The following is a 113873-nucleotide window of genomic DNA, read 5'->3' on the forward strand; positions in this document are numbered from 1 at the left end:
GGGTGTGTTTAGCCATGAACTTCACATGGATTCGCAGGCACTGAATCGCACTGATACCCACCACACCATCCATATTGGAGGTGTGCGGCGCTACCGCCAGAACCGCGCGCTCCACATTGGGCAGTGTGCCGACGATCCGCCATCCCATGGCCGAAAGAATCACCCGGCCCAGGCCGGCGAGCAGCCAATGCCCCCGTCGTGGCACTCTTTCACCCAGGGTTCTCGCCTTGATCGGCGGTAATTCTGTTTTCATGCAAATACCGTAAATGTCTGGCGGCTCAGCGCCACCGCTTTGCCTTCCCCGTCCCAGATTGTCGCCTGACTCTGACCGTAACCGTCACTGCTCTGGTCCGTCTTTACCCGATACTGCCACAGGGTATCCGCAGGGCGCGAGAGCGGATCGTCGAGCAGCTCCATGGTCCAGGTCAACGAACTGGCCGGGGCCGGCTTCTTCAACATGGGCAACACCGACGGCGGCCAGGTATCGACCAGCGCGATCAACGCCGCCGTGCTCATGACCTGCGGTGGCGTGCGAAAGCCCATGTAGCCACTAAAATCGGGCACTTCACTGCCACTGAAAGGAGGCATGCCATCGGCATAACGCATCTGGAAGTGCTGCAGAAAATCCGGCGTCAGACCGGCAATGAAGGGCAGCTCGATACAACGATCCGGCGCCGGCAGGGTCGGCGCTGCCGGCGGCGCCACGATCACACGAGACTCCCGGGCCCCGCCCAGGCTCACCAGCATGGCGGCCACCACCTGCCCTTCCTGACGGGCCGACACCATAGCCTGCATCACCGATTTTCCTTCCCGGAACACCTCACTGTGTAGACTGATCGGCCCCGGCGCCATGGGCGCCACAAAGGACAGGGAAAAACTGCGCAACGTTCTGCCCGCGGCGACGGTTTTCTCCAGGTGATCAAACAACACGGCACCTACCAGCCCACCAAACAGGGCACGGCCCTGGCCCCAACCTTCCGGCATCATGCCATTCCCCTGGCCATCCACCGTGGCCAGGATCTCGTCAAAATTCATTTCCGTCTCCCGTCAGCGAATGCCTTTAATAACACTGCAACCCGATGGGTGAAAGCCATTAACCCGTCATTGGCCAAGCCGGCTAAGACATCCTGCTGGAATTTGTGCAAATATCCGGCAAAAGTGGTGATTTGGCCATGCGCGAACTGGCCCTTCCCGGTAGCATAGGCGCCTGTTTTTTCAGTTCCGCCAGTACGGAGTAATCGGCATGACCTGGTTGAAATCCCGACGTCTGCACTATCTGTTGGCCATGACAGCGCTCTTCTTCAGCCTGATGGTCATCCTGCGGGCCATTTTCTATTTTGGCTTCTCCGAGGTACCGGGTAACCCGGATTATGAAACCGGCGCCATTCTCAGCGCCCTGGGTATCGGTCTGCGCTTTGATCTGCGTCTGGCCCTGCTGCTGATGCTTCCCCTGGCTGCACAGGCCTATCTGCCGCGCTTCAATCTGCTTAACAGCCGCCTGATGCGTCTCCTTGCCCATGGCTATCTGATCATTGCGCTGGCTCTGCTAGGTCTCACCTATATTCTCGACTTTGGCCATTACGCCTATCTCGGTGAACGGCTAAACGTTACCGCCCTGCGCTTCCTGCAGGACACTCGGGATTCCACCCTGATGGTGTGGGAAAGCTACCCGGTGATCTGGATTACCCTTGGCCTGGTTGCCGGCGTGGCCGGCAGTTACTGGCTCGCTCGTATCGCCGAACGCAAACTGCTGCAGCGGACGGCTGCCGGCATCTCCGGATTCCAGGCCACCGTCGGCTTTCTGGTCTGCTTTACCCTGTTCTTCTTTGCCATTCTTGGCCGGGTCAGCAACATCAACATCCTTAACCCCATTCCGCTGCGCTGGAGTGAAGCCTTTGTGTCCGGCGACCGGGCCATCGGCGCCCTGGGTTTGAACCCGGCCCTCTACTTTCGCGACACCCTGCTGATTCCCGTGTCCCCTTTCGACAAGGAACAGGTCGCCGAGTATTACCCGCTCATTGCTGATCATCTCGGCATTCCCGAGGATCAGCGTCAGGATCTCAATTTCGTACGAACGGTGGAGGTGCAGAGTCACAAGCTTGACCATGAGCGCCCGCCGAATGTGGTTTTTGTGATGCTGGAATCTCTGGGTGCAAGCCGTGTCAGCAGCTACGGCTTGCCGGTGGAAAGCAGCCCCAATCTGGACCAGCTGGGACGTGATGGCTGGCGCTTCGAAAATTTCTATGTGCCCGTGACTGGCACCGCCAAGACTATCTGGGCCACCTTTACCGGCATCCCTGATGTGGCTCCCACCGAAAGCGCCAGCCGCAACCCGCTTACGAGCCACCAGCGGACGGTGCTGAATGAATTCGAGGGCTACCGGAATTTCTATTTCATTGGTGGCAATGCCGGCTGGGCCAACATTGACGGCCTGGTGCAACAAACCATTGATGATCTGGAGCTGTATCAGGAAGGTGACTGGCAATCGCCGGACGTGGACGTGTGGGGCATTTCCGACCTGAACCTGTTCCGCGAATCCAACCAGATTCTCGCCGACCTGCCGGATGATCAGCCGTTCTTTGCCTTCATCCAGACCGCCGGTAACCACCGGCCTTTCACCATCCCGGACAATAACGGTGACTTCCAGCCACGCACGGACCTGTCCGATGAGCAGTTGGCCAAATACGGCTTCCGCAGCGCCGCCCAGTTCAACGCGGTACGGCTACTGGATTACAACGTGGGCGAGTACATGAAATGGGCCCGGGAAAGTGATTATTTCGACAACACCATCTTTGTGTTCTTTGGTGATCACAGCAACCGCATCACCACCCTGCCCCACATGCCGGCCATGGATCAGCTGGGGCTGGAAAGTCATCATGTGCCGCACATCATTTATGCTCCCCGCTACCTGAAACCCAGAGTGATTGAGGAGTCGGTGGGCCTGGTTGATGTGCTACCCACCGTTGCCGGTATGCTGGGACTCAACTACCGCAACACCACCCTGGGTCGGGATTTCCAGATTCCCGCTCCGGAAGGAGACCGCGCCAATTTTGTGGTATTGCAAGAAGGCCCCAGCCCCATCTACGGCATGGTCACGAAAGATTTTCTGGTCCGCATGAATGCGGATGGCAGCAACGCCACCTTGCATGATCTGCATAGCGACACCCCCAAACAGGACGTGGCTGCAAAGCACCCGGAAGTCTTCGAGCGGCTGTTCAAACTGGCTCGCGGGCAATACGAAACGTCTCGCTACATGTTCTACGACAACGTGGACGATTAAGCCACAGGCCCTTGTTCGCTACCCATGACGCCCTCAGACTGAGGGCGTCATTATTTATGAGCTAAACTAAGTGCAACCACGGGAAACCACCGACACCGTCATCATCGGCGCTGGCGTCATTGGCCTGGCCATCGCCAGTGAACTTGCACCCTCCAGATCTGTTGTATTGCTCGAGCAGGAAAGCCGTTTCGGCGAACATCTTTCTTCCCGCAACAGCGAAGTCATCCACGCCGGCCTCTACTACCCGCCAGATTCCCTGAAAGCTCGCCTGTGCCTGCGTGGCAACGCCCTGCTGTACCAGTACTGCCAGGAACAACAGATTCCCTATCAGCAGTGCGGCAAGCTGATCGTCGCCTCACAGAGCCAGCAAGAGGCGCTGGACAATCTGTACCGTAACGCGATGGAGAGTGGCGCCACAGGACTGCATCGGTGCAACCAGTCATGGCTGCGTCAGCAGGAGCCATGGCTACAGGCCAGTGAAGCCCTGCTCAGCGAGCACAGCGGCATCCTTGATAGCCATGCCTTCCTTTCAATACTGGCTCAGGAAGCGGAGCGCCAGCATGCCCTGCTCTGTTATCGGCACCGGGTGCAGCGGATTGACTGTGGCCCAGGGGATTTCCTGCTGCAGGTAGAAAGTGACGACACAACCTTTGAACTCCGTTGCCAGCACTTGATCAATGCCGCAGGTCTCCATGCCGTTCCCTTGCTGAAAGACTGCAACGGCTTTCCCGCAGAAAAGATTCCCGAACAGCGGCTGGCCCGAGGCAACTATTTTTCCCTCAGCGGGGGCAGCCCCACCCGGAGGCTGGTCTACCCGCTACCGGAAGCAGACGGACTGGGTATTCACCTCACCGTAGACCAGGCCGGCAATGCCCGCTTCGGCCCGGATGTGGAATGGATCAAGCACAGGGATTACCAGGTCAACATCACCCGGCTACCGCAATTCGAAGAAGCGATACGACGCTACTGGCCAAGCCTGGACGCCGACAGACTCACCCCTGCCTACGCCGGCATCCGCCCCAAGCTGTTTATGGAAGGAGAACCCTATCGGGATTTTCTGATACAGGGAGAAAAGGAGCACGGCATCAAAGGCATGATCAACCTGCTCGGCATTGAATCACCCGGGCTGACGGCGGCACTGGCCATTGCGGAAGATATCGCCAACCTCGGTTAAGTTTACGTAGGCTCAGTGCACCCTACGCTCAGCGGAAATTGAGAGCGGCATCAGTGATGACGCCCCATGACCCTTCCCGCCAAACGCGTCACCCAGCTAGCAGGCAATACCCGCACCAAAGAGACCATGATTCGATACAAGGCACCGGGAACCACCACCGCTTTCCCACTGGCCAGCGCCTTCAGCCCGGCCGCTGCCACTACGTCCGCAGGCATCATGGCTTTTTCCAGATCCGGGTCCATCCGCTCACGGGCGATGGACGAAAACTCGGTGCGGGTGCCACCGGGGCACAGTGCCGTCACCACAATGCCCGCTGGCTTGAGTTCTTCGTGGAGAGCACGACTCAGATGCAGCACACAGGCCTTGCTGGCTGCATAGGTGACCATGCCCGGGATCGGAAACCAGGCAGACACCGAGCTCACATTGAGCACCCAGCCCTGGCCCCGTTGCGCCATGGGCGCGGCAAACCGCTGAGTCAGCGCCAGCAGGCTGCGTACGTTTACATCGACCATGCCCAGCTGATCCGCTACCGGTAGAGACAACAGCGGCTTCTGGAAACCAAAACCCGCATTGTTGATGAGAATATCCACCTGCCGCCCGGCTGCCTGCGTCTGGGCATACACCGCCTCGGCCGCTTGCGGATCAGACAGATCAGCGGTAATCACATCAACGGTGACCGACGCCAACTCCCCGGCAAGAGAATCGAGCCGCTCAGTGCGCCGTGCTACCAGAATCAGGTTGCAGCCTACAGCAGCCAGTTGCCTCGCCATCTGTTCACCGATGCCGCTGGAGGCGCCGGTAATTAACGCGGTTTTTCCCGAAAACATTTTTTGCTCCCGCTTTCAGCTTTGTCTGTCCTGACGAAGTTCAAGACACCAGTAGGAACGTAGCGTAGCGGAGTAACGCCCGCCAGGGCGGCCCGCAGGGTGAGCGCAGCGAATAATTCCCTTACAGGGGACGAACCTCGCGAAGCGAGGCGACCGAAGGGAGTGATTTCCAATTCCCAAGTGACAGAGACAATTCCAGGTACGTTTGTATTATCTGAACCGTTTTCCTCGCTGTCGCTCGGTTCGTCCCTCAAGAGGAACTCCTACAGCGGCTTCGTGGGAATTCAGAATCTCGCGTAACGTTTGGGTTTTCGCCACTCCATTGAGCGCAGCTTGTACCTGAAAACAAAAAACCCGGCACAAGGCCGGGTTTTTTGTTGGTGCGGGAAGCAGGCTTTTTACAGCTTGCCGTCCAGCTCCGGTACTGCTTCGAACAGGTCAGCCACCAGACCGTAGTCCGCCACCTGGAAGATGGGGGCTTCTTCGTCCTTGTTGATAGCAACGATGACCTTGGAGTCTTTCATGCCGGCCAGATGCTGAATGGCACCGGAGATGCCCACAGCAACGTACAGGTTCGGCGCAACGATTTTACCGGTCTGACCGACCTGCATGTCGTTGGGTACGAAACCTGCGTCGACGGCAGCACGGGATGCACCCACGCCAGCGCCCAGCTTGTCAGCCAGCTTGTACAGGATTTCAAAGTTCTCACCGTTACCCATGCCACGACCACCGGAGATCACGATCTCGGCAGAGGTCAGCTCGGGACGGTCAGACTTGGCCAGCTCTTCACCCACGAAGGAGGAGATGCCAGCGTCTTTAACAACGTCCAAGTTCTCAACAGAGGCGGAACCGCCTTCTGCTGCAACGCCATCGAAGGAAGTACCACGTACGGTGATCACTTTCTTCGCATCGCCACACTTAACGGTAGCGATAGCGTTACCGGCGTAGATCGGGCGCTTGAAGGTATCAGCGTCGACCACGTCGGAGATTTCGGAAATCTGGGCCACGTCCAGCAGAGCAGCGGCGCGGGGCGCGAAGTTCTTGCCGGTGGTGGTGGCAGCAGCCAGGATGTGGCTGTAATCGGCGCCGACTTCGGCAACCAGATCGCCAATGTTTTCGGCCAGCTGATGCTCGTAAGCATCGTTGTCAGCGCACAGTACCTTGGAAACGCCATCAATCTTGGCCGCTTCTTCAGCAACAGCGCCACAGCCTTTACCGGCTACCAGCACAGTGATGTCGCCGCCGATCTCTTTGGCAGCAGCAACCACACTCAGGGTGACCTTGTTGAGCGCGGCGTTATCGTGTTCGGCGTAAACTAATACACTCATCAGATCACCTTCGCTTCGTTCTTCAGTTTCTCGACCAGCTCGTCAACGGAGCCAACGATGATGCCAGCCTGACGCTCGGCCGGAGCTTCCACACTGACAGTGGTCACACGCGGAGTCAGGTCAACGCCCAGATCAGCGGCTGTTTTGGTATCCAGCGGCTTCTTCTTGGCTTTCATGATGTTTGGCAGAGACGCGTAACGCGGCTCGTTCAGGCGCAGGTCAGTGGTAACCACTGCCGGCAGGTTCAGCTCAACAGTCTGCAGGCCGCCGTCGATTTCACGGGTAACCTTCACTTTACCGTCGGCCACGTCCACTTCAGACGCGAAAGTGCCCTGCGGCATACCGGTCAACGCAGCCAGCATCTGGCCGGTCTGGTTGTTGTCGCCGTCGATAGCCTGCTTGCCCAGAATAACCAGCTCAGGCTTCTCTTCGTCAACGATGGCTTTCAGCGCTTTGGCGATGCCCAGCGGCTGAACGTCTTCGTCAGTTTCTACCAGGATAGAGCGGTCAGCGCCCAGAGCCATGGCAGTACGCAGTTGTTCCTGAGCGGTCTTGGGACCGATGGAAACAGCAACGATTTCGGTAACCACACCCTTCTCTTTCAGACGTACCGCTTCTTCTACAGCGATTTCACAAAAGGGGTTCATGGCCATTTTGACATTGGCGAGATCAACACCAGTGTTGTCAGCCTTCACGCGAACCTTGACGTTGTAATCAACGACTCGCTTGATGGGTACAAGAACCTTCATAGGATCCTCGGAATGTTCCATTGGGTGACATGTAGAAGGAGGCGATAATTGACGCCGTTGCCGGGTCCACCCCCGCGAAAGAGCCGCTATCTTGAACGCTAGGTTAAAGCAGGTCAATAGGCCGAAAATCTGTAAGCGAATGATTTTGCTGCAAATAGACCACACAAGGTGTCCACTTTTCGTGACTTTGCAGTCGGCCATTTCCTTGTAAATCAACCAGCTAGCAAGGGATAATCCGAACACCTGTTTGAAATAGCTGCAGTGCGCCGCCCCGCCGGATCAACACCCGGTAACAATGCAGCGGGCGTTGCGGCCAACCCAGGCAGTGGTGCGGTTTCGCCTATCTCTATATACTCCGCGCCACCCCAAGGCTGGCCCCAGGCAGCTGCTGAGAAAGGTTTTTCTGTGGCAGAGTGTTTCAGAACCCCTTTCTCAGTGGCTTCAGGGCCGAACACGCAATCGATAGCGAGGAGACAGGCTGTGGAACGCGAATCTATGGAAGTCGATGTAGTCATCGTCGGCGCCGGTCCTTCCGGTCTGGCAACCGCCTGCCGTCTGGGCCAGATCGCCCAGGAAACCGGTCAGGAAATCAGTGTGGTCGTGGTAGAGAAAGGCTCCGAAGTCGGCGCCCATATTCTCTCCGGTGCGGTGCTTGAGCCGCGCGCCCTGAACGAGCTGTTTCCCAACTGGCAGGAAATGGGCGCTCCGGTGAACACCAAGGTCACCGGCGACGAGATCTACTACCTCACCGGCCCGGAAAAGGCACAGAAAGTGCCGAACCTGTTCGTACCCAAGACCATGCACAACGAAGGGAACTACATCATTTCCCTGGGTAACCTGTGCCGCTGGCTGGCAGAACAGGCCGAAGGTCTGGGCATCGAGATCTTCCCCGGCTTTGCCGCCAGCGAAGTACTCTACAACGAAGATGGTTCGGTGAAAGGTATCGCCACCGGCGATTCCGGCATCGGCCACGACGGCGAGCACAAGCCCAGCTATACCCCCGGCATGGAGCTGCACGCCAAGTACACCATCTTCTCCGAAGGCTGCCGCGGCCACCTGGGCAAACAGCTGCAGGAAAAATTCAACCTGCGCGAAGGCACCGACCCGCAGCATTACGGTCTCGGCATCAAGGAACTGTGGGACATCGATCCGGCCAAGCACCAGGAAGGTCTGGTAGTGCACACCGCTGGCTGGCCGCTGACCGAATCCGGCTCCCCGGGTGGTGCGTTCCTGTATCACATCGAGAACAACCAGGTTGCCCTGGGTCTGATCACCGACCTGGCCTACTCCAACCCGCATGTCTCTCCGTTCGACGAGATGCAGCGCTGGAAGACCAACCCGGAAATCAGCAAGCACCTGGAAGGCGGCAAGCGTGTCTCCTACGGCGCCCGTGCCATCTCCAAAGGTGGCCTGCAATCCCTGCCGAAGATGACCTTCCCCGGTGGTCTGCTGGTGGGCTGTAACGCTGGCACCCTGAACTTCGCCAAGATCAAGGGCACCCACACCGCCATGAAGTCCGGCATGATTGCCGCAGAAATCCTGGCAGAAGCCCTGAAAGGCGGCCGTGGCAGCGACGAGCTGACCGAGTACAAGGACGCCTTCGACAAGAGCTGGGTACACGAAGAACTGCACGCTCAGCGCAACTTCGGTCCTGCTCAGCACAAGTTCGGTAACTTCATCGGCTCTGCCTTTGCCTTCGTGGACATCAACCTGTTCAACGGCAAACTGCCGATCACCATGCGTGACACCACCCCGGATCACGCTACGCTGAAGCCGGCAGATCAGAGCAAGAAGATCGACTACCCGAAACCGGACGGCAAGATCACCTTCGCCAAGCTGGACAGTGTTTTCCTGTCCAACACCAACCACGAAGAAGATCAGCCGTGTCACCTGACGCTGAAAGACCCGAACGTACCGCTTGAGGTGAACCTGCCCAAGTGGGACGAGCCGGCCCAGCGTTACTGCCCGGCGGGTGTGTACGAAGTGGTTGAGGACGAGAACACTGGCGACAAGCGTTTCCAGATCAACGCCCAGAACTGCGTGCACTGCAAGACCTGCGACATCAAGGACCCAACCCAGAACATCAACTGGGTGGCTCCGGAAGGCACCGGCGGCCCCAATTACCCGAACATGTAATTGACCGCACGGCTTCCGTGTTGCAAACAAAAAAGGCGCCTTCTCAGGCGCCTTTTTTGTGTCTGGTCAGTCGCCAGGAATCGTAAGACTTCGTTTTGCAAGCAAAGCTCCAACGGTAAATCGCTGCCCCGTTGGAGCCTTGTTCACAAGGCGAATCAGGCGCCTTGCTGTGCCTTCACATCCGCATCAGACGCAACGCTCAGACCGGCTTTCTTTGCAGCCGCTGGATCACCCGGGCTCGCCGCTCCGCGCGATTCTTGCGCAGGCGATACCAGGCCAGACGAATGCGATAGTCCAGCTCATCCATCAATGCCAGCGACGGGATCGGCGGCATGGAAAGATCCGGCTTGCGGGACTGAATCCGCTGGGGAGCTTCCAGTGTCTGGGGGTCATTGCGTTTCATGGTCTCCTCCCTGTTCGAGAACGTTGTGGAGTGGCTGGGTTGTGATTGGCCTCCATGATGCAATCGGGTTTACTATCAGTAAATCGAAAAGATCTTTACCTATCGTTCAATTTTTCTGAAAGGTGAAACATGCCACCGGACAGCCCTCTTCAGCCCCTGCTGGACACGGAAATCCTGCGCAGCTTCGTGGCCATCGCCGAGACCGAAAGCTTCACCCAGGCCGCCGCCGAAGTGTTCCGCACGCCCTCTGCACTGAGCATGCAGATCAAGCGACTGGAACAACAGGTAGGCCAGCGTCTGTTCCTGCGCGAAGCCCGCCGGGTGAGTCTCACGGCCGAGGGCGAAGCCATGCTCGGCTATGCCCGGCGCTTGCTGAAACTGAACCAGGAGGCCATCAGCCACTTCACCGCCCCGGAGCTGGAAGGCACGGTACGACTGGGCACCCCGGACGATATCGGCACCCGTATCCTGCCCCAGGTACTGACCCAGTTTTCCCGCTCCTATCCTGCGGTACAGGTAAATGTAATCGTCGGTCGCAGCGCCGACATGCTCAAGCAGCTGGATGCCGGCAAGCTGGATCTGATCATGGTCACCACGGGCAAACAGGGCCGCCCGGCACGAGGGGAAGTGGTGCATAGCGAGCCGCTGGTGTGGGCCGGCGCCCAGGGGGGTATCGCGGTGAGCCAGACGCCCCTTCCCCTGGCGCTGGCCAGCCAGGGTTGCCCCTGGCGCAAGATGGCCCTGGAGGCCCTGGACCGAAGCGATCACCGCTACCGGGTCGCCTACACCAGCGAACACTGCGCCGGCCAGGAAGCCGCCATGCAGGCCGATCTGGCCATTGGCCCCTTCCCCCTCAGCCTGATTCAGCCGCCCCTGCAGCAACTGGGCGATGAATACCAGTTACCCGAACTTGGCGATTACCAGATCGCCATGCTTTATCGGGGTGAAGAAGGCTCTGCCACCCATGTGCTCGCCGGCCATGTGCGAGCGGTTTTTCGAGCACTACGGCTATAGCCGGTCAGAAAAAGCCACAATGATACAAATAATTAATTTTGTCTCATTGTTTGATGGCGCACTCCTCGCTAGCATGAAATGAAACAAGCGTATGAACCACCACGCTGACTGCGAGGACAGAAAAACAATGACAGCTCAAGCCAATCTGGAAAGCCGCCAGGCCCGACTGGAACACGACTGGCCCACTCCCCTCACCGCGAGGGAACTGGACCAGCAATTCCCCGGTATCTTCGATGGCGCGATGCTGTTGGCCGGTGGCGCCAACATCATCCTGCAACTGGCCCTGCCTGCGGTGGGCTATGGGGTGGCGGAAAGCCGGGTGGAAAGTGGCTCGATACTGCATCATCCGATCAAGCGCTCACGCACCACCTTCACCTACCTGGCCGTCGCCATGATGGGCACCAGTGAAGAGAAGCTGGCCTACCGCAGGGCAGTGAATCGCTCCCATGCCCAGGTACACTCCACCGAAGACTCACCGGTGAAATACAACGCCTTCGATGAAAACCTGCAGATGTGGGTCGCCGCCTGTCTCTACTGGGGTTTCGTGGACACTCACCAGAAACTGCATGGGCCAATGAGCCAGCAGGAACAGGAAACCTTTTACCAGCTGGCCCACCCGCTGGGGACCACGCTGCAAGTGCGGCAGGATACCTGGCCGAGAGACCTGGAGGCGTTTGACGCCTACTGGCAGGAAGGTCTGCAGAAGCTGCACATCGACGAGCGCATCCGCCAGTATCTGATGATGATTGCCGACCTGACATTCCTCAGCTCGCCAACCCGGTTTCTGTTGGGGCGTTTCAACCGGTTTGTGACCACCGGTTTCCTGCCAGCCGAGATTCGTGAGCAAATGCAGCTGGAATGGAATGACAAAAAACAGCGGCGTTTCGAGCGTACCGTGCGCACCATTGGCCGCATCAGTCTGCTGCTGCCACGCGTCATCCGGCAAGCGCCCTACAACCTGGTGTTATGGGATTTCCGCCGCCGCCTGAAGCATGACAAGCCGCTGGTTTGATACCACCGCACCCCGTTGGAGCCTTGCTCGCAAGGCGAAGCGCTGAATCTGACCCTTCGCTTTGCAAGCAAAGCTTCCAACGGCTTAATCCAAAAAGACAGCCAGTTCCGACGACGTAAGCTCCCGCCACTCACCCGGTTTCAACTTTTCATCAAGCACCAGATTACCAATCGCCAACCGATGCAACGTCAGCACCTTGTTATCAAACCGCCCGAACATGCGCTTGATCTGATGATAGCGGCCTTCGCACAGCCACACGTCCGCCTCGCAGGCACTGCGAATGGACAGCTCCGCCGGGCGCGTCACAATGCCCTCGTACTCAAACCACATACCCTCGGAAAATGCGGCCACGTACTCCTCGGTTAACGGTTTTTCCACCGTCACCCGATAATGCTTGCGCACCTGATTCTCAGGCTGACTCAACTGCCGGGACCAGTCGCCATCGTTGGTCAGCAGCACCAGACCGGTGGAATTGAAATCCAGTTGACCGGCCAAGTGTAGCCCCTCACGCTGATCCTCAGGCAACAGATCCAGCACCGTGTGGTGATGATCATCACGGGTAGCGCTAACCACCGCAGGGGGTTTGTTGATCATCAGATAACGAGGCCGGTTTGCCTGCAGAATCTCACCATCGCAAACCACCACATCAAACGGGCCAATCCGTCGCTGCCGGTCACGCTCCACCTCGTCATTCACCTGCACGCGCCCGGCAGCCAGCAACAGCCGCAGATTGCTACGGCTGATTTGCAGGCGGTTGCTGAGAAAACGGTCCAGGCGGTGGTATCGGGAAGTCATGGCGCGATCATAGAGCGCCGGTCAGAGATTACAATCTCCGACCAGCAGGCGTTGAAAGCCACATTGGCAGGCTACTGGAAGGTCTTGCCATCATGTTTCAGCCAGCCATCCACGTGGCGGCCTTGCGGATCATGATGGGTCCAGTGAACCACCCCACCCCGCTCGTTCCACTCGTACTCGCCGTAAAAGCTGACGCTCTCGCCGTCACGCAGGTCCGGGATGCGTGGCGCCAGATCGATGTTGTGAGCGATCAGAATGGTCTGCCCAGAGGCGAGCTCAAGAATGAATTTCTGGTGGCGGCTGCCCTTGTTGTCGTCCGGTAGCACCTTTACCACCCGACCGGCACCTTCCACCTGAACATCGCTTTGCCGGTTTTCATAGGCCGCCTGAATAAGGCTATCACCGGTAACCGAGGCCGTGTCCGTCTGCGGGGCCTGAGCTGGAGCCTGGCTGACTGTGCTGTCATTTCGCAGGTTATCCAGCCCATACAGTGCCAGCACTGTCACTGCAGCAGCGATAACCGGGACCATTTTTTTCATCGACTTATCTCTGACCTGTGTATTCCCCCCTTTTTTACCACAAGACATCCGCAATACCAGACACGCCATCCACAAAAAAGGGGCAGCTCAGGCTGCCCCTCCCTTTTACCCATAGATTCAAGACATCGTCAGGCTTCCACCGTTGCCTCGGCATCCGCGGACACAAATTCATAATCCGTAGAGCGCACGTTGCGGGTTTGCAGCCAGTAGCGCCAGGTGGAGCCGGGCCACAGGGCGAAGTTCTTGCCGTCGTCCTGTTGGTACCAACTGGTGCAACCGGAGGTCCAGGTGGTGCCCTGCAGGCGACGCTGCACGTTGGTATTAAAGGCTTCCTGGGCTTTCGGTTTCACATCCAGATAATCCGCGCCTTCCTCACGCAGCAGCGCCATGCATTGCAGGATGTATTTCACCTGACACTCGATCATGAACAGAATCGAATTATGGCCCAGGCCCGTGTTCGGGCCCACCAGCATGTACAGGTTCGGGTAGCCGCTGACGGTAACCCCGTAATGCGCTTCCGCGGACTTGGCCCAGTCCTTATGCAGATCATGGCCCGGCAAACCGGTGAGCGGAAAGTCTTTCATATAGATACGTGGATCCACCACAAAGCCGGTGCCGAGAATAATGCAATCTGCTTCATGCTCTACCCCATCTTCGGTGACCACGCAGTTGGCTTTCACCTCGCGGATACCGGCGGTAACCAGCTCCACATTGTCGAGGTTGAACATGGGAAACCACTTGTTGGAAATCAGCACCCGCTTGCAGCCGAAGGTGTAATCCGGCGTCAGCTTTTTCGCCAGCGCCTTGTCTTTGACTTGCAGGCGGATGAACTGCTTGCACAGGGCACCCAGCAGTTGGGCCGCCTTCGGGCTGGAGGCCGGCGCCACCCGCGATTCATTACTCCAGTAGAGCCGCGCCCGATGCAGTTTGCGTAGCGCCGGGAAGCGTTTGAACAGGCGCTGCTGGATTCCCCAATAGCCACGCTCATCCCGGGAATCACCCAGGCCGCGCTGCGCTGGAATACGGACAACTTCTTCACCTTGGGGGCAATTTCCGGGCAGTACTGAATCGCGCTGCCACCGGTGCCGATGGACACCACCTTCTTGCCCACCAGGTCGTAGCTGTGGTCCCACTCTGCCGAGTGCATCACCTTGCCCTTGAACCGTTTGAGCCCCTTGATGCTGGGCACATTCGGCACATGCAACGGGCCGGACGCCAGCACAAAGTGACGACAATCAATGGTCATGCCAGCAGCAGTGCGCACGGTCCAGCGGCCGGTGGTTTCATCAAAATGGGCTTCGTTCACTTCCTGGTTGAACTGGATAAAGGGCCGCAGCTGATACTGCTCCACGGTATCGAGAATGTAGTTCTCGATTTCGTCCCGGGGCGCATAGCGCTTGCTCCAGTCCGCCTTGCCGGCGAAGGAAAAGGAATACAGATGCGACTGTACATCGCAGGCCGCCCCCGGATAGCCATTGAAGTACCAGGCACCGCCCACTTCCGCCGCCTTTTCCAGGATCACGAAATCCTCGTTGCCCGCTTCACGCAACTTAATCGCCATGCAAAGCCCGCCGAAACCGGCGCCTACGATGGCCACATCCACGGAAATCGTCTTTGCTGAAATCTTCGCTTTACTGGTCATGTCACTGCCCTCCTCAGGCGGCTTTCAGCCGGTTCACGTCAAAGGCCGCCACTTCGTCCATCAGCGCCTCGGCTTGGTCCAGGAATTCCCGGTTGTCATGCATCCACGGGTGAAAGCCCGGGCGGAAGAAATCGAACCAGTCCGGCAGCGCCCGGCGCAGTACGCCCGGTCGACCTACCGTCAGGTTTGCCACCTTCCACCAGCCTTTCAGGTTAAGCAGACCGCCGGACTTCGCCACCATGACCGTGTAAAACGGCAGGTACAGACTCCAGAACAGGGCATTGGCCAACAGGAACGCGCCCACCCGCAAGCCATAGGCTTTGATGCCCTTGCCCACCACCTGCTCGAAGGCATCGAAGCACACCGCCTTGTGTTCGGTTTCCTCAATGGCATGCCAGCGCCAGATCGCCGAATAATGCGGGTCCACCCCCTCCATCAATTCGGTATTGCGCAGCAGCATGTCCCCCAGCACAGCGGTCAAGTGCTCCAGTGCTACCGTGCCCGCCAACTGCACCGAGCACGGCGCCTTCTTCATCAGCTCCAGCAACCGCACCACCACCGCATCCAGGGCCTCGATGGGCATCCCTTCCGCCTGTAATGCTTCGTTGTATTCTTCGTGCTCGCGGGTGTGGAAGCCTTCCTGACCGATAAAGGCGGAGACCTGTTCCTTCAGGTGCGGGTCGGTGATTTCCTGGCGGTAGTTGCGCACGCTCTGAATAAAGAAGCGTTCCCCCGCCGGGAAGAAAATCGACAGGGTGTTATAGAACTGGGAGATATGCAGCCCGCCCGGATTCCAGCTCAATGCCTTGCCGGCGGGCAGCCCGAATTTGAGATTCCGGCGCACCGGATCAACCTGAATTGTCATTGTCATGCCCCTTGAACAGATCGGATTGATCGGATGCTAGGGCCATGAGAATGACAGGCTCAATAGTTACATTGAGCAATGTTATGGTTTGTTGATATGGGTCAAATCAGGCGGGAAGAAGAATACATACAGCCCAATATCGTTTACCAAAAGAGAGCAATGAGCAGGCTCAGCACGGCTAAATTCCAGGGCAACCCTGCTGAAGATAACCGCATACGTCAGCCAGATAAGACCATATACCCGCAGCGGATTGACCATTAGCTCCCAGGCTGTGAAGGTCGAAGCCACACCAAAACCCAGGAAAACCACACGATGCGTTTGATCGGATTACTACTGGCCCTGCTGGCTGTGGGCTGGCTGGTCATGACCCAGCTACAAAGCACTCCAACACCGAGCCTGTCCGCCGAAGACAGCGCCGGCACAGCCGTGCAGGCGCCCCGTAATGCCGAAGAGCTGAAGGCCTTCGAAGACCATGTGAATCGTATGTCGGATCAGCAGAACGCCAAGACCCGGGAAGCGCTGGAGCAGATCCAGTAGACCCCGCATTACGGTTTAAAAAACAAGCCGGTGATCCGGATGGCGCTTCATGTAGGAGCGCCGCTCTCTGTGCTCTGCGAGTATGAGGCGCGAACCGACGAGCCCTCCGGCAACGTCTGCTTCCAATCAGCCGCTGGACCGCTGCGAAAGAAACACCCAGCCAAAAAACAACATGAAGGCCAGATCATTCAGCCCATAGATGCTGTAGAACACCCCGGCAAACAGGTCCTGCTCATACACCGCACCAAGACTATGGTTCGCCATCCACAGCCCCCACACCACCACGTACACCAGCTTCTCGATGGCAAAAGCCGCCGCCAACCAGCGGAGATTGCCCTGAATAAACGCCGCCCCCAGATAGGCCAACCCCCACACCACAATCATCAGCAGCCCGAAGTTGGACATAACCACCGGATCAGCCTGATTGATGGCATCATTGGTGAATGCACGGGAAAAAAGCAGCACGCCGCCGATATTCATCAAGGCGGCGGCAATAAAACCGTTTCTGATCAGGTTGGGGTTCATTGTTTCTCCTCAGAATTTAAGGCACGGGGCAAGACCTCGACCCTCGTGTCCCACATGCGCCTTTTATACGGACTTAACTGCATCAATTAACCCGTCTCCGAGCTTTACAAGGCAGTTTAGCAGTGAATCCACATCACTATTTTTAATAACAACCCTTTGCCCAACCACATAAGATACATCGTTTGACTTTTCGATATATCGAGAATCCACGATGCCATCATTGTGCGCCAACAAATGCCTCTTCTGAAATAGAGTATTAAGTGACGCAAGCTCTTGATGACTCAGCCAATCACCGTACCCATAATTAATAGCCTCTTGCCAAAGCTGGCTACCCTGATCTAAACGCTGAAAGGCATTAAACGGCGGCTCATCATATTTTGAATAAAGACCCTCACAATATTTTTGAAACGCAGTGACGCCATCTAAAATACAGCTTTCTAGTATAGAACGACATGTGACTTCAGCCTCATCCAATCCAGCGACATCCGTTAATGCTTTTTTTATGACTTCAATATTCTCTTTCTTGCTTCTTATTTTACGGATAGCGTCAGAGTAATTTTGAGTGACTGAATTTTCTCCACAGCATGGGCAAAAGAAGGCATTTCCAATTACTGAGAAGTGCGCAGCGCAGCTCTCACACTCAATTTCGAGTTCCATTTCGTCAACTGCCTCTGCTGGCAGCGCATAAGTGCTTTTCTTTCCACCAGAAACTTTCATAGACACTGACAGAAATTTATATTTTTTTTGTTTTCTATTAAATTTATCAGCGCCAGATACCAATGCATTATGAATGGTATTTTCAACAACTCTCTTTGCCTCAACAAGGCTATGCTCAACTTGTGCTTTCGTAAACCACTGATCTGCTGGAGCTTGATGTCTACATAACGGACACCAAACGGCTTCGTCTTTGAATAGGTTAGACCAGTCCTCATGTTCGACTTTGAATAAGAATTCACAGTCCTCATTTGGACACTGCTTATCAATAAATCCTTTTTTGTCCTTTTCTATAGGAATAGAAACTGAAGTTAAGCCATTTAAGGCCTTGCTTAAATCTTCAAACATTTATCACTCCTTTCTATTCCCCATAACGCCTCAAACACCCGCGCAGTTCACTGCGCCCGAGTGCTTTGACTTGTTACGATTGTTTTGTGCCGCTCAATCTAACCCTGACTAATTTGGGCGCAATAGTTTGCTGCAGAACCAATACAACAATTTTTTCGGATGCCAGATCAAGCAGATTTAGTTGCTTATCTTTCCGAATCTGTGGAACCAGACCGGACCATTCCTCGCCTGGATTGAGCACTCTTGGTAATGGGTCTTGCATTCCAGCGTTAGGAAATACATATTCCTCTGTGTTTCGCTTCATGATGTATTCTATAAACGAAGGATATATTTCGGCGCCCACCATTTTGATGGTTGTAGGCCTAGTTCCTTTATTGGTAGCAGAAACCTTAATCCAATACTTATCCTCTAGCTCTGGTTCTCCAATAACAGTCATATTTGGCCGAACAGTCATTTCAATCGCAGCCTTATCACGCCTCCATTTCCAGACGTCCCAAAACAACACGGCGGTTGCGATAGTTGCGCCCCACCAAGCTGCATAATTCGTAATTTGATCAGCGCTCATCGCTCTTCCAAAAATCGTAACAGGTATTAGGAAGCCCGCTCGAATACCCAATGAACGTGCCGGCTTCATATCACATTTATCAAATTTACATACCGACCGATAAAAGCAGAAATCTCAATGGGTTACAACGGCGTCCGTTCCGGGCGGCTGTGATATGAGGAAGGCATCGTTTCTGGATAAGCGCCGGGCATAAGGTTCTCTTCTACCCGTTTGGGGACAGCTGTCTACGAGAGTACGCTTTTGGCGGGGTGTTCGCGGCTCAAGCGCCGCTCCTACAAGTACATTTCACCTTCAGAAGTAACAGGCAGGGCCGGACGGCCCTGCCCTGGTGGGATTCAGCCTTTATTCTTCCAATCCAGGCTATACAGATCGTGCCGGCGATCGCGCAGGTTGGTCACCGACCCTTCCCGGTGCAGCAGCTTCAGCTTCTCCAGATCCACATCTGCAAACATCAGCATCTCGGTATTGGGGACCGACTCACTGATAATCGCATCGTGGGGGAAGTAGAAGTCGCTGGGGGAAAACACCGAGGACTGGGCGTACTGGATGTCCACGGCGTCGACCCGTGGCAGGTTGCCCACGGAGCCGGCGATGGCCACGTAGCATTCGTTTTCGATGGCGCGGGCCTGGGCGCAGTGGCGTACGCGCAGGTAGCCGTTTTTGGTGTCGGTCCAGAATGGGACGAAGAGGATGTCCATCTTTTCGTCGGCAAGGACGCGGCCCAGTTCGGGGAATTCCACGTCGTAGCAGATGAGGATGCCCACCCTGCCCGCGTCGGTGTCGAATACCTGCAGCTTGTTGCCGCCCTGGATGACCCAATCGCGGCGTTCGTGGGGGGTGATGTGGATCTTGTATTGGGCTTCCACAGAACCATCGCGGCGCATCAGGTAGGCCACGTTGTAGACTTTTTCGTCTTCGATGACGGGCATGGAGCCGCCGACGATGTTGATGTTGTAGCTCACCGCCATGTCGGCCAGGGCATCGCGCACTTCGTCGGTGAAGCTGGCCAGGAAGCGTACCGCTTCTACGGAGTTCAGTTCCGGGCGCAGGCCCATGAGCGGTGCGCTGAAGAATTCCGGTAGCACGGCGAAGTCGGCCCGGTAGTCAGACAGGGCATCGATGAAGAATTCCACCTGGTTGAGCAGATCCTGCACGTCGCGGGCGGCGCGCATGCGGCGCTGGACCACGCCCACACGCACCACGGTACGGCGCGGCCATTCGGCATCGTCGTCTTCCGGCTCGTAGAGAATGTTGTCCCATTCCAGCAGGGTGGCGTAGCCGTGGGAATCTTCGTCTTCCGGCAGGTAGGCCTTCATCAGACGTTTCACGTCGAAGCCATTGGACAGCTGGAACGACAGGATAGGATCGTAGATAGCGCGGGCTTCTACCTGCTCGATGTATTCGGTAACCGGCATCTGGTCGGAATAGTTGGTATAGCCGGGCAGTCGGCCACCGGCGAGGATGGCACGCAGGTTTTCCTCGCGGCACAGTTCCTTGCGGGCTTCATAGAGCCGACGGCCCAGGCGGTAGCCGCGGTATTCCTTGTCCACGAACACATCCAGCCCGTAGAGCGCATCGCCCTTCTTGTCGTGGGACTGCACCTTGTCGTCGGTGATCAGGTCTTCGTAGCGGTGCGGGTTGGAGAAGCGGTCGTATTTCACCTTGATGGTCAGCGCGGTGGCCACCAGCTCGCCGTTGTCCTCGATCACCAGTTGCCCGTCCGGGAAAATGCGGATCAGGGTCTTGATGGTGTCTTCCGGCCAGGCGCCGCCGATGTCGTGGTAGACCTGGTTCATGAGAAGCGCCAGCGCGGGGTAATCGTCCTCGGTGAGGGTGCGCAGACGCAGGCGAGTGGTTTCTTCTGCCATAACAGAACAGCTCCTTCAGAAGCCGGCTCCGGGATCACCGGTGCCGGGCAAATTATGCATTAAGCGGCGGAAAGGGAATCAGCCAGCTCATGTCCCGATTCTGCAACGCATGCATGCCGCTGGGATAGAGCGCCACGCCATCGGGGCGAATAAAAATCACGCCGCCGCCGTTGAGACCGACATAGCCGGATTGATGCTCGTTCACAAAGCCGCAGTCATCCTGCCAGTCCGGTTGCAGGGAGGGTGGAATGGTTTCATAGCCGATGACACCATTGGCCAGGGGGTCGTCGATGGCCACGCGGTCGCGATACAGGCCCACGGCATCCTCCCCCACCAGCAGTACCATGCCCTGGTGAAAATGCAGCAGCGTGACATTGCCGCGCCGGGGCAACGGGAGGTTTTCCTGTAGGTCGATAATGGTATCCATGAAACAAATAATCCTGACTAATCGGACGGATAAATGGCTGAAAACATTGTAATACTTACCGGCGCAGGAATCTCGGCGGAATCCGGTATCAAGACATTCCGCGCCGCCGACGGGCTGTGGGAGAACCACCAGGTGGAAGATGTGGCCACGCCGGAGGCGTTTCTGCGCGATGCCACCCTGGTGCAGAACTTCTACAACAAACGCCGTGAACAGCTGCTCAGCGCGGCCATCAAGCCCAATGCGGCGCATCAGGCGCTGGCGAAGCTGGAACAGGCGTTTCCCGCCGGCCAGGTGCTGCTGGTGACCCAGAACATCGACAACCTGCACGAACGAGCCGGCAGCCGCAACCTGATTCACATGCACGGCGAGCTACTCAAGGGGCGCTGCCAGGCCAGCGGCGGCCTGGTGGAGGTGACCGGCGAGCTGACCCCGGCCCTGCCCTGCCCGCTCTGCGGCGCCAAGGGCTGCCTGCGGCCCCATGTGGTGTGGTTCGGGGAAATGCCCCTGGAGATGGAGCGGATCTACCAGGCCCTGGCGAGCTGCGACCGCTTTATCAGCATCGGCACCAGCGGCAATGTGTACCCGGCGGCAGGCTTTGTGGAAGAAGCCAACCGCCACGGAGCACATACGGTGGAGCTGAATCTGGAGCCCTCCCAGCGGCTCACCGCCTTTGCCGAGCACAAGCATGGGCTGGCCACGGAGCTGGTGCCGGCGTATGTGGAGGAGTTGATCGCCGGGTTATAGCGGCAAGCTACAAGCTACAAGCTGCAACACGGGGCAGGCTTTACGGTATCCGCCACGGATGGGACTTCGCGCTGATACGCCGCAACGCGGGCATAACCTGTTCCATTACCCGAGACCTATCCCGCGCCTTGTAGCTTGTAGCTTGAGACCGCCCCAATTACCCCCATCTATCTATCCCAGAGCCCGCCCCGTATTTCTCTGGCCGCCTGATTGGGCTAGACTGCTTCACCTCTACAAAAGGAGTGTCAGCCAGAGCCGCCCGCCATAGAACGGGGCCCGGGGCCTCCAGCAACGACAGGTAGTAAAGACCATCATGACCGATAAACAGGTAGACGATCTCAATATCGCTTCACAGGAAGTGTTGATTACCCCCAATGCGCTGAAGGCAGAGCTGCCGCTTTCCGACAATGCTCGCCAGACCGTGATTGAGGGCCGCGAGACGATCCGTAATATCCTCGACCGCAAGGACCACCGTCTGTTCGTGGTGATTGGCCCCTGCTCTATCCATGACACCAAGGCGGCCATGGAGTACGCGCAGAAGCTGAAGGCGCTGGCCGAGGAAGTGAAGGACACCATCTACCTGGTGCTGCGCGTCTATTTTGAAAAGCCCCGTACTACCGTGGGCTGGAAGGGGCTGATCAATGACCCCTACATGAACGATTCCTTCAAGGTGCAGGACGGCCTGCACATTGCCCGCAAGCTGCTGCTGGATGTGGCCGAGCTGGGTCTGCCTACTGCTACCGAGGCGCTGGACCCGACGACGCCGCAGTACGTGCAGGATCTGATTGCCTGGAACGCCATCGGCGCACGCACCACCGAAAGCCAGACTCACCGGGAAATGTCATCCGGTCTGTCCAGCCCGGTGGGCTTCAAGAACGGCACCGACGGCAGCCTGGATGTGGCGGTGAATGCCATGCTCAGCGTGAAGCACCCGCACCGTTTCCTGGGCATCGACCCGGAAGGCCGGGTGGCGCTGACCACCACCAAGGGCAACCAGTACGGCCACGTGGTACTGCGTGGCGGCGGTGGCAAGCCGAACTACGATTCCGTTTCTGTGGCGCTGGCCGAGCAAGCGCTGGAGAAAGCCGGTGTGTCCACCAACATCATGGTGGATTGCTCCCATTCCAATTCCAACAAGGACCCAAGCCTGCAGCCGCTGGTAATGGAGAACATTTCCAACCAGATTCTGGAAGGCAACCAATCCATTGTTGGCTTGATGGTGGAATCGCACCTGAAGTTCGGTAACCAGAAGCTACCGGCGAATCTGGACGACCTGGAATACGGCGTGTCGATTACCGATGGCTGCATCGCCTGGGACACCACCGAGAAAGCCATTCGCGACATGGCCGACAAGCTGCGTGACGTACTGCCCAAGCGCAACGACTGAACGCTGGCTGATACGAAAAAGCCGCCTTGATGGCGGCTTTTTTTGTGTCCAGGGTTTTTGATCCTCTGTAGGAGCCAGCCTGCTGGCGATCTGCTGGTGTTGCGCATCGATCGCCAGCAGGCTGGCTCCTACAGTTGGTTTTTTCCATAAAACGGTTCCCTTCAATCTGCCCCCTGACCGTCGCCACCGACCGCGTAGGGTGCACTGAGCCTAAGGCGAACTGCACCGATCCGGCGTTTGATGGTGCAGTTCGCCTTAGGCTCAGTGCACCCTACGCTTGGTAATCCGTCGGTGTTTGCGACCATAAAAAAAGCCCGGCGCGAAGGCCGGGCTTTTTTATGTTGCGTTATTGAGCAGATGCTTAGAGCAAACCACCCAGCAGGCTGTCGAACAGATCCGTCAGGGCGTTACCGGATTCCAGAGAGATGCCCTCTCCAGTTTCCTGGTTCGCCAGACAAGCCAGACCCAGAGTCAGCGACAGATTACCTTCGTCATTAAAGGCACTCAGTAGCGGACAGCCGGGCAGCAGACCGATCTGCTCGGAGTTGAGCAGCTCCACGTTGTCCAGGGACTCGATGAAGCACTGGGTCGGATCCACGGTACCGGTTCCAGAGTTTTCCGGGCACACCTGATCGGTGAGCGGGTTCGGCTCGCTCAACGGGCCCAACAGCTCTTCCAGGGCAGCAAGGCCGGCGCCGGCTTCGGTCAGACAGTCAGTGGGCGTGGTGGGACCCACCGCACCAGCAGCGGTTTCCGGGCAGAACTGCTCCAGCAGCGGGGCTAGCGGGTTGTCGCCACCGCCACCACCGGGCAGACCACCACCGGCCGCTTCCATGAAGCAGGCAGCCGGATCGATCGGCGCGTTAGCCGCCGCTTCCGGGCACAGCGCCTCGGTCAATGGGTTGGGACCCAACAGCAGCTCTTCCACGTTGCCGAAGCTGTTACCGGCTTCAGTCAGGCAGTCGATCGGCGTGGTCGGACCCAGATCCGCATCAGACGTATTGGGGCAGAACTGCTCGAGCACTGGCGCCAGCGGGTTGCCATCGGCACCCGGCAGACCACCACCGCCCGGAGCAAAACCACCGGCCGCTTCCATGAAGCAGGCAGCGGGGTCGATCGGCGCGTTAGCAGCCGCTTCCGGGCACAGTTGCTCGGTCAGCGGATTGGAACCCAGCAGCAGGTCCTGCACGTCGCCGAAGTTACCACCGGCTTCGGTCAGACAGTCGATCGGTGTGGTCGGACCCAGATCTGCTTCAGAGGTAGCCGGGCAGAACTGCGCCAGTACTGGCTCCAGCGGGTTGCCGTCAGCACCTGGCAGACCACCACCGCCCGGGGCAAAGCCACCGGCTGCTTCTTCGAAGCAGGCTGCAGGATCAATCGGGCTGTTCGCCGCCGCTTCCGGGCACAGTTGCTCGGTCAGCGGGTTGGAACCCAGCAGCAGGTCTTGCACGTCGCCAAAGTTACCACCGGCTTCGGTCAGACAGTCGATCGGAGTGGTCGGACCCAGATCAGCCATGGAGGTTTCCGGGCAGAACTGCGCCAATACTGGCTCCAGCGGATTGCCGTCGGCACCTGGCAGACCACCGCCACCCGGGGCAAAGCCACCGGCGGCTTCTTCAAAGCAGGCAGCAGGATCAATCGGGCTGTTGGCCGCTGCTTCCGGGCACAGTTGCTCGGTCAGCGGGTTGGAACCCAGCAACAGGTCCTGCACGTCGCCGAAGTTACCACCGGCTTCGGTCAGACAGTCGATCGGAGTGGTCGGACCCAGATCAGCCATGGAGGTTTCCGGGCAGAACTGCGCCAGTACCGGCTCCAGCGGGTTGCCGTCGGCACCTGGCAGACCACCGCCACCCGGGGCAAAGCCACCGGCTGCTTCTTCGAAGCAAGCTGCGGGATCAATCGGGCTGTTCGCCGCTGCTTCGGGGCACAGTTGCTCGGTCAGCGGGTTGGAACCCAGCAGCAGGTCTTGCACGTCGCCAAAGTTACCACCGGCTTCGGTCAGACAGTCGATCGGCGTGGTCGGACCCAGATCGGCCATGGAGGTTTCCGGGCAGAACTGCGCGAGTACCGGCTCCAGCGGGTTGCCGTCGGCACCTGGCAGACCACCGCCACCCGGGGCAAAGCCACCGGCTGCTTCTTCAAAGCAAGCTGCGGGATCAATCGGGCTGTTAGCTGCGGCTTCCGGGCACAGTTGCTCGGTCAGCGGGTTGGAGCCCAGCAGCAGGTCTTGCACGTCGCCGAAGTTGCCACCGGCTTCCGTCAGACAGTCGATCGGAGTCGTCGGACCTAGATCTGCTTCAGAAGTTGCAGGGCAGAACTGGGCCAGTACTGGCTCCAGCGGGTTGCCGTCGGCACCTGGCAGACCACCGCCGCCCGGGGCAAAGCCACCGGCGGCTTCTTCGAAGCAAGCTGCGGGATCAATCGGGCTGTTGGCCGCTGCTTCCGGGCACAGTTGCTCGGTCAGCGGGTTGGAGCCCAGCAACAGGTCTTGCACGTCGCCGAAGTTACCACCGGCTTCCGTCAGACAGTCGATCGGAGTGGTCGGACCCAGGTCGCCCATGGAGGTTTCCGGGCAGAACTGCGCCAGAACCGGCTCCAGCGGGTTACCGTCAGCACCTGGCAGACCACCGCCACCCGGGGCAAAGCCACCGGCTGCTTCAGAGAAACAGGCTGCGGGATCGATCGGGCTGTTCGCCGCGGCTTCCGGGCACAGTTGCTCGGTCAGCGGGTTGGAGCCCAGCAGCAGGTCCTGCACGTCCTGGAAGTTACCGCCAGCTTCCGCCAGGCAGTCGATCGGTGTGGATGGGCCGAGGTCCGCCATGGCGGTTTCCGGGCAGAACTGCTCAAGGGCAGGGGCGAACGGATTGCTACCGCCGTCGCCTCCACCGCCGCCGCCATCACCACCACCTGGAATGCCACCGCCCATCAGGGCTTCAGCAAAACACTGGGGAGGATCAATTCGGCCATCCGCATTATCTTCAGGACAAATCTGCTCGGTCAGAGGATTACTGGCGGTGAGCATATCGTAAATGTCTACGTAGGCACGGCTGGCTTCGTTAAGGCAGTTGACAGGCGTTTCCGGGCCCACCTCCTGTTCGCCGGTTTCCGGGCAAAGCTGAGCAAGCAGCTGGTCAGAACCGGGGAGACCGCCATCACCACCAGGCAAGTCGCCACCGCCGCCAACGGCTTCCGTAAAGCAGGCTGCCGGATCAATCGGGCTATTCGCCGCCGCTTCCGGACACAGTTGTTCGGTCAGCGGGTTGGAGCCACCGATCATGTCGCCGATGTTCTGGAAGTTACCGGCTGCTTCCTGCAGACAGGCCGCCGGGAAGGTCGCGGAGCCATCAAAGGAAGTATCGGTATCGTAGATGAAATCCTGATCCAGCATTTCACCATTGAAAGTGAGCGTGGCATCGAATACCTCTGCCGCTTCCGGGCAGAACTGCTGTACTACCGGATTCAGTGACAGCTCGTAGCCGGTATCTTCCTCTGCAGCGTCCTCGCTTTCATCCAGGCAGGCTTCCGGGTCAACGGAACCGTCCTCCCCGGCATCGCCGGACGCACCGGGACACAAGGCATCGGTTAACTCGTTCTGATCGTCGATAATCTCTGCGATTTCCGGAGGCAGGGCGCGGGCCGCCGGGCTGGATTCGGCAGGCGTTGAGCTGCTGCCTCCACCGCCACAGGCCGTCAGCAATGCCGCCAGGGCGCTGCTGCCTACCAGAAGTTTGAATTGATTAGCCAAGATGAACCCCTCCATCGTACTTTGTCGTCATTATGGTCTCCGAACGGAGACTGGCATCACCGACTATGGAAGGGATGTGCAATCTGCTGTAGAGCAAGGAAGTTGGCCAACTGTAATCAAGCGTAGCCAGCGTTACGGAACCGTGTCTGAACTCCGATCAAGGCTACTTTTGATAACAATTTACCCTTTGCCTGCGGAATCCAGCCTGCCAACCACGGTTGCCCGTGCGCGGACATGACGGTCTCGATCGCGATCACTGAGATGACCATGCACAAAGGCGCCGATTTCCTGCAGGGCCAGGCCGGCCTCGGGGAGCCAGGCCGCCAGGGCATGAAATACATGGGGCATACGATCCCAGACCTGCAATTGGCAATCCGCGCCCGCTTTTTCTGCCTGCTCGGCAATGCGCACCGCATCGCTGTAAAGCAGTTCGTTGCTGCCCACCTGCACCAGCAACGGTGGCAGGCCGGTGAAGTCGGCAAAGACCGGTGAAATCATCGGAGAGGCCGGATCATAACCCTGACTGTATGACGCGGAGACAAATTCTAGTGCGCCCAGGGGAATCAGAGGCTCTTTGTCTGCATTGTCACGGATACTGTCGCCAGAGCAGGTCAGGTCACCCCAGGGGCTGATCAGCACTGCCGATGAGGGCAACGGCAGTTTCAGTTCCCGCAACCGCAGCATGGTGACCAGCGCCAAATTTCCACCGGCGGAATCTCCGGCAAAGACGATATGCTCACTGCTGTAACCGGTATCCAGCAATGCCTTGTAGGCCCGAACCGCATCTTCCAGCGGTGCGGGGTACGCCCAGTCCGGCGGTTGCCGGTAATCCAGCGCCAACACCTTGGCACGGCAGTAATGACTGAGTCGCCAAGTGACAGCCCGATGGGAACGAGGCGAACCAAAAAAGTAGGCGCCGCCGTGGAAGTACAGCACCACCCGGTTGCTGCGCACCCGCCGCCCGGTGATCAACCATTCTCCAGGTACCCCGCCCACCTGGGCCCGTGAGATATGCACGTCGGAGGGCACCGGCAATGCCAGCGTGACGGCGTCGAAACCCAGCTGGGAAAATTTCATGAAACGGCGGGAAAATTTCAGCCGGCTGATTACTGGCTTGACCATGCCCCTGGCCACCGTATTGATGGCCCTGCCCTGCCAGCTTAATGCTGGATAATGTTTCTTGTTGTTCTTCATGGGTTGCGCCGCATAGAAACCGTTGCTTGGAGACTAAGCGTTGATCGGGATACGGGCAAGGTGACAGGGAAAAGCCTGTTTAACCACAGAGGACACAGAGAGCACAGAGATAAAACAAGTAGCTCTTCGCCATGCAAGCATAGCTCCCACAAAAGAAGGGGTGGTCCATATGTAGGGTGGATTAGCAGCAGACGTAATCCTCCATGGCCAGGTTGGGAATTGGTGGGTTACGCCTGCGGCTAACCCATCCTACGTTTTGATCATTGTTTGAAGGAACCTCAAACGTCAAACGCTGCAGGTTTCCAGCAAGCCACGCAGTTCCGGAATGCAGGAGCCACAGTTGGTGCCGGCCTGGCAGCATGTACCGATGGCTTCCACGCTGTCGGCGCCCTCTTCCACTGTCGCTTCGATGGTCTTCTGACGTACCTGGAAGCAACTGCAAATCACCGGCCCCAGGTCTGGGCCGGCATCCACCGGCTGCCCGGCGAGCAACGCCAGGTGCTGGGTGTCCGCCTCGTCGGCGAAACAGTTTGCCAGCCACTCCACGTCGCATAAAGGCAGCTCCTCGCCGATGGCCAGCCAGGCCAGCAGGCGCCCTTCGCTGTCCAGAGCCGCGCGGCGAAAATGCCCGGTAGCGGGATCGTTCAGTGCCAGCCACTGGGCGGCTTCGGGCATCCAGTCGTGAAGCTGTTGTTCGGTTAGGTCCGCATCGCCGGCCAGCCGATAACGTTGTACCTGGCCCGTCTGCAAAAATGCATCAACGGGAACTCGGGCCCAGTACTCCACGGCAGGAGGGGGTGCCACCGTGAACAACCAGCCATGCCAGCGGGGTTGCCAGTCGCTGACGTTGACCGGCGTATGCTTGAACGCCGGCTGGCCGGAATGCGGATCCAGACGTGCCGGCACCAGGGCGTCCACCCGGGCTCGGCGAGAAAACTGATCGGTCCAGTGCATGGGCATGAACGCAGTGCCGGGGCGTTGCCCGGCATCACTGGTTACCCGCACCAGAGCGTCACCGACCTTGCTGGCAAGGCGCACGAAACCGCCCTCCTTCAGTCGGTAACGCTCAATGTCCTTGGGGTGCAACGCGGCAAAGGGTTCGCTCAGGTGGGCAAACAGACGTCCGGCGCGACCGGTTCGTGTCATGGTGTGCCACTGGTCGCGAATACGACCGCTGTTGAGAATGATCGGGAAGGCATCGCCGATCTGACGCACCCTGGGATTCTCGCAGGCAACAAAACGGCCACGGCCATTCGGTGTGGCGAAGCATCCGTCACCAAAGCAGCGAGGGTCCCCTTGCAGCGGCCACTGTTGCGGCTGCCACTGCTCATACTGGTCGGCGCTCAGGTCCGCAGCAGCGGTCATATCCAGCCGCTTGCCAAATCTGCCCGCCAATGCGGTGAGCGCCGAGTACTCGGCAAAAATCTCGTGTTCGTGCTGATAGGGAAACGCGGAGGCGTAGCCCATGCGACGGGCCACTTCGGTAACAATCCACCAGTCCCCTTTTGCGTTGCAGGGGGCTTTCACAAAAGGACGCTGGCGCGATACACAGCGTTCGGAGTTGGTCACCATGCCGGATTTTTCACCCCAGCCCAGCGCGGGCAGACGGATATCGGCACAGGCCAGGGTGTCGCCGCTGGCCACGCAGTCGGACACCACCACGGTGTCGCAGGCCATCAGTGCATGCCGCACCCGGTCCGCTTCTGGCAGGGAATCCACCGGATTGGTGGCCATGATCCACACCGCTTTGACCTGACCGCTTTCCACCGCATTAAACAGGTCCACAGCGGTGAGGCCGTTTTCTTTCGCCAGAGATTCGGTCTGCCAGAAATCCGCCACGGCGGCATGGTGTTCCGGATTATCGATATCCAGGTGCACGGCAAGCTGGTTGGCCAACCCACCCACTTCACGCCCGCCCATGGCATTGGGCTGACCGGTGATGGAAAACGGGCTGGCTCCGGGCTTGCCCACCCGGCCGGTGGCCAGGTGGGCGTTGATGATGGCGTTGCCCTGATCAGAACCGTTGCGGGCCTGATTCACGCCCTGGGAAAATACGGTAACGGTACGCTCGCAGGCGGCAAACCAGTGATAGAAGGTGGTCAGATCTACCTTGCTCACGCCCATCTGCTCGGCCAGCGCGTCCCAATCATTTCCCTGCTGACGCGCCGTGCTCAAAGTGGCGTCGAAACCGTCGGTATGGGCATCGATATAATCCTGGTCCAGCGCGCCGTGATCATCCAGCCAGGTGAGCAGACCGTTGAACAAGGGCACATCCTGCCCCGGGCGAATGGCCAGGTGCAGATCGGCCAGATCACAGGTGGCGGTGCGGCGGGGATCAATGACCACCACTTTCATGTCCGGACGCGCCTGTTTGGCGGCGGCAATACGCTGATAGACGATGGGGTGCGCCCAGGCGGTATTGGAACCGGTGAGAATCACCAGGTCCGCCAGCTCCAGATCTTCATAGCAGCCGGGCACCACGTCTTCGCCAAAGGCGCGCTTGTGGGCCACCACCGCGCTGCTCATGCACAGACGGGAATTGGTATCGATATTGGCGCTGCCAATAAACCCTTTCATCAGTTTATTGGCCACGTAATAGTCTTCGGTGAGCAACTGGCCGGACACATAGAAAGCCACCGCATCCGGGCCGTGTTCATCGACGATGCGGCGGAACCGGTCGGCCACTTCATCCAGGGCATAATCCCAGGGGACTACCTGCCCATTCACTTCAGGCTGCAACAGGCGATCCTGATCGCCCAGGGTTTCCAGTACCGAGGACCCTTTCACACACAGGCGCCCGGCATTGGCCGGGTGCTGCTTGTCACCCTGCAGCTGGACGCCGTCGGTTTTGATGCCACAGCCCACGCCGCAGTAAGGACAGGTAGTGCAAATACTCATGCGGCAACTTCCCTCTGCTGGTCGCCACCATCGCCGGGCAGATTGCAGAAGGCTTCACCCAGTAACAGGGTGGCGCGTACCGCACTGATGTCGGTCTGGTTCCGCCATAGGTTTTCAAAGAAAGCGCTGTCGCCCACATCGCCGTACAACACCATGCCAACGATGCGGTTGTCACGGATCTGCAGCCGCCGGTAACTGCCGGGCAACTCCAGCTGCAGGGTGTCGCCATCGTCGGAGAAATCCCCAAAGGACACCAGATCAATACCGGAAATTTTCAACCGGGTGGCGGTGTCCGCATACAGGTAACGCCGATGCCCCAGCTCGGCCAGATGGCTGGCACACACTGACGCCTGCTCATACAGGGGCGCCACCAGGCCGAAGGTACGCTGGCGATGCTCCACGCATTCACCGATGGCATAGATGGCCGGGTCGAAGGTTTGCAGGGTGTCGTCCACGCGGATGCCCTGATTGACGGTGAGGCCAGCTTGGGCGGCCAGCTCGGTGCGCGGCACGATACCCACCGCCTGCACCACATAGTCGGCAGGCAGTCGCTGTCCGTCGCCCAGGTGTACGGCAGCGACACCGCCGTGACCGTTATCTTCGATGGATTGGGTGCGCGCCTGCATGGCGAATTTCAGGCCCCGGGCTTCCAGATCCTGTTGCAGGCGATGGCCTGCCGCTTTATCCAGTTGCTGGTTAAGCAGGTGCCCGCGGCTGTGTACCAGAGTCACATCGTGCCCCTGTTTCACCAGCGCATCGGCTGCCTCCAATCCCAGAAAGCCACCACCCACGACCACTACTCGGGCAGCCGGCAGCGACAATAATGTCCTCACGTCATGCAGGTCCCGAAAACTCATGACGCCTTGCAATGCCACGCCGTCCACCGGTAACTGGCGCGGGGCCGCGCCGGTGGCCAGCAGCAGGCGATCATAGCCGAGCACGTGACCCGCCGCGGTGATCACCTGACGACGATGACGGTGAATCTCCACCACCGGGGAACCGGTAATCAAACGAATATCCCGGTCGCGATACCACTGGTGGGGATAGGTGGTAATGGTCTGTTCGTCGGTGCCGCCGCCCAGCAAGGGCGACAGCATGACCCGGTTGTAACCGGCAAAGGGCTCCTCCCCTACCACCGTGATCTGATAGAGATCCGGCGCCAGGCGGGTGAGCTCTTCCAGCAGGCGGCACGCCGCCATGCCGTTACCAATTACCACCAGTCGCTTCATTACTACATCGCCCTTGCGGTATTCAGGCCGGGACGGCCAGTTTGATCAGGTCGCCTTCCACCTGTACCGGATACACCGTGAGGGAGACGGCTTCGTCTTCCAGGCACTGGCCGGTTTCCAGATCGAAGTGCTGCTTGTAGATCGGCGAAGCCACCACTCGCTTGTCGCCCATCGAGCCGAGGATGCCCCGGCTTAGCACATTGGCCTGGCTGAACGGGTCGCGGTTATCCAGGGCGTAGAGGCTGCCATCGCTGGTGCGGAACAGGGCCGCCTGGCGACCGGGCAGGCGCACGCCTACCCCGGTGCCCGGCAGCACATCATCAAGCTTGCACACGGCTTTCCATTGCACGGCTACGGAACTGTTCATGCTTATGCCTCCTCGACCAGTTCGATACGTTCATGTTCAAAGGCCGGACGACGCTGCCCGCGCTCGCGCACGTATTTCAGGTTGTCGTCGGCGCTGTCATCGTTGACGAAATGCTTGAAGCGTTTCAGCGCTTCATCGTCTTCGATGGTGGTCTTCCACTCACACTGGTAGGTGTCGATCACATGTGCCATTTCCGCTTCCAGCTCGGCACCGATGCCCAGGGAATCGTCCAGAATTACCTGCTTGAGGTAATCCAGACCGCCTTCCAGGTTTTCCAGCCAGACGCTGGTGCGCTGCAGGCGATCGGCAGTCTTGATGTAGAACATCAGGAAGCGATCCACGGTCTTGATCAGCTGTTCGTCGGTGAGATCCGAAGCAAACAGATCCGCATGGCGGGGGCGCATGCCGCCGTTACCGCAGACATACAGGTTCCAGCCTTTCTCGGTGGCGATGACGCCCACATCCTTGCTCTGCGCTTCGGCACACTCTCGGGTACAGCCACTGACGGCCATCTTGATCTTGTGTGGGCTACGCAAGCCCTTGTAACGCTCTTCCACCTGAATGGCGGTGCCTACGGAATCCTTCACCCCGTAGCGGCACCAGGTGGAACCGACACAGGATTTCACGGTACGCAGGGACTTGCCGTAGGCATGGCCGGTTTCAAAACCGGCATCCACCAGGGTGCGCCAGATATCCGGCAGCTGCTCAACGCGGGCACCGAACAGATCCACCCGCTGACCGCCGGTGATCTTGGTGTAAAGGTCGTATTTCTTGGCCACTTCGCCTAGCACGATGAGTTTGTCCGGGGTGATTTCACCGCCGGCCACACGGGGTACCACAGAATAGGTGCCGTCCCGCTGCAGGTTGCCCAGGAAGTAGTCGTTGGTGTCCTGCAGGCCCGCGTGGGGCTTGTTCAGCACATAGTCATTCCAGCAGGATGCCAACACCGAGGCCGCGGTGGGTTTGCAGATATCACAACCTTCACCGCTGCCGTGTTTTTCCAGCAGCTCATCAAAGGTGGTGATCTGCCCTACCCGTACCAGGTGATAGATTTCCTGGCGGGAATAGGGAAAGTGCTCGCAGAGGTGGTTGTTCACTTCCACGCCACGTTTTTCCAGTTCGCTGTCCAGCACCTGTTTCACCAGCGCCGAACAACCACCACAGGTAGCCGAAGCCTTGGTGCAGGATTTCAGATCACCCACGGTCATGGCGCCATCATCAATGGCGGCACACAGGTCGCCCTTGGAGACGTTATTACAGGAACAGATCTGGGCGGTATCGGGCAGAGCATCGGCGCCCAGCAGGGGCGCACCATCGGAAACCGGGGCGACCAGTGCCGCCGGATCACCAGGCAGGTCCATCTCGTTCAGGCACAGCTGCAGCAGGTTGCCGTAATCATTGGCATCGCCTACCAGCACGGCGCCCAGCAGTTTCTTGCCACATTCGCTGATCACCGCCTTCTTGTAGATGCCGACGGTCTGATCCATGAACACGGTACTGCGTGAACCCGGAGTGTTGCCGTGGGCATCACCGATGGACGCCACGTCCACGCCCATCAGTTTCAGCTTGGTGCTCATGTCCGCGCCCAGGAATTGTTTTTCCTGTTTGCCCATCAGGTGCTCGGCGGCGATCTCCGCCATCTGGTAACCCGGCGCCACCAGACCGAAGATGCGGCCTTCCCACAACGCCACTTCACCGATGGCATAAATGCTGTCATCCGAGGTGACACAGTGGTTGTTCACCACGACACCGCCACGCTCGCCCAGCTCTAGCTCACAGGCGCGGGCCAGTTCGTCCTGGGGACGGATGCCAGCGGAGAACACGATCACATCGGTTTCCAGGTAATTGTCTTCACCGAAGTTCATCCGGTGTTTGCAGGTTTCACCGTCAACAATGTCTTTGGTGCCGGTGCTGGTGTGCACGGTGACACCCAATTCCTGAATCTTGTCCTTGAGCAGGCCGCCACCAAAGTCGTCCACCTGGACAGCCATCAGACGCGGGGCAAATTCCACCACATGGGTTTGCAGGCCCAGATCATGCAAAGCCTTGGCTGCCTCAAGACCCAGCAGGCCGCCCCCCACAACGGTGCCCACTTTGCCGTCTTTACTGGCAGCGATCATGGCATCCAGATCATCGATGGTGCGGTACACAAAACAGTTGTCTCGATCATTACCGGGAATCGGCGGCACGAACGGATAAGACCCGGTGGCCAGTACCAGCTTGTCGTAGTTCAGCGTTTCACCGGTGTTGGTAGTAACGGTGCGCGCACCACGATCAATGACATCCGCCTTGGTATTCAGCTTCAGGGTAATGTCGTGCTCGGCGAAGAACCCTTCAGGCACCAGCGACAGGTCGTCGGCGTTCTTGCCGGAAAAGTAGCTGGTTAGCCCCACGCGGTCATAGGCCGGCAGTGACTCGGCGCACAGTACGGTAATGTCGAAGTGCTCGCGGCCACCCTGGACCACCAGAGACTCTAGATAACGTTGGCCCACCATGCCGTGGCCAATAAGTAGAAGTTGTTGCTTTGCCATAAGGCTCACCCTCGCGGTGCATAACTGACACCCATCACTGAGCAAGGCCTGTGCCAACTTGCTAACTCATTATTTTTAATAGATTTATTTTGTTTTTTCGGCAATAACCACAGAACTCCTGCTTTCTTTTAATGCGTTCGTGCACGAGAAAAATGCATTTTTTCGTGCACCGCGATGACCCATAAACGCTCCCGATTTGCGCACGGTTATTGCCCTTCTCTCGATTTCTCTCCGTTTAATCCATTGAAAACAGTCACTTATCAAGGTGGCACAGGAGTTGCCTAGACCACCCTGTCGTTAACCGCCCATGCATGGAGAAGTCATGAGCGATCAAAAGCTGAATCTGTTGAATCTTTCCGCGCCACGCATCCGCCTGTTACACCTGAGCTGGCTGGCGTTCTTTATTACCTTTGTTGTGTGGTTTTCCCATGCGCCATTAATGGGGCATTTGCGCGAAGCCTTCGACCTCACCCCGGAACAGATAAAGGCGTTGCTGATTCTCAACGTGGCGCTGACCATTCCGGCCCGGGTGGTGATCGGTTCCCTGGTGGATCGCTTTGGCCCCCGGCTGGTGTTTGGCTCACTGCTGATGCTTGCCGCCCTCCCCTGTTGGGCGTTTGCGCTTTCCACTACCTATGAACAACTGGCGGTGACCCGTCTGCTGATGGGCTTTGTGGGTGCCGGTTTCGTGGTGGGCATACGCCTGATCAGCGAATGGTTCCCGGCCCGGGAAGTGGGCCTGGCGGAAGGTGTCTATGGTGGCTGGGGCAACTTCGGCTCTGCTGCCGCGGCGATTACCCTGCCTTCACTGGCTCTCTTTTACGGCGGCGATGACGGCTGGCGCTGGGCCATTGCCACCACCGGCGCCGTTTCCTTTCTCTACGGGATTTTCTTCCTGTGGCGGGCACGCAACACGCCCCAGGGCGCGTCCTATTTCAAGCCGAAGAAAGCCAGCGCGCTGGAAGTGAGCACCAGGAAAGACCTGTTCTTCTACCTGGCCATGAGCCTGCCTTTGTATATCGCCCTGCTGGTGATCGTCTGGCGCCTGGGGCCCACCAATCTTAATCTGTTCGGCCAGACCACACAGATTCTGTTGGCCGCACTGATTATCAGCCTGGCGGTGGTACAGCTTGGTCAGGCCTGGCGAGTAAACCGTGAACACCTGAAAGAAGGGGTTCCCGAGCACGACCGCTACAGCTTCAAGCAGGTAGCCATTCTGGATCTGGCGTATATGGTGACCTTCGGCTCCGAGCTGGCGGTGGTGTCCATGCTGCCACTGTTCTTTACCGATACCTTTACCCTGTCGGCAGTCACTGGCGGCCTGCTGGCCTCCGGCTATGCCTTCATGAATCTGGTGGCTCGCCCCGGTGGTGGCTGGGTCTCCGACAAGTTCGGACGCAAGAAATCATTGGCGATTCTGCTCTGCGGTCTGATGGTGGGTTACGGCCTGATGAGCCAGATAGGCAGTAGCTGGCCCATTGCCCTGGCGGTGATTGCCACCATGTGCTGTTCTTTCTTTGTGCAGGCTGGCGAGGGGGCGGTATTCGCCACCGTGCCGCTGATCAAGCGACGCCTTACCGGTCAGATCGCCGGCATGGTGGGCGCCTACGGTAACGCCGGTGCGGTGATCTTCCTGACCGTGCTGACCTTTGTGGACCCGTCCACCTTCTTCCTGGTGATTGCCGCCAGCGCTGCCGTGGCCCTGGCCGCCGTGCAGTTCCTGGATGAACCCAAAGGGCACATTGCGGAAATTGATGAGAAAGGCGACGTTCAGCTCATCGAGGTGGGCTGAGTGTTTTCGGCAGGTCATACACAGGAGCTTTGATCATGGATGTTGCCAACGTCACGACCGAGGACTCAGCCATTGCCCCCGAGCCGGACCTGCACCCGCAGGTTCGCATCGGCCAGTACAGCGATGCCGGGCCCAAGCTGCACAACCAGGATGCGCTGGCTATGCAGATTCCTGATGGCCCATTGCTGCGTACCAAGGGCATCGTTGCCGCCCTGGCTGATGGGCTGTCCAGTGCCGGTGCAGCCCGGGAGGCAGCGGAATCCTGTGTGCTCGGATTTATCAACGACTACTATGCAACGCCATCGCTATGGAGTGTGCCCCGCTCCGCACAGCGGGTACTGGAAGCCCTGAACCGCTGGCTGTGCCGGCAGACACTGGCAGGGGAAAGCCACCTGTGCACCTTGTCCCTGCTGATACTGCGCTCGCGTACCGCCCACCTGTTCCAGGTAGGCGATTCGCGTATCTGGCGACTGCGTAATGAACGCCTGGAATGCCTCACCCGCGACCACAGCCGCATGATCGGCGGCGACCGCCAGGTACTCACCCGGGTCATGGGCGGCGACACCCGACTGGATGTGGACTACAGCCGCAGTGATTTGCAGGTGGGCGATGTATTTCTGCTCACCAGCGATGGCGTGCATGGTTTCCTGTCCCGTTCGCGCATGCAGGGCATAGTGCGTGCCAGTGGCCAACCGGAAATGGCTGCCCGCAGTCTGGTGGAAGCGGCCCTGGCCAGCGGCAGCGATGACAACCTGAGCTGTCAGGTGCTGCAGGTGGATGGCCTGCCCGACGCCAGCGCCGACGAAGCCCTGCGCCAGCGCGGCAGCCTGCCCCTGCCCCCGCCACTGAGCGCGGGGGTCCGGGTTGACGGTTTCACCGTACAGCGGGAGCTGTATGCCAGTGTGCGTAGCCACCTGTATCTGGTGGAGGATGAAAACGGCACGCAATCGGTACTCAAGACACCGTCGGTGAATCTGGAAGACGACCGGGACGCGCTGGAGCGGTTTGTCATGGAAGGGTGGGTCGGTCAGCGCCTGCGTAATGCCCACCTGCTACGCACCCTGCCCCAGCCGGACAATCCCAGCTGCCTGTATCAGCATCTGGAGTTCATCGACGGCGTGACGCTGCAACAGTGGCTGAAGGAACACCCTGATGTGGCGGTGGAAGAAAAACTGTATCTGGCGGATCAGCTACTCAACGGTATCCGCGCCCTGCACCGCGCCGATGTGATCCACGGCGACCTGAAGCCGGACAACATCATGGTGGATACCGACGGGCTGGTCCGCATCGTGGATTTCGGCAGTTGCCATTGCCGGGGCATGGAGCAGCACAATGCGGGCATTCCCCTCGGCACCCGGGATTACAGCGCTCCGGAACTGCTGGATGGCGCTGCCCCCAGCGAACAGAGTGATCTGTTTTCCGCGGCGGTGATCATCCATGAAATGCTCACCGGTTCGCTGCCGTGGCAGGGCCGCTACGAAAAATCCGCCCATCGCCCCCTGCCGCCACTGCAGAGACACAACGCGTTCGTCCCGCTGTGGATCAACAACGTGCTGCAGCTCGCCTTGCAACATCAACCCAAACAACGCTTCACTGACGCCGCCGAATTCCGCGACGCCCTGCGCCGCCCGATGCGCAGCAGCAAGCCGGCCATCGACAACGACATCCGGCAACTGCGCATCTGGAAAGGGATCAGTATTGTGCTCGGGGTGTTGTTGTTGATTAGCATTACAATGAGGGGAAATTGATAATTGAGAATGGATAATTGATAACTTCGCGAGAAACTCCTTCGCATCTTAACGCAAAGAGGCCGCGCCCAATGTTGAGCGCGGCTTCTTTGCTTGAAACCCAGAATAACCCTGATCGCGCGTTATCAATTATCCCAGGCTTCCCAACTCAAAGCGCTGACCATCGCTCTCCACAAACAGCTTCCCATTTTCCTCAAACGCCCAGTCCACCAGCTGATAGAACGCGGAGCGCCCGATAAGGGCTTCCAGGTTTTCGCGGACCAGCAGATACGGGGACGGCTCGCCGGTTTGTGGGTCGGTTTCCACGCGTAAGGGGTGCTTGTCACCGGCCACCACGTGGCTGCCCACATTGGTGGTGAAGACCAGTTTGTTCACCCCGCCCTCTTCCAGGCGCTGCACTTCCACCGCCACAAAAGGGGCATCGTCCACCTGGATGCGCAGCTTTTCCACCGGGGTGATCAGGAAGTAGTCATCGCCTTCGCGCAACAGGATGGTGGAGAACAACGCCACCATGCGTTCACGCTGGATGGGGGAATTCTGGTAGTACCAGGTGCCATCCCGGGCGATCCGCATGTCGATATCCGCATGCCGCTCCGGCTTCCACTGGTGCACCGGCGGCAGGCCGCTTTCATCCTTGCCTGCCTTTTCCAGTAATGCCAGCAGTTCCTCCGCCTGTTTCATCGTGGCCCCCGTTGCCCCTTGTTGCCCATGCGAATGCCGATCTCGATCAGGAAATGCAGGAAGTCATCCTTGTCGTCGATCAGCTTCTGGTAGAACGGGGATTCCATCAGGGCCACCGCACCATGAGCCAGCGCCCAGGCGGAGCAGATGTGATAGATCGGGTCCACGTCTTCCAGTGAGCCTTCGGCAATACGCGCCTTGACGATATCGGTGAGGCGGGCAAAGTTGGCTTCGCGAATGCGATGCAGCTTGTCCACCAGTTCCGGCAGGGCATGGTCCTTGATCACCTTGTTCTCAAGGCGGTCGAACAACTGGTAACGCTTGGGATCGGAGATCCGGAAACGGAAGTATTCCCGTGCCAGCCGTTCCTTGTCATCGCCGCCGGAGATGGTCTGGAATACCTCGGCAAGATCCTCCTCATAACGGAGCATCAACAGCAGATAAATCTCGTTCTTGGTCTCGAAATGCTTGTAGATGGTGCCTTTGCCGATACCGACCCGGTCAGCAATCATTTCCACGGTCACACGGTCTTCGCCCTCTTCCAGGAACAGCTCAAGGGCCGCATCCAGAATCTGGCGCTCCCGTTGACGAAATTCCTGCGCCTTGCGCGTGGCTTTTTCCAGGTCACCCATCTATTTCTCCTTAAGCCCGGCATAACGGACGTGAACCAGGACTGAACAGTCGCAATTCTAACGTATTCCCTTTTTATAAGCATGCAGCAGGGTTCACGATGCAATTGCTGCTATGGTAAATAACGCGGCCACGGCGCTATATACTTGCCACCACACCCTCCCGCGTTGCAACTTGTAGCTTGAAGCTTGTAGCTGTTAATGGAGACATCATGGCCCACCCGGAATTTCCCCACCGTGAAGACCTGCTTTATCTCAACCACGCTGCGGTGGCTCCCTGGCCCGCCCGTAGCCGCGATGCGGTCGCGGAATTCGCTCGCCAGAATTGTGAGATCGGTGCCCGTGATTACCCCCATTGGCTGAAAGTGGAACAGCGCCTGCGCGAGCGGCTTTCCTGGCTGATTGGCGGGGTCAGTATTGATGAAATCGCCCTGCTGAAAAACACCTCAGAAGGACTGTCTGTGATTGCCCAGGGTATTGACTGGCAGGCCGGCGACCAGATCGTGATCAGCGATCAGGAGTTCCCCTCCAACCGTATCCCCTGGGAAGCTTTGGCGGATCAGGGCGTGGAAGTGATCGCCGTAAGCCTGGATACGCCTGAACCGGAACAGGCGGTGATCGATGCGCTGGGACCTCGAACACGACTGGTGTCCCTGTCCGCAGTGCAATACGGCACCGGCCTGCTGATGGACATGGCGCCCATTGGCGCCGCCTGCAGGGAACGAGAGATCCTGTTTTGTGTGGACGCCATCCAGATCCTCGGCGCCCTGCCCTTTTCCGCGGAACAGGCCAAGGCGGATTTTGTGGTGGCCGACGGTCACAAGTGGATGCTGGGCCCGGAGGGGCTGGCATTGTTCTACTGCCGCCAGGCGGTACAGGACAAGCTGACCCTGCGCCAGCACGGCTGGCATATGGTGGCCAATGCCGGCAACTACACCACCACCGACTGGCAAGTGGCCAATAATGCCCGTCGTTTCGAATGCGGCAGCCCCAACATGCTCGGCGCTCATGCCCTGGAGGCATCCCTGTCCCTGCTGGAAGAGGAAGGCATGGCGCAAGTCGCCGAGGCCCTGCAGGATCGCGTCCAGCGGCTGATCGACGGCCTGCGGGAACGGGGAGCCACTCTGCTCAGCCCGGTGGACCGGCAGCGTCGGGCCGGAATTGTCACCTTTACCCTGCCAAGCGAAACGCCGGCAGACACCTTTCAGCGTTTACGACAGGCTGGCGTGGTCTGTGCAGAACGGGGTGGCGGGGTCCGTTTTTCGCCGCATTTCTATACTGACCATTCGGTCATCGACCGGGCCCTGGCCCTGTTGTAAGCTCCGGGTCCTCGAATAAGTGTTTGCACACGGAGTCACCATGAGTCGACAACTGGCCTTTTATCAATGGATCTGCCGCCGCCTTCAGCGCGACGAGCCGTTCAGTGGCCAGCCAAGTGCCGACCTGGACAGCCTGCGTACCGTACTGAAACCCTGTGATGTGCTGCTGGTGGCCGGGCATAGCAATGTGGACCGTACCTTCAAGGTAATCGGCGACAGCCGCTTCGCCCGGGCGGTGCTTTATGTTGGTCGACTTCATGACGTGGCGGACCCGGCCCTGCGTGCCCTGCTGGGGGATTACACTCCCTGCGAACCGGATACCCAGCTGGTGATTGATGCGCGGCTGGAACGGGGCCTGATCGTGGAGCCGCTGTCCGCCCTGGAAGGCCGCCAGATCCGTGTCTGCCGGGCCCAGGGACTGAGTGACAATGAAGCCCAGGACGTATTGCGCTATGCCATCAGCCGGATCGGCGCTGGCGGCAGCCAGTCCTGGGCGGCCCTGGCACTATTGACCCTGATGCCCTGGCGATGGCTGCCGCTGCGCTGGCGCATCAACCTGTTTCGGCGCTGGGCCGGGGAGCTGGCCCGGGCACTGACTGGCACCGTGGTCGCAGATGCGTTCAGTTTCGTACAGTTCCCGGTGCTGCCGCTGGTAAAAGAAGATAGCTCCGGTAGCCGCCTGCTGCGGTTACAGCCACGAGCCATCACCGCCGCAGATTTCGATCACTCGCCCTACTTCGAGATTATCAAGGCGCCGTTCCAGTTAACGGAGATTCCCAAGGGCATGGATGCGGTGCCCTGGAAAGGCAATCAGGGCGCGCTGGCGCCGGAGCGCCAGCGGCACCTGTCACTGGTGGAGCCGTCGAGCGGCAACCAGGGCTAGGCCCAGCAGCGCCAGGAACGACAAGCTGCCACCACTACCGCCACCGCCACCACCACTGTCATTTCCTGTCGTATTGCCACCACCGCTACTGGCACTACGAGCTTGAGCGGGCCGAGTGTAGGCTTTGCTGTCACCGGTTGGAAAATCACCATTATCGGTCCATACCTGCACTGTCATGGGGTCATATCCCTCCCCTGAAAGCAGCAGTTGCTGGGTCACAAACTGCTCCGGCCCCAAATCCCCAAGACCGCACTGAACACTACGACTGCCACTGCAGTTGCCCGGCATTTCAACGGTTTCCCACCCTGCAGGCAAGATGAAGCCCAGTCTCACCCGCGCCGCTGTCTGATGAGTCGCCGCATTGCGCACCAGAGCGCTGACACGAACATGGCCATCGCTACCCCGGTTGGTGGTCAGACTGAGCACCACATCCGGCTCGTTACTGAATACCAGATTGAACGCTTCGCTGCGCAAACTGAAGTAATCATACGAGTCGCTGATCGGGCTTACTCGCACCTGATCAGCCCAACGGGACGGGGCCTTCAGGGTAACGGCATAAGTGGCGCTGGTCTGTCCCAGTGCCAGGAACAGACTGTTTCGACAGTCGGTGTAGCCCGTGTAGGTCCGGCAGGACAGGCCCGGTACCGCCACAGACAGACCGGGCTGATGCTCGATACGCAGGCCCACATTGCGGGCGTCATTGCGGGTACTGGTATTGGCAATACGCGGATAGAGGGTCACCGCACTGGACATGTTGCGGTACTGATCACCGTTGAGGCCTTCTGTCTGTAGATCCACCAGTCCGCCGGAGGTGGTCTCTTCCAGCCAGGGCAGGTATCTATCCACGCGGCTATAGACCGCCGGCACACCATCGGTGGCACAGGTTTCATGGCCGTAGCTGGTCACACCCACCAGCCACTGCTGGTCATCCTTGCGGTAAACCAGCGGCCCGCCGCTATCGCCACGGCAGGAATCCTGCTTCTGACCCTGAGGGTTCATTTCGCCGGCACAAATCTGGTTGCCGGTGAGATTGCTCCACTGGCTGGCGCAGTAATCCGGCGACACAAAGTCCAGATCCGCTTTCTGCAAAGTCTCGGTCAGGGCAAAACCATCCGGGGTGGTGGAACCCCAGCCCAGCACTTCCAGGGCTTCATCATGGTTGCCCAGCGCCAGCTCGGTAACGATGTGCGGCTTGGCCATATCCAATGGCTTGAAGCGGCTCGGCGCCGCCAGTTTGAGCAGGGCCAGGTCATTATGGAAGTGGGTGGCATTGTAGGCCGGATGCACCTGCAGTTCGGTTACCGTCAGTTGTTCCGGAGCCTCTGTGCTGGTGCGATTAACGTTGCCAAGGGAGACAAACAGCATCTCTGCCTCGACACTGGCCACACAGTGGGCGGCAGTCAGCACCCAGCGGGGGGCAATCAGAGTGCCGCCACAGAGCGTCGCCGAAAAATTGGGATTGCCGGACCGGCTGATTTCCACTTCGGCCATCCACGACCGCACCTGTGTGACATCCTGTCCCCCGATGACCCGGGGTTGAGCTTCCAACGCCGATACCGTCTGAACCAGACCCGCCCCCAGAAGCAGGGCCACCATCAAACGACACATAAAATTACCCTCAGTTAGCGTTTCGTTACGCAACGTATACTAACTAAGGATTTTGGCTTATACCTGTGACCTGGTTCTGATATTAGAACGATGGCACCCAAGTGCCAGAAGATAACCAAAAATGACCACCGAGTCCGGTCATTTTGTCGCTATTTTTGTCGTTTTTTACGACATATAGCGTCATATTGCGCGAAGTTTTACTGCATATTTTTTATCATGCAAAACGCTTTGTATAAAAGCAACCTTTTACAACATTCACACCACATTGTCCGACTGACTTATCAGTCGGCACTGTCGTCCTGCAGGTCTTCAGAGTCGTCGTCATCAGCCGGTGCCGGCAGACTGCGACGAGCCTTAGCACCCAGATCTTTCAACTGGTGCGCCTGGCGCAACAGGTTGCCGTTACCACTGGTAAGACGTTTTTGGGTCTGCTCCCAAGACGATGTTGCCTTGGCAAGCTTGTCACCCACGTCTTCCAGGGATTCCGTGACCAAAGACACCTGATCACAGATTTTGCCGGCACGGGCGGCGATATCCAGGGCATTGCGGTTCTGGTACTCATAGCGCCAGATGTTCTGGATGGTACGCAACGTCACCAGCAAGGTGGTTGGGCTGACCAGCACGATGTTGCGGGCAAAGGCATCGGTGTAGAGGCTGGAGTCCTGCTCCATGGCCACCATGAAGGCGCCCTCGATGGGAATGAACAGCAGCACGAAGTCCAGACTGCGAATTCCTTCCAGTCCGCTGTAATCCTTGATATCCAGGCCTTTGATATGACTGCGCAGAGACATCAGATGATCACGCAGGGCCTGCTCCCGCTCTTCACTGGTGGAGGCCGATGACAGGCGCTCATAGGCTACCAGGGAGACCTTGGCATCGATCACCACGTCCTTGTTCTCGGGCAGGTGGACAATGGCATCAGGCAGGCGTCGCTGACCGCTCTCATCTTTCAGGGTGACCTGGGTTTCATACTCGCGCCCACGGGTCAGCCCGGACGATTCCAGCACCCGCTCAAGAATCATTTCCCCCCAGTTGCCCTGGGTCTTCACCTGCCCTTTCAGGGCATCGGTGAGATTGCGGGCGTCCTCGTGCATCTGCTGGTTGAGACTGCGCAGCTGACCCAATTGCTCGATCAGGGAAGCCTGGGCCCGGGTTTCGTCACTGTGGATCTGGTCGACGCGGCGGCGGAAGTCAGCCAGTTGCTCACGGAACGGTTTGAGCATGCCGTCCAGCCCTTGCTGTTGCTGTTCCTGCAGCTGCTTGCCCCGTTGCTCGAAAATCCGTGCGGACAGGTTTTCGAATTCCTGCTTGAGCTGTTCGCGGCTCTTCTCCGCAAAGGTCAGTTTTTCTTCCTGGCCGGCCAACCGCTCTTCCAGCCGCGCCTTGTCGGAGGCCAGCTGCTGCAGACGGGACTCACTGTCCTGCAAACGGCGCTGGCTGGTGTCCAGCTGCTCGCGCAACAGCGGCACCTGGGCCAACGGTTCCGACAGGGCCTGCTTCTCGGCCACCAGCTCCGCTTCCCGGCCAGCGCTTCGACGACGCTCCATCAGCAGCACCAGCAGCGCCGCAAAGACTGCGCCACCAAGGGCGGCCAGCCCCAGCATCAAATTCGGATTCATGGTTGCGCCTTGTTGAAGAGGGTAAAGAAATTGTCACGGGTAATGCGCGCCAGTTCAGCCACGTCGACCCCCTTTAGCTCCGCCACACATTCGGCCACCTGGGCCACATAGCGGGGCTCATTGGGCTTGCCCCGGAACGGTACCGGCGCCAGCCAGGGAGAGTCGGTTTCGATCAACAGGCGCTCCAGCGGCAGTGCCTTGACGGTGTCGCGCAGGCTTTCTGCATTGCGGAACGTGATAATGCCGGAGATGGAAATATAGAACCCCATATCGATGGCCTGCTGCGCCATATCCAGGTCTTCGGTAAAGCAATGCAGCACACCATGAACCTGTCCCTGGCCGTATTCTCTCAGCAGCGCCAGGGTATCGTCCTTGGCGCCACGGGTATGGATAACCAGCGGCAGTCCGGTCTCCCGAGCTGCCTGAATATGGGCAATAAAATACCGCTGCTGCCACTCCCGCTGCTCTTTGGCATAAAAGTAGTCCAGCCCGGTCTCGCCAATGGCGACCACTTTCGGGTGCGATGCCCTTTCTACCAGCTCACTGACCTGGGGCTCGCGGGACTCCTTGTAGAGCGGGTGCACGCCAACACTGGCATACACATGATCATGTTGCTCGGCCAGCGCCTGCACATCAGGAAAGGTTTCCAGGTCTACGCCAATGCACAACATGTGGCTGACCCCTGCCTCGGCAGTGGCGGCCATCATGGCATCAAAGTCCCCGTTATGGGCGTCCAGATTGAGGCGATCCAGGTGGCAGTGGGAATCCACAAAAGCGACGTCAGACATTCAGTGCTCCGGCATGACAAACGCGGGAATTGTAGCGTAGATAGGCAACATGCGACACGCAGCACGCAACAACACGGGCAGGGTTTTTGTGTCACTAAACGCATGAGGCCGCGCTCAGGTTTAGGGCGCGGCCTCAAGGGTTTCAATGTGGAAAAGCGCTTATCGCGTTGTTGCGTGATGCGTGCGGCGTCCTACATCGTATGCGTCGGACGATCGGATTCCAGGGAACCGGCCAGATGGTTTTCGATGGTGACCCGGGCAGTGTCGTCCTGGTCGGAGAACTGCACGCCGATTCCGGCACTGCGATTGCCCTGGGCCCCTTTCGGGGTGATCCAGACCACCTTGCCGGCCACCGGGATCTTGTCGGATTCATCCATGATGTTGAGCAACAGGAAGATTTCCTCGCCCAGCTTGTATTGCTTGTCGGTGGGAATGAACAGGCCGCCATTGGTGATGAAGGGCATGTAAGCGGAATAGAGTACCGCCTTGTCCTTGATGGAAAGCGACAGGATGCCGCTGCGGCCGCCGGGCATTTTCATAGGGGAGAGCCTCGTGTGACATACCGGCTGTCCCCATGCCCGTCAGCGCATGGCACAGCCAGTAAGACTTTATTATTAATAGCGTAAAGATTAGTGGGCTGCCGCCGCAGCGTCAACGCCCACCAGCACCAGCAGCCACTGTTCGTAGAGCAGATCCTTGTTGGGGTTGGCACCGGACATCAATGCCCGTCGCCCTTCCAGTACCCGCTGGGCAGCGCGCAGCAGGCGCGCCGGCGGCACGGCACGGGACAGTCGGGTCAGCAAGGGCGCCAGTGATGCATCGGCGCTTTGCTGTCCTGAATAGGCCTGATTGAGGCAGCGGGACAACCAGCCATAGATCACCCCGGCCATTTCCGTGGGATCATGCTTTGACAGCATCGGTGAGGCCTGGGACACGGACTGACGCCCTTCCGCCACTGAGACCAGCACTTCCAGCAAACGGGCCCGGTCGGCAAACCACTCGGCCTGCTCCAGGGCCAGGGCTCGCAGAGGTGCCCCCTGAGCCGCATCCAGCAGCGAGCGAGCACTCTCCCCTACCTGGCTCTGCAACCACTCCAGTGCCTGCTCCTGGGGCGGCAGCGGCAGGATACGCTGCTGACAACGGCTACGGATGGTGGGCAGCAACAGGGTCGGCTGATCGCAGACCAGCAGCAACAACGTCTGGCCACCGGGCTCTTCCAGGGTCTTGAGCAGGGCATTCTGGGCGTTGCGGTTGAGCGCCTCCGCCTGCGCCACAATCGCCACCCGGTAGCCGCTGTACTGGGCGGTGCGGGTGGCAAAGCCCACCAGCTTGCGTACCTGATCAATCTTGATGACCTTGCTCTTGTCTTCCGGGCTGAGCCGGTGCAGGTCCGGGTGGGTACCTGCGGTACTCAACTGGCAGCCCTGACACTGACCACAGGGCAGACCACCGGCAGGTTTGTCACACAGCAATGTCTGCGCCAGTGACTCTGCCAGCCGCAGCTTGCCGATCCCTTTCGCGCCAGTGATCAGCAACGCATGGGGAAGGCGCCCCTGCTGATGCTGATCCAACAGCTGGGCCATAGTGTCCTGATGCCAGGGACACGGTACCTGGATACGTGCGCGCTCTACGACCATGTGAGCATTTCCTCCAGCAGGGGCTGTAGCTGGGCACGGACCTGATCCAGATCGCATGAGGCATCCAGCACCCGAAAGCGGTCCGGTTCATTGCCGGCCCGTTCCTGATAGCACTGGCGAATCCGCTCGAAGAACGCCCGGTCTTCCTGCTCGATGCGATCCAGAGCCGCCCGTTTGCCGGCACGGGCCATGCCCACATCCACCGGCACATCAAACAGCAGCGTCATGTCGGGCTGCGTATCACGCACCACCAGCGCCTCCAGGCGGCTAATGGCATCCTGGTCAAGACCTCGCCCTGCTCCCTGATAGGCCCAGGTGGCATCCACAAAACGGTCGCTCAGCACCCAGTCGCCCCGCTCCAGAGCCGGACGAATCTTTTCTGCCAGGTGCTGGGCCCGGGCGGCAAACACCAGCAGCAGCTCGGTATCATCCGCCATTTTTTCATCGCTGGGCGCCAGCAGTACGTTGCGGATGGATTCCGCCAACGGGGTGCCGCCCGGTTCCCGGGTCACCAGCACGGTCTTGCCTGCCTCGCGCAATCGGGTGGCAAGCCAGTCCAGGTTGCTGCTCTTGCCGGCGCCTTCGCCACCTTCCAGGGTGATAAAACGGCCCCTCACTGTGACCCCCCCGGCGAGGAGCGATAACCTTCGCGACGGCGTAGCTGATAGTCACGGACGGCCTTGCGGTGTTGTGCCAGGGTTTTGGAGAAGTAATGGCTGCCATCGCCGCGGGCAACAAAAAACAGGGACTCGGTTTCCGCCGGATTGACCGCCGCCTGGATCGCTTCACGACCGGGCATGGCGATGGGCGTGGGCGGCAACCCGGAAATCGTATAGGTGTTGTAGGGTGTGGGTCGGCGCAGGTCGGAACGGCGAATATTGCCATCATAGGCCTCACCCATTCCGTAAATCACTGTGGGGTCCGTCTGCAGGCGCATACCCTTGCGCAACCGGTTGGTAAAGACGCCGGCAATTTCCGGGCGCTCGTCCGGCACCCCGGTTTCCTTTTCAATAATGGACGCCAGTATCAGCGCTTCATAGGGGCTGTCGATGGGCAGGTCATCCGCTTTCTGCGACCAGGCCTCTTCCAGCAAGGCTTCCTGCCGCTCCAGCGCCCGGCGCAGGATGGTCAGGTCCGAGGTGCCACGGGTATAGAAATAGGTTTCCGGCGCAAACCAGCCTTCCGGATGCAGGTCCGGGCGGCCCAGCTTTTCCATGATCTGGTCATCAGTGAGACTGTCCAGGGTATGACTCAGGCTTTCCTGAGCCGCCAGCCGCAGGCGCAGCTCACGGAAGTTCCAGCCCTCCACCAGCGTCAGGCTGCGCTGAATCACTTCCCCGCGATCCATTTTTTCCAGCAGGCTGAGCAGGGAGTCACCGGGCCGCAAGCGGTACTCGCCCACATGCATGCGCCCGTCCATATCCGTCAGGCTGCTATAGATCCGCGCCCCTACACGGCGAAAATCCGCCTGATAGCCTTCGCCCAGCAAGCCGCGTTTTTTCAGCTCATGCAGCACCTGACTCAATCCTGCACCACGGGGAACCTCAACCACACTGGCCTCAGTCAGCGGCAAGGGCTGGTGCAAGTAGCTGCTGACCCAGGCCGTCACCAAAGGAACGGCGACCACCAGCAACACCACCAGCAGTCCGAAAATTCGAATTTTTTTACGCATGAGAGAAATTGTAGGGCCTGTGTTGCGGAATGAAATAAATTCTTTGCCAGAGCGGAACGATCGCCCTGAGGGAGGGGGGAGTCAGCGTGGCAAAACTCGACCTCTCAAGGCACTCATCACCGGGTAGCTCATGAATCCTGGTGTCTCAGGCAGGTTGGCAACGGTGTTACCGTGGCAGAAAAAGCGCATCCACAGAGTGCTGCAATTGCAGCACTGAATCCAGTACCGGCCACTGCCATTGCGCCAGTTTACGCACCGGGAGCACGCCGACAACACTGTTACACAAAAACAGCCCCTGAGCGTCGGCAAGCTGTGACAGCGGCCGCAGATCGCAGGCCACATTTTCCCCCTGCTCCGTCAAATGCTCATCAAGCCACTCACGCATCACCCCCGCCACACCAGCCCGGGCCGCCTGCAGGTCCGGCGTCCACCAATGGCCATCCAACCGGGCGAACAGATTCATCGAGGTGGCTTCCAGCGGTTGGCGACGGGGGCTGAGCAACAGCCCTTCGTGCCAGCCATGGCGAGCCACTTCGCGGCGGGCCTGTACCTGGGGAAGACGGTTGAGGTGCTTGAGCCCGGCCAGGGACTCCGGGTGCAGTGGCTCACCACACAGCCCCAGCACAATGCCCTGCTCACGCAGCTGATGGGACCAGGCGGGCAGCGGACCGGCCTGCCATAACACCGTTGGCTTTGGGTTCGAGGGAGGCAGATAACCGCGTCCCCCCGGCCCCCGGGTCAAGATCAGCTTGACCACACCGGGCTTTCCGCCCAGAGCAGCCACCCCTTCTTCAAGGGCCGACAGATAACGCGTTTCCGGCAGGGATGGCAGCCCCAGCGCCCGGGCACCGCGCAGCAAACGCCGGAGATGCCAGGGCCAGAGTGGCACGGAGCCATCCGCCGTCACCCTCAGGGTTTCAAACAGCCCATCGCCATAGGCCAGTCCGCGATCACGAGGATCGACCATCACACCTTCTTGAACAGCAAGGTACCGTTGGTACCGCCGAAACCGAAGGAGTTGGACAGCGCATAGTCGATATTGCGCTGCTGGGCCGTATTCGCCACCAGATTCAGATCACAGCCCTCGTCGGGTTCATCCAGGTTGATGGTAGGTGGCGCAATGGAGTCACGAATGGCCAGGATAGAGAAGATCGCCTCTACCGCCCCGGCCGCTCCCAGCAGGTGACCGATCATGGACTTGGTGGAGCTCACCGCCAGTTTCTCGGCATGCTCGCCAAACAGGGACTTGATGGCAGCAATTTCCGCCAGGTCGCCCATCTGTGTGGAAGTGCCGTGGGCGTTGATGTAATCCACTTCCTGCGCGGCGACTCCCGCATTGCGCAGCGCATTTTCCATGGCTTTCATGGCGCCCACACCCCCTTCTGCCGGCGCGGTGATGTGATAGGCATCATCACTCATGCCGAAACCTGCCAGCTCGGCGTAGATGGTAGCCCCACGGGCCTTGGCGTGCTCGTAGTCTTCCAATACCACCGCACCGGCACCGTCAGCCAGCACAAAGCCATCACGGCCCTTGTCCCAGGGTCGGCTGGCGCCCTGGGGGTCATCATTGCGGGTGGACAGCGCTCGTGCTGCGGCAAAACCGCCCATTCCCAGCGGTGTGGAGCCTTTCTCGGAGCCCCCCGCTACCATCACATCCGCCTGGCCCAGCATGATCTGCTGGGCGGCAAAACCGATGTTATGGGTACCGGTGGTACAGGCTGTCGTGATGGCAAAGTTGGGCCCTTTCATGCCATACATGATGGCCAGATTACCGGCGATCATGTTGATGATAGTGCCAGGCACAAAGAACGGAGACAGCTTGCGCGGGCCGGAATCCAGCATCTTGCGGTGGTTGTCTTCAATATTGGTCAGGCCACCGATTCCCGAGCCGAACGCCGCACCTACACGGTCGGCATCTTCCTTCTCCATATCCAGACCGGCATCGCGGATGGCCTGAATCGCCGCCACCAGACCATACTGGATGAAGACATCCATCTTGCGGGCATCTTTCGGAGACAGGTAGTCGGCGATGTCGAATTCCGGCACAAGGCCTGCGAAACGCGTGGCGAAGGATTCCGTATCGAAATGCTCGATGTTACGGATGCCGCTCTTACCTGCTTTGATACCTTCCCAAGTGGAAGCCACATCCGCACCCAGCGGGGTCAACATTCCCAGACCTGTAATCACTACTCGACGTGACGTCACCCGAATACCTCCCATCCTTTATTGTTGGGGCACTACGCACAAGATTACTACAAAGAATCCCGATGCTCGTCGCCGTTGTGTAAGCAAAAATCAACGTTCAGCCATGAATTAGCCCGAAGAACACCCTCCACTTTGGCCACTCATGATGGCAAAGCCAGTGTGACTTCAGCGGCAACAAAAAAGCCGCAAGTTCATAGAACCTTGCGGCTTTCCTGGTACTGCTTCAACAACTGAAATCAGCTGTGGGCTTTGATGTAATCCACAGCGGACTGAACGGTGTTGATTTTCTCCGCTTCTTCGTCCGGAATTTCAGTTTCGAATTCTTCTTCGAGGGCCATCACCAGCTCAACGGTGTCCAGGGAGTCGGCACCCAGATCTTCAACGAAGGACGCTTCTGGTTTTACGTCTTCCGGCTTAACACCCAGTTGTTCAACGATGATTTTATTTACGCGATCTTCGATGCTGCTCATGATCCTATAACTCTCCTGATTAATGGTGTGCTAGCACCTGTCAGCGGCTATTCTAGGTGAACGCTGTTTGCGCTTGCAACCCAACTGAGCCAGTGCCGTTACCTGAAGTTTTTCCAAATATTTTCTTCTGTAAAAACAGCGTATTAGACCGCTTTTTCAGAAACCCTCCGGTGCCCGTTTTTTGAGCTACCCGGTAAACATGCCGCCATTGACATGTAAAGTGGTCCCGGTGACGTAGCCGCCACCGTCGCTGGCAAGCCAGCCAACTGCACTGGCAATTTCCCCAGGCTGACCCAAACGACCCAGCGGAATACCCGCCAGAAGCGCCTCTTTCTGCGCCTCGGGCAGGGCCTCCGTCATGTCCGTCTGGATAAAGCCCGGCGCCACGGAATTCACAGTGATGTTACGTGAGCCAAGCTCCCGCGCCAATGCACGGGTGAAACCTTCTACCCCACCCTTTGCAGCAGCATAGTTCGCCTGGCCCGCATTGCCCATGGTACCGACCACGGAACTGATATTGATAATGCGCCCCCAGCGGGCCTTGGTCATCCCTTTCAGGCAGGCCTTGCTGACTCGATAGAGGGAGTTGAGGTTGGTGTCGATGACATCTTCCCACTCGTCATCTTTCATGCGCAGCATGATGTTGTCGCGGGTAATGCCTGCGTTGTTCACCAATACCCGCGGTGCACCGAACTCGTCGTTGATGCTTTTTACCGTGCTGATCACGGATTCCTTGTCGGTTACGTTCAGCACCTTGCCGGCGCCATTGGCACCCAGCGCATCACCGATAGCCGCAGCGCCTTTTTCCGAGGTGGCAGTGCCGACCACGAAAAAACCGTCTGCGACCAGCTGTTCGGCGATGGCACGGCCGATGCCTCGGCTAGCGCCGGTGACTAACGCGATTTTCTTTTCTGACATCCTTATTCCCCTTTCAGAGCAACCTCGAAGGCCTCTCCGGTTTCCAGCGGACGAGCGGCAATCTCCCGGTCGATCCGTTTGATCAGACCACTGAGTACCTTGCCCGGCCCGCATTCATACACATGGCTGACGCCCTGCTCTTTCAGCGCCTGGATGGTTTCCACCCAGCGCACCGGCGAATAGAGCTGGCGGATCAGCGCCTCGCGAATCTGCTCCGGTGCGGTTTCCATGGCCACATCCACATTATTGATGACCGGCATTTCCGCTGCATGAAAGCTGGTGGCCTTGAGAGTCTCTGCCAGTTGATCCGCTGCCGGCTTCATCAGCGCACAGTGGGAAGGTACGCTGACCGGCAAAGGCATGGCCCGTTTGGCGCCGGCTTCCTTACAGGCGGCGATGGCACGCTCCACCGCGGCGGCGGAACCGGCAATGACTACCTGGCCTGGGGCATTGAAGTTCACCGCTTCAACCACATCGCCATCGGCGGCCTGCTCACAGGCCGCGCGGACCTGATCATCATCCAGACCCAGCACGGCTGCCATCTTGCCCTCACCGGCGGCCACGGCCTGCTGCATCAGCTGTCCACGGGTACGCACCAGACGCACCGCATCGCCCAGGGTGACCACACCGGCACAGGTCAGGGCGGTGTATTCACCCAGGCTGTGGCCAGCCAGCAAATTGGGGCGCGGACCACCGCTCTGCTCCCACAGCCGCCACAGGGCAACACCTGCCGTCAGCAACAGGGGCTGGGTATTTTCAGTCTGGTTCAGAGCTTCCTGAGGACCATCCTGACAGAGGGCCCAGATATCCAGGCCGAGGGCGCCGGACGCTTCTTGAAAGGTCTGCCTTACCGCCGGACGGTCGGCAAAGTCAGCGAGCATGCCAAGGCTCTGGGAACCCTGACCGGGAAAAATAAAAGCAGTTTTGGACATTCACTATCCCCTTAAAGTGCAGGTCGCAGTATGCCGGCTTTGCCATTGGCTGTCCGGCTCACCCTGCAACAAAGTATTAATGTACTGTTTCAGGCGTCCGCACTATTGGCCACTGGTGCCAGGGCATCGCGGATCAGTGCCGGCACATTGCGGCGGGCTTCCAGTTCGGCCACTTCCAGGGCACTGGCGAAGCCTTCCACCGTGGTGCCACCATGGCTTTTCACCACCACACCGCGCAGGCCAACCAGGCTGGCACCGTTGTATCGGTCCGGATCCATGCGCGACTTCAGACCACGAAACACCGGCAGGGCCAGCAAGGCGGACAGTTTCCGCAGCCAGGAACGTTCTGCCTCTTCACGGATCATGTTCTTGAGCATCTTGGCCACGCCTTCCATAGTCTTCAGGGAGACATTGCCCACGAAGCCATCGCAGACCACCACATCCGCTTCACCGGCAAAGATGCCGTCACCCTCGATAAAGCCGGCGTAGTTAATGTTCGGAGCATCACGCAGCAGGCCGGCGGCCTCCTTGATCTGCTCATTGCCCTTGATGTCTTCCTCACCGATGTTGAGCAGGGCCACCCGGGGGTGGCGCACGCCATCCACCGCATTGACCAGCGCCTGCCCCATCAGGGCAAACTGCAACAGATGCTCGGGTTCGGAATCCACATTGGCGCCCAGGTCGAGCATATGGCAGTGGCCGGACACGGTGGGAATGGCGGTACAGATGGCAGGACGATCCACCCCGGGCAGGGTCTTGAGCACGAAGCGGCTCACCGCCATCAGGGCACCGGTATTACCGGCACTGACCGCTGCCTGGGCGCGCCCTTCCTTGACCATATTGATGGCCACCCGCATGGAGGAGTCTTTTTTCTGGCGCAAGGCCACGGCCACCGAGTCATCCATGGCCACCAGTTCGCTGGCGGGCTGGACCGTGATGCGGGCATGGCCATCGAGGCCAGCCTTGGTGATGGCGTCCGCCAGCGGTTCGGGCTGGCCGACGAGAATGATGTGCAGATGTTCCTGGCGGGAAAGCATTGTTGCCACGGCGGGCACTGTCACGGCAAGACCGTGATCTCCCCCCATGGCATCCACCGCCAACGTCACAACCGACATGGGCTGTTTCCTTGTTATCAATTCAGCGGCGGCTATTCTGACAAATTTCCGCCCATGGAAACATGGTGGCTATCATCCACTTACAAAAAATCCTCCCGGAGGAGGATTTTCTGGGCGCCTACTACAGGCACACAGCAAAACGGGAGCCCGAGGCTCCCGCGTCACTTATTCGTCGTCGGTCTCGACCTGACGAATCACCTGGCGGCCACGGTACATGCCATCAGGGGAAATGTGGTGACGACGGTGAACTTCACCGGTATTGGTATCTTCGGTCAGCGCGGCAGAAGTCAGCGCGTCGTGAGAACGGCGCATGCCGCGCTTGGAACGGGTTTTACGGTTCTTCTGAACAGCCATTTCGAACTCCTCGGGCGTTTATTCAGCCTGAATTTACTTGCCTTGACCTTTTAATTTGGCCAGAACGGCAAAAGGGTTATCCGCGTTTTCCTGTTTCTCAGGTTTACCGCTTTCGTGCGGTAACACTGTCGGGCAAGAGTCATGCAGTGCCACCAACGGCATGGCCAGCAACAGCTCTTCTTCAAGCAGGTCGGTGAGTACCATGGGATCATCACCCACTAGCCAGGGATCCAGTCGCTGCGGCAAGGCTTTCGCCTGATCCTCGTTCCGTACCAGCGCCACATCAATGGTCGCGTGCACGTCACAAACTACTGGCTCCAGGCAGCGCTGACACGGCAGCACCAATTGCGTGCTGACCTCGCCCTCGATACGCCGATGCCCCTCTTCATCACGACCGAACGCCAGCGAAATTACTACTGGCTGGTCCAGACTTTCGCGGTAATCCTGCAGGCGAGGCAGGTCACTAACGGTAAGCCGGCCCTCAACGACGCGACCCTGATCCGCATATTTGCGGGGATCGAGGAACTGTGGCAGTTGCCCTGAAAACATAAGCGCGCAATTCTAGGGCCGCAAGGCCCGCCTGTCAAAGTTAATGTGGCCAGCTAAATCGCTGACAGCAAAAGAGTTTTTCGTATCCGGGAAAAAGATTACCGGGCTGAGTGCATAAATCAGGCCGAACCCGCTCATTTTGACGGCTTTATCTGCCCTCAACCCTTCTTCCATCAAGGGAAAATCACTACACTCTGCCGCGCCAGAAGCGGAGATAATCATGACTGACACCCCTGCCCTGTTACTTGCCTCGTCCTCGCCCTTCCGTCGCCAGTTGTTGGACAAGCTGGGGCTGGATTTTATCCATCAGAGTCCGGATATCGATGAATCCCCCCTGGCGGACGAATCCCCGGTGGCCCTGGTAATGCGTCTGGCCAGGGAAAAAGCCGGCGCTCTGGCCGGGTCACACCCGGACACCCTGATCATCGGCTCTGACCAGGTGGCCGTGATCGGCGACCGGGTACTGGGCAAGCCCGGCACCCGGGAAAAGGCCATCGAACAGCTGAGCGCCGCCAGCGGCCAGCGGGTGACTTTCCTCACCGGCCTGTGCCTGCTCAATACGGCCACTGGACGCACCCAGGTAGCCTGCGACCCCTTCCATGTGCAATTCCGCACTCTGCGTCCAGCGCAGATAGAACGCTATGTGGATGCGGAACAGCCGCTCAACTGTGCCGGCAGCTTCAAATCTGAAGGGCTCGGTATTGTCCTGTTCAAGGCCATGGAAGGCCGGGACCCCAACACCCTGGTGGGCCTGCCATTGATTCTGCTGACAGAGTTTCTGGCAGCGGAAGGGATCTCTCTGCCTCTATAAAGGCAGCAGCGCGGGTTCCGGGAGCGATGCCGCTTTTCGGAACCCGCCTCTTCTAGCTTCTAGCTTTGATCGTCCTGCGGACGATCCGTGCTTCGCACGGTTCGCCATGCAAGCATGGGCTCCTACAGCGGCTTCGTAAGAAATCACGAAGGCCCGGAACTTTCCAGACCTTCCCTATCCAACCAGCGTAGCTCGTAGCTCGTAGCTCGTAGCTCGTAGCTCGTAGCTCGTAGCTCGTAGCTCGTAGCTCGTAGCTCGTAGCTCGTAGCTATCATTTCATTTCAGCGAATTGCCGACGCTGCAGACAGGCCCAGCTTGTTGGCTACGCCTTCCCCGATGGACACCCCGAAACGGCGAACAAATTCCTCAAAGGGCGAACGACTGACGCTGTAGTTGACCATCTCTTCCAGCCCGACGATGTCCCTGGCCACATTACCCGGGCTCTTCAGGCCATCCACCAGGCCCAGCTCCATGGCCTTCTCGCCGGTCCAGAATAGACCAGAGAAGATTTCCGGATGGGTGTCCGCTTTCAGGCGATCACCACGACCGTTTTTTACTGCCGTAATAAACTGCTGGTGGATTTCATCCAGCATCACCTGCATGTGTTTACGGTCTTCCGGGCTGATCGGGGAGAAGGGATCCATCACCGCCTTGTTTTCACCGGCGGTAAGCACACGACGTTCCACACCCAGTTTCTCGGCTGCCTCCTCAAAACCGAAGCCGGCCATGATCACGCCAATGGACCCCACGATGCTGGCCGGGTCCGCGTAGATTTCATCAGCGGCGGAGGCGATATAGTAGGCGCCGGACGCCCCCAGATCGGTGATGGCAGCATAAACCTTTTTCTCGGGATATTCGGCGCGCAGGCGCTTAATGGCGTTGTACACCTGATTGGACTGCACCGGCGAACCACCCGGACTATTGATCTTGAGAACAATCGCCTTGCTATTCTCCGCTTCGAAAGCCCGCGTCAGACCGCTTACAATCATATCCGCGCTGGCATCCTGATCCGGCGCGATCACACCGGAGACCGTCACGAAGCCCACATGCTCCTCAGTGACCTTCATGGTTTCTCCGGCCTTGCCCGGCAGCATGATGAATAGCAGCACGAACAGGTAAACGAACGTCAGAATCTTGAAGAAAATCCCCCAGCGACGGGATTTACGGTGCTCATCCTGGGCTTGACCCAGCAGCTTCTCGATGAGTTTCCACTCACGCTCGTTCCCGGGACGGGATGAAGGGGGCTGATTTTCCATTTACAGATTCTCCGTAACCAGTTCAGTCGCTGCCAGCCCTAGCACTGGCAGCAGATGATGCAATCTATCAATGACAGCCAGAGGCTCACAAGGCAACAGTTTCTCTACCGGATGAGCGCCGTAACTGACTGCCACACGGTCAACCCCGGCGGCTCTGGCCATCTCCAGATCAAAGGTAGTATCGCCCACCACAATCGCTCTTTGAGCCGACACTGCCATCTCCTGAAGCAACTCCAGCACCATGGCCGGGTGCGGCTTGGAATGGCTCTCATCCGCACAACGGGAGGCATCAAAATAGCGATCGAGCCCGGTGTTGCCCCATACCCGTTGCAAGCCCTTGCGGCTCTTGCCCGTGGCCACTGCCAGCTTCATCCCTGCTTCCCGCAACCCGGTCAGCAGGGATTCGGCACCGGGATAAAGAGCACTGGGTGTAGCCTCAGCGGCAATAAAGTGAAAGGCATAGCGTTCGCGCATGCGCTCAATGCCTCCAGCGTCCAGCACCGGGTAAAGCGTGCCGATTGCCTCCGGCAACCCCAGACCGATAATGCCGCATACGGTTTCATCGGGCAGTGAAGGGAGACCCAGATCCACCGCCGCCAGCTGCATGCAGCTGACAATCCGTCCGGTGGAGTCCATCACCGTGCCGTCCCAGTCAAAAATCACCAGATCGTAGTTCACCGGGCACCTCGCAGTGTCTTCAGGATGGCCTCGAAATCCTCATCCAGCGGCGCGGTGATGGTCACCTTCTTGCCGCTATTGGGATGGGGAAAGACCAGGTTGCGGGCATGAAGGCACAAACGCTTGTGACCGATGCTGGCGAGTAAAGCAGCCCCCTTGTCGGTGCCGTATTTATCGTCCCCCAGCAAAGGGAACCCGCCAAACTGGCTGTGCACACGAATCTGGTGGGTGCGACCGGTTTCCAGGGTCGCCTCAACCAGCTGCACATCCGCCAGCCGCTCCAGCATGCGAAAATGGGTGACCGACGCCTTGCCCTCCCGGGACACCCGGACAATGCGCTCGTTGCCGTTCTGCATTTTCAGCAGTGGCGCGTCCATGGTGCGCTCCTTGCCCTTGAAGCCCTGACAGAGCAACCAATAACGCTTCTCTACCTCACCGGCCTGCATCAGACGCTGCATCTTGCGCAGAAAGGCACGCTTGCGGGCCACCATGATCAGTCCACTGGTATCCCGGTCCAGCCGGTGGACCAGCTCCATTTCCTTTTCCGCCGGATGAATCACCCTCAGGGCCTCAATCAGCCCCAGGCTCACCCCGCTGCCACCGTGCACCGCCAGGCCGGCGGGCTTGTTGAAGATGAAGAGCTGATCATCCTCATAAACACAGGCCCGGCTGAGGCGCTCGGTCAGCCCACTGCTGACCACCGGCGGGGCCTCGGATTCGCTGGTGCGGATCGGCGGAATACGCACCACATCCCCAGTGGCCAGCCGGGTAGTCTGGCGGGCGCGCCCTTTATTCACCCGCACTTCCCCGGAACGAATGATCCGGTAGACACGAGATTTGGGCACCCCTTTCAGATGGGTGAAGAGAAAATTGTCCAGGCGTTGACCATGCCGGCCTTCGTCAATGGTCACGAAGCTGACACGGTTCGCTGCGGGGGTCTCGTCTGACATGGCGCGCAGTTTATAGAAAAACGCAGAGAATAGTGAACAACTACTGGCCGACACTCACCTGACCAGAAACTGGTACCAAATCATGAGCGCGGCCTCACACCTATAAGCCCCAGAGAGCCGATACCGCGCAACTATCAACTGTCAATTATCAACTATCAACTGTTTCCCTATCTGATTGATCTCTCTTGGCTTTTGCTGCTATAGTCAAGCGTCGACCTGAATATAGGCGACGGCGACGCGCAGCGAACATTCGCCGTCTGGCCCGCTCCGGCATAGCCGAGAAGACAGAGCCCGCCTCAGGTCTACAATAAAGCGTTATCGCCCATTCGCAGATTGCAGTGTGGGCAAACGCTGCAGATGAACCCGTTTAAACAGCGTCCGATGACGGACCCTGAACATTAACGATGGTGGCTGCAGCGCCGGTCAAACGACCTGGAAAACAGACAGACAAGAGTTTACACATTGCTGTGTGACAACTAACCACGGCAATCGCGTGAAGCATTACAGGCTGGCCTATTGTCAGTACGATTACGCACTAAACATTGCACACAACTCGGAGAGCTGCTGACTCAGGCACTATAATCACCCAGGAAAGCGATCAAACACGCCCCGCGTGCGCCCTGCCCGTGACAAGCCTGCCAGCACTCCCCCTGGTCTGCTACCGGTTACATTCCGGCCCTGCCTCATGCCACCACAAACTTGTGGTAGCACCATGAAACGTATGCTTATTAACGCCACTCACCCTGAAGAGGTTCGGGTGGCACTGGTCGACGGCCAACGGCTGTATGACCTGGATATCGAACACAGAACCCGTGAACAGAAAAAAGCCAACATCTATAAAGGCAAGATCACCCGGGTGGAACCGTCCCTGGAAGCCGCGTTTGTAGATTTCGGCGCCGATCGTCACGGCTTTCTTCCCCTCAAGGAAATTTCCCGTCAGTACTTCCAGAAAGACCCGAAAGACATCCAGGGTCGCATCAACATCAAGGAAGTGATCAAGGAAGGTCAGGAAGTCATCATTCAGGTGGCCAAGGAAGAACGTGGCAACAAGGGCGCCGCCCTCACCACCTTCATCAGCCTGGCCGGCCGCTATCTGGTACTGATGCCCAACAACCCCCGTGCCGGCGGTATTTCCCGTCGCATTGAGGGTGAAGAACGCCAGCAGCTCAAGGAAGCCCTGGGCGCGTTGACCATCCCCGATGAAATGGGTGTGATCGTTCGTACCGCCGGCCTGGGACGCAGCGCCGAGGAACTGCAGTGGGACCTGAACTACCTGCTGAAGTTGTGGAACTCCATCGACGATGCCTCCAAGGATCGCAAGGCGCCCTTCCTGATCTATCAGGAATCCAACGTCATCATCCGTGCTATCCGCGACTACCTGCGCAAGGACATCGGCGAAGTCCTGATCGACTCCAAAAAAGTCTACGACGAGGCCCAGGGCTTCGTGCAGCAGGTGATGCAGGACTTCCAGCACAAGATCAAACTGTACAGCGACGAAACCCCGCTGTTCTCTCGCTTCCAGATCGAGTCCCAGATCGAGACCGCCTTTGAGCGCGAAGTGAAGCTGCCTTCCGGTGGCTCCATTGTTATCGATCCCACCGAAGCGCTGGTGTCCATCGACATCAACTCCTCCCGTGCCACCAAAGGCGCGGACATCGAGGAAACCGCCCTGAACACCAACCTGGAAGCAGCGGATGAAATCGCCCGCCAGTTGCGGTTGCGTGATATCGGCGGCCTGATCGTGGTGGACTTCATCGACATGGGTCCGGCCCGCAACCAGCGGGACGTGGAAAATCGCATGCGCGATGCCTTGGAGGCCGACCGCGCCCGTATCCAGCTGGGCCGCATTTCCCGCTTCGGTCTGCTCGAGCTGTCCCGTCAGCGGCTGCGCCCGAGCCTGGGGGAAACCTCCAGCATTGTTTGCCCGCGCTGTAACGGTCAGGGCCACATCCGTGATGTGAAATCCCTGGCTCTGAGCATCCTGCGCCTCATTGAAGAAGAGGTGATGAAGGAGCGCACCGGCGAGATCCAGGCCCAGGTGCCGGTGGCCGTCGCCACCTACCTGCTTAACGAGAAACGCGAACCCCTGCGCGCCATTGAAGATGCGCACAATGTTCGCGTGGTCATCATCCCCAACCAGAATCTGGAAACCCCGCATTTCGAGGTGGAACGGATTCGTGATGACCAGACCATCGCCCAGCCCAGCCATGAACTGGAACTGCTGGAAGGGAACAAGGATGCGGATATCGCCTCCGCCCAGGATACCGAAATCAAGACCCAGGAGCCGGCCGTCAAACTGATGGCACCGGACACCGCCCCGCCGCCGCCGAAACCGGCTCCGGCACCCGCGGCTACCCCTACAGAAAATCTAGGCATCCTGGCCCGTTTCTTCACCTGGCTGGCGCAGATCTTTACCAGCGAACCCAAGCAGCCCAAGGCCAAGAAACCCCAGCCCCAGGGCAAGGGTAGCTCGCGCCAGCAGAACACCCGCGGTGGTCGCGGCGGCAACAACCGCAACCGTAACGACAACCGTAACAAGCAGGATGCAGGCAAGAGCGGCGGCAAGGGTGGCGATAACGATAATCGCAACCCGCGCAACAAACGCCAGAACGACAAGGACGGTGGCAATCGCAAGAGCGACAACCGCCAGTCTGACAATCGTGGCGACAACCGTTCTGCAGACCGCTCCGGCGACAACAAGGACGACAACCGCAACGAACGTCGCGGCCGTAACGACAACCGTCGTAATCGCAACGACAACCGTGGCGGCGACAACCGTAACGACGGTCGCAACAATGAAGGCCGCAATGACGGTCGCAACGACAACAAGGGCGACAAGAGCGACGGCGGCAACAAGCCACGCAACAAGAAGCCCCAGCAGCAGGACAACACCGAAGGCAACAGCGACAGCAAGGGCCCCAAGGCGTCCCGCCGCAACGATGCCAAGGATGATCGTCCGCTGCGCGAACGTCAGCGTCCGGCAAAATCCGCAGTCAATGGCGACAAACCCGCTGGCGAGCAGAAGCCCCAGCAGGCTCAGCCGGCCCGTACCCCTGCCCCGCCAACGGTGATGGACAACGAAGGCCATCCGCCGGCGAAGCTGGTTCCAGCACAGGAACCGACTGCTGGTGAGCAGCCTCAGGCAGCTACCAAGGTTGAGAATACCGAGAAAGCTGAGACTCAAAGCGCTGCCAAGCCGGCACAGGCTCAGGAAACGGCCAAAGCCGAAAAGGTAGAGAAAGACTCCAGCGCGCAAACAGCAGAGCAGCCTGCCGCCGCGGCTCCGGTCGCAGAAAAGCCGCAAGCGCCGAAAGCAGAACCGCAGCCCGAGCAGCAGGCAAAAGCAGAGCCACAAGTACAGGCTCCAGCGGAACCGCAAGCTGAAGCGCCCGAGGAACAGGCCGACAAACCGGCAGCGCAAGCGCCTGCTGCAGAGAAACCAGCCCAGGAAAAACCGGCCCAGGAAGCTGAGGCTCCCCAGGCGGAAACACCGAAAGCCGCCGAGCCCAAAGCGGAGCAGCCCGCCGCTGCACCGCAAGCGGCCACAGCCGAAGCAACTGAGCAACCCGAGCCACAAGCGCAGGACACGGCCAAGGCAGAAACTCCCGCCGAGGCGCCCGCTGCAGAAGCTCCCGCTCCGGCTCAAGTGGAAGACAAGCCGACCGCCAGCGAACCGGTGGCAGAAGAAAGCGCCGCCGAGGATGATGCCACGGTCCGTGCCAGCAATGATCCGCGTCAACCGGGCTACCAGCGCACCGCGCCAGCCCCCCGTGAAGCGGAAAAGCCGAAAGATGCGCCCAAGCCGGAAGCCAATGAGCTACCGAGCCGGGCCACCGAGGTGAAAGCGGTACGCGCCGAAGCCAAACCCGCCGCCGCAGAGATGGGCCGGGCCAGCAACGACCCGCGCCAGCGCCGCCGGCAGCAACAGGCAGAAGCGGCAGCCGCCGCCAAAGCCGCAGAAGAGGACGCTTCCTCAGAATCCTGAGGTAAGCTGATACTTCGCCCATAAAAAAGCCCCGCTCTTTAGCGGGGCTTTTTTATGGGCGCTGCTCCCAAGACGTAGGGTGCACTGAGCCTAAGGCGAACTGCACCAATCCGGCGTTTGAATGGTGCAGTTCGCCTTAGGCTCAGTGCACCCTACGCAATCTGTGACAGTGGGGAGAAATTCAGCGTTCGGCGTTCCGTTGCAGGAGGCTGCCAGCAGCCGCTCCTTTTTCGCGTGCAAGCACGCTCCTACAGCGGCTCAGTTGCGCGCTTCTACGGCAGCAGGATCGGTTCCTGCTCCAGGCTGACACCGAAACACTCCCAGACATCCCGACGCACGGCAGAGGCCAGTGCCAACACATCTTCACTGGTGCCACCACCGTGGTTAACCAGCACCAGGGCCTGCTCACTATGCATGCCCACGGGACCCAGCCTGCGCCCTTTCCAGCCAGCCTGTTCGATCAGCCAGCCAGCGGCCAGCTTGATGCCCTCGGGCTGCTCATAGCCCACCAGGCCCGGGAAGCTCTTTTTCAGTTGTCCCGCCTTGTCGACACTCACCACCGGGTTCTTGAAGAAACTGCCGGCATTGGCCAGTACCGCCGGGTCGGGCAATTTGCTCTGGCGCACGGCAATTACCCGCTCACGCACCGCCGCCGGCAACACATCCTCGACTGGTAGGTGCGCAAAGTGATCCTTGAGGGGACCATAACTCACATTACAGGCCGGCAGCTTGTTAAGGCGCAACTCGATACCGGTAATTACATAGCGGCCCCGGTCGCGACTTTTGAAGCGGCTGTCCCGGTAGGCGAATTCACATTCTTCGGCAGCAAAGTGCGTTACCCGGCCGCTGGCCACTTCCATCACGGTAACCTGCTCCAGCACCTGGGACAGCTCCACTCCATAGGCACCGATATTCTGGAACGGTGCTGCCCCGGCGGTGCCGGGAATCAGCGACAGGTTTTCCAGCCCCTGCCACCCCTGCTCCACCGTCCAGGCCACCAGATCATCCCAGTGTACCCCGGCCCCGGCGGCAACCCAGACGAACTCCGCATCCTCTTTCACCCGGGCCATACCATCCATGGCCGGACACAGGGTGAGGCCCGGTAAATCACCGTGAATCACCAGATTGCTGCCCTCGCCGATCACCTGCAACGATTCGGCCGGATCACGCTCGGCCAGCACCTGTTCCAGGGCATCCAGGGTGACCGGCCTGGCCAGTCGTCGGGCACGGGCGGGCAAACGCAGGGTATTGAGTTCGCTCAGATCCGCATCGGTTTCCACTAACGACGGCTGGAGCAGACTCATAGGCGCTCTCGCAGCGCATCCAGGAGACCGTCGGCACCGCCTTCAATCAGATCCAGGACACGATCAAAGCCGTCCTCACCGCCGTAGTAAGGGTCCGGCACCTCGCTCACGGAGGCACCGCTGGCGTAATCCAGAAAGCGCCCCAGCGTGACCGTGACATCTGCCGGTTGCATGGCCTGCAGATCCGCCAGATTGGCATTGTCCATGGCCAGCACCACGTCAAACTCGTAGAAGTCCTGCGGGCCCACCTGGCGAGCACGCAAGGAATCCATCTGGTAGCCTCGGCGGGCCGCCGCTTCCCGGGTTCGCGGGTCCGGGGCACGGCCAATATGCCAGTCTCCGGTGCCGGCGCTGTCGATACGGATTTTCTCTTCCAGACCGGCGGCAATCACACGCTCACGAAAGACCGCCTCGGCGGTGGGTGAGCGGCAGATATTACCCAGGCAGACAAAAAGCACGGACACTGTCATGCCTGCCCTCCCAGTTGCGTACGCAAACGCTCCAGGTCTTCCTGAGTGTCCACACCGCCCGGTACCGCCTCAATGGCCGGTGCCACGTGAATCGCTACGCCATTGGCCATGGCCCGCAGCTGCTCCAGGGACTCCAACTGCTCCAGTTTCGCTGGCGGCCATTGCACATACTGGTGCAGAAATGACACCCGGTAAGCGTAGATACCAATGTGTCTCCACCATTCACCTTTCGCAAAACGCTCACCACTGATATCCCGGCTACCGTCGGCAAAGGCATCACGATGCCAGGGAATCGGCGCCCGGGAAAAATAGAGTGCCCGACCATCATCATCAAACACTACTTTCACCACATTGGGGTTGAACAGATGGTCTGCGTCTTCGATGGGCTCACACAAGGTGGCCATCTGGCAGGAAGGATTGGCGGCCAGGTTGGCGGCCACCTGATTGATCACCGACGGCGGGATCAATGGCTCGTCACCCTGCACATTGACGATGATATCGTCATCGGCCAATTCCAGTTTGGCGGCCACTTCCTGAAGACGGTCGGTACCGGAAGGGTGATCCTCCCGGGTCATGACCACCGGTACCTGCCCATCCAGAGCCTCGGCAATACGGCTATCATCGGTGGCTACATAGACCTGCCCTGCCTGACTTTGCTGACAACGCTCGGCCACCCGCACCACCATGGGCTTGCCGGCGATATCCGCCAGCGGCTTGCCCGGCAAGCGAGTCGATGCATAACGGGCAGGCACCACCACATAAAAACTCATCGTCCTTCCTCTTTTCTTACCAAATAGCGTTGATGCTCTCTGTAGGAGCCATGCTTGCATGGCGAACCGGGTGATCCTCGATAGACAGGCAGCTCATTGCCCCTCCGCTGGTTCGCCATGCGAGCATGGCTCCTACAACACAATCGAATTGATCACTCTGGCGATGTGCCCAGCGCCCGGTCCAGCATCTGCTCCAGCAACCCTTCCGGCAGACTGGCCGTCACCGGCAGGTACCACCAGTGCGGTTCGGCGAAGGGGGCGCATTTTACCGCATCCTTTTCGGTCATCAGCACCGGGAGGCCATCGGCAAACGCCAGATCCGCTGGCTGGAAAGCATGATGATCCGGGAACACATGGGGGGTGGCGCTCAGGCCGAGAATGCTGAGCAGATTAAAAAACCGCTTGGGGTTGCCGATGCCGGCCACCGCGTGGACCTGGGGGTGCTCGCGCAAGAATGCCTGATGATCCAGTGTTTCGCCCGTAGCCAGGGAGGTGATGTCTGCGGGGCGCATGATCATCGGGTGCGCCCCACTCCAGCCACCTCCGGTGCTGACCACGAAATCCACTTCCTTGAGGCGGGTCGCCGGCTCTCGCAGCGGGCCTTCCGGCAGGCAGCGGCCATTGCCCAGACCACGCTGACCATCCACCACCACAATTTCTGCGCTGCGCGGCAGGGCGTAATGTTGCAGACCGTCATCGCTGATCACCAGATCCGGAGCGTGATCGCGGATGGCCACGTCCAGTGCATTGCGACGATCCGGGTCCAGAATCACCGGAACGCCGGTGCGGCGGGCGATCAGCACAGGCTCATCGCCTACCTCCAGTGCATTGCTGTCCGCGGTGACCAGATGGGGATAGTGATCGATCTTGCCGCCGAATCCCCGAGACACCACCACCACCTTCAAGCCACGGGCAACGGCGGCCTGCACCAGGGCAATCACCAACGGCGTCTTGCCAGTGCCGCCCACGGTAATATTGCCGACCACCAATACCGGCACCGGCGGCGAGGGCTTTTCCTTGCGAAACCGTTGCAGGCGTCGCTTGGCCTCCAGGGACACCAGCATGGAAAGCGGCCGTAGTGGAACCAGCCACGGGCTACCCTTATACCAGCCCTGTTGAATCCATTCGCTCAATGAGCCCATGGCCGACTTACTCCTCGGCAAAATCCATGCGATACAGCTGGGTATAAAGGCCATTCTTGTTCAGCAGTTCCTGATGTGACCCCTGCTCGATCAACTGGCCCTGATCCAGTACCAGAATCCGGTCGGCTTTCTCGATGGTCGACAGGCGGTGGGCAATCACCAGGGTAGTGCGCCCGACCATGACCTGCTCCAGCGCCTGCTGAATATGATGCTCGGATTCCGTATCCAGGGCACTGGTGGCTTCATCCAGAATCAGGATCGGCGCGTCTTTCAGCAATGCCCTGGCAATGGCGATACGCTGGCGCTGGCCACCGGAAAGCTGTACGCCGTCCTGCCCCAGCCGGGTTTCCAGGCCATGCTCCAGCTGCTCGATAAAGCGCCAGGCATGAGCGTCACGGGCCGCCTGTTCAATCGCCGCATCATCCACACCACGGAGCTCGCCATAAGCGATGTTGTTGCGCACGGTATCGTTAAACAGCACTACCCGCTGACTGACCATGGCAATCTGGTGACGCAGGTCGGTGAGCTGGATATCCGGCAGCGGTACGCCATCCAGCAGAATGCGCCCCTGATCCGGATCGAAGAAGCGAGGCAACATGGCACTGATGGTGCTCTTCCCTGCCCCGGACCGCCCGACCAGCGCCACGGTTTCACCGGACTTGATAGAGAAACTCAAATTCCTGAGAACCGGCTGCGCCGGATCATACCCATAGGTGACGCCGTCAAATTCGATATCCCCCCGCGCCTTGGCTGGCAGCACATAGGTACCGGCGTCCTCTTCCTGTTCAGTATCCAGCAACTCGAAAAGACTGGAGGCACCGGTCACCCCACGCTGCACTTTTACGTTCACATCCGTAAGCTGCTTGAGCGGCTTCTGAATCATGCCGGCAGCGGCGATATAGGACAGAAAACCACCTACGGAAAGATCTTCGCCCATCAGATTGATGTAGAGAAACGTGATCGCACCGATGCCCACTGCCACAAACAGCTGCACGATTACCGTGCTGGCAATCTTGCTGGCATTGAGCTTCACATTCTGCTTGGCAAAGCTGCGGCTAACGCCATGAAACCGATCGGCTTCCTGCTCCTGGGCGCCAAAGATTTTCACTTCCCCGCTGCCCTCGATGGCTTCGCCGAGAAAATGGGTAATGTTCGCCATGGAAGACTGGATACGACGACTGATCTTACGAAACCGCTTGCTGGTAATATTCACGACCAAGGCAATCAACGGCGCCACGGCCACCAGAATCAGAGTCAGCTTCCAGTTCTGCCAGAGCAGAAAGGAGGTCAGCCCAATCACCGTAAGCCCTTCACGGATGATCACAATGATGGCATCGGTACCGGCACTGGTGACCTGCTGGGCGTCGAAAATTATTTTCGACATGATGCGCCCGGACGCATTGCGATGATATTCCGACTGGGGCAAACGCAACACATGGCCGAACACGTCATTGCGTAATACATACACCAGCTGCTGCGCCACCCAATTCATGGAGTAGCTACCCATGAACTGACCCAGGCCCTGAAAAATCACCAGCACCAATGGCGCGATGGATACCAGCAAAACCCGGGTCTCCGTGGGCTCGACAATGGTTTCACCAAGGAAGCCGGCAAGCTGGGCAGCGCCGGCCTGAGTCGCCGCGTACAGCGCGTAACCGATGACACTGATGACCAGCATCAACCAGTACGGTCGAACATAACTGAGCAGCCGCTTGTAGGTCGGCCACACGTCCACAGAGGATTGACTCATTGTGCCTCGTTGGGAGATTCGCGAGTAGTGAGCGACAGCTTAACAAAACCCAGCTGTCCGGCCACGTCATAAACGCGAACCACCGACTGATAGGCCACATTGGCATCCGCATAGATTTGCAACGGCAAGTCGGTTTTTTCCTGCCCCAGTTTCAACAGCGCGGTGCGTAGCGTCTTGCTATCACTGGCCGCCAGCTTTTCGCCGTTGACCAGATAATCGCCGGTCGACGTAATCGTCACCTCAACCTGGTCCGAAGACTGCGCCAACGGCGCTGCTTCCGCCTCCGGCAGCGTGATGGACAACTGGGTCTTGTCATCAAACGTGGTAGAGACCATGAAGAAAATCAGCAGCAGAAACACCACATCAATAAGCGGTGTCAGGTTAACGCTGATTTCCTCCTGGCTGGGCCGGGGAAACTTCACGCCTTGCCCCCCGGGTCCGCCTCACGATCACCGTGTACCAGATCCACCACATGCACAGCGCTTTGCTCCAGTTCCATGGTGATTTCTTCCACGCGACGCACAAAGAAACGGTGGAAGAAAATGGCTGGAATCGCCACCACCAGACCGGCAGCGGTGGTCAACAGCGCCTGGGAAATACCGCCGGCCAACTGGGCCGCATCGCCAGTGCCATGCATCATGATGGCGGCAAAAACATCAATCATGCCGATCACGGTACCCAGCAAGCCCAGCAGCGGCGTGATGGCAGCGATGGAGCCGAGAGTGCTGAGAAACTTTTCCAGTTCATGCACCACGATGGTGGCGCTTTCCTGGATACTTTCTTTCATGATCTCGCGGCCATGGCGGGCATTGGCCAACCCGGTAGCCAGAATGCGGCCCAGCGGCGAGCTGTCACGCAGCTTGACCAGATTGCCCTCGTTGAGCAGACCCCGCTTGAGCAGCGTCTGCACCTGCGGCACGGTATCCGCCGGCGCCAACTTGCTCGGACGCAGGGTCCAGAAACGTTCCACCACAATGGCCAGAGCCACCACCGAACAGATCAAGATCGGGAGCATCATCCAACCCCCGGACTGCACAAGATCCTGCACCTTAACTTCTCCCCTCACTCACAGCGTCGTTTTCAGAGCGCCGTCGGGTTAATTTGAACCTGAAGCCATGACTTCAGGTTAATCATTACCAGAAACGCCAGGCCGCTGGCCGGTGCCAGGGTCTTTCACGAAATTGGCGCCATGTTGTTATAAGCGGCACATTATCAGCGGCACCCCAGCGAAACACAATCATGCCATCCCGATCGGTGCGCAGAACTGTGACCCCGGCATTGCCCAGCCGTTGCAGCACCTGCGGGTGCGGATGACGAAAACGATTCCGATAACCGGCACTGACCAGCGCATAGGCGGGCTGCACCTGTCTCAACAGGGCCGCACTGGTACTGCTGCTACTGCCATGGTGTGCCACCACCAGCAAATCCGCACGCGGCAGCGAACCCAGCAATCGATACTCACTCTGCTTGCCGATATCACCGGGTATCAGCAACGAGCTCCCGGCACCGGACACCTGCAGCACACAACTCGACTCGTTGCCCGGCACCACCTCCGGCCCGGGCCACAGCAGCGTAAACGTCACGCCATCCCAGCCCCACTGCTGCCCCGCACGACACGCCTCGCTACCCGGCACACGTTGCGGTTCACCGCTGGACACTGGTGCCATGCCGGCTAACACCTTCATGCCACCGGCATGATCATTGTCCCCGTGGCTGATAATAATGCGGTCGGGCGTCAGCCCCTGACGGGCCAGCCATGGCAGGATAATGCGCCGGGCCATGCTGTCACCAGGCCATGACGGCCCGCTATCGTAAATCAGCAGATGTTCCCGGGTGCGCACCGCTAACGCCAGCCCCTGCCCCACATCAAACGCCACCAACTCCCAATCACCCTCAGACAATGGCGCTGCTCGTTGACACAACCAGGGCAATAACAGGATCGGCAGCAACCGCCGAGGAAACGGCAATGCCGGCATCAGCAGCAGAGCCAGTGCCAGCATCGCAAACAGCCCACTGGTTGCCGTTGGCAACGGCAACCGCCAGCCACTGGTCGAGGACGCCAGCGATGCCATGAGCCACACAGACAACTCCGTGCCAGTGGCCGCCCCCTGCAGAATCCAGCCCTGCTGCAACAGGCTGCCCAGCAAGGCCAGCGGCACCACTATGCAGGTATACAAGGGGATCAGAAACAGATTGGCCAAGGGCGCACTGATCGACCATTGCTGGAACAGAATGGCACCGAGCATGGCCATCATCACCGGCAGCAGCACCAGTAACCAGCGGGCACCATGACTGGTCACCAGCATGGCAATGGCAGCCACTGCGCCGAACGACAACCACAGGCTTTCCGAAAGCGCCGACAAAGGGAACAGCAGTAGCACCATCAACAGCGCCACCCCGAGGCTCTTCCACAATGGCACTGACACGCGAGCACACTGCGCCACCGCTACCACCGCCAGCATAATCACGGCGCGTACTGTTGGCAGACTGAACCCGGCCAGGGCGGCATAACCCAGAGCTGCCAGCAGTGCCGGCCCCCAGGCCAGTTGCTGCAACGTAAACACGGTTAAAACTGGGAACAGGCGCTGCATCATCGGCCCCAGCAGCCAGCGCCCCAACCACCAGAACCAACCGGCGACAATGGCGATATGCAGGCCGGAAATGGCCAGCAGGTGGGCGCCACCAGTGATCTGAAATTGCTGCCACAGCTCGCTGGACAACCGCGACCGGTCGCCCACCACCAGTGCCGGCAGGATCGCTCTACCCGCTGGCGACACGGATACCCGTTCCGCCACCAGGTCCGACAACCACTGTCGCCAACGATCCAGTCCCTTGTCACCACCCTGCACCGTCCACGACTGCACGGTACCCCGGGCATCAATGCCCGCAGCCAGATCCCGCCGGGCCGCATCCACGCCGGTGGCATTGTAGACCCCACGGGGCGCCTTCAACTTCACCATCAGCGCCAGTCGCTGATCTGCCTTCACCTGCACCGGCAGTTCATAGGCGTTGACCCGGATACGATGCATGCCGGGCCAGCGGGTGGCACCCCAAACGTCCAGCGTCAGCGTCTGGCGATACCGCCAGCGACCGAAACGAAACTCGTTGACCGTGGCCGGCAACCCCACCACCTTGCCTTGCATGACCAGGGTTTCCCCTTCCAGGGAAGCAGGCAGCCTTGATGACACGCCACTGTTCAGTTGTACAACGCCGTAACACCACAACAGCGGCAACCACACCAGCCAACGCCGCCCGCGCCGCCAACCCAGAACCGCTACTACCACCAGTACCAGCAGCGGCCACAACAGGCCCAGCCAGCATGCTGCCGCCAGCGCCGCCGATAAGCACCACAATCGCATCCCTGCTCCCGTGGAAAATAGTCGCTTTCTTCACGGTCAGTCTTTGTATGATGTCCAGGAGACACAAAGCCCCGTGTAGGTGTATGCCTTTTTTTCCGATCCGGGCATAATAGCCACCCGCGGGGTTCAGCCAGGTAAGTTTCTGACGCTATTTCATGCCCGCCATGCGCCATGAAACCTCTGAAGAGGCTCCCAACGCATAACACAAGTCGGGTGGTACCCAGCCTGCCGGGCACCTAAGCTGATACCGACACGACATTCACGGGATTCTCCCGACACGGTCTGCAGACGTGAGTTCATGCCAAAACGGATCTTCCGAAAATACCTGCCAAAACCGGATCGCCTGCGCGAACACAAAGCGCTGAGCTTTCTGGGTGAGGTATTGGCCGATCCGAACCTGTGGCACATCAACCGGCGCTCACTGGCCGGTGCCGCATTTATCGGGGTCTTTACTGCCCTGCTACCCATCCCCTTGCAGATGGGGCTGGCCGCTCTGCTCGCTGTGCGCTTCCACTGCAACCTGCCGCTGTCGGTGGTGCTGGTGTGGATCTCCAATCCGGTCACCTATGTACCGATTTTCTATTTCACCTACCGGATTGGCGCCTGGATGCTGGGCATGCCACCCCATAGCGGCCAAGGCATCACCGTGGCCTGGTTTGTAGAACAACTGGTGCCGCTATGGCTGGGGTCAACGCTTTGCGCAGTGGTGTTTGGCGGGCTCGCCTATGCCGCCGTGAAAGTGGCCTGGCGGCTGGCCGTGGTACGCAGCTGGAACCTGCGTGCCCACCGCCGCGCCAGGGTGCTGCGACGCGAAGCTCGCAAGCAGGAAGAACAGGAAGCGAAAGAGGACGACGACTCAGAGCCGCCGCAATAACCCGTCGTGTAACTCGTATTGTTGCGGGCAGCGTGACGCAAATTCGCGATCGTGGGTAACGATCATGAAAGCGGTACCCAGGGTGTCGTTGAGTTCCAGCATCAGTGACTGCACATGGGCAGCGGTACGTTCATCCAGATTGCCGGTAGGCTCATCTGCCATCACCAGGGCCGGCTCGGTTACCAGAGCCCGAGCAATAGCGACTCGTTGGCGCTCCCCGCCACTCAGTGCCGACGGCTTGTGCTTGAGACGATGCTCCAGCCCTACCTTCTTCAGAGTAGCCGCCGCTTTCTCCTGGCAGCTTGCCGGACTGTCACCGCGAATCAGCAGTGGCATGGCCACATTCTCCAACGCAGTGAATTCCGGTAACAGGTGATGAAACTGGTAGACGAAACCCAGATAGCGGTTGCGCAGCTTGCCGGTATCACGATCACTCATGGTCGCCAGCGCATTGCCAGCAATGGAAACACTGCCCCGGGTTGCCCGATCCAGCCCTCCCAGTAGATTCAGCAAGGTGGACTTGCCCGAGCCGGAGGTGCCGATGATTGCCAGAATATCCCCCTGGGTCACGGTCAGATCCACACCGCTGAGCACTTCCAGTTCGTTGTTCCCTTCGTCGTAACTTTTCACCAATTTTTCGGCTTGCAGCACGATACCGGTGCCGGTGGCGTTGCGGGAATCATTCATAACGCAGGGCCTCCGCCGGTTGCACCCGGCTGGCACGCCAGGATGGGTATAGGGTGGCAGAAAAGCTGATCACCAGGGCAATGGAGACGATAGTGATCACATCCGACCACTGCAGCTCCGAAGGAAGATAGTTAACGAAGTAGGCGTCAAAAAGCCGGGTATTGAAGGTCTTCTCTACCCACTCAGCCAACTTGCTGACATTGGTGGCCAGCAGCACGCCAAGGCCGGTTCCCAGCAAGGTACCGGCAAAGCCGATCACGGTGCCCTGCACCATGAAAATCCGCATGATGGTACCCGGCGAAGCCCCCAGGGTACGCAGCACCGCAATATTGCCGCGCTTTTCAGTGACCAGCATCACCTGACTGGAAATGATATTGAACGCCGCCACCGCCACGATAAAGCTGAGCAACAGCGTCATCATGGTTTTTTCCATCTTTATAGCCTGGAACAAATTGCCGTGGCTGCGGGTCCAGTCGCGAGTGTAGTAATTGGGGCCCAGTTCCTGCTGCAGCGTCCAACCCATGGCCGGGGCACTGAACAGGTCATCAAGCTTCAGCCGCACGCCCTGTACAGTCCCCGCCTGGCGGGCCAGCTTGGCGGCGTCCTGCACATTGATGTAGGCATACAGGGAATCCACTTCCGCCCGCACCCGGAATATCCCGGTGACGGTGAAACGCTTGAAACGGGGCATCACCCCGGCAGGGGAAATGGTGGCTTCCGGCAGTACCAGGGTAACCTTGTCCCCCAGTTCGGCGCCGAGACGACGGGCCAGCCCATAGCCTAGCACCATGCCAAACTCGCCGGGGGCCAGCTTTTCCAGCTCGCCCTGCTCCATGAAGTCGCCGACGATGGACACCTTTCGCTCGGCCTGGGGCTCGATGCCATTGATCATGGCACCCGCCACATTGCCGCGATGGCTGAGCATACCCTCCAGTTCCACAAAGGGCGCCACGGCTTCAATCTCATCGTGGTGCCCCAGCCGATTGGCCAGCGCCTGCCAGTCCTCGACCGGCTCGCGCCCCTGCACGGACAAATGAGTGACCATGCCAAGAATGCGCGTCTGCAATTCCCGGTCAAAACCATTCATAACGGAAAGGACCGTGATCAGTACGGCAACCCCCAGCATCAAACCCAATGCGGAAATCAGCGTAATCACGGAAATAAAGCTGTTGCGGGCGCGGGCGCCGGTGTAGCGCAGCCCCACATAAAAGGATAGAGGTCGAAACATGCAGCGCATTTAACCCGAAACCAAAGACAAATACCACGGCTCTGGAAAACTGCTACATTACAAATTCTGCTTTGTGAACAGCGCCCGCGCTCATGATCTAGCAAAATGGTTGAATAAGCGTCTGTAACTTTCTAATATCGAAAGAAAATACATCTCGCCGGGGGAAAAAATGAAGACAACAATAATGACGCTGCTAGCCTCGGCAGCGCTGGCCATGCCGGTTACAGCCCTGGCCGCAGAGACTCCCCAACGCGGTATGCCAGAAGCGCAAGTACGGGCAGACTTCGGTTCACCTGCCTCCGTCCAGGGCCCGGTGGGTTCACCGGCGATTACCCGCTGGAACTACGACGGCTTCACCGTCTACTTCGAAAACGGCATCAGCCTGCATACTGTGGTCGATCGCCCGGCCAGTGCCGCACCGGATGTGGTGTCCGGCACCCAACAGCTGCCTGCCATTGAAGAAACCACAGCCGACACCGAACAAGAACAGCAAGCAGCGCCGGAGAGCGCCGCGCCGCCCATGTTCGACCCGGTGAGCGGCAGCTTTGTTGGAGCGGAAACGAAACAAGACGCCCCGGCCGAGCAACAACCTGCCACCATCGAGGCCCCTGAACCAGAAGCCCCGCAACAGCCCCCTGAGCCGGCGCCAGAACCCGAACCAGCTCCCAAGCCACAAGCCAACGTTACAGAGGATGGACCGGAGGCGGTAACAGAACCAACAGAACCGGCCACCGCGCCCCAATCCAAAGAGCAACCCCCGGCCGATAGCGAATTCCGCTTTGACCCGGTTACCGGTCGCATCATCATCGCCGGCGAAGTGACTCCCGAGCAGGCTGCTGCCAAAAAGCAGCAACAGCTGGAGCAACAGGCCGAAGAAACCGCTGAATCAGCAAAAGCCGAAGCCAAGCAGCTAGAAGAACAAGCAGCTGATGCTGTGGCTGATGCCGAAAAACAGGCTGACGAGGCCGAGCAAAAGGTCGAGGAAGTGGAGGAAGAATCGCAAGGCGGCTTCTCTATTGACTGGGATGCACGCCGGTAGCAAACTCGCGCGCATCGCCCCCTCCTAGCGGACTTCCCGAGCATGCGCCGACTTCTTCCTGAATGGCACCCCCAGTGGGGGGTGCTGCTGGCCTGGCCCGACACCCACACCGATTGGGTGAATCATCTGGCCGACGCCGAACACTGTTATCTGGATCTACTCGCCGCCCTGCTGGATCATCAGCAGGTGCGGCTGGTATGCCGTGATACTGCCAGCGAACAACGCGTCAAAACCCTCGCCGCCGATCGCGGCCTGGATACAGAGCGCCTTGAACTGATCATTGCCGACTACAACGATACCTGGGCCCGGGATTTCGGCCCCATTGCTGTGGAAGATAACGGTAACGTTGAGCTGCTGGATTACACCTTTACCGGCTGGGGCGGCAAATTTGACGCCGACAAGGACAATACCCTGAACCGTCGTCTGCCCTGGCAACTGCCACTGCACAGTCCCTCGCTGGTACTGGAAGGCGGCGCCATCGACACCGACGGCCAAGGCAATCTACTGACCACACGCCATTGCCTGCGCAATCCCAACCGCAACCCGGACCTGTCCGAGGCAGAGCTGGTCGCATTGCTCAAGGAACAGCTGGGCGTTACCGATATCTGGTGGCTGGATCACGGCGAGCTGGAAGGCGACGACACCGACGCTCATGTGGACACGCTGGCGCGCTTCGTGGATACCCGCACCATCGCCTATGTGCAATGCCGGAACCAGGCCGACAGCCACTACGCCAGCCTGGCCGCCATGGAGCACGAGCTACAGACACTGGCCCGGCAACACAACCTGACACTGGTGCCCCTGCCCCTGCCCACCCCGCAGTTCAACCGGGAAGGCGAGCGACTGCCGGCCACCTATGCCAACTTCCTTATTACCAATGAGAAAATCCTGCTGCCCATTTATGGCTGCGATACGGATCAGCAGGCCATTGATGCCTTGCAGAGCGTATCCGGTGACCGCCAGGTGACTCCGGTAAACTGTCGGGTATTGATCGAACAACACGGCAGCCTGCATTGTGTCACCATGCAATTGCCCCGTGGCGCGGTCTGAACAAGGTTTTTAGGAGATACTCATGCGCGTGGCCGTTATCCAGCAGAAAAACCACAGTGATCTGCAAGCCAACCTGGATCATTCCCTGGCATTGGTTCGCGAGGCCGCTGACAAGGGCGCCGAGCTGGTACTTCTGCAGGAATTGCACCGCAGCCTGTATTTCTGCCAGACCGAAGACACCGCCGTGTTTGATCTGGCAGAAACCATCCCTGGCCCCAGCACCGATACGCTGGGGGCGCTGGCCAAAGAACTGGACATTGTCATCGTCGGCAGCCTGTTCGAAAAGCGAGCCACCGGCCTCTATCACAACACCGCCGTTGTTCTGGAAAAGGACGGCAGCCTGGCGGGGATCTATCGCAAGATGCACATCCCCGATGATCCGGGCTTCTACGAGAAGTTCTACTTCACCCCGGGGGATGCAGATTTCAACGATGGCCGTAGCGGCTTCAGCCCTATCGAAACCAGTGTCGGCAAACTGGGCCTGCTGGTCTGCTGGGATCAGTGGTACCCGGAAGCGGCGCGTCTGATGGCTCTGGCCGGTGCCGACCTGCTGCTCTACCCCACCGCCATCGGTTGGGACCCCAGTGACGATGACGGGGAAAAACAGCGCCAGCTCAGCGCCTGGATCACCATCCAGCGCGCCCACGGCATCGCCAACGGCCTGCCAGTACTGGTGGCCAACCGTACCGGTTTCGAACAAAGCCCGGTGGGTGAGAGCGGCATCCAGTTCTGGGGCAACAGTTTCGTCTGCGGCCCCCAGGGCGAATTCCTGGCTCAGGCAGACAGCGACAGCGAACAGGTGCTGCTCGCCGACGTGGACATGCAACGCAGCGAGTCCGTACGCCGCATCTGGCCCTATCTGCGTGACCGGCGGGTGGATGCCTACGGCGATCTGCCCAAGCGTTACCGGGATTGACCCGCTCGACAACATTACAGAAAGCCCCTTGAGGGCAACGTTGCCGGAAAGTACCTTCCCTGTTTTCCGCTATTTCATATGGAGCCCACAATGACCCGTCTATCCGCTCTCTTTATTGCAGCCTTGCTCGCCGGTTGCGCAGCACCCTCTGCCATGATGGTTAGCGATGGCAACCAGTCCGAAGGCACCGTGGTCATGTCCTATGACTACAGCCTGATGCAAAGCCCCAAGGTGGACTGGCAACAGGGCCTGCAGAAAGCCAGCGCACAGTGCCAAAGCTGGGGTTACAACGGCGCGCTGCCCTCCGACACTCCCAGCAAATCCTGCAAGACAGAAACCCAGGACGGCGATTGTATCGCCTGGACCCTGAGCACTACCTTCCAGTGCACGGCCAAGGCCCAGCAATCCCAGCAATAAGCCGCACCCGCTAGCCGGCGGGTGTTTTATCCGCTCGGTGTGATCACAGGGCAACCGCTTGCCGCATCCTGATACGTCAGGCTGGCCGATACCGCCCTCGACATCGGGATAACCTGATGACCCAGCCGTAATGACAGGTCATGAGGGTGAATGCCGATCCGCAGGGCTTGCCCAGTGTGGCAGGCTCTGCGCCAGTTCAAGTGATTAACGCCCCGTAAAAACCACTCTCTAAGCAGCGTATCCGCCTCGAATCCTGCCAAAGGCAGTGGATGCATCTGTTGTGCTCTGGCATCAAAAACGCCCGTCAGCGTCTCGAACAGGCGAAAAGGCATAGCCGCCAGCTGAGCACGACTGATTGACCCCATGGCCCAGGCCGGCGGCACATAAAGATCACAGGTTTTCAGCCCCTGCTGCGCAAACCAGCGATGACACTGCATCATGAGAGCCTCTATACCACTGGCAGACAAGGACAAGTGCTCCGCCACTCGTCGCGACAGCAGCAGACTGTGCAGGCGATGATAGAGACTGATGGGTGGCTCACAGCGATGCAGCCAGCCATGGCCGGCCAGCGGGTATCCCTGCTGCTGGAGCTGATGCAGCCAGTCCAGATCCGCCGTTTGCCAGTTGCTCCCCGGCACTACCAGCAGGGTGATCGCCTGTGGCCCCTGGGGCAGCAGAGCCAGAATCTGGCTGACTTGCTCGCGGGTTTCCGGCATCACATCGTGGATGGATATCAGGGCGCGAGGTGCCGGTAGCGGATCAGAGGGCGCTGCGGGCATAGTTGCTGCTCAAGCGGCGCAGCAGCGCCAGGGTCGGGGAAGGCAGGGAGCGATTGGCAGCCGGTGCCATCTGCGCACATTGGCCCAGCACCCCGGCCCAGTGTTCGATGGCGTCCCGGTTCATGCCCAGTGCCGCCTGCCGGGCCTGTTTCGCCTTCAGGTCGCGCACTACCGGGCTCAGCGACTGCAGCCGGTCCAGGGTCTGGTTCAGGCTTTCCATGGGTTCCATGATCCACAGCCCCGCTGCCAGCGCCGGCCATTCGTTGATGCCGCAAGCCGGTGTGGTGATTACCAACCGCTCCCGGGCCATGGCTTCCAGCGCCACGGTACCGAAGGCTTCCACCGAGGACGGCAGCACCAGTACCTGGCAGCGATCGAGAATCTCCACCACCTGCTGGCGGCTACACCAGCCGTGAAAGGTCAGATTGGCAGACGCCTTACAGGCCTGTTCTACCTTGCTGCGCAGTGGCCCGTCACCGGCCACCTCGAACTGCAAATCCGGCCGTGACGCGGCCAGGGCCAGAAAGGATTCGATATTCTTTTCCGCCGCCAGCCGGCCCACATAACAGACCCGCCTTACGCTGTCATGCAACCGGGTGACAGGCGTATTCACAAATTCCCGGGCCAGCGGTGTGCCCACCAACTGCGGATTACGGGCACCGGCGGCGCGGGCCTGGGCGATCATGGATTCACAGATGGTGGCGGCGGTTTCACTACCCTGGAACAAGGTGCGGTTGACCCAGTTGAGCAGGCCACCGGCTAGCCTGGCCAGGCGGCGCCCCCAGTACAGTTCCACCAGGCGGTTGTAATCGGTCTGGAAGGTGACGCAGACCGGGATGCCCCACTTGCGGGCGATCCAGTAACCGATCATGGAAAAAATACCGGGGCCGGGAATCACGATAACGTGGGGTTTCATTTCCCAGACCAGGGCGCTCAGTTCACGCACCTTGGGAAAAAAGAGTCGCTGGGTGGGGTCGCCGGGGATTGGCATGGATGCGCCCTGGCAAGGATGCGGTTCCTCCATGCAGGGCTGCACCAGTTCCACCTGTGCCACATGGTCCTTGAGATGCGAGACCAGATCCTGGAAGTAGGCGCCGACGCCATTCCGACCCTTGATCGCATCCACCACAAACAGTATGCGTAGCTCTTTGGTATCCATGAACGCCAGTATCAGCGCCACTCATGTCGATAATGTGACAGGATTGCCGCGCCATGACGGTGTAATTGCGACAAGATGTAACGAAACCCAGAAGTCGCTGTAGGAGCGTGGCTGGCGGCGCGATTCCGTAACATCTACAACGCCGCTGTAGGAGCGCCGCTTGAGGCTCGAACCAAAACCGTTTCAAGTTGCGAGAAGCAAGTTTCGAAAAGCAAAAATCTATTCGTGGGGGTCGCGCTTCTCGTGACTCGCGGCTGATGAGGCAAGTAGATTCGCGCCTCAAGCGGCGCTCCTACAGGGGTTTTTCATCAGTGTTGGGAGATGGGTATCCGAAACGTTCATAAACCCAGCCGAAGACATGGTCGAGTTCATGGGGGCTTACGCCCAGTTCGTCCGAATTGTAATGATGGCCGCTGCGGTACTGTTTTGCCTTGCGCTCTTGTGCTTCAAGCCGTTGCCGAAAAGTGTCGTCGGGCTGCCAGCCAAAACGCTGATAAAACGCCAGCACGATTTCTGCCGGTGCCGGTGCCAGTTGCTCCATCACCGACAGGGCCTGGCGTTCCGGTGGCAGGCTTTCCAGCACCTCAAGTACATGGCGATAGTAATAATCGAGCATGGCCATAAAGCCCTGGCGCCAGTAATCGGTGGTGTCACGGCCATCAAACAGGCGCGCGCCAATCAGGATGGAATTGATCTGTGATGGCACCGCCGCACTGGGGTTGCGGACACAACCGATAAAGCGGGCATCCGGAAAGGCCTCCGCCAGGGTCGCCATCCACGGCGTGAACGACGGGTTCTTGGACAGCAGTTGTTTGTGGCTGCCATGAAAATAAAGATGCCGCTGCACAAAACGCCGATAGGCCGCGATCAGCCTCTGCTTTTCCTTGTCGGTGCCATCCCGGTCCAGATAGGTGAGACGCCACAGGGCCGGCACCGGCACGGAGAGTACCAGCAGGAAGCAGCCCCACACCGGAATCAATGCCAGGTAATCTTCCTCCGGGTCCAGCAGCCCGGTCTTGTGCACGCCATCCAAACCTCCGAGCAGACGCCGCTCGATCCATAACAGCAAGCGCCCCGCCGGCCGGCCAATCCATCCATCAAGGCGGGCAATAGCGGTCCAGAAATAGCGCTGGGTAATCGACGGGGCAAACAGTAGTTCCCACAGGGCCGTGGTGGTAAAGCGTTCGTCCATGGCCAGCAGGCGATGCAGGAAGGTGGTACCGCTGCGGGGCACGCCCACCACAAAAAGCGGCTCACGCACCTGGACGCGACGAAAATCAGGAAACAGCAAATAATCCAGCAACAGGCCCAAGCCATTGATGGCCTGCACCAGCAGAAACAGGGGCCAGAACAGCGCCATCACCAGCAGCCGCTGCAGGGAAAACCGCCCTGCCCGACCATCGTAGGCCGGCAGCCAGCTCATCACAAAAAAATGCACATAGCGTTTCAGTACTGCCAAACCGTTCTCCCGGCTATTCCATGCAGCGTGCACGCTACGCCTCGCCCATGTCATAAAAATGACAATTTTGCCTCTTGTCTCCGAGTCATAGCGCTGTCATCTTTCTCCAAGAACCTGTTTGGGATCTATACGCGGCCGCGCCGGAGTCAATTTTTTCGCCAGGTCGTGATTGCGATTGTGCCGTGTAGTCGCTCTACATAAACAAGCGCAATCTCGGGCTGGCGGAAAAAGGGGCCCGGCCCTTCGGGTTACTGCTGAAAATGGCGCCATGCTGTGTTGTGAACCTTGAACTTGACCCGTCAGGCCCTGCGGTTCACGCCTTGCCTGGCGCCATTTTCAGCAGCAACGCGGCCGCGTATAGATCCCAAACAGGTTCTTCAAACAATAGTGGTATGACTATCGCGATGACAGCACCCAGCACAGCACCTCGCCACCCGACACTGGTCGGTCACCGGGGCGCACGCGGCGAAGCCCCGGAAAATACCCTGGCCAGTTTTCAGGTTGCACTGGAAGCCGGTGTCACGGAAATGGAACTGGACGTCAGGCTATCCGCCGACGGCCATCTGATCGTGCTGCACGACAGTGACGTTACCCGCACCACCGGCATGCGCGGCGATGTGCGCCAATACACCCGCTCGCAGCTGGGCACCATGGATGCTCGCCGCAATACCCCCGGCTGGCACAGCCCCACGGGGATTCCGTCCCTGCAGGAAGTGGTGGAGCTTTGCGGCCCGGCCATGCGCTTCCAGTTCGAGGTAAAAGGGGCGGATCGGGTGGTGCTGCATCAGCTGGCTCATCGCCTCACTCATATGATCCATGAGCAGCAATTGCAATCGCGGGTGGTGGTGACCTCCAGCCATACCGGCTTTCTGCGCATGATCGGCACCATGGCGCCGGATGTGGAACGGGGCTATGTGTGCCAGTACCGCTACCTGCAACCCACCCGCCGGGCCCACGGCCTGGGCTGCAACTGGCTGATGCCCCACTACTCGCTGGTGACCCCGGCATTAATGCGCCGGGCGCGCAAACGCGGCCTCAAGGTGTCGGTGTGGACGGTGAACGATCTCACCGAAGCGGACCGGCTGGCCCAACTGCAGGTGGATGGCATCATTACCGATTACCCCACCAGCTTCGTCAGCCACTTCCGGCGCAGCCCCCGTTATTCCTCTTCGGAAACCGCCGCACTGAGTGGCTGATCCGCGAAAAACGCCAGAATTTCTTCCTTGCGCGCCATGGCATCCTTGCGGCCCATCTCGATCAGGCTGCGGGTGAACCCCGGCTCGAACAACAGATAACTCATGGCACTGGCCCCCGGCGACCGGGTGGCACCGGAACCTCGCAGGAAGAAACGCAACGCCCGCGGCAATTCCTTGATGTGTTCGGCGGCAATTTCGTCAATGGGTCGGGACGGGTAGATCTTCAGCACATCCACCTGTCGCAACTGAATACCATGCTTGCGCCGGGAGCGCTCGCTCATGGCAGACAGGGTCCGGTTGATCCTTTCCAGACGCTCCACATCCCCTTCCAGGGTATCCACAAAGACGCTGTTGAGCACATGGCCGAGCACCTGGGCCATTGATGGATAACCGCTTAACTGACGCTGATGGCCCGCCGTCATATTACCGGACACCCCGATCACCAGCAGCCGGGAGGCCCCCAGATGCAATGCCGGGCTCAATGGCGCCAGTTGCCGCAGAGCGCCGTCACCGTAATAGGCACCGTCCACCTTGCTGGCAGGAAACAGGATAGGGATTGCCGCAGACCCCAGCAGATGCTGCACTTCGATGTCGGAGCGCTTGCCCTTGCGACGCGCTCTCACCCATTCCGGCAGTTCACTGTCACCCTGGAAAAAACTCACCGACTCGCCAGTGGCATAACCGGATGCGGTGATTGCCAGCGCACGCAAATGGCCCTGATCCAGGTTATCTCGAATACGGCGAAAATTGATCACCAGGGTAAGCAGGCGCTGCAACGGCATATTGTCCAGCAGAGCACTGCGTTCCGGCGTCTTGCCAGTAGTGACACCGGAAAACAGCCAGCGAACCACGGCTTTCAGCAACGCATAGGTATCCGTGCGATAGACCTGTTCAGCGGTAATATTGGCCCAGACTCGCTCCAGCCCACGAATCGCCGTGCGAAAATTACCGGCATTGGCGGCAAGTGACGCCGCATTGATCGCCCCCGCGGAGGTACCGCAGATAATCGGGAACGGGTTTGGCTCCCCGCGAGGCAGCAATTCTGCAATCGCTGCCAGCACCCCGACCTGATAGGCGCCACGGGCGCCGCCCCCGGACAATATCAACCCACGAACCGGGTCCTGTTTCTGCATTTCCACCCTCCAAATTTCCACCAGTATGCCGTGACAGACATTCTGTCACCACAGCCGCAATACCACTGGCGATCTGCCGGCTCCCTGCCTTATGCTGGGGCATCTTCTGGAAACCGCTTTATGTACCGCTTTCAGCTACGCCCCGCCACCACCGATGATCTGGACGCCCTCACCGCGCTGGAACAGCGCTGTTTCTCATCGGACCGTCTTTCCCGACGCAGCTTCCGTAAATGGCTCAAACGCCAACACAGCGGTCTGATCGTCGCCCTTGATGATGACAATGCCCTGGCAGGATATGTGCTGGTGCTGTTGCAACCGGGCACCCGGCTGGCGCGACTCTATTCCATCGCCGTGGATCCAAAGCAACGGGGACGGAATCTGGGGGAAAAACTCATGGAAGCTGCAGAAGACTACGCGCTGCAACAACGCCGCCCCTATCTGCGCCTGGAAGTACGCAAGGATAACGCTGCCGCTATCGCCCTGTACGAAAAACGTGGCTACCGTCTTTTTGCGCAGACGCCGGATTACTACGAAGACCACCAGGATGCCCTGCGCTACCAGAAGCGTCTCCTCTACCTGCCTGACAACGCGGAACGGCTACATCTGCCCTGGGTACAGCAGACCACGCCATTCACCTGCGGGCCGGCCTGTCTGATGATGGCCCTTGCGGCGCTCAAGCAGCAACCTCCCAGCACCACCGAAGAGCTGCTGTTGTGGCGGGAAGCCACCACCATTTTCATGACCGCCGGCCATGGCGGCTGCCACCCCATGGGCCTGGCCCTGGCCGCTCGTCAGCGAGGCCTTGAGGCGCGTGTCTGGTGCAATCAGACCGGCCCGTTGTTTGTAGACTCTGTGCGTGACCCTGAAAAGAAGGCAGTGATCACCACCCTGCACAACTATTTCGTGGAGGCCTGCAAGGCGCAATCCCTGCCGGTCTGTTACGAGGATTTCAGTGCCGCGGATCTGGACGACGCCATCACCGCCGGCAACATCGTGCTGGTGTTGATCAGCACCTGGCGCCTGGATGGCCGCAAGGCCCCCCACTGGGTAGCCATCAGTGGCAGCGATGAGGAATGCTTCTATATTCACGACCCTGACCCGGGCGAGGACCAGGTCCCCCTGGACTGCCAGCATGTGCCGATCACCCGGGAAAAGTTCGACCAGATGCGCAAGTATGGCCAGGCCAAGCTGCGCACCTGCAGTGGTGTTGAGTGTTTAGCCTAGTGTTGGGGTATGGTTTTTTACCACAGAGGGCACAGAGTCACAGAGGTAAAACCTGATCCCTCCTGCGGCGCATTAGCATGAAATAATTCTCCCCACGAACTTCAACCCTAGTGTTTTCTTTTTCTCAGTGAACCCTGTGCCCTCTGTGGTAAAAAATGTTTTTCCTGTCCCGACGAGCCAGACACAAAAAAAGCCCGCGCGCGGCGGGCTTCTTGCTGGGCGGATGTGGCATCACATCTTCATCACGTCTTTGCCCAAGGCCGCGGCTTTTTCACCGTCCACCTTCTGGGTGTTTTCCTCGCACTTGCCCCGGTCACCACCGCAGATTTCGCAACCCTCTTTCATACCCAGTGTGGCCAGGCCACCACAGGAGCCCTTGATCGGCTTGTTGGAGAGAATCACGCCGACCGCCATGGCCGAGAAAAGCAGGCCGATAAAGATCACTGCGGCCATAATGGTCATCAACATGTTATTTCTCCTCCACGATTGCATCGAAGGCAGGCGTGGAAATTTCTTCTACGCCCTCACCCTTTCTGACAATAAAAAACACGGCCAGTTCGTGCTGTTTGGCAAACGCCATACCGGCCTCCGGACCCAGCACTGTCATGGCGGTGGACAGGCCGTCCGCCATCATGGCGCTTTCGTGCAGCACCGACACCGATGCCAGCATATGGTCCACAGGATAACCGGTTCTCGGATCCAGGGTATGTGAATACAGTTGCCCATCAGATTCGAAGAAGTTGCGGTAATCGCCGCTGGTAGCCACGGCCATGTCTTTCAATACCACTACCTGTTCCACTTCCCGCACGCCGGCAATCGGGCGTTCCACGGCCACCCGCCAGGGCTGACCATAGGGCTTGCTGCCACTACCGCGCAACTCGCCACCCACTTCCACCAGGTAGTTTTTCAAACCCTGGCTTTCCAGCAATTCTGCCACCTTGTCCACGGCAAAGCCTTTGGCAATGGAGGACAGGTCCACGTACACATTGCCGGGCTGCAGAAGCTCATTGTCATTCAACAGCAACTGCTGCCAACCCACCCGCGCCATGGCAGCGTTGATCTCGTCCTCTGACGGCGGCTCAAAACGGTCCGGGTCCGGGCCAAACCCCCACAGATTGACCAGTGGCCCCACCGTCACGTCATAGGCCCCGCCAGTTTTCGAGGAAATACCGAACGCCACAGACAGAACCTTGACCGTATCCTCCGGCAACGCCATCAACGTGCCGGCTTGCGCCGCATTGAAACGGCTCAGATTGGACTCCGGCCGATAGGTGCTCATTTCTGCGTTGACCTGCTCCAGCGCCGCCTCGATATCCGCTTTCAGATCTTCTACGCCTTCCTTGGGTGTGCCGCTGAACTTCACACTCCAGGTGGTGCCCATGGTCGGGCCGCTGAGAACGGACAGGCGGTTTTTGCTGTCATCGCAGGCGGTGAGCAGTGCAACGGAAAGAACGACAAGAGCAAAAACGAGACGGGCCATACCTTTAATCCAAGGTAGTTCAACGTTCTGCAGGAAACACTCTGGCAAAGGCCAACGCGAGGCGAACCTCGCTACCCGGAACTTACCGCCCCGTTCGCCATGCAAGCATAGCTCCTACATAAAAAAGCTTAACAACAAAACGCCGACCCGCAGGTCGGCGTTTTTGGTGTTATCCGCCGAAGTCATCCAGCAGGATGTTTTCCGGTTCCACACCCAGGTCATCAAGCATCTTGATCACCGAGGCGTTCATCATCGGCGGCCCACACATGTAGTACTCACAGTCTTCCGGCGCCGGATGGTCCTTCAGATACTGCTCGTACAGCACGTTATGGATAAAGCCGGTGAGGCCGTCCCAGTTATCTTCAGGCTGGGGATCAGACAACGCCAAATGCCATTCGAAGTTGTCATTCTCGCTGGCCAGCATGTCATATTCATCATTGTAGAACGTTTCACGCCAGCTACGGGCACCGTACCAGAAGCTGATCTTGCGCTTGGAGTTCAAACGTTTGAGCTGATCGAAGATATGACTACGCATGGGCGCCATGCCGGCACCACCACCGATGAAGACCATTTCCGCATCGGTCTTCTTGGCAAAGAACTCGCCGAAGGGACCGAACACAGTGATCTTGTCACCCGGTTTCAGGTTGAAGACATAGGAGCTCATGATCCCTGGCTGGATATCCTTGGAGCCCGGAGGCGGTGTGGCGATCCGGATATTGAACTTGAGGATGCCTTTCTCTTCCGGATAGTTCGCCATGGAGTAGGCGCGAATCACTTCCTCGTTGTTCTTGCAGTTCAGATCGAAGAAATTAAAGCGCTCCCAGTCTCCCCGGTACTCTTCGCTGATATCGAAATCAGAGAATTTCACGTCGAACGGCGGCGCTTCCAGCTGCACATAACCACCGGCGCGGAAATCCACGTTCTCGCCTTCCGGCAGCTTCAGAGTCAGCTCTTTAATGAAAGTGGCCACGTTATCGTTGGCGATAACCTCGCACTCCCACTTCTTCACACCGAAGAACTCTTCCGGTACTTCGATCTTCATGTCCTGCTTCACGTTCACCTGGCAGCTTAGGCGCCAGCCGTCGCGAATCTCGCCCTTGGTGAAGTGTCCCTCTTCGGTAGGCAGGATATCGCCACCACCTTCCAGAACCTGACACTTACACTGGGCACAGGTGCCACCACCACCACAGGCGGAAGACAGAAAGATACCCTGGTTGGCCAGGGTACCCAGCAGCTTGGCGCCAGCCGGGGCGTCGATGGATTTTTCTTCATCACTGTTGATGTTGATGTGCACGTTCCCGCTGGCTACCAGCCGGGAGCGGGCCATCAAGATCACCGCCACCAGTGCCAGTACAATGGCGGTGAACATGACCACACCGAGAATAATCTCAAAACTCATGATTCAACCCCTTCGCTTACAGCTGCACGCCGGAAAAAGACATGAAGCCCAGAGACATCAGCCCCACGGTGATGAAGGTGATGCCCAGACCTTTCAGGCCATCTGGCACGTCGCTGTATTTCAGCTTCTCGCGAATACCGGCCAGCAGCGTAATCGCCAGCGCCCAGCCAACCCCGGCCCCGACGCCATACACCATGGACTCACCAAAGGTATAGTCACGCTCCACCATGAACAGGGACGCACCCAGAATGGCGCAGTTCACGGTAATCAGCGGCAGGAAGATGCCCAGGGCGTTGTAGAGACTGGGCACATACTTGTCCAGGGTCATTTCCAGGATCTGCACCAGCGCGGCGATAACGCCAATATAGCTGAGCAGGCCCAGGAAACGCAGGTCCAGGCTAGCCAGGGACTCAATCCCGGTCCAGGCCAGGGCGTTCTCGTCCAACAGGTAAGTCAGTATCAGGTTGTTCACCGGCACGGTGATGGTCAGTACCACAATCACCGCAATACCCAGACCCAGAGAGGTCTGGATCTTCTTGGACACGGCAATAAAGGTACACATGCCCAGGAAGAAAGCCAGCGCCATGTTTTCAACAAAGACGGCGCGGACGAACAGGCTCAGATAATGTTCAAACATTACTCGTCTCCGTTAAAACGCGTCGCTGACACGGGTGTGTGGCTTCATCTTGAAGGTATCCTCTTCTACCTGCTCAGGCTTCCAGACCCGGATCGCCCAGATGAACAGACCGATCAGGAAGAAGGCGCTGGGCGGCAACAGCATCATGCCGTTGGTCACGAACCAGCCGCCGTCAGCGGCCTTGGTCAGGATCTGCTGTCCGAACAGGCTGCCGGCACCCAGCAGTTCACGAATGAAACCCAGACCCAGCAGTATCACCGAGTAGCCCAAACCATTGCCCACACCATCCAGGAAGGACGGGATCGGCGGGTTCTTCATGGCAAAGGCTTCCGCCCGGCCCATCACGATACAGTTGGTGATGATCAGCCCCACGAACACCGACAGCTGCTTGGAAATGCCATAGGCATAGGCTTTCAGGAACTGGTCAACCACGATTACCAGCGAGGCAATAATGGTCATCTGCACGATGATACGGATGCTGGACGGAATGTAATTGCGAATCGAGCTGACGAAAAAGTTCGAGAACGCGGTGACGGTAGTCAATGCAATACACATCGTCACCGTCGTGCTCAGGTTACTGGTTACCGCCAGGGCGGAGCAGATACCGAGGATCTGCAGCGCGATGGGGTTGTTGTCGAAAATCGGACCTAAAAGGATGTCCTTCGTTTTCTCCGCCATTACGCGTCTCCTTCCTGCTGTTCGACCACTTCACCTTGCTGCATGCGCTTGAGGTAAGGACCGAAACCGTTTTCACCGACCCAAAAGCGCAGCAGGTTACTGACACCGTTGCTGGTCAGGGTCGCGCCGGCAAGGCCATCCACCTTGTGTTCGGCGTTCGGCGTCTTGCTGTCCACGGCGCCTTTGACCACCTGGATTTCTACTTCACCCTGCTCACCATAAAGCTTTTTACCTTCCCACAGGGCTTTCCATTTCGGGTTGTCCACTTCGCCGCCGAGGCCAGGGGTTTCGCCGTGTTCATAGAAACCCAGACCGGAAACGGTGTTGGCATCCGGCTCCAGGGCCAGGAAACCATACAAGGTGGACCACAGGCCATAGCCATGCACCGGGAGGATGATGCGGCTCAGGTCACCGTTATCACCGCGGGCCAGGAACACTTCTGCAACGTTCGCCTGGGACTTGATACCGGCAATATCCTCTTTCCCGCTGAGGCGTTCGGACCGCTGGGGGTCCTTGGCTGCCTTGCGCTGGTCATAGGATTGCGGCATCTCTACGTATTCACCGGTGTCGATGTCAACAAAGCGGCGTTCAATGCTTTTGAATACCTCGTTCACATCCACACCGGGCTGGTACAGACCAGCGGCCTGCAGGATGTTCATGCGTTTGTCCAGCAGCTGGTTCTTGCTCTGTACCGGTCGCAGGCTTACCGCAGCGGTGGCAACCACCACACCGCAAACCACACAGACCAGAAAGGCAACCAGCAGCGTTTTGCCGACACTTTCTTTATTTGCTGACATTTACACTTCTCCCCCGGTCCGGCGCAGGCGGCGACGAACATTCGCCTGCACAACAAAGTGGTCGATCAACGGCGCACACAGGTTGGAGAACAGGATTGCCATCATCACGCCCTCCGGGAACGCCGGGTTCACCACCCGGATCAATACGATCATGACACCGATCAGAGCACCGAAGATGTACTTGCCCACATTGGTCATGGAGGCCGACACAGGGTCAGTGGCCATGTAGATCATGCCGAAGGCAAAGCTGCCCACGGTCAGGTGCCAGTACCAAGGCATGGCGAACATGGGGTTGGTAGCTGAGCCCACCGCATTCAGCAGAGTACTGAGCGCCACCATACCCAGGAATACACCCAGTACGATGCGCCAGGAGGCCACTTTGGTAAGCAGCAACGCCGCGCCACCAATCAGAATCGCCAGTGTTGATGTCTCACCGATGGAGCCCTGAATACCGCCCAGGAAGGTCTGCATCCAGGAGATATTGGCACCGGCATCGGCAGTCAGATTGCTGGCGAAGTCCAGTTGACCGGCAGCGGCCAACGCCAATGGGGTCGCCCCGGAGAAGTTATCCACCGCGGTCCATACCGCATCCCCGGACATTTCTGCCGGATAGGCGAAGAACAGGAACGCCCGCCCGACCAGCGCCGGGTTGAGGAAGTTCTTGCCAGTACCCCCGAACACTTCCTTACCGATGACCACACCAAAGGAAATACCCAGGAATACCTGCCAAAGGGGAATAGCCGGAGGAAGAATCAGGGTAAACAGGATACCCGTCACGAAGAAACCTTCGTTCACTTCGTGGCCGCGCTTCCAGGCGAACAGGCCCTCCCAGATGAAACCACCCAGGTAGACCACAATCAGAATCGGCACATAGTAGACCATGCCGTGTAGCAGGTTCGACCAGAGGCTGGCCGCATCAAAGCCTGCCAGCGCCATCACCAGATCACTGCGCCAGCCGGGAATCGGGCTGAAGCCTTCAGCGATTTGCAGGTTGGCCTGATAACCGGTGTTCCACAGCCCGAACAAAATCGCCGGGAAGGCGCAGAACCACACCGTCATCATGATCCGTTTCAGATCGATACCATCGCGTACATGCGCAGAGGACCGGGTCACCGAATCCGGGGTGTACAGCATGGTGTCGAACATTTCGTAGAAGGTGTAATACTTCTCGAACTTGCCACCCTCGTGGAAATGCGGGGCGACCTTGTTGTCCAGAAAACTTCTCATGCCCATGCTCAGCTCTCCGCTTCAATGGTGGTGAGATTGTCGCGCAGAATCGGACCGTACTCGTATTTGCCCGGGCACACGAAGGTACACAGGGCCAGGTCTTCTTCCACCAGCTCGAGCGCGCCCAGTGCCGTGGCACTGTCGGTATCCCCAACGATCAGCGCACGCAGCAACTGAGTCGGCAGGATATCCAGCGGCATCACTTCCTCGTAGGCCCCCACCGGCACCATGGCCCGCTCGGAACCGTTGGTGGTGGTGGTGAAGTTGAAACGCTTGCCCGGCATCAGCTTGGACAGGTAGATGTTCAGCACCGAGAAGCGATTCACGCCCGGGGAGATGTAGCCCAGCAATTCACGCTTATGGCCTTCGCACAACGCCGTTACCTGGTTACCGGTGCGGCTAAGGAAAGCCACCGGACCCTGGGCATTGTGGCCGCCAAAGACGGAACCACTGATCAGGCGGTTGTCACCTTCTTTCAGTTCGCCCTGGGCGAAGTCGTCGGTGCTGGCACCCACCCGGGTACGCAGGGAACGAGGCGTTTTAACCTGCGGGCCGGCCAGAGCCACTACCCTGGAGGAGTAAATCTTGCCTTCGGTGAACAATTTACCGATGGCAATCACGTCCTGATAACCCACAGACCAGACAATCTTTTTCAGGCTAACCGGATCCAGGTGATGAATGTGTGTACCCACATTGCCCGCCGGGTGTTTGCCGGCAAAGACTTCTTCACGTACCTGGCCACCGGCGAAGCTCGGCAGGTCGGTATTGGGGCCACGACATACCCATACCGGACCATCGGTAAGACGGCTCAACACGGCAAGACCGTGACGGAAAGCCTGTTCGTTTTCCTTGATCACCAGTGCCGGCTCCTGGGCCAGCGGATTGGTATCAAGAACGGAAACGAAAATGGAATTCGGGGTGCTACCCGGCGCAGGTACCTTGCCGAAGGGGCGAGTCCGCAACAAGGTCCACTCGCCAGAGTCCACCAGCTGCTGCTGTACCGCTTCACGGCCCAGGCCGGCGATCTGCTCAGGGCTGTAGGAATCAAAGGTGACTTCGTCTTCCTGCTCGGCCACTTCAATCACTACAGATTGAAGGACGCGCTTGTGGCCACGATTGATCGCCACCACCTTGCCGGCGGCAGGAGCGGTGTATTTCACACCCTCGGTTTTCTTGTCCGTGAAGATCAACTGGCCTTTCTTGACCACGTCTCCCTCGCGGACCTCCATGGTGGGTTTCATGCCCACATAGTCACCGCCGAGCACGGCAACAGAACGAACCTGGTGGCCTTCCTCAATCGCCTGGCGCGGTGCACCAGTGATGGGCAGATCCAGGCCCTTCCTGACTTTAATCATAGTTTCTCGCCCACGTTGCGTGTTGCTGAAGTCGAGGCACATCCGCCTGCAAGCCCCGAAAAGCGGGAAATGCCGTGGATGTTCGCTAAAACCGGAATTTGCACTTGGGAGCCGGCATCAGCCGGCGGCGCCATTATAAAGACGCACCTGCCCGTTCGCCAGCACCGTGCGACCCGTCTTTCGTCGCACAGAACTACTTTGGTGCAAAAGAAAACCCGGTTATGCACCGAAAAAAAGCCCGCAGCGCGGGCTTCTTTTCAAACGCAGTTCAGTCCTTCGGGTACGCCGGGTATTCCACCCCGGAGATCTGCTGCAGGATACGCAGTACCTGGCAGCTGTAACCGAACTCGTTGTCGTACCACACGTACAGTACGCAATGACGCCCACTGACAATGGTAGCCTCCGCATCAATCACGGAAGCGTGACGGGAACCGACGAAGTCGGTAGATACCGCATCCGGGCTGCTCACGAAGTCCACCTGACGCTGCAGCGGAGAGTGCAGGCTCACCCAGCGCAGGTACTCGTTAAGCTCTTCCAGGGTGGTTTCCTTGCCCAGGGTCAGGTTGAGGATCGCCATGGACACGTTCGGAGTCGGCACCCGGATGGAGTTGCCGGTAAGCTTGCCCTGCAGGGAGGGCAGCGCCTTGGCAGCCGCCGTCGCCGCACCGGTTTCGGTCAGCACCATGTTCAGGGGCGCGGAGCGACCACGACGGGGACCCTTGTGGAAGTTATCCAGCAGGTTCTGATCGTTGGTGTAGGAATGCACGGTTTCCACGTGGCCGTATTCGATGCCGAACTTGTCTTCCAGGGCCTTGAGCGGCGGTACGATGGCATTGGTGGTGCAGCTGGCAGCGGAAATGATCTTGTCGCTGTCCTCAATCATGTCATTGTTCACGCCATGAACAATGTTTTTCATATCACCTTTGCCCGGCGCAGTCAGCATCACGCGGGCAACGCCCTTGCACTGCAGGTGCTGGGACAGGCCTTCCGCATCACGCCACTTACCGGTGTTGTCGATCACCACGGCATTGTTGATGCCGTACTCGGTATAATCGATGGAAGACGGATCGCTGGAGTAGATCACCTTGATGAAGTTGCCGTTGGCGATGATGGCGTTTTCGTCTTCATCCACGGCGATGGTGCCGGCAAACGGGCCGTGCACGGAGTCACGACGCAGCAGGCTGGCACGCTTTTGCAGGTCGCCCTTGCCGGATTCGCGCACCACGATGGCCTTCAGGCGAAGACCATCGCCGGAACCCGCTTTCTCGATCAGCAGACGGGCCAGGATACGGCCGATACGGCCAAAACCGTACAGCACCACGTCCGTGGAGCTGGGCTCTGGCCCCTTGTTATTGACCGCTTCAGCCAGCTCTTCACGGACATAGTCCTCAATGGACAGGCCGCGATTATCTTTCTTGTACTCTACCGCCAGTTTGCCGATATCAATGCGGCAGGGGCCCAGGTCCAGCTTGTTCACTTCCTGCAGAACCGGGAAGGAATCCACCACAGACAGCTCGGAATCTTCGACCTGCTTGACGAAACGATGGGCTTTGAGGATCTGGATAACAGACTTGTTGACCAGGGAGCGGCTGTAAACTGTAGTAGTGATGTTCTTTTCGCGATGCAGCTTGCCGATCATCGGGATCATGGCTTCTGCGATTTCTTCGCGGTTCTTCCAGCGTCCGAAGTGGTCTTCCAGTTTGTTCACGGAGATGCCCCTCTCAGGTTGGGTTCGGGTGAAGAAAACCGTGGCTGGCACCGAAATGCCCGGTTTCAACGTTCACCGGCGGTGGAGTTTGGGGCGCGAATAATATCGCCAAACGCCGCGTTTATCCACCCAAATGGCGGGGATATTACGGTTTCACATGGGAGCCTTTGCATAACTCCTTGCACACTCAGGCTTACAGGCCGGCCCACACACGTTGTTGCCCTTTATCGACTGGCAACCCGCCTGCGCTCAAAAGTGCGCCCAGATGATGGGCCGCCCTGAAAGCCCCGGAGGGCGAGGCCTGAAGGGCACATCTGCTGCGCTTTGTCGATAGGAAAGGAGCCCACCCTGTCCGTCACGACAAACCACAACAGCTGCACCCTTCAGACCCCGCTGAGCGCGCAAGGACTTATACAAAGGCTCCCAACCGGTTCACACGTTCACGCAACACCGGCAACACCTCCTCCTCGAACCAGGGCCGCTGGCGCAGCCATAACCGGTTTCGCGGGCTCGGATGAGGCAGCGGGAAGTAGCCATGCTGCAGGGCCCGGGCGAAATCACGAACATTGTCTGACAGGGTCTTGCCCGGCTCCGGCAGGTAGTACTTCTGGGCGTACTGCCCCACCAGCAGGGTCAGCTGCAGATCCGGCAGCTCCGCCAGCAACTGTTCATGCCACTGGGGGGCACATTCCGGGCGGGGCGGCAGATCGCCCCCCTTGCCGCGACCCGGATAACAAAACCCCATGGGAATAATGGCAATGCGGTTTTCGTCATAGAAGGCCTCCCGGTCCATTTGTAGCCAGTCGCGCAGCCGGTCCCCGGAAGGATCATTCCAGGGAATGCCGGTTTCATGGACCCTAGTGCCTGGCGCCTGCCCCACGATCAGCAGCCGGGCCCCCTCCCCGGCGCGCACCACCGGGCGCGGCCCCAGAGGCAGACGGGCCTCGCACAGCCGGCAGGCCCTCACCTCTTCCAGCAGAGGGATCAGCTTGCTCATGCCGCCGGGCTATCCGAGCGGTGCAGGCGCATCAGCCCTTCCTGGGCCACAGATGCCACCAGGGTGCCGTCTTGACGATAGATGGAGCCGAAGTTCATGCCCCGGGAGCCACCGGCAAAGGGGCTCTCGCTACGATAGAGCAGCCATTCATCAATGCGGAAATCCCCGTGGAACCACATGGCGTGATCAATGCTGGCGCACTGCACATGGGGCTGCCAGAAATTCATGCCGTGGGGCAGCATGGCCGTCCCCATCAGCCCGAAATCCGAGCAATAAGCCAACAAGGCCCGCTGGGTCATGGGGTCTGCGTCGACAGAATCGACCACCTTGAACCAGACCTCCCGCAACGGCGGTTCCGGCTGGGAAGAAATCGGATCACGGGGGGTCACCGGGCGGAACTCTACCGGCCGGTCTTGCAGAAACGCCTCGCGATACTGTTCCGGCAACCGGGCCACCAGCTTCTGTCGGGCTGCCTCGTCATTCTCGAGACCTTCCGGACCGGCCACCTCCGGCATGGGCACCTGATGGGCAACGCCCTCTTCTTCAACCTGATACGACGCCGCCAGCGAGAAAATCGGCCGGCCATGCTGGATAGCGTTGACCCGGCGGGTGGTAAAACTCCTGCCGTCTCGAATGCGGTCCACGTCATAGACGATGGGTTTGGTGAAATCCCCGGCCCGCAGAAAATAGGCATGAAGAGAGTGCACCGACCGGTCCGTCGGCACGGTTTTCGAGGCCGCCAGCAACGCCTGACCGGCCACCAGGCCGCCAAACACACTCTGCTGGCCATTGGCCTGGCTCTGACCTCTAAACAAATTATTCTCGAGCTGTTCCAGATCAAACAGCGTCATCAGCTCCCGAACCGATGCATTCATAGACGTATCCTCAGCGCAAAACACAATCAATAACGGGTCATGGTAACCGCAAGCCCGCTAAAATTTGAGGTCAAATCACGAATCGGCTCAACCTGCCGGGGTTCTTCGCGGGCGCAGAGGCAGCCCAGGAAATTAACAACACCACTGTGCTCTCGTCCTCCTGCTTGGCACAACGCCAGAGAAAACATCACTTTTAGCGCTTGTTTGAACTGAGTCACACTGTTTACTATATGCACAAATAGACAAAGGGGGCGCCTAGATCGCCTTCGGGGGGACAATTCGATGTTTCAGCTTCTCCGCGGTGGCCTGGCGGCCATGGCGCTCTGCATGTTGCTTTTCTCTCAGGCCGTGCAAGCCACCGTTCCATCACGCCTGGTCATACAAGGCTATCTCAGCGATCGCTCCAGCCAGTTGCCCCTGCATGGCACCTACACGCTGACCACAACCCTTTACGATCTATCCGGGCGGACGACCGACTACCAGAATGATGGAGGGATCAACACCGATCCCCTCGGTCTTGGCGCAGTCCTCTGGACCGAAGACATGACCGTCAGCGTTGAGAACGGCCGATACAGCCTGGTGTTGGGTGATAGCGACAGCAACCCCCTGCCCGATGACCTGCTGGAAAGCAATCAGGTAGAACTGGGGCTGGCGATTAATGGCGACAGTGAAATGTCTCCGCGCCTTGTCGTCACCACCGGCAGCGTGCCCTATGCCCTGCAGGCCCGCGAAGCCGAGCAGGTCAACGGGGATATCACTCCGCGCACGGTAAGCGTCGCCGATCAGCTTTTGATCAATGAAAATGGTGAGTGGGTAGGCCCGGACAGCGGCTTGGTCGGCCCCAAAGGTGACACTGGTGAAGCCGGCCCCACTGGGCCCCAGGGTGATACGGGGCAACCCGGTCCGGCGGGCGCACCGGGCCCCCAAGGTCCACAGGGTGAAGCTGGACCACAAGGCATCGCCGGCCCCATTGGCCCCAAAGGCGAGACTGGCAGCCAGGGCCCCATCGGTCCTATCGGTCCCAAAGGGGATACCGGTAATACAGGCCCACAAGGCGCAGTCGGACCGCAAGGTATCGCTGGGCCCACTGGTCCTAAAGGCAACACTGGAGACCAAGGCCCCGTTGGACCTATCGGCCCCAAGGGCGATACCGGCAATCAAGGACCTCAGGGTGAAGCCGGACCGCAAGGCATCGCCGGTCCCGCAGGCCCCAAAGGCGACACAGGTAACCAGGGCCCTATAGGGCTCACCGGCATGACCGGCCCAGCCGGCACATTCAGTACCAGCAATGTAGCCCAGAAGGCCTGCACCAGTGCGACAAGCTGCCAATGTGACAGTGGCGTAGTACTGGCCGGTGGCGTTCAGTGTGCCAGCAATAGCTACATTACCAACAGCTACCCCAGTGCCGCCGGCGCCTGGAGCGGCAGTTGCGAAACCTGGCAGACTGGCGCGGCCGCCACGCCTACCGCCATTACCATTACTTGCGCGGTAGCCAACTAATGGCTATCACGCGACGGCAGTTTATCGCGGCTGGCGGCGCGGCCGGGATCCTGCTCAGCACACCCTTGGTCGCCGGCACCACGGCAGCCCGCGTGGAACTGGTCAGTGCAGCGCGGGCGATTGCCCTCGGCGAGAACCAGAGGCTGCAGATCACCGACCATGGCCGCCAAGCCCAGTGGTATCGCAACGGCAGCACCATCAGTCTAGACACCGGCGCTCCCCACGAAACCCGCATCGTTGCCGCGGCCCTGGATGGGGATAACGCTGTCCTGCTGGACCGCAGCCAGCGTCGGCTAAGCTGGTTCCGGCCCGACGGTAGCCAGGCCCGCCATATTGATCTGACCGATCTGCAGGAACCTGCCGACTTTGTGCTCAATGGTGACCACGCTTTGATCGCAGATGTACACGGCCATCGCCTGATGCGACTGCATCTGCGCAATGAATCCAGAGTCTGGCTGCAAAGCGACCGGCCCCTGAATGGTCCCGCCTCTCTGGCCAAAACCGCAGAGCGCATCACCCTGCTCACCCTCGGCGATCGGCGACTGCACCACTTCACCCTGACAGGCGACAGCCTGGGCAGTGAAGTCAGCACATTAACCATGCCCAGCGGCTTGACCGCCGTGAACGACCAGCTATTGATCATGGATCGTTGCCAGAAGCAGCTCTGCTGGGCTGACCGAGCTACACCGGTACTGGCACTCCCCCAAACCAGCGCCCAGCAGCTGGCTCATCTGAGCTGGCAACCGGGCAGTAACCTGCTGATCAGCGTGTGAGGCCACTATGAGCGAACCTTTTATTGCTGAAATTCGCATCTTTGCGGGTAATTTCGCCCCTCGCAGCTGGGCCTTTTGCAACGGGCAACTCTTGCCTATCAGTCAGAATACCGCCCTGTTCAGCCTGATCGGCACCACTTATGGCGGGGATGGTCGTACCACAGTGGCCTTACCCAATCTGCAAGGCCGAGCGCCCGCACATCCCGGCAGAGGCCCCGGACTGCCAAGTTATCGCCTTGGTCAGGTGGCCGAGAACAACCCGGTAGAGGTTGTACAGAACGTCACGCCCGACCGTAACCTGGGCAATAGCCAGACCACCCGCACTATCGCCGCCAAAATACCCGCTGGCGATCAGCGCCATCCTTATCTGGGTCTGAATTTCATCATTGCTCTGCAAGGGCTATACCCATCCAGAGGCTAGGAGTCTTTTACTGATGAGCGAACCCTTTCTCGCCGAAATCCGCATTTACGGCTTCAACTTTGCGCCCCGCGGTTGGGCCTTCTGCGATGGACAAATCTTGCCGATCAATCAAAACCAGTCCCTTTATTCTCTGCTGGGCACTACCTACGGTGGCGACGGCAGAACCAGCTTTGCACTTCCGGACCTGCGCGGCCGCACGCCCATGCATCCGGGAGCGGGTAGCATCAATCAGGGCACTAAAGGGGGAACGGCGAACACAACCGGGCCTGCCGATGATGGAGACACCCTGGACAGCCTGACCCTGGATCGCAATCTGGGCAGCACCTTGAATAACACCCTGGTTGCCACCCATGGTGCGCAGATGGATTCTATCGCGCTTAACTTTGCCATTGCCCTGCAAGGGCTTTTCCCAAGCAGAAGCTAGAGGCTCCTATGTCAGAACCCTTTGTAGGTGAAATTCGCATGTTTGCCGGCAATTTTGCTCCGCGAGGCTGGGCACTCTGCGATGGCCAACTATTGGCCGTATCACAGAATGATGCGCTGTTTTCCTTGTTTGGCACCATTTATGGCGGTGATGGCAGAACCACATTCGGTCTACCGGATTGTCGGGGACGCTCTCCGGTACACGCCGGCACGGGCCCGGGACTTCCTCAGGCTCGTCTGGGCGCCAAAAGTGGCAGCAATGCCAGTGGTGCCGTTGCTGCCACTACCAGCGTCAGCATTGATCGCGGCCTGGGGAAAACCCAACAAACCTGGCAGGCGCATTCGAACAACCAGGAATCGCTGACCCCCCAGCTCTTTGTGCACTTCATTGTGGCCCTGTTCGGCATTTACCCTTCCCGCTCGTAATGCACAGCTACCGTTTACGCCCGGCCAGTGACAGCGACACACCGATGTTACTGGCCATCTACACCAGCACCCGCCAGGAAGAAGTGGCGCAGACCGGCTGGCCCCAGGGGCAGCAGGATGCCTTTTTGGCCATGCAGGCCAAGGCGCAGCACGAACACTACCTGCTGCATTATCCGGAAGCGGAGCGTCATCTGATTGAGTTAAGCGGGGAGACAGCCGGGCGGCTGTACCTGTCCGATTGGGAGCAGGAAATCCGCATCGTGGATATTGCCCTGCTGCCGGCCTTTCGTGGCAGCGGCCTGGGGTCACAGGTTCTCGCCGCCCTAGCAGGCCCGGGCTCGCCGGGCCGGCAAGCCCCTGACTATTCACGTGGAAACCAATAACCCGGCACGACGGCTCTATGAGCGGCTGGGCTTTGTGGAACAGGCAGACAAGGGTGTCTACCTGCTTATGCGCTGGCAACCTGACGATTGAACACCGCTTCGAAATGGTAGGTACCATCACTGGCGCCCAACGGCCCCACCGGTACCACAAACACCGATGTCTCACCAAGCACGTCGTTACGCATGACAGTGGCGCCCTGCTCCAATTGCACCTGCCCCGCAAACAACAGGGAGAAACATTCCCACCCCTCCGGCGAGATCGGCATCGTCACTTCCGCCAAGGTCAGGCTATCGCCATTTTCCAGCGTAAACGCCTGTCCTTCACAATCTTTCCATTGTTGTAATGTAATCATGCATCCTCCCCAATCAGACCGGCAGTCTAGCCGGCACTGACGGCACCGTCACCCTTGGCTACAATACGCACCCACCGAACACGCAGGACACGGGTCTTAATGAAGTTACTCCCCGACAGCAGCCTCTTCCCCACCGGCCGCGAGCACTACAAAGACTGGGCCGGGCTGGACAGCGGCAGCATGGCTGCCGTGCTGGCCGAACTGGCACGCAGCCAGGATCATCTGTTTGTGGTGCTGGCTCCCAACAGTAGTCGCGCACAACACCTTGCCGACTCGCTGGAGTTCTACCTGACCGGTAGCGGGGATCAGGGCAACGATACGCCGGTGATGCTGTTTCCGGACTGGGAGACCCTGCCCTACGACCTGTTCAGCCCCCACCAGGACATCATCAGCGATCGCATCCGCGTGTTGCACCAGCTGCCCAGCAGTCACAAGGGCATCCTGGTGGTGCCAGTGAATACCCTGATGCAGCGTCTGGCCCCGCCACTGCATATCACTGGCAACAGCTTCCTGCTCAAGGTGGGCGACACCTTCGATATGGAAGCCACTCGCAGCCGCCTGGTGTCCTGCGGCTACCGACAGCGAGATAACGTTTATGAGCACGGCGAATTCGCCGTGCGCGGCGCCATCATGGATATCTTCCCCATGGGCGCCGATCAACCCTTCCGCATTGAGCTGTTTGACGACGAGATCGAATCCCTGCGCCTGTTCGACGCGGAAAGCCAACGCTCCACCGGCAAAGTGGATGACATCACCCTGCTGCCGGCGGCGGAATACCCGCTCAGCACCGACGGCATCAGCCGCTTCCGCACCGCCTTCCGCGACACCTTCGACGTGGACACCCGCGGCGTACCGCTCTATCAGGATGTGTCCGACGGCCTGTCTGCACCCGGTCTGGAGTACTACCTGCCGCTGTTCTTCGAGAACATGGCCACCCTGTTCGACTACCTGCCCGACGATGTGCGGCTGGTGGAACTGGCCGACTGCCAGAGCGCTGTGGAGCACTTCTGGGCCGACGTGGAGCAACGCTACGAATCCCGACGCCACGATATCCACCGGCCCATTCTGGCCCCCTGGAAACTGTATCTGCGCCCGGAAGAGCTGGCGGCGGCCCTCAAGCAGCATCCCCGGGCTCGCCAGGCAGACAGCACCACCCACAGCGGTAACGCTATCCAGTTCGATGTGAGCCGGATGCCGCCGCTCACTGCGGATGTGCGTGCCAGCAACCCTCTTGCCCTGCTGCACACCTTCTCCGACGCCCATCCGGACACCCGCATTCTGCTCTGTGCGGAAACCGCCGGCCGCCGCGAAGCCCTGCTGGAACTGATGCAGAAAATCGGCATCCAGCCGGCCCTGAAAGACAACTGGCCGGACTTTATCGCCCAACCCGAGCGCTGGAGCCTGACCCGCGGCGAGCTGGATGCGGGCTTCTACGCCCCCGAACACGAGCTGCTGGTGGTCACCGAGAACGACCTGTATGGCGAGCGCGTACTGCAACGCCGGCGCCGCAAATCCAGCAGCGACGACGGCGCCGCCGAACAGGCCTTCCGCTCCCTGGGCGAGCTCACCGAAGGCGCTCCGGTGGTACACATGGAGCATGGCGTGGGCCGTTATCTTGGCCTGATCCACATGGAGGTGGACCGCCAGCAACATGAGTTCCTGCTGCTGGAATATGCCGGCGGCGACAAACTCTACGTGCCGGTGTCCTCCCTGCACCTGATCAGCCGCTACGGCGGTGGCGATAGCGCCCCGCTCAACCGGCTGGGCACCGAGCAGTGGAGCAAGGCACGGCAGAAGGCGGCGGAAAAAATCCACGACGTGGCCGCTGAACTGCTCAACACCTACGCCCGCCGCGAAGCCCGCCAGGGCAAGCAGTTCGACGTGGACATGAACGATTACGAACGCTTCAGTGCCGGCTTTCCCTTCGAGGAAACCCCGGACCAGCAGGCTGCCATTGCCTCAGTGATTGCCGACATGCAGTCCAGCCAGCCCATGGATCGGCTGGTGTGCGGCGATGTGGGTTTCGGCAAGACCGAAGTGGCCATGCGCGCCGCCTTTGTGGCCGTGGAAAACCAGACCCAGGTGGCGGTACTGGTACCCACCACCCTGCTCGCCCAGCAGCATTACGAATCCTTCACTGACCGCTTTGCCGATTGGCCGGTAAACATCGAAGTGCTGTCACGCTTCCGCAGTGCCAAGGACAAGACCCAGGTGTTGCAGCGCCTGAAAGAAGGCAAGGTGGATATCCTGGTGGGCACCCACCAGTTACTGCAGGAAACCGTGTCTTTCAGCGATCTGGGCCTGATCATCGTGGACGAGGAACACCGCTTCGGGGTACGCCACAAGGAGCGCCTCAAGCAGATGCGCGCCGAGTGCGACATCCTCACCCTTACCGCCACGCCGATCCCCCGAACCCTCAACATGGCCTTCAGCGGCATGCGCGATATTTCCATCATCGCCACCCCGCCGCAGAAACGCCTGTCGGTGAAAACCTTTGTGCAGCAGCACAATGACACCACCATCAAGGAAGCCCTGCTCCGCGAGCTTCTGCGTGGTGGCCAGGTGTACTACCTGCACAACGATATCGACACCATGGAACGGACCGCTGCCGACATCCGCAAACTGGTGCCCGATGCCCGCGTCGGCATTGCCCACGGGCAGATGCGCGAGCGGGAACTGGAAGCGGTGATGAGCGACTTCTATCACCGGCGCTTCAACGTGCTGGTCTGTTCCACCATCATCGAAACCGGCATCGACGTGCCCAGTGCCAACACCATCGTCATCGACCGGGCCGACAAGCTCGGCCTGGCTCAGTTGCATCAGCTGCGCGGCCGCGTGGGCCGCAGTCATCATCAGGCCTACGCCTATCTGATTACCCCCAGCCCCAAGGCGATGAGCAAGGATGCGCTCAAGCGACTGGAGGCCATCGAACAGGCCACCGACCTGGGTGCCGGCTTCATGCTGGCCAGTCAGGATCTGGAAATCCGTGGCGCCGGTGAGCTGCTCGGCGAAGAGCAACACGGCAACATCCACACCATCGGTTTCAGCCTCTACATGGAAATGCTGGAGCAGGCGGTGGAAGCCCTGAAACGGGGCGAACAACCGGACGTGGAAAAACCGCTCAGCGGTGGCCCGGAACTCAACCTGCGTATCCCCGCGCTGATCCCCGAGGATTACCTGCCGGACGTGTTCGGCCGCCTGACCCTCTACAAGCGCATTGCCGGCTGCAAGACCCGCAATGGCCTGAAAGAACTGCAGGTAGAGATGATCGACCGCTTCGGCCTGCTGCCGGAACCGGTGAAAAACCTGTTCGCAGTCACCGAACTGCGCCAGCAGGCGGAAAGACTGGGCATCACCCGACTCGATGCCCACGCCGGTGGCGGCAAGCTGGAGTTCGGCGAGCGTACCCCGGTGGACCCGCTGACCATCGTCAAGCTGGTCCAGTCCGGCCCGAACCGCTACAAGCTGGAGGGTGCCAATGCACTGCGTTTTGTGGAAGACAGTGAAACGCCCGAGGAACGCATCGAGGTAGTAGACGCCCTGCTCAAGCGCCTGGCAGCCCAGAGCATCAAGCAGGACACAGGCAGCTAATTCGTGAAAAACGACCGGCCAGGTGGTTAATCGTGAATTGGCGGTGTGAACTGGTTATAGTCGTTGAAATAAAAAATGACGTGGGTGCAATTTCCAGGAGACACGCCAGGTCCTAACCGGGACAAACAGGCGTAAGGAAATCACCGGACTCTCCGCCCTCAGCGGAGCATCCGACAGGCAGCAGGAGGGGCACGCCTCCGCGTCAGTATCAAGATAAGGCCTGCTCACAGGCCACCAGAGGAGATCCCGATGCTTCGCGCATTCGTTTTGGCTGTGCTGGCCCTCATGGCCACCCCTGTCATTGCCCAGAGCTGGTACAACGTTGAAGTCCTGATATTCGCCCGTGATCACGGCAGCAGCGAAGAAATCTGGCCCGCCGATTTGCAACCTCGCTATGCCCCGCGGTCAGTGACCATCGGCGCACCGCAAGTCAGTGAGTATGCCGACCCGGACGCCCTGTCCCGCGGCGCCTGGCAACCCCTGTCGGAAGACCAGACCGTGCTGCAATACATGATGGAACGCATGGCCGGCACCGGAGATTACCGCCAGCTCTACCACAAGGCCTGGAGCCAGCCCATTGGCGACAAGGGCAATACCCTGCCCGTGTATCTGAACGGTGGTCAGACCCTGGCCACAGGGGACGGCAATGTGCCAGAACTGGAAGGCACCCTGCATTTCAGTAAATCGCGCTACGTCCACGTTGAGCCGCGCATCTGGTTCAATACCCAGAGCAATGGCCAGCGTTTCTATGTAGACATCGACGAAAGCCGTCGCCTCACCGGCCATGAAGTCTATTACTTCGACCACCCCATGTTCGGCATGCTGGTGCGAATCACTCGTTAAGGCCGATCAAATCAAACAGGCGGGCACCGCCCAGTAAGTGGTCCAGGCGGAAGAGACATCAAATTTATTCGGCCAAATCTACGTTGTGATACACGTTCTGCACATCGTCCAGATCGTTGAGCATGGCCAGGAATTTATCGAACAGCTCCCGGTCATCGCCGCTCACCGTGGTGAAACTCTGCGGAATAAACTGGATTTCATCCACCTCGAAGTCGATACCTTCCAAAGCGCCAGCAAGCGCCTGGCGGGCCTTGGCATATTCTGTGTTGGGGGTGAACACAGTGAGCATGCCGTCTTCGCTTTCGATATCGGTGACATCCACATCCGCGTCCATCAGTGCTTCCAGCACCGCTTCTTCGTCATCATGACGGAACACGAAAATCGCCGCATGATCGAACATGTGAGCCACGGTGCCCTGGGTACCGATCTTGCACTTGGTCTTGGTGAACGCCACGCGCACATCGCCGAAAGTACGGTTGGGATTGTCGGTAAGACACTCGATGATCGCCATGCAGCCGCCAGGGCCATAGCCCTCGTAACGAGCCGGGGCAAAATCTTCACCGCCGCCGCCTTTGGCCTTGTCGATGGCTTTATCGATCACATGGCCAGGCACCTGATCCTTCTTGGCCCGGTCAATCAGACCACGCAGGGCCAGATTGGCAGATGGATCCAGGCCACCGGCCTTGGCGCACACATAAATCTCTCGACCATAGCGGCTGTAAACCTTGGCCTTCATGTCCGAGGTTTTCGCCATGGATTCTTTACGGTTCTGATAGGCGCGGCCCATGGGATGCTTGCTCCGAGATTGATAGTCAGCCGCAGATTCTAGGGGAAAAACGGGAAATTACCTACGCCCGGCGAATAACACCCCTCAAGATCAGACAAACAGTCTAATCGTTCAGATAATGCACCTCGGTCAACCGCTCCGATTCTTCCCACAACCGCTGTGCAACGGCCTGATTGTCAGTGATCTTGCGGGCAAAGGCCGGGGCCGGATAGCCGCGTAATTCCATCACCTTTCCCTCCGGGCCGTAATAACCGCCCGCCTCCACCGCATCGCTGGTGGCGGCCATGACGCCGGGCAGGCACCCCATCTGAGCAGACTGAGCCATGATCTTGTTGAACAGGCCTCCACCGGGCATCGTATCCTGAAGGTGGGTAGCGGAATAGCCGGGGTGAGCGGCCATTACCCTGATGTTCGACCCCGATGCCTGTAGCCGACGCTGCAGGTCCCTGGCGAAAATCAGGTTGGCCAGCTTGCTCTGACAATAGAAGGGCCAACGGGAATAGTTTTTTTCCGCATTGAGATTCCCCCACATCAACTTCCCGCCCCGATGGGCCAGGCTGGATATCTGCACAATCCGTGGATCGCTGGCAAACTCGAGAAGCTCAACAAGCTGGCCGGTCAGCGCAAAATGTCCCAAGTGATTGGTGCCGAACTGCATTTCGAAACCATCCCGCGTTCGCTGCAATGGCGGCGCCATCAGGCCAGCGTTGTTCAGCAGCACATCCAGCTTTGCAAAGCGCTGCTTTACCGCCTCGGAAAACGCCTTTACCGAGGCAAGATCAGCCAGATCCAGCGCCATAATCACCAGCCTGGCGTCAGCCACCATGGCTTTCACCGCCTCCGCGGCCGCTTTGGCCTTGTCCACATTACGGCAGGCCATGATCACTTCGGCCCCTTTGCCGGCGAACAGTTTCACCGCTTCCAGGCCGATGCCGCTGTTGGCGCCGGTTACCAGAATCGTCTTGCCGGTGAGGTCTGCCATCATCTCCGGCCGCCAGGTTGATTTGCCCATGAGAAAATCCTTTCCTGTGGTTGCGATGAAAATGATTGTGCACGGCACCGGCTACCATCACCCCTTCCTGCTGGGCCAATCGTTTGACGCCACACGATGAAGGAAAACTCACAGGTCGGCTTGAGGCCGGTGGCTACTGAATCCACAGGACTCTCACTGAGCATCAGTGGTATGGTTCTGTGCTTGTTTTGACTCACCGGTGACCGCTGTCATGGTTACCGGACGCAACGACTTACAGGGAGATCAGCACGTGGGCAAGAAGTATGACCTGAATGGCAAGGTGGTTCTCATCACCGGCGCAACCGGCGGGATTGGTGCTGCCAGCGCTCGAGCGCTTTACACAAAAGGGGCCAACCTGGTGCTGACGGATTTATCCCAGCAGTCCCTGGACTTGCTTGCCGCAGAATTTGATCCCGCACGGGTACTCGCCTTGCCTCTCGACGTAACGGATGCAGCCGCCTCAAAAGCTGTCGTCCAGCAAACCGTGGAGCACTTTGGCCGGCTGGATATCGCCTTTGCCAACGCCGGCATTGCCTGGCGGAACAACCCGGCGACTATCGCCAGCTGCGATGAGGCCGAGTTCGAAAAAATTATCGACGTGGATCTGTTCGGCGTCTGGCACACTCTTCGTGCGGCCCTGCCGGAGGTTCAGCGAAATCATGGCCAGATTATCATCACCTCCTCGATCTATTCGTTCGTCAACGGCATGGTCAATGCGCCCTACGCCGCCTCCAAGGCGGCAGTGGAAATGCTCGGCAGAGCCTTGCGGGCTGAACTGGCCGGTACCGGCGCCAGCGCCAGCGTGCTCTACCCCGGCTGGACGGCAACACCTATCACCGAGCTGGCCTTCGGTGGCCATGCCACCGCCTCCGAGCTGATTGAAAGCGCCTTCCCCGCCGTTCTGAGAAAGCAGGTGCAGCCCGAGGAAATTGCCACTGCCCTGGTTGCCGGCCTGACAACCCGTTCCGCTGCCATTATTGCCCCGGCCCGCTGGAAACCCTTGTCCATGCTGCGGGGGGTGATGAGCCCACTCAGCGATGCGCTGCTGGATCGCAGCGAAAAGATTCACCGCCTGGTTCGAAACATCGAATCGAACCGCTAGCAAGCGCGTCACTCGACTCTTCTGCCGCGCGGTAAGGCAGGCAGAGTCGAATGGCGAGCGCTCTCTATCCTGCCCTGTCCAAAGCGTTGACTCCCCCGCCACCGCTGGCATGATCGAAGTATCCCAGCCCGCAGTGCCAGCCAGGAGCCACCATGTCCAAGCCCGTCATCGCCGATATCAAGCCCCGGAAAACCGAACTCAAACCCGGTGAAACCTACCACTTCTGCCGCTGCGGTCGTTCCGCCAACCAGCCCTTCTGCGATGGCTCCCATGCGGGCACCGATATCACGCCCCTCGGCTTCGAAGCCGACAAGGACGAAGGCTACCTGTGCATGTGCAAGCATAGCGGCAACTTCCCCTATTGCGATGGCACCCACGCCCGGTTCAGCAAAGACCAGGTCGGCGAAGAAGGCCCCGGCCCGGAGAGTATCCAGCGGGACGGCATGCCACAGCCCAAGGCCACCGCAGAGGAACCCAACGTGGCCCTGATCCACGACCTGGCGGAAAACGGGCTCGATAAAGTCGGCCATCATGGCCCCATGACCGCCATGGGCGTCCCCCGTGACTGCCTGCCCAAATGGGATGATATCCAGATCATGGTGGCGCAGATGGCCACCCAACCGCTGCTGGATGACCAACCCGTAGGCACCGAACTGATGATCGGTCCCAGAGCGGACAAACCGCTAACGCTGGCGATTCCCCTGATGGTCTCGGACATGAGCTTCGGTGCACTTTCCGAGGAGGCGAAGGTGTCACTGGCACGGGGCGCAGACCTGGCCGGCACCGGCATCTGTTCCGGCGAGGGCGGCATGCTGCCGGAAGAACAGGCCGCCAATTCCCGCTATTTTTACGAGTTGGCCAGCGCCATGTTTGGCTATACCGAGGACCATCTGAAGAAGGTGCAGGCGTTTCACTTCAAGGGTGGCCAGGGCGCCAAGACCGGCACCGGCGGCCATCTGCCTGCCAACAAGAACGTGGGCAAGATTTCCCAGGTGCGCCACATTCCCGAAGGCCAGCCGGCCATCTCCCCTGCCACCTTCAGGGAGCTGCACAGCAGCGATGATTTCAAACGTTTCGCCGACCGGGTGCGGGAAGTGTCCGGCGGCATACCGGTGGGGTTCAAACTGAGCGCTAACCATATCGAAAGAGACATCCAGTTCGCCCTGGATGCCAGCGCCGACTACATCATTCTGGATGGCCGGGGCGGCGGCACCGGGGCTGCACCCGCCATGTTCCGCGACCACATCAGCGTGCCCACCATCCCCGCCCTGGCCCGCGCCCGCCGCTATCTGGATGACCAGGGCGCCAGCGGCAACGTCACTCTGATGATCACCGGCGGCCTGCGCATGCCCATGGATTTCGTCAAAGCTCTGGCCCTGGGGGCCGATGGTATTGCCCTGTCCAACAGCGCCATGCAGGCCATTGGCTGCGTTGGCGCCCGCATGTGCAATACCAACCAATGCCCCGCCGGCATCGCCACCCAGAACGAGGAATTGCGAAAACGTCTGGACGTGGACCACGCTGCCCACCGGCTGGCCAACTTCTTCCATGCCTCAACAGAGCTGATGCAAGTCATGGCCCGCGCCTGCGGCCACCACCATCTGAATCAATTTACCCTGGAAGACCTGGCAACCTTTGATCGGGAAATGGCTGCCCTGGCCGGGGTTCGTTATGGCGGAATCGGCTAGCTTCCAGAGATAACAGAGGGAGAAATTTCAACCATCGGTAAGCAATGTCTTACAAGTGAATGGCAAATGTAGGAAAAGGCGTACATTTATTTCGTTACCTCACAACCAACGTCACTTATTTTTTCAAATAATAATATTTTCCTTATTAATCATCCTGTTATAAAAAAATCGTTCCTTCGCTTCAGAAAACCGCCAACAAAGACGGTCAATATGACGTGATCGCAACATCAACTCATCCCTTGAAAGTCTCCGCCTGTCGCGATCCCTTTGCCCTGCTGGGCGTCCCGCTACTAATAATTGAGACATAGATCACTAACTGATGGCGATCAGCAGTTTTCGCCACTATTGCAGTAACCGGTACTACCGGATCTCGGATGGCACAAATGCAAACACAGCGTCTTGGATTTATCGGATTGGGAGAAGACACGGTCAGTGCCTGTCTTTCCATGCTGAAAATCATTGATGGCCGTTCCTCAGTACACTGGAGCCAGGCAACACCTGCGATGGCGGATGTTCTCATGGTGTCCAGTCTGCAAGAGGCACAAACCAGCCAGGACGACCTGAGCCAAAAACCCTGTATCGTCATTTACCCCAGCTCTGAGGAAAAACCAGCATCCGCTTTTGCGCTGCCACACCCATTTCGAGTCATGCAGCTGCTGGATGTGTTGGATGAGGTACTGCGATCTTTGGATACTTCATCCAGTCATGCTGAGCATAATCGTGAAGTGTCTGAATCAGAAGGAAACTCATCACTACCTAGCGTCGATTTTTGTGCCAGTTTATACCGGGTTATCAATAACAAGGGGTCGACTGAACTGTACAGCAGCCAAAGTCCGGAAGGCCTTTTACTGGTAAAACCCGGAAGCCACCGGTTTTACGCACGGCCCGCATTGCTACACGCCTTGTCCGCGGGCCCGGTGTCTTTTAGCCCTTTAAGCCCCAGCAGCGAACCCGTTTCCGAGGGCATGGTACCACGGCCACTGTTTGAGCTCGCCTGGCTAACCGGAGCTAACCATTGCAATGACCTGCTGCCCTGGCTGGATGAAGACAGCCATTTCAAATTGAGCCGTTGGCCCAGTGCTGCAGCGCTGAATAAATCCCGGCAGTTGCTCTCCTTGTGTGCCCTGATGACCCGCCGTGCACTGACGCTGTCAGAGCTGAAGACACTTTCACATTGTGATGACAAGGCGCTTTATCACTTCATCAATGCTTGTGAAATTAGCGGGTTACTGGTCAGTCAGGTGAGACCGCCCTCTGCTATAGCCCCATCAGTACAAGCTGGCGCGGAACACCATCGCCTCGGTGGGATGATCAAAGGCCTGAGAACACGTCTGGGATTGAGCTGAAATAATGATAAGCAACGAATTCAAAATCCTTTTCACCGGCCCGATGGGCGCCGGTAAGACTACGGCAATCACTCAACTCAGTGATCAGGAATGTGTCTCCACGGATGTGATAAACACTGATTTAGAGCAGTGCAACAAGGAAATGACGACCGCCGGTCTGGATTACGGTTATATCAGCCTGCCTGACGGTAGTGGCGTGCGCCTTTACGGCACACCAGGGCAAGAGCGTTTTCAGTTCATGTGGCCAATTCTGGCTACCAATGCAGCAGGAGTTATCCTCCTGCTGAACGGCGAACACCCGGACCTTGAAGAACACCTGGAACTTTACACCAACGCTTTTTCCAACAACGGGGAAACGCCTCTGGTTATTGGTATTGGCCGGATTTCCAGTGATGACTTCACACGTATCGACCGGGTTACGGAAAAACTGGCAGCCAAACATCTGTTTGTCCCAGTGATTTCCGTGGACGTCAGGGAGTGTGAAGACGTTCTGCTTCTGGTTGAAACCCTCCTCTGTCAGATCGAAGCCAACGAAATGGAACTGATGCAAGTATGAAAGACAGGAACCCTCTTAGCGATTCTGCCGTGGCAATGGCGCAGAAACAGCTACACATCCTGCAAGACTCCACCCCGGGGATCACCTCTGCCGTGCTATTGAGCAGTGATGGCTTTGAAATAGCCACGTTGGAAAACGATAAGGGGAAAGCCAGCCGGCTTGCCGCAATGGGAAGCTCCCTTGCGGCAATCAGCTCGGCAATAGCAAAAGAAGCGGGCATTTCTGAGTGCAGCCGCCTGATTGTCGAATCCGAGGAGGGCGTTGTGGCCGTGATGAAAGTGCCCAACAGCTCACCTCCCCTGGCATTGGCCGTAGTCGCCAATGACGCCTCCAAGCTCGGGCAACTGATCTGGGGCGCCAAAAACTGTTGTGCAGCTCTATCGGAATCATTGAAAGCAGCCAGTTAGTTCCCCTCTTTAGGGAAAATATAAAATAATAGGAGTTAGTTATGGGCAACGTTACTGAGAGTCTGAAAACCCTGTTGGAATCCGATGGTGCAATGTGTGCCGCTATTGTTGATTCAAACAGTGGCATGGTGCTGGGTCAGGATGGGACCGGACTGGATCTTGAGTTGGCCGCCGCCGGCAACACCGAGGTGGTTCGTGCCAAGCTTAAAACCATGAAATCACTGGGACTCAAAGACACCATCGAGGATATTCTGATCACACTGGGAACCCAGTATCACATCATCCGTCCGGTGGCGAAAAATGAAGGTCTGTTCATGTACCTGGTGCTGGACAAGGCAAAATCCAATCTGGCACTGGCTCGGCGCAATTGCCAATCGGTTGAAGCTGACCTGAGCGTTTAACCATCACGTCGTGGGTATGGAGCAGCACCATTGCTGCTCCGTACCATACGTTCTTCCATGGCACGGTGCTTTCAGACCACTTCCTGAGCTGGTGCAAGTGTTGCCAGAATGCCACTCCGCCCAATACATAATCCTTTTTCACTAAACCCGATAGACCTTGCTACACTCCTCTCCTTCCCCGCTGGAGACTGCAGTATGGCCCGCGTTACTCTCGACTTGCCTGAACAGTTCATCTACACCCACACCATCAATGTGCGCATGACAGACCTGAATACCGGTAAACATGTGGGCAACGACCAGATGATCTCACTGCTCTCCGAAGCCCGTTACCGGTTTTTCTGCCATATCGGCTTCGACCAGTTCGATACCGACAAGCAGAGCATTGTGGTGACTGACCTGGTGGCCACCTACAAGACGGAAAGTTTCGCTCAAGATGATCTTCAGTTCGAAGTGGGATTGATGGATTTCAACAAGTACGGGGCCGATCTGATTTTCCGGGTCAGCAAACAGCCTGGCGGTCAGCTGGTAGTGTTAGCCAAGCAGGGCTTTGTCTTTTTCGATCATCAGAGCCACGCAATCATGCCCGTGCCAACGGCGTTTCGAGAGCAGTTTGCCGATCTTGCATGACAAGGTAAGGGCGTCTGCTGAAACGCACTGCACCGTCGACAAATTCACGCCTGTTCTGAATCAGTCCAGTTCCAGCAACTCTGTAAGAAACGCCTTCCACATCGGATAGACCATAAAGCGCCCCAGTCCCGGGAAACTGCGAAACGCCACGCCGGGCAAATCACTCGCCAGGCCGCGGGCGCTGCCGATGGAAATAATCCGGTCGTCTTCGCCGTGCCACTGCATGACCGGCACGGTAATCTTGCCCAGGTCCACCTGCCAGGGATGCTGCATGCGTAGATACTCATCAATCATAATGCGGGCACCCTGGAAATGGCTGCGACGCATGGATTTGATGGTGCGCTGCAACAGATCCGGATTACCCAGCACAGCCTTGTCTTGATCGCACAACCCTTTTGCAATCATGGCGAAGAATTTTTCTGGCGCCTTCTGCACACCGCGTATGCCCAACCGCCCTACCAACACAAATAGCCTCGGGTCACGACGGAAAAGACGCAAGAACATGTTGTGCAGCGGGTCCAGCTTGTCCAATTCGAAGTGCTCGATAGGAACAGTGCTGGCCAACAGGCCAAGTCGATCGAAAATGTCCGGGTATAGCGCTGCCGCACAGAGGGCATAGGGGCCTCCCCCACAGTAGGCCGCCATGGGTGGACGATTCAGGTCCAGATGCTCACACAAGGCGA

The 113873-nt window shown here is 59.0% G+C and carries 109 protein-coding genes (2 of these 109 running past the window's edge); 37 read left to right on the plus strand and 72 right to left on the minus strand.

Features of this window, described 5'->3' with window-relative positions; all coding sequences use genetic code 11:
• Together ACMG4M_RS10380 and ACMG4M_RS10385 are read right to left on the minus strand one after the other, a co-directional pair.
• A protein-coding gene (locus ACMG4M_RS10380; RefSeq protein WP_414429925.1) for a 1-acyl-sn-glycerol-3-phosphate acyltransferase crosses the window boundary here: on the minus strand, positions 1-253 show its 5' end (the start). Its footprint begins 389 nt before the window's first position; 253 of the gene's 642 nt are visible here — the first part of the coding sequence; it begins with the start codon at positions 251-253; its stop codon lies off the left edge, out of view.
• Positions 250-1035 (minus strand): thioesterase family protein, encoded by a 786-nt coding sequence (locus ACMG4M_RS10385; protein WP_035244710.1) that lies wholly within the window; start codon positions 1033-1035, stop codon positions 250-252. Before ACMG4M_RS10385 ends, ACMG4M_RS10380 begins: the two co-directional genes overlap by 4 nt.
• 208 nt (positions 1036-1243) lie before the next feature.
• On the opposite strand from ACMG4M_RS10385, the gene ACMG4M_RS10390 reads away from it, so the two are divergent.
• Positions 1244-3280 carry an LTA synthase family protein gene (locus tag ACMG4M_RS10390; RefSeq protein ID WP_414429926.1) on the plus strand — a complete coding sequence of 679 codons (2037 nt, stop codon included), beginning with the start codon at positions 1244-1246 and terminating at the stop codon, positions 3278-3280.
• 70 nt (positions 3281-3350) lie between these two features.
• The gene (locus tag ACMG4M_RS10395) at positions 3351-4454 is read left to right on the plus strand and encodes an NAD(P)/FAD-dependent oxidoreductase (protein ID WP_035244713.1); all 1104 of its coding nucleotides are present in this window, start codon (positions 3351-3353) and stop codon (positions 4452-4454) included.
• A gap of 50 nt (positions 4455-4504) precedes the next feature.
• Here ACMG4M_RS10395 and ACMG4M_RS10400 read toward each other — a convergent pair whose 3' ends face one another.
• The 3 genes from ACMG4M_RS10400 to ACMG4M_RS10410 form a co-directional block, all read right to left on the minus strand.
• Positions 4505-5281 (minus strand): SDR family NAD(P)-dependent oxidoreductase, encoded by a 777-nt coding sequence (locus tag ACMG4M_RS10400; RefSeq protein ID WP_414429927.1) that lies wholly within the window; start codon positions 5279-5281, stop codon positions 4505-4507.
• A 398-nt stretch (positions 5282-5679) separates the two neighbouring features.
• On the minus strand, positions 5680-6609 hold the full coding sequence (locus tag ACMG4M_RS10405; RefSeq protein ID WP_035244716.1) for an electron transfer flavoprotein subunit alpha/FixB family protein: 930 nt from the start codon (positions 6607-6609) through the stop codon (positions 5680-5682).
• Complete coding sequence (locus tag ACMG4M_RS10410; RefSeq protein WP_035244876.1) at positions 6609-7358, minus strand: electron transfer flavoprotein subunit beta/FixA family protein; 750 nt, start codon at positions 7356-7358, stop codon at positions 6609-6611. The genes ACMG4M_RS10405 and ACMG4M_RS10410 overlap by 1 nt, the downstream gene beginning before the upstream one ends.
• A 480-nt stretch (positions 7359-7838) precedes the next feature.
• Here ACMG4M_RS10410 and ACMG4M_RS10415 point away from each other — a divergent pair, with 480 nt between their 5' ends.
• Positions 7839-9494 carry an electron transfer flavoprotein-ubiquinone oxidoreductase gene (locus tag ACMG4M_RS10415; RefSeq protein ID WP_272962836.1) on the plus strand — a complete coding sequence of 552 codons (1656 nt, stop codon included), beginning with the start codon at positions 7839-7841 and terminating at the stop codon, positions 9492-9494.
• 199 nt (positions 9495-9693) lie between these two features.
• Here the strand turns inward: ACMG4M_RS10415 and ACMG4M_RS10420 are convergent, their stop codons facing one another.
• The gene (locus tag ACMG4M_RS10420; RefSeq protein WP_414429928.1) at positions 9694-9897 is read right to left on the minus strand and encodes a hypothetical protein; all 204 of its coding nucleotides are present in this window, start codon (positions 9895-9897) and stop codon (positions 9694-9696) included.
• A gap of 129 nt (positions 9898-10026) precedes the next feature.
• On the opposite strand from ACMG4M_RS10420, the gene ACMG4M_RS10425 reads away from it, so the two are divergent.
• Positions 10027-10911, plus strand: a complete 885-nt coding sequence (locus ACMG4M_RS10425; RefSeq protein ID WP_414429929.1) for a LysR substrate-binding domain-containing protein — start codon at positions 10027-10029, stop codon at positions 10909-10911.
• Between the two features lie 127 nt (positions 10912-11038).
• The gene (locus tag ACMG4M_RS10430; protein WP_414429930.1) at positions 11039-11923 is read left to right on the plus strand and encodes an oxygenase MpaB family protein; all 885 of its coding nucleotides are present in this window, start codon (positions 11039-11041) and stop codon (positions 11921-11923) included.
• Positions 11924-12007: 84 nt separating this feature from the next.
• Here the strand turns inward: ACMG4M_RS10430 and ACMG4M_RS10435 are convergent, their stop codons facing one another.
• The 5 genes from ACMG4M_RS10435 to ACMG4M_RS10455 form a co-directional block, all read right to left on the minus strand.
• On the minus strand, positions 12008-12718 hold the full coding sequence (locus tag ACMG4M_RS10435) for a pseudouridine synthase (protein WP_414429931.1): 711 nt from the start codon (positions 12716-12718) through the stop codon (positions 12008-12010).
• A gap of 71 nt (positions 12719-12789) precedes the next feature.
• Positions 12790-13257 carry a DUF3465 domain-containing protein gene (locus ACMG4M_RS10440; protein ID WP_414429932.1) on the minus strand — a complete coding sequence of 156 codons (468 nt, stop codon included), beginning with the start codon at positions 13255-13257 and terminating at the stop codon, positions 12790-12792.
• A gap of 128 nt (positions 13258-13385) precedes the next feature.
• Complete coding sequence (locus ACMG4M_RS10445) at positions 13386-14144, minus strand: flavin-containing monooxygenase (RefSeq protein ID WP_414429933.1); 759 nt, start codon at positions 14142-14144, stop codon at positions 13386-13388.
• Entirely contained in the window at positions 14042-14899 is an 858-nt protein-coding gene (locus ACMG4M_RS10450) for a flavin-containing monooxygenase (protein ID WP_414429934.1), read from the minus strand. The genes ACMG4M_RS10445 and ACMG4M_RS10450 overlap by 103 nt, the downstream gene beginning before the upstream one ends.
• 13 nt (positions 14900-14912) lie before the next feature.
• Entirely contained in the window at positions 14913-15764 is an 852-nt protein-coding gene (locus ACMG4M_RS10455; protein ID WP_414429935.1) for a metal-dependent hydrolase, read from the minus strand.
• A gap of 312 nt (positions 15765-16076) precedes the next feature.
• On the opposite strand from ACMG4M_RS10455, the gene ACMG4M_RS10460 reads away from it, so the two are divergent.
• Positions 16077-16301 carry a hypothetical protein gene (locus ACMG4M_RS10460; protein WP_272962829.1) on the plus strand — a complete coding sequence of 75 codons (225 nt, stop codon included), beginning with the start codon at positions 16077-16079 and terminating at the stop codon, positions 16299-16301.
• Positions 16302-16427: 126 nt separating this feature from the next.
• Here the strand turns inward: ACMG4M_RS10460 and ACMG4M_RS10465 are convergent, their stop codons facing one another.
• The 5 genes from ACMG4M_RS10465 to ACMG4M_RS10485 all read right to left on the minus strand — a co-directional run bounded on the left by ACMG4M_RS10465 (position 16428) and on the right by ACMG4M_RS10485 (position 20748).
• On the minus strand, positions 16428-16826 hold the full coding sequence (locus ACMG4M_RS10465) for a hypothetical protein (RefSeq protein WP_414429936.1): 399 nt from the start codon (positions 16824-16826) through the stop codon (positions 16428-16430).
• A 63-nt stretch (positions 16827-16889) separates the two neighbouring features.
• Positions 16890-17888: a hypothetical protein gene (locus ACMG4M_RS10470; RefSeq protein ID WP_414429937.1), complete on the minus strand. Its 999-nt coding sequence runs from the start codon at positions 17886-17888 to the stop codon at positions 16890-16892.
• A gap of 73 nt (positions 17889-17961) precedes the next feature.
• A complete protein-coding gene (locus ACMG4M_RS10475; protein ID WP_414429938.1) occupies positions 17962-18453 on the minus strand; it encodes a hypothetical protein in 492 nt (163 codons plus the stop codon).
• A 335-nt stretch (positions 18454-18788) separates the two neighbouring features.
• Positions 18789-20321 (minus strand): GNAT family N-acetyltransferase, encoded by a 1533-nt coding sequence (locus ACMG4M_RS10480; protein ID WP_414429939.1) that lies wholly within the window; start codon positions 20319-20321, stop codon positions 18789-18791.
• Between the two features lie 52 nt (positions 20322-20373).
• Positions 20374-20748 carry a hypothetical protein gene (locus tag ACMG4M_RS10485; protein ID WP_035244741.1) on the minus strand — a complete coding sequence of 125 codons (375 nt, stop codon included), beginning with the start codon at positions 20746-20748 and terminating at the stop codon, positions 20374-20376.
• 33 nt (positions 20749-20781) lie between these two features.
• On the opposite strand from ACMG4M_RS10485, the gene cobB reads away from it, so the two are divergent.
• Positions 20782-21492 (plus strand): Sir2 family NAD+-dependent deacetylase, encoded by a 711-nt coding sequence (cobB, locus tag ACMG4M_RS10490; RefSeq protein WP_414429940.1) that lies wholly within the window; start codon positions 20782-20784, stop codon positions 21490-21492.
• A gap of 313 nt (positions 21493-21805) precedes the next feature.
• The gene (locus ACMG4M_RS10495; protein WP_272961958.1) at positions 21806-22879 is read left to right on the plus strand and encodes a 3-deoxy-7-phosphoheptulonate synthase; all 1074 of its coding nucleotides are present in this window, start codon (positions 21806-21808) and stop codon (positions 22877-22879) included.
• A gap of 361 nt (positions 22880-23240) precedes the next feature.
• Here the strand turns inward: ACMG4M_RS10495 and ACMG4M_RS10500 are convergent, their stop codons facing one another.
• The 6 genes from ACMG4M_RS10500 to nirB form a co-directional block, all read right to left on the minus strand.
• Complete coding sequence (locus ACMG4M_RS10500) at positions 23241-26624, minus strand: hypothetical protein (RefSeq protein WP_414429941.1); 3384 nt, start codon at positions 26622-26624, stop codon at positions 23241-23243.
• A gap of 180 nt (positions 26625-26804) precedes the next feature.
• Complete coding sequence (locus ACMG4M_RS10505; protein WP_414429942.1) at positions 26805-27818, minus strand: alpha/beta hydrolase; 1014 nt, start codon at positions 27816-27818, stop codon at positions 26805-26807.
• Between the two features lie 285 nt (positions 27819-28103).
• A complete protein-coding gene (locus tag ACMG4M_RS10510; RefSeq protein WP_414429943.1) occupies positions 28104-30716 on the minus strand; it encodes a molybdopterin-dependent oxidoreductase in 2613 nt (870 codons plus the stop codon).
• Positions 30713-31945 carry an NAD(P)/FAD-dependent oxidoreductase gene (locus ACMG4M_RS10515; protein WP_414429944.1) on the minus strand — a complete coding sequence of 411 codons (1233 nt, stop codon included), beginning with the start codon at positions 31943-31945 and terminating at the stop codon, positions 30713-30715. The genes ACMG4M_RS10510 and ACMG4M_RS10515 overlap by 4 nt, the downstream gene beginning before the upstream one ends.
• Before the next feature lie 22 nt (positions 31946-31967).
• Positions 31968-32312 (minus strand): nitrite reductase small subunit NirD, encoded by a 345-nt coding sequence (gene nirD, locus ACMG4M_RS10520; protein WP_035247378.1) that lies wholly within the window; start codon positions 32310-32312, stop codon positions 31968-31970.
• A 2-nt stretch (positions 32313-32314) separates the two neighbouring features.
• Positions 32315-34843, minus strand: a complete 2529-nt coding sequence (gene nirB / locus ACMG4M_RS10525; RefSeq protein ID WP_414429945.1) for a nitrite reductase large subunit NirB — start codon at positions 34841-34843, stop codon at positions 32315-32317.
• A 322-nt stretch (positions 34844-35165) separates the two neighbouring features.
• On the opposite strand from nirB, the gene ACMG4M_RS10530 reads away from it, so the two are divergent.
• A complete protein-coding gene (locus ACMG4M_RS10530) occupies positions 35166-36635 on the plus strand; it encodes a NarK family nitrate/nitrite MFS transporter (protein ID WP_035247372.1) in 1470 nt (489 codons plus the stop codon).
• 35 nt (positions 36636-36670) lie between these two features.
• Complete coding sequence (locus ACMG4M_RS10535; RefSeq protein ID WP_272997179.1) at positions 36671-38383, plus strand: bifunctional protein-serine/threonine kinase/phosphatase; 1713 nt, start codon at positions 36671-36673, stop codon at positions 38381-38383.
• A gap of 129 nt (positions 38384-38512) precedes the next feature.
• Here the strand turns inward: ACMG4M_RS10535 and ACMG4M_RS10540 are convergent, their stop codons facing one another.
• Together ACMG4M_RS10540 and ACMG4M_RS10545 are read right to left on the minus strand one after the other, a co-directional pair.
• On the minus strand, positions 38513-39064 hold the full coding sequence (locus ACMG4M_RS10540) for a DUF1285 domain-containing protein (protein ID WP_414429946.1): 552 nt from the start codon (positions 39062-39064) through the stop codon (positions 38513-38515).
• Positions 39061-39696, minus strand: a complete 636-nt coding sequence (locus tag ACMG4M_RS10545; RefSeq protein WP_084573453.1) for a TetR/AcrR family transcriptional regulator — start codon at positions 39694-39696, stop codon at positions 39061-39063. The genes ACMG4M_RS10540 and ACMG4M_RS10545 overlap by 4 nt, the downstream gene beginning before the upstream one ends.
• A gap of 209 nt (positions 39697-39905) precedes the next feature.
• On the opposite strand from ACMG4M_RS10545, the gene ACMG4M_RS10550 reads away from it, so the two are divergent.
• Both ACMG4M_RS10550 and ACMG4M_RS10555 read left to right on the plus strand, forming a co-directional pair.
• Complete coding sequence (locus ACMG4M_RS10550) at positions 39906-41012, plus strand: aminotransferase class V-fold PLP-dependent enzyme (protein ID WP_414429947.1); 1107 nt, start codon at positions 39906-39908, stop codon at positions 41010-41012.
• Between the two features lie 40 nt (positions 41013-41052).
• Positions 41053-41895, plus strand: a complete 843-nt coding sequence (locus tag ACMG4M_RS10555) for a hypothetical protein (RefSeq protein WP_414429948.1) — start codon at positions 41053-41055, stop codon at positions 41893-41895.
• On the opposite strand, the gene ACMG4M_RS10560 is transcribed toward ACMG4M_RS10555, so the two are convergent.
• From ACMG4M_RS10560 to ACMG4M_RS10635, 16 genes are all read right to left on the minus strand, one after another.
• The gene (locus tag ACMG4M_RS10560) at positions 41860-43503 is read right to left on the minus strand and encodes a S1 family peptidase (protein ID WP_414429949.1); all 1644 of its coding nucleotides are present in this window, start codon (positions 43501-43503) and stop codon (positions 41860-41862) included. The two genes, ACMG4M_RS10555 and ACMG4M_RS10560, sit on opposite strands and share 36 nt — an antisense overlap.
• Positions 43504-43784: 281 nt before the next feature.
• A complete protein-coding gene (gene rmuC / locus ACMG4M_RS10565; protein ID WP_272963467.1) occupies positions 43785-45122 on the minus strand; it encodes a DNA recombination protein RmuC in 1338 nt (445 codons plus the stop codon).
• Positions 45119-45910: a TatD family hydrolase gene (locus ACMG4M_RS10570; protein WP_349380306.1), complete on the minus strand. Its 792-nt coding sequence runs from the start codon at positions 45908-45910 to the stop codon at positions 45119-45121. Before ACMG4M_RS10570 ends, rmuC begins: the two co-directional genes overlap by 4 nt.
• 191 nt (positions 45911-46101) lie before the next feature.
• Positions 46102-46449: a PilZ domain-containing protein gene (locus ACMG4M_RS10575; protein ID WP_035247354.1), complete on the minus strand. Its 348-nt coding sequence runs from the start codon at positions 46447-46449 to the stop codon at positions 46102-46104.
• Positions 46450-46539: 90 nt separating this feature from the next.
• On the minus strand, positions 46540-47547 hold the full coding sequence (locus ACMG4M_RS10580) for a DNA polymerase III subunit delta' (RefSeq protein ID WP_414429950.1): 1008 nt from the start codon (positions 47545-47547) through the stop codon (positions 46540-46542).
• Positions 47538-48164 carry a dTMP kinase gene (tmk, locus tag ACMG4M_RS10585; RefSeq protein WP_272963464.1) on the minus strand — a complete coding sequence of 209 codons (627 nt, stop codon included), beginning with the start codon at positions 48162-48164 and terminating at the stop codon, positions 47538-47540. Before tmk ends, ACMG4M_RS10580 begins: the two co-directional genes overlap by 10 nt.
• Positions 48161-49219, minus strand: a complete 1059-nt coding sequence (gene mltG, locus ACMG4M_RS10590) for an endolytic transglycosylase MltG (protein WP_035247346.1) — start codon at positions 49217-49219, stop codon at positions 48161-48163. Before mltG ends, tmk begins: the two co-directional genes overlap by 4 nt.
• A 166-nt stretch (positions 49220-49385) precedes the next feature.
• Entirely contained in the window at positions 49386-50186 is an 801-nt protein-coding gene (gene pabC / locus ACMG4M_RS10595) for an aminodeoxychorismate lyase (RefSeq protein ID WP_414429951.1), read from the minus strand.
• Positions 50186-51424, minus strand: a complete 1239-nt coding sequence (fabF, locus tag ACMG4M_RS10600) for a beta-ketoacyl-ACP synthase II (RefSeq protein WP_414429952.1) — start codon at positions 51422-51424, stop codon at positions 50186-50188. Before fabF ends, pabC begins: the two co-directional genes overlap by 1 nt.
• A 236-nt stretch (positions 51425-51660) precedes the next feature.
• Complete coding sequence (gene acpP / locus ACMG4M_RS10605; RefSeq protein WP_035247337.1) at positions 51661-51894, minus strand: acyl carrier protein; 234 nt, start codon at positions 51892-51894, stop codon at positions 51661-51663.
• Positions 51895-52080: 186 nt separating this feature from the next.
• Positions 52081-52812, minus strand: coding sequence for a 3-oxoacyl-ACP reductase FabG (gene fabG / locus ACMG4M_RS10610; protein ID WP_414429953.1), 732 nt, complete (start codon positions 52810-52812; stop codon positions 52081-52083).
• Positions 52813-52814: 2 nt separating this feature from the next.
• Complete coding sequence (gene fabD / locus ACMG4M_RS10615) at positions 52815-53744, minus strand: ACP S-malonyltransferase (protein WP_414429954.1); 930 nt, start codon at positions 53742-53744, stop codon at positions 52815-52817.
• An 89-nt stretch (positions 53745-53833) separates the two neighbouring features.
• The gene (gene plsX / locus ACMG4M_RS10620; RefSeq protein ID WP_335625916.1) at positions 53834-54859 is read right to left on the minus strand and encodes a phosphate acyltransferase PlsX; all 1026 of its coding nucleotides are present in this window, start codon (positions 54857-54859) and stop codon (positions 53834-53836) included.
• A 165-nt stretch (positions 54860-55024) separates the two neighbouring features.
• Entirely contained in the window at positions 55025-55213 is a 189-nt protein-coding gene (rpmF, locus tag ACMG4M_RS10625) for a 50S ribosomal protein L32 (RefSeq protein WP_035247326.1), read from the minus strand.
• Positions 55214-55246: 33 nt separating this feature from the next.
• Positions 55247-55762: a YceD family protein gene (locus ACMG4M_RS10630; RefSeq protein ID WP_035247324.1), complete on the minus strand. Its 516-nt coding sequence runs from the start codon at positions 55760-55762 to the stop codon at positions 55247-55249.
• A 12-nt stretch (positions 55763-55774) separates the two neighbouring features.
• Positions 55775-55984, minus strand: coding sequence for a hypothetical protein (locus ACMG4M_RS10635; RefSeq protein ID WP_272963459.1), 210 nt, complete (start codon positions 55982-55984; stop codon positions 55775-55777).
• On the opposite strand from ACMG4M_RS10635, the gene ACMG4M_RS10640 reads away from it, so the two are divergent.
• The gene (locus ACMG4M_RS10640) at positions 55983-56573 is read left to right on the plus strand and encodes a Maf family protein (RefSeq protein ID WP_035247319.1); all 591 of its coding nucleotides are present in this window, start codon (positions 55983-55985) and stop codon (positions 56571-56573) included. The two genes, ACMG4M_RS10635 and ACMG4M_RS10640, sit on opposite strands and share 2 nt — an antisense overlap.
• A gap of 281 nt (positions 56574-56854) precedes the next feature.
• Here the strand turns inward: ACMG4M_RS10640 and sppA are convergent, their stop codons facing one another.
• Genes sppA through ACMG4M_RS10655 form a run of 3 tightly spaced genes read right to left on the minus strand, consistent with a single transcriptional unit; the run spans position 56855 to position 59457 of the window.
• Complete coding sequence (sppA, locus tag ACMG4M_RS10645) at positions 56855-57829, minus strand: signal peptide peptidase SppA (RefSeq protein WP_414429955.1); 975 nt, start codon at positions 57827-57829, stop codon at positions 56855-56857.
• Complete coding sequence (locus ACMG4M_RS10650) at positions 57830-58507, minus strand: HAD family hydrolase (RefSeq protein ID WP_414429956.1); 678 nt, start codon at positions 58505-58507, stop codon at positions 57830-57832.
• Positions 58504-59457: an RluA family pseudouridine synthase gene (locus tag ACMG4M_RS10655; RefSeq protein WP_035247311.1), complete on the minus strand. Its 954-nt coding sequence runs from the start codon at positions 59455-59457 to the stop codon at positions 58504-58506. Before ACMG4M_RS10655 ends, ACMG4M_RS10650 begins: the two co-directional genes overlap by 4 nt.
• 712 nt (positions 59458-60169) lie before the next feature.
• Between ACMG4M_RS10655 and rne the strand changes: the two genes are divergently transcribed.
• Positions 60170-63442, plus strand: a complete 3273-nt coding sequence (rne, locus tag ACMG4M_RS10660; RefSeq protein ID WP_414429957.1) for a ribonuclease E — start codon at positions 60170-60172, stop codon at positions 63440-63442.
• 272 nt (positions 63443-63714) lie between these two features.
• Here the strand turns inward: rne and murB are convergent, their stop codons facing one another.
• The 8 genes from murB to ACMG4M_RS10700 form a co-directional block, all read right to left on the minus strand.
• A complete protein-coding gene (gene murB / locus ACMG4M_RS10665; RefSeq protein ID WP_414429958.1) occupies positions 63715-64746 on the minus strand; it encodes a UDP-N-acetylmuramate dehydrogenase in 1032 nt (343 codons plus the stop codon).
• Positions 64743-65216 carry a low molecular weight protein-tyrosine-phosphatase gene (locus tag ACMG4M_RS10670; protein ID WP_272962944.1) on the minus strand — a complete coding sequence of 158 codons (474 nt, stop codon included), beginning with the start codon at positions 65214-65216 and terminating at the stop codon, positions 64743-64745. Before ACMG4M_RS10670 ends, murB begins: the two co-directional genes overlap by 4 nt.
• Complete coding sequence (kdsB, locus tag ACMG4M_RS10675; RefSeq protein ID WP_272975357.1) at positions 65213-65986, minus strand: 3-deoxy-manno-octulosonate cytidylyltransferase; 774 nt, start codon at positions 65984-65986, stop codon at positions 65213-65215. The genes ACMG4M_RS10670 and kdsB overlap by 4 nt, the downstream gene beginning before the upstream one ends.
• 152 nt (positions 65987-66138) lie before the next feature.
• Positions 66139-67128 (minus strand): tetraacyldisaccharide 4'-kinase, encoded by a 990-nt coding sequence (lpxK, locus tag ACMG4M_RS10680; RefSeq protein ID WP_414429959.1) that lies wholly within the window; start codon positions 67126-67128, stop codon positions 66139-66141.
• Between the two features lie 7 nt (positions 67129-67135).
• Entirely contained in the window at positions 67136-68878 is a 1743-nt protein-coding gene (gene msbA / locus ACMG4M_RS10685; protein ID WP_035247301.1) for a lipid A export permease/ATP-binding protein MsbA, read from the minus strand.
• On the minus strand, positions 68875-69300 hold the full coding sequence (locus ACMG4M_RS10690; protein ID WP_035247299.1) for an ExbD/TolR family protein: 426 nt from the start codon (positions 69298-69300) through the stop codon (positions 68875-68877). Before ACMG4M_RS10690 ends, msbA begins: the two co-directional genes overlap by 4 nt.
• Positions 69297-69926 (minus strand): MotA/TolQ/ExbB proton channel family protein, encoded by a 630-nt coding sequence (locus tag ACMG4M_RS10695; protein WP_035247298.1) that lies wholly within the window; start codon positions 69924-69926, stop codon positions 69297-69299. Before ACMG4M_RS10695 ends, ACMG4M_RS10690 begins: the two co-directional genes overlap by 4 nt.
• A gap of 85 nt (positions 69927-70011) precedes the next feature.
• Positions 70012-72237 (minus strand): DNA internalization-related competence protein ComEC/Rec2, encoded by a 2226-nt coding sequence (locus ACMG4M_RS10700; RefSeq protein WP_272962941.1) that lies wholly within the window; start codon positions 72235-72237, stop codon positions 70012-70014.
• 298 nt (positions 72238-72535) lie between these two features.
• Between ACMG4M_RS10700 and ACMG4M_RS10705 the strand changes: the two genes are divergently transcribed.
• Positions 72536-73111, plus strand: coding sequence for a DUF2062 domain-containing protein (locus ACMG4M_RS10705; RefSeq protein ID WP_335627724.1), 576 nt, complete (start codon positions 72536-72538; stop codon positions 73109-73111).
• Here the strand turns inward: ACMG4M_RS10705 and lolD are convergent.
• Positions 73094-73798 (minus strand): lipoprotein-releasing ABC transporter ATP-binding protein LolD, encoded by a 705-nt coding sequence (gene lolD / locus ACMG4M_RS10710; protein ID WP_035247290.1) that lies wholly within the window; start codon positions 73796-73798, stop codon positions 73094-73096. The genes ACMG4M_RS10705 and lolD overlap by 18 nt on opposite strands.
• Positions 73791-75026: a lipoprotein-releasing ABC transporter permease subunit gene (locus ACMG4M_RS10715; protein ID WP_035247288.1), complete on the minus strand. Its 1236-nt coding sequence runs from the start codon at positions 75024-75026 to the stop codon at positions 73791-73793. The genes lolD and ACMG4M_RS10715 overlap by 8 nt, the downstream gene beginning before the upstream one ends.
• A 169-nt stretch (positions 75027-75195) precedes the next feature.
• Between ACMG4M_RS10715 and ACMG4M_RS10720 the strand changes: the two genes are divergently transcribed.
• The 4 genes from ACMG4M_RS10720 to yecR all read left to right on the plus strand — a co-directional run bounded on the left by ACMG4M_RS10720 (position 75196) and on the right by yecR (position 78448).
• Positions 75196-76065 (plus strand): hypothetical protein, encoded by an 870-nt coding sequence (locus ACMG4M_RS10720; RefSeq protein ID WP_414429960.1) that lies wholly within the window; start codon positions 75196-75198, stop codon positions 76063-76065.
• Between the two features lie 42 nt (positions 76066-76107).
• Positions 76108-77115, plus strand: coding sequence for an agmatine/peptidylarginine deiminase (locus ACMG4M_RS10725; protein WP_035247283.1), 1008 nt, complete (start codon positions 76108-76110; stop codon positions 77113-77115).
• Between the two features lie 22 nt (positions 77116-77137).
• Positions 77138-78031 carry a carbon-nitrogen hydrolase gene (locus ACMG4M_RS10730; protein ID WP_272975352.1) on the plus strand — a complete coding sequence of 298 codons (894 nt, stop codon included), beginning with the start codon at positions 77138-77140 and terminating at the stop codon, positions 78029-78031.
• A 90-nt stretch (positions 78032-78121) separates the two neighbouring features.
• The gene (gene yecR / locus ACMG4M_RS10735) at positions 78122-78448 is read left to right on the plus strand and encodes a YecR family lipoprotein (RefSeq protein ID WP_035247277.1); all 327 of its coding nucleotides are present in this window, start codon (positions 78122-78124) and stop codon (positions 78446-78448) included.
• Between the two features lie 26 nt (positions 78449-78474).
• Here yecR and ACMG4M_RS10740 read toward each other — a convergent pair whose 3' ends face one another.
• From ACMG4M_RS10740 to ACMG4M_RS10750, 3 genes are all read right to left on the minus strand, one after another.
• A complete protein-coding gene (locus tag ACMG4M_RS10740; protein WP_272975351.1) occupies positions 78475-79227 on the minus strand; it encodes a polysaccharide deacetylase family protein in 753 nt (250 codons plus the stop codon).
• The gene (locus tag ACMG4M_RS10745) at positions 79208-80386 is read right to left on the minus strand and encodes a glycosyltransferase (protein ID WP_414429961.1); all 1179 of its coding nucleotides are present in this window, start codon (positions 80384-80386) and stop codon (positions 79208-79210) included. The genes ACMG4M_RS10740 and ACMG4M_RS10745 overlap by 20 nt, the downstream gene beginning before the upstream one ends.
• 292 nt (positions 80387-80678) lie before the next feature.
• The gene (locus ACMG4M_RS10750; RefSeq protein WP_414429962.1) at positions 80679-81845 is read right to left on the minus strand and encodes a sulfotransferase; all 1167 of its coding nucleotides are present in this window, start codon (positions 81843-81845) and stop codon (positions 80679-80681) included.
• 404 nt (positions 81846-82249) lie between these two features.
• Between ACMG4M_RS10750 and ACMG4M_RS10755 the strand changes: the two genes are divergently transcribed.
• Entirely contained in the window at positions 82250-83041 is a 792-nt protein-coding gene (locus tag ACMG4M_RS10755; RefSeq protein ID WP_084573448.1) for a glycerophosphodiester phosphodiesterase, read from the plus strand.
• On the opposite strand, the gene ACMG4M_RS10760 is transcribed toward ACMG4M_RS10755, so the two are convergent.
• The gene (locus tag ACMG4M_RS10760; RefSeq protein WP_035247271.1) at positions 83005-84174 is read right to left on the minus strand and encodes a patatin-like phospholipase family protein; all 1170 of its coding nucleotides are present in this window, start codon (positions 84172-84174) and stop codon (positions 83005-83007) included. The two genes, ACMG4M_RS10755 and ACMG4M_RS10760, sit on opposite strands and share 37 nt — an antisense overlap.
• Positions 84175-84294: 120 nt before the next feature.
• On the opposite strand from ACMG4M_RS10760, the gene ACMG4M_RS10765 reads away from it, so the two are divergent.
• The gene (locus ACMG4M_RS10765) at positions 84295-85398 is read left to right on the plus strand and encodes a GNAT family N-acetyltransferase/peptidase C39 family protein (RefSeq protein WP_414429963.1); all 1104 of its coding nucleotides are present in this window, start codon (positions 84295-84297) and stop codon (positions 85396-85398) included.
• 231 nt (positions 85399-85629) lie between these two features.
• On the opposite strand, the gene nqrM is transcribed toward ACMG4M_RS10765, so the two are convergent.
• From nqrM to tesB, 11 genes are all read right to left on the minus strand, one after another.
• Complete coding sequence (gene nqrM, locus ACMG4M_RS10770; RefSeq protein WP_198030647.1) at positions 85630-85866, minus strand: (Na+)-NQR maturation NqrM; 237 nt, start codon at positions 85864-85866, stop codon at positions 85630-85632.
• 1 nt (position 85867) lies between these two features.
• On the minus strand, positions 85868-86878 hold the full coding sequence (locus ACMG4M_RS10775) for an FAD:protein FMN transferase (protein WP_035247265.1): 1011 nt from the start codon (positions 86876-86878) through the stop codon (positions 85868-85870).
• 169 nt (positions 86879-87047) lie between these two features.
• On the minus strand, positions 87048-88277 hold the full coding sequence (gene nqrF, locus ACMG4M_RS10780) for an NADH:ubiquinone reductase (Na(+)-transporting) subunit F (RefSeq protein WP_035247262.1): 1230 nt from the start codon (positions 88275-88277) through the stop codon (positions 87048-87050).
• A 16-nt stretch (positions 88278-88293) separates the two neighbouring features.
• A complete protein-coding gene (nqrE, locus tag ACMG4M_RS10785) occupies positions 88294-88914 on the minus strand; it encodes an NADH:ubiquinone reductase (Na(+)-transporting) subunit E (protein ID WP_035247259.1) in 621 nt (206 codons plus the stop codon).
• A 12-nt stretch (positions 88915-88926) separates the two neighbouring features.
• The gene (locus ACMG4M_RS10790; RefSeq protein WP_035247258.1) at positions 88927-89592 is read right to left on the minus strand and encodes an NADH:ubiquinone reductase (Na(+)-transporting) subunit D; all 666 of its coding nucleotides are present in this window, start codon (positions 89590-89592) and stop codon (positions 88927-88929) included.
• Positions 89592-90389 carry a Na(+)-translocating NADH-quinone reductase subunit C gene (locus ACMG4M_RS10795; protein ID WP_414429964.1) on the minus strand — a complete coding sequence of 266 codons (798 nt, stop codon included), beginning with the start codon at positions 90387-90389 and terminating at the stop codon, positions 89592-89594. Before ACMG4M_RS10795 ends, ACMG4M_RS10790 begins: the two co-directional genes overlap by 1 nt.
• On the minus strand, positions 90390-91622 hold the full coding sequence (locus tag ACMG4M_RS10800; RefSeq protein WP_035247253.1) for an NADH:ubiquinone reductase (Na(+)-transporting) subunit B: 1233 nt from the start codon (positions 91620-91622) through the stop codon (positions 90390-90392).
• A gap of 2 nt (positions 91623-91624) precedes the next feature.
• Positions 91625-92971, minus strand: coding sequence for a Na(+)-translocating NADH-quinone reductase subunit A (locus ACMG4M_RS10805; protein WP_414429965.1), 1347 nt, complete (start codon positions 92969-92971; stop codon positions 91625-91627).
• A gap of 268 nt (positions 92972-93239) precedes the next feature.
• Positions 93240-94679 (minus strand): glyceraldehyde-3-phosphate dehydrogenase, encoded by a 1440-nt coding sequence (locus ACMG4M_RS10810; RefSeq protein ID WP_414429966.1) that lies wholly within the window; start codon positions 94677-94679, stop codon positions 93240-93242.
• Between the two features lie 409 nt (positions 94680-95088).
• Complete coding sequence (locus tag ACMG4M_RS10815; protein WP_414429967.1) at positions 95089-95676, minus strand: uracil-DNA glycosylase family protein; 588 nt, start codon at positions 95674-95676, stop codon at positions 95089-95091.
• Positions 95673-96551 carry an acyl-CoA thioesterase II gene (tesB, locus tag ACMG4M_RS10820; RefSeq protein WP_035247246.1) on the minus strand — a complete coding sequence of 293 codons (879 nt, stop codon included), beginning with the start codon at positions 96549-96551 and terminating at the stop codon, positions 95673-95675. The genes ACMG4M_RS10815 and tesB overlap by 4 nt, the downstream gene beginning before the upstream one ends.
• A 282-nt stretch (positions 96552-96833) precedes the next feature.
• Between tesB and ACMG4M_RS10825 the strand changes: the two genes are divergently transcribed.
• Genes ACMG4M_RS10825 through ACMG4M_RS10855 form a run of 7 tightly spaced genes read left to right on the plus strand, consistent with a single transcriptional unit; the run spans position 96834 to position 100568 of the window.
• Positions 96834-98051 (plus strand): hypothetical protein, encoded by a 1218-nt coding sequence (locus ACMG4M_RS10825; RefSeq protein ID WP_414429968.1) that lies wholly within the window; start codon positions 96834-96836, stop codon positions 98049-98051.
• The gene (locus ACMG4M_RS10830) at positions 98051-98824 is read left to right on the plus strand and encodes a hypothetical protein (protein ID WP_035247244.1); all 774 of its coding nucleotides are present in this window, start codon (positions 98051-98053) and stop codon (positions 98822-98824) included. Before ACMG4M_RS10825 ends, ACMG4M_RS10830 begins: the two co-directional genes overlap by 1 nt.
• 7 nt (positions 98825-98831) lie before the next feature.
• Positions 98832-99245 carry a phage tail protein gene (locus tag ACMG4M_RS10835; protein WP_035247242.1) on the plus strand — a complete coding sequence of 138 codons (414 nt, stop codon included), beginning with the start codon at positions 98832-98834 and terminating at the stop codon, positions 99243-99245.
• Between the two features lie 13 nt (positions 99246-99258).
• A complete protein-coding gene (locus tag ACMG4M_RS10840) occupies positions 99259-99669 on the plus strand; it encodes a phage tail protein (RefSeq protein WP_035247240.1) in 411 nt (136 codons plus the stop codon).
• An 8-nt stretch (positions 99670-99677) separates the two neighbouring features.
• Positions 99678-100094 (plus strand): phage tail protein, encoded by a 417-nt coding sequence (locus ACMG4M_RS10845; protein WP_035247238.1) that lies wholly within the window; start codon positions 99678-99680, stop codon positions 100092-100094.
• Positions 100094-100477: an N-acetyltransferase family protein gene (locus tag ACMG4M_RS10850; protein ID WP_414429969.1), complete on the plus strand. Its 384-nt coding sequence runs from the start codon at positions 100094-100096 to the stop codon at positions 100475-100477. Before ACMG4M_RS10845 ends, ACMG4M_RS10850 begins: the two co-directional genes overlap by 1 nt.
• A complete protein-coding gene (locus ACMG4M_RS10855; RefSeq protein WP_414429970.1) occupies positions 100464-100568 on the plus strand; it encodes a hypothetical protein in 105 nt (34 codons plus the stop codon). The genes ACMG4M_RS10850 and ACMG4M_RS10855 overlap by 14 nt, the downstream gene beginning before the upstream one ends.
• Here ACMG4M_RS10855 and ACMG4M_RS10860 read toward each other — a convergent pair.
• Positions 100543-100830 carry a DUF6916 family protein gene (locus ACMG4M_RS10860; RefSeq protein WP_035247234.1) on the minus strand — a complete coding sequence of 96 codons (288 nt, stop codon included), beginning with the start codon at positions 100828-100830 and terminating at the stop codon, positions 100543-100545. The genes ACMG4M_RS10855 and ACMG4M_RS10860 overlap by 26 nt on opposite strands.
• A 99-nt stretch (positions 100831-100929) precedes the next feature.
• Here ACMG4M_RS10860 and mfd point away from each other — a divergent pair, with 99 nt between their 5' ends.
• A complete protein-coding gene (gene mfd / locus ACMG4M_RS10865; protein WP_414429971.1) occupies positions 100930-104421 on the plus strand; it encodes a transcription-repair coupling factor in 3492 nt (1163 codons plus the stop codon).
• A gap of 249 nt (positions 104422-104670) precedes the next feature.
• On the plus strand, positions 104671-105264 hold the full coding sequence (locus ACMG4M_RS10870; protein ID WP_414429972.1) for a peptidoglycan binding protein CsiV: 594 nt from the start codon (positions 104671-104673) through the stop codon (positions 105262-105264).
• Positions 105265-105328: 64 nt separating this feature from the next.
• On the opposite strand, the gene ACMG4M_RS10875 is transcribed toward ACMG4M_RS10870, so the two are convergent.
• Together ACMG4M_RS10875 and ACMG4M_RS10880 are read right to left on the minus strand one after the other, a co-directional pair.
• Complete coding sequence (locus tag ACMG4M_RS10875) at positions 105329-106051, minus strand: YebC/PmpR family DNA-binding transcriptional regulator (protein WP_414429973.1); 723 nt, start codon at positions 106049-106051, stop codon at positions 105329-105331.
• Between the two features lie 103 nt (positions 106052-106154).
• Positions 106155-107063 carry an oxidoreductase gene (locus ACMG4M_RS10880; RefSeq protein WP_414429974.1) on the minus strand — a complete coding sequence of 303 codons (909 nt, stop codon included), beginning with the start codon at positions 107061-107063 and terminating at the stop codon, positions 106155-106157.
• Between the two features lie 211 nt (positions 107064-107274).
• On the opposite strand from ACMG4M_RS10880, the gene ACMG4M_RS10885 reads away from it, so the two are divergent.
• The 7 genes from ACMG4M_RS10885 to ACMG4M_RS10915 all read left to right on the plus strand — a co-directional run bounded on the left by ACMG4M_RS10885 (position 107275) and on the right by ACMG4M_RS10915 (position 113190).
• Positions 107275-108165: an SDR family NAD(P)-dependent oxidoreductase gene (locus ACMG4M_RS10885; RefSeq protein WP_414429975.1), complete on the plus strand. Its 891-nt coding sequence runs from the start codon at positions 107275-107277 to the stop codon at positions 108163-108165.
• Positions 108166-108317: 152 nt separating this feature from the next.
• Complete coding sequence (locus ACMG4M_RS10890) at positions 108318-109853, plus strand: glutamate synthase-related protein (RefSeq protein ID WP_414429976.1); 1536 nt, start codon at positions 108318-108320, stop codon at positions 109851-109853.
• A 374-nt stretch (positions 109854-110227) separates the two neighbouring features.
• Positions 110228-111199 carry a hypothetical protein gene (locus tag ACMG4M_RS10895; RefSeq protein ID WP_035247216.1) on the plus strand — a complete coding sequence of 324 codons (972 nt, stop codon included), beginning with the start codon at positions 110228-110230 and terminating at the stop codon, positions 111197-111199.
• 4 nt (positions 111200-111203) lie between these two features.
• Positions 111204-111755, plus strand: a complete 552-nt coding sequence (locus ACMG4M_RS10900) for a GTP-binding protein (RefSeq protein WP_035247214.1) — start codon at positions 111204-111206, stop codon at positions 111753-111755.
• Complete coding sequence (locus ACMG4M_RS10905) at positions 111752-112162, plus strand: roadblock/LC7 domain-containing protein (RefSeq protein WP_035247212.1); 411 nt, start codon at positions 111752-111754, stop codon at positions 112160-112162. Before ACMG4M_RS10900 ends, ACMG4M_RS10905 begins: the two co-directional genes overlap by 4 nt.
• Positions 112163-112203: 41 nt before the next feature.
• Positions 112204-112563 carry a hypothetical protein gene (locus tag ACMG4M_RS10910; RefSeq protein ID WP_272975338.1) on the plus strand — a complete coding sequence of 120 codons (360 nt, stop codon included), beginning with the start codon at positions 112204-112206 and terminating at the stop codon, positions 112561-112563.
• 195 nt (positions 112564-112758) lie between these two features.
• Positions 112759-113190, plus strand: coding sequence for a thioesterase family protein (locus ACMG4M_RS10915; protein WP_272963266.1), 432 nt, complete (start codon positions 112759-112761; stop codon positions 113188-113190).
• A 60-nt stretch (positions 113191-113250) separates the two neighbouring features.
• Here the strand turns inward: ACMG4M_RS10915 and ACMG4M_RS10920 are convergent, their stop codons facing one another.
• Positions 113251-113873, minus strand: the 3' end of a protein-coding gene (locus ACMG4M_RS10920; protein ID WP_414429977.1) for an alpha/beta hydrolase. The gene runs 1069 nt beyond the window's last position; the window shows 623 of its 1692 coding nt (coding positions 1070-1692); its start codon lies beyond the right edge, outside the window; its stop codon occupies positions 113251-113253.

It is taken from the genome of Alcanivorax sp. IL3 (assembly GCF_047495465.1).
In the GTDB taxonomy this organism is placed as follows: Bacteria; Pseudomonadota; Gammaproteobacteria; order Pseudomonadales; family Alcanivoracaceae; genus Alcanivorax; species Alcanivorax jadensis.

What these genes read in the sequence shown, in the direction of transcription:
- rne (WP_414429957.1), top strand. Translation starts at nt 60,170, where the DNA reads ATGAAACGTATGCTTATTAACGCCACTCACCCTGAAGAGGTTCGGGTG.
- murB (WP_414429958.1), bottom strand. Translation starts at nt 64,746, where the DNA reads ATGAGTCTGCTCCAGCCGTCGTTAGTGGAAACCGATGCGGATCTGAGC.
- rmuC (WP_272963467.1), bottom strand. Translation starts at nt 45,122, where the DNA reads ATGAATCCGAATTTGATGCTGGGGCTGGCCGCCCTTGGTGGCGCAGTC.
- ACMG4M_RS10575 (WP_035247354.1), bottom strand. Translation starts at nt 46,449, where the DNA reads ATGAAAATGCCCGGCGGCCGCAGCGGCATCCTGTCGCTTTCCATCAAG.
- ACMG4M_RS10495 (WP_272961958.1), top strand. Translation starts at nt 21,806, where the DNA reads ATGACCGATAAACAGGTAGACGATCTCAATATCGCTTCACAGGAAGTG.
- ACMG4M_RS10795 (WP_414429964.1), bottom strand. Translation starts at nt 90,389, where the DNA reads ATGTCAGCAAATAAAGAAAGTGTCGGCAAAACGCTGCTGGTTGCCTTT.
- ACMG4M_RS10475 (WP_414429938.1), bottom strand. Translation starts at nt 18,453, where the DNA reads ATGAGCGCTGATCAAATTACGAATTATGCAGCTTGGTGGGGCGCAACT.
- ACMG4M_RS10545 (WP_084573453.1), bottom strand. Translation starts at nt 39,696, where the DNA reads ATGGGTGACCTGGAAAAAGCCACGCGCAAGGCGCAGGAATTTCGTCAA.
- plsX (WP_335625916.1), bottom strand. Translation starts at nt 54,859, where the DNA reads ATGTCGGTTGTGACGTTGGCGGTGGATGCCATGGGGGGAGATCACGGT.
- ACMG4M_RS10870 (WP_414429972.1), top strand. Translation starts at nt 104,671, where the DNA reads ATGCTTCGCGCATTCGTTTTGGCTGTGCTGGCCCTCATGGCCACCCCT.
- ACMG4M_RS10760 (WP_035247271.1), bottom strand. Translation starts at nt 84,174, where the DNA reads ATGCAGAAACAGGACCCGGTTCGTGGGTTGATATTGTCCGGGGGCGGC.
- msbA (WP_035247301.1), bottom strand. Translation starts at nt 68,878, where the DNA reads ATGAGTCAATCCTCTGTGGACGTGTGGCCGACCTACAAGCGGCTGCTC.
- ACMG4M_RS10740 (WP_272975351.1), bottom strand. Translation starts at nt 79,227, where the DNA reads ATGCCCGCAGCGCCCTCTGATCCGCTACCGGCACCTCGCGCCCTGATA.
- ACMG4M_RS10535 (WP_272997179.1), top strand. Translation starts at nt 36,671, where the DNA reads ATGGATGTTGCCAACGTCACGACCGAGGACTCAGCCATTGCCCCCGAG.
- ACMG4M_RS10570 (WP_349380306.1), bottom strand. Translation starts at nt 45,910, where the DNA reads ATGTCTGACGTCGCTTTTGTGGATTCCCACTGCCACCTGGATCGCCTC.
- mltG (WP_035247346.1), bottom strand. Translation starts at nt 49,219, where the DNA reads ATGCGTAAAAAAATTCGAATTTTCGGACTGCTGGTGGTGTTGCTGGTG.
- ACMG4M_RS10390 (WP_414429926.1), top strand. Translation starts at nt 1,244, where the DNA reads ATGACCTGGTTGAAATCCCGACGTCTGCACTATCTGTTGGCCATGACA.
- nirD (WP_035247378.1), bottom strand. Translation starts at nt 32,312, where the DNA reads ATGAACAGTTCCGTAGCCGTGCAATGGAAAGCCGTGTGCAAGCTTGAT.
- ACMG4M_RS10450 (WP_414429934.1), bottom strand. Translation starts at nt 14,899, where the DNA reads ATGACCAGTAAAGCGAAGATTTCAGCAAAGACGATTTCCGTGGATGTG.
- ACMG4M_RS10720 (WP_414429960.1), top strand. Translation starts at nt 75,196, where the DNA reads ATGAAGACAACAATAATGACGCTGCTAGCCTCGGCAGCGCTGGCCATG.
- nirB (WP_414429945.1), bottom strand. Translation starts at nt 34,843, where the DNA reads ATGGCAAAGCAACAACTTCTACTTATTGGCCACGGCATGGTGGGCCAA.
- ACMG4M_RS10655 (WP_035247311.1), bottom strand. Translation starts at nt 59,457, where the DNA reads ATGTCAGACGAGACCCCCGCAGCGAACCGTGTCAGCTTCGTGACCATT.
- ACMG4M_RS10515 (WP_414429944.1), bottom strand. Translation starts at nt 31,945, where the DNA reads ATGAAGCGACTGGTGGTAATTGGTAACGGCATGGCGGCGTGCCGCCTG.
- ACMG4M_RS10700 (WP_272962941.1), bottom strand. Translation starts at nt 72,237, where the DNA reads ATGCGATTGTGGTGCTTATCGGCGGCGCTGGCGGCAGCATGCTGGCTG.
- nqrM (WP_198030647.1), bottom strand. Translation starts at nt 85,866, where the DNA reads ATGTTGATGACCATTATGGCCGCAGTGATCTTTATCGGCCTGCTTTTC.
- ACMG4M_RS10805 (WP_414429965.1), bottom strand. Translation starts at nt 92,971, where the DNA reads ATGATTAAAGTCAGGAAGGGCCTGGATCTGCCCATCACTGGTGCACCG.
- kdsB (WP_272975357.1), bottom strand. Translation starts at nt 65,986, where the DNA reads ATGAGTTTTTATGTGGTGGTGCCTGCCCGTTATGCATCGACTCGCTTG.
- ACMG4M_RS10860 (WP_035247234.1), bottom strand. Translation starts at nt 100,830, where the DNA reads ATGATTACATTACAACAATGGAAAGATTGTGAAGGACAGGCGTTTACG.
- ACMG4M_RS10640 (WP_035247319.1), top strand. Translation starts at nt 55,983, where the DNA reads ATGACTGACACCCCTGCCCTGTTACTTGCCTCGTCCTCGCCCTTCCGT.
- ACMG4M_RS10670 (WP_272962944.1), bottom strand. Translation starts at nt 65,216, where the DNA reads ATGACAGTGTCCGTGCTTTTTGTCTGCCTGGGTAATATCTGCCGCTCA.
- ACMG4M_RS10470 (WP_414429937.1), bottom strand. Translation starts at nt 17,888, where the DNA reads ATGTTTGAAGATTTAAGCAAGGCCTTAAATGGCTTAACTTCAGTTTCT.
- ACMG4M_RS10510 (WP_414429943.1), bottom strand. Translation starts at nt 30,716, where the DNA reads ATGAGTATTTGCACTACCTGTCCTTACTGCGGCGTGGGCTGTGGCATC.
- ACMG4M_RS10705 (WP_335627724.1), top strand. Translation starts at nt 72,536, where the DNA reads ATGCCAAAACGGATCTTCCGAAAATACCTGCCAAAACCGGATCGCCTG.
- ACMG4M_RS10835 (WP_035247242.1), top strand. Translation starts at nt 98,832, where the DNA reads ATGAGCGAACCTTTTATTGCTGAAATTCGCATCTTTGCGGGTAATTTC.
- ACMG4M_RS10815 (WP_414429967.1), bottom strand. Translation starts at nt 95,676, where the DNA reads ATGAGCAAGCTGATCCCTCTGCTGGAAGAGGTGAGGGCCTGCCGGCTG.
- ACMG4M_RS10425 (WP_414429929.1), top strand. Translation starts at nt 10,027, where the DNA reads ATGCCACCGGACAGCCCTCTTCAGCCCCTGCTGGACACGGAAATCCTG.
- ACMG4M_RS10775 (WP_035247265.1), bottom strand. Translation starts at nt 86,878, where the DNA reads ATGGCCCGTCTCGTTTTTGCTCTTGTCGTTCTTTCCGTTGCACTGCTC.
- tesB (WP_035247246.1), bottom strand. Translation starts at nt 96,551, where the DNA reads ATGAATGCATCGGTTCGGGAGCTGATGACGCTGTTTGATCTGGAACAG.
- ACMG4M_RS10875 (WP_414429973.1), bottom strand. Translation starts at nt 106,051, where the DNA reads ATGGGCCGCGCCTATCAGAACCGTAAAGAATCCATGGCGAAAACCTCG.
- ACMG4M_RS10420 (WP_414429928.1), bottom strand. Translation starts at nt 9,897, where the DNA reads ATGAAACGCAATGACCCCCAGACACTGGAAGCTCCCCAGCGGATTCAG.
- ACMG4M_RS10840 (WP_035247240.1), top strand. Translation starts at nt 99,259, where the DNA reads ATGAGCGAACCCTTTCTCGCCGAAATCCGCATTTACGGCTTCAACTTT.
- ACMG4M_RS10505 (WP_414429942.1), bottom strand. Translation starts at nt 27,818, where the DNA reads ATGAAGAACAACAAGAAACATTATCCAGCATTAAGCTGGCAGGGCAGG.
- ACMG4M_RS10530 (WP_035247372.1), top strand. Translation starts at nt 35,166, where the DNA reads ATGAGCGATCAAAAGCTGAATCTGTTGAATCTTTCCGCGCCACGCATC.
- ACMG4M_RS10405 (WP_035244716.1), bottom strand. Translation starts at nt 6,609, where the DNA reads ATGAGTGTATTAGTTTACGCCGAACACGATAACGCCGCGCTCAACAAG.
- ACMG4M_RS10485 (WP_035244741.1), bottom strand. Translation starts at nt 20,748, where the DNA reads ATGGATACCATTATCGACCTACAGGAAAACCTCCCGTTGCCCCGGCGC.
- ACMG4M_RS10550 (WP_414429947.1), top strand. Translation starts at nt 39,906, where the DNA reads ATGGCCCACCCGGAATTTCCCCACCGTGAAGACCTGCTTTATCTCAAC.
- lpxK (WP_414429959.1), bottom strand. Translation starts at nt 67,128, where the DNA reads ATGGGCTCATTGAGCGAATGGATTCAACAGGGCTGGTATAAGGGTAGC.
- cobB (WP_414429940.1), top strand. Translation starts at nt 20,782, where the DNA reads ATGGCTGAAAACATTGTAATACTTACCGGCGCAGGAATCTCGGCGGAA.
- ACMG4M_RS10560 (WP_414429949.1), bottom strand. Translation starts at nt 43,503, where the DNA reads ATGTGTCGTTTGATGGTGGCCCTGCTTCTGGGGGCGGGTCTGGTTCAG.
- ACMG4M_RS10905 (WP_035247212.1), top strand. Translation starts at nt 111,752, where the DNA reads ATGAAAGACAGGAACCCTCTTAGCGATTCTGCCGTGGCAATGGCGCAG.
- ACMG4M_RS10890 (WP_414429976.1), top strand. Translation starts at nt 108,318, where the DNA reads ATGTCCAAGCCCGTCATCGCCGATATCAAGCCCCGGAAAACCGAACTC.
- ACMG4M_RS10400 (WP_414429927.1), bottom strand. Translation starts at nt 5,281, where the DNA reads ATGTTTTCGGGAAAAACCGCGTTAATTACCGGCGCCTCCAGCGGCATC.
- sppA (WP_414429955.1), bottom strand. Translation starts at nt 57,829, where the DNA reads ATGGAAAATCAGCCCCCTTCATCCCGTCCCGGGAACGAGCGTGAGTGG.
- pabC (WP_414429951.1), bottom strand. Translation starts at nt 50,186, where the DNA reads ATGGTCGATCCTCGTGATCGCGGACTGGCCTATGGCGATGGGCTGTTT.
- fabG (WP_414429953.1), bottom strand. Translation starts at nt 52,812, where the DNA reads ATGTCAGAAAAGAAAATCGCGTTAGTCACCGGCGCTAGCCGAGGCATC.
- lolD (WP_035247290.1), bottom strand. Translation starts at nt 73,798, where the DNA reads ATGAATGATTCCCGCAACGCCACCGGCACCGGTATCGTGCTGCAAGCC.
- ACMG4M_RS10845 (WP_035247238.1), top strand. Translation starts at nt 99,678, where the DNA reads ATGTCAGAACCCTTTGTAGGTGAAATTCGCATGTTTGCCGGCAATTTT.
- ACMG4M_RS10410 (WP_035244876.1), bottom strand. Translation starts at nt 7,358, where the DNA reads ATGAAGGTTCTTGTACCCATCAAGCGAGTCGTTGATTACAACGTCAAG.
- yecR (WP_035247277.1), top strand. Translation starts at nt 78,122, where the DNA reads ATGACCCGTCTATCCGCTCTCTTTATTGCAGCCTTGCTCGCCGGTTGC.
- ACMG4M_RS10825 (WP_414429968.1), top strand. Translation starts at nt 96,834, where the DNA reads ATGTTTCAGCTTCTCCGCGGTGGCCTGGCGGCCATGGCGCTCTGCATG.
- ACMG4M_RS10790 (WP_035247258.1), bottom strand. Translation starts at nt 89,592, where the DNA reads ATGGCGGAGAAAACGAAGGACATCCTTTTAGGTCCGATTTTCGACAAC.
- ACMG4M_RS10580 (WP_414429950.1), bottom strand. Translation starts at nt 47,547, where the DNA reads ATGGTCGTAGAGCGCGCACGTATCCAGGTACCGTGTCCCTGGCATCAG.
- ACMG4M_RS10465 (WP_414429936.1), bottom strand. Translation starts at nt 16,826, where the DNA reads ATGAACCCCAACCTGATCAGAAACGGTTTTATTGCCGCCGCCTTGATG.
- ACMG4M_RS10885 (WP_414429975.1), top strand. Translation starts at nt 107,275, where the DNA reads ATGGTTACCGGACGCAACGACTTACAGGGAGATCAGCACGTGGGCAAG.
- ACMG4M_RS10895 (WP_035247216.1), top strand. Translation starts at nt 110,228, where the DNA reads ATGGCACAAATGCAAACACAGCGTCTTGGATTTATCGGATTGGGAGAA.
- mfd (WP_414429971.1), top strand. Translation starts at nt 100,930, where the DNA reads ATGAAGTTACTCCCCGACAGCAGCCTCTTCCCCACCGGCCGCGAGCAC.
- ACMG4M_RS10540 (WP_414429946.1), bottom strand. Translation starts at nt 39,064, where the DNA reads ATGAAACAGGCGGAGGAACTGCTGGCATTACTGGAAAAGGCAGGCAAG.
- ACMG4M_RS10715 (WP_035247288.1), bottom strand. Translation starts at nt 75,026, where the DNA reads ATGTTTCGACCTCTATCCTTTTATGTGGGGCTGCGCTACACCGGCGCC.
- ACMG4M_RS10440 (WP_414429932.1), bottom strand. Translation starts at nt 13,257, where the DNA reads ATGAAAAAAATGGTCCCGGTTATCGCTGCTGCAGTGACAGTGCTGGCA.
- ACMG4M_RS10915 (WP_272963266.1), top strand. Translation starts at nt 112,759, where the DNA reads ATGGCCCGCGTTACTCTCGACTTGCCTGAACAGTTCATCTACACCCAC.
- ACMG4M_RS10765 (WP_414429963.1), top strand. Translation starts at nt 84,295, where the DNA reads ATGTACCGCTTTCAGCTACGCCCCGCCACCACCGATGATCTGGACGCC.
- ACMG4M_RS10730 (WP_272975352.1), top strand. Translation starts at nt 77,138, where the DNA reads ATGCGCGTGGCCGTTATCCAGCAGAAAAACCACAGTGATCTGCAAGCC.
- ACMG4M_RS10800 (WP_035247253.1), bottom strand. Translation starts at nt 91,622, where the DNA reads ATGGGCATGAGAAGTTTTCTGGACAACAAGGTCGCCCCGCATTTCCAC.
- ACMG4M_RS10555 (WP_414429948.1), top strand. Translation starts at nt 41,053, where the DNA reads ATGAGTCGACAACTGGCCTTTTATCAATGGATCTGCCGCCGCCTTCAG.
- ACMG4M_RS10725 (WP_035247283.1), top strand. Translation starts at nt 76,108, where the DNA reads ATGCGCCGACTTCTTCCTGAATGGCACCCCCAGTGGGGGGTGCTGCTG.
- ACMG4M_RS10480 (WP_414429939.1), bottom strand. Translation starts at nt 20,321, where the DNA reads ATGGCAGAAGAAACCACTCGCCTGCGTCTGCGCACCCTCACCGAGGAC.
- ACMG4M_RS10460 (WP_272962829.1), top strand. Translation starts at nt 16,077, where the DNA reads ATGCGTTTGATCGGATTACTACTGGCCCTGCTGGCTGTGGGCTGGCTG.
- ACMG4M_RS10455 (WP_414429935.1), bottom strand. Translation starts at nt 15,764, where the DNA reads ATGACAATTCAGGTTGATCCGGTGCGCCGGAATCTCAAATTCGGGCTG.
- rpmF (WP_035247326.1), bottom strand. Translation starts at nt 55,213, where the DNA reads ATGGCTGTTCAGAAGAACCGTAAAACCCGTTCCAAGCGCGGCATGCGC.
- acpP (WP_035247337.1), bottom strand. Translation starts at nt 51,894, where the DNA reads ATGAGCAGCATCGAAGATCGCGTAAATAAAATCATCGTTGAACAACTG.
- ACMG4M_RS10900 (WP_035247214.1), top strand. Translation starts at nt 111,204, where the DNA reads ATGATAAGCAACGAATTCAAAATCCTTTTCACCGGCCCGATGGGCGCC.
- ACMG4M_RS10755 (WP_084573448.1), top strand. Translation starts at nt 82,250, where the DNA reads ATGACAGCACCCAGCACAGCACCTCGCCACCCGACACTGGTCGGTCAC.
- ACMG4M_RS10430 (WP_414429930.1), top strand. Translation starts at nt 11,039, where the DNA reads ATGACAGCTCAAGCCAATCTGGAAAGCCGCCAGGCCCGACTGGAACAC.
- nqrF (WP_035247262.1), bottom strand. Translation starts at nt 88,277, where the DNA reads ATGAGTTTTGAGATTATTCTCGGTGTGGTCATGTTCACCGCCATTGTA.
- ACMG4M_RS10745 (WP_414429961.1), bottom strand. Translation starts at nt 80,386, where the DNA reads ATGGATACCAAAGAGCTACGCATACTGTTTGTGGTGGATGCGATCAAG.
- ACMG4M_RS10630 (WP_035247324.1), bottom strand. Translation starts at nt 55,762, where the DNA reads ATGTTTTCAGGGCAACTGCCACAGTTCCTCGATCCCCGCAAATATGCG.
- nqrE (WP_035247259.1), bottom strand. Translation starts at nt 88,914, where the DNA reads ATGTTTGAACATTATCTGAGCCTGTTCGTCCGCGCCGTCTTTGTTGAA.
- ACMG4M_RS10385 (WP_035244710.1), bottom strand. Translation starts at nt 1,035, where the DNA reads ATGAATTTTGACGAGATCCTGGCCACGGTGGATGGCCAGGGGAATGGC.
- ACMG4M_RS10910 (WP_272975338.1), top strand. Translation starts at nt 112,204, where the DNA reads ATGGGCAACGTTACTGAGAGTCTGAAAACCCTGTTGGAATCCGATGGT.
- ACMG4M_RS10830 (WP_035247244.1), top strand. Translation starts at nt 98,051, where the DNA reads ATGGCTATCACGCGACGGCAGTTTATCGCGGCTGGCGGCGCGGCCGGG.
- ACMG4M_RS10435 (WP_414429931.1), bottom strand. Translation starts at nt 12,718, where the DNA reads ATGACTTCCCGATACCACCGCCTGGACCGTTTTCTCAGCAACCGCCTG.
- ACMG4M_RS10850 (WP_414429969.1), top strand. Translation starts at nt 100,094, where the DNA reads ATGCACAGCTACCGTTTACGCCCGGCCAGTGACAGCGACACACCGATG.
- ACMG4M_RS10635 (WP_272963459.1), bottom strand. Translation starts at nt 55,984, where the DNA reads ATGATTATCTCCGCTTCTGGCGCGGCAGAGTGTAGTGATTTTCCCTTG.
- ACMG4M_RS10880 (WP_414429974.1), bottom strand. Translation starts at nt 107,063, where the DNA reads ATGGGCAAATCAACCTGGCGGCCGGAGATGATGGCAGACCTCACCGGC.
- fabD (WP_414429954.1), bottom strand. Translation starts at nt 53,744, where the DNA reads ATGTCCAAAACTGCTTTTATTTTTCCCGGTCAGGGTTCCCAGAGCCTT.